The organism is Citrobacter sp. JGM124 (assembly GCF_018257795.1).
Taxonomy (GTDB): domain Bacteria; phylum Pseudomonadota; class Gammaproteobacteria; order Enterobacterales; family Enterobacteriaceae; genus JGM124.
This window is the reverse complement of sequence record NZ_JAERJD010000008.1, coordinates 115,344-230,686: the sequence shown is the minus strand read 5'-3', so window position 1 is coordinate 230,686 and position 115,343 is coordinate 115,344. Positions and strand designations below refer to the sequence as shown.

Annotated in this window: 101 protein-coding genes and 1 riboswitch (1 of these 102 only partly in view); of the genes, 62 read left to right on the top strand and 39 right to left on the bottom strand. The window is 46.7% G+C overall.

All coding sequences use genetic code 11. The features are described from left to right. Positions 1 to 104: 104 nt before the first annotated feature. Complete coding sequence (locus JK154_RS13050) at positions 105 to 1,037, bottom strand: LysR substrate-binding domain-containing protein (RefSeq protein ID WP_211992980.1); 933 nt, start codon at positions 1,035 to 1,037, stop codon at positions 105 to 107. Between the two features lie 170 nt (positions 1,038 to 1,207). Here JK154_RS13050 and JK154_RS13045 point away from each other — a divergent pair, with 170 nt between their 5' ends. The 7 genes from JK154_RS13045 to JK154_RS13015 are packed head-to-tail and all read left to right on the top strand — an operon-like array spanning position 1,208 to position 7,656. Next, positions 1,208 to 2,158 carry a branched-chain amino acid ABC transporter permease gene (locus tag JK154_RS13045; protein ID WP_211992979.1) on the top strand — a complete coding sequence of 317 codons (951 nt, stop codon included), beginning with the start codon at positions 1,208 to 1,210 and terminating at the stop codon, positions 2,156 to 2,158. A gap of 10 nt (positions 2,159 to 2,168) precedes the next feature. After that, positions 2,169 to 3,275, top strand: a complete 1,107-nt coding sequence (locus JK154_RS13040) for an ABC transporter ATP-binding protein (protein ID WP_211992978.1) — start codon at positions 2,169 to 2,171, stop codon at positions 3,273 to 3,275. Further along, on the top strand, positions 3,272 to 4,039 hold the full coding sequence (locus tag JK154_RS13035) for an ABC transporter ATP-binding protein (RefSeq protein ID WP_211992977.1): 768 nt from the start codon (positions 3,272 to 3,274) through the stop codon (positions 4,037 to 4,039). Before JK154_RS13040 ends, JK154_RS13035 begins: the two co-directional genes overlap by 4 nt. Next, positions 4,032 to 4,751 (top strand): ABC transporter ATP-binding protein, encoded by a 720-nt coding sequence (locus JK154_RS13030; RefSeq protein WP_211992976.1) that lies wholly within the window; start codon positions 4,032 to 4,034, stop codon positions 4,749 to 4,751. Before JK154_RS13035 ends, JK154_RS13030 begins: the two co-directional genes overlap by 8 nt. A 27-nt stretch (positions 4,752 to 4,778) precedes the next feature. Then, positions 4,779 to 5,936 carry a branched-chain amino acid ABC transporter substrate-binding protein gene (locus JK154_RS13025; protein ID WP_211992975.1) on the top strand — a complete coding sequence of 386 codons (1,158 nt, stop codon included), beginning with the start codon at positions 4,779 to 4,781 and terminating at the stop codon, positions 5,934 to 5,936. Between the two features lie 17 nt (positions 5,937 to 5,953). Next, positions 5,954 to 6,436 (top strand): L-2-amino-thiazoline-4-carboxylic acid hydrolase, encoded by a 483-nt coding sequence (locus tag JK154_RS13020; RefSeq protein WP_211992974.1) that lies wholly within the window; start codon positions 5,954 to 5,956, stop codon positions 6,434 to 6,436. Beyond that, positions 6,433 to 7,656 (top strand): Zn-dependent hydrolase, encoded by a 1,224-nt coding sequence (locus JK154_RS13015; RefSeq protein ID WP_211992973.1) that lies wholly within the window; start codon positions 6,433 to 6,435, stop codon positions 7,654 to 7,656. Before JK154_RS13020 ends, JK154_RS13015 begins: the two co-directional genes overlap by 4 nt. Before the next feature lie 259 nt (positions 7,657 to 7,915). Here the strand turns inward: JK154_RS13015 and JK154_RS13010 are convergent, their stop codons facing one another. Together JK154_RS13010 and JK154_RS13005 are read right to left on the bottom strand one after the other, a co-directional pair. Then, positions 7,916 to 8,059: a hypothetical protein gene (locus tag JK154_RS13010; protein ID WP_211992972.1), complete on the bottom strand. Its 144-nt coding sequence runs from the start codon at positions 8,057 to 8,059 to the stop codon at positions 7,916 to 7,918. A 787-nt stretch (positions 8,060 to 8,846) separates the two neighbouring features. Continuing rightward, on the bottom strand, positions 8,847 to 9,179 hold the full coding sequence (locus tag JK154_RS13005; protein ID WP_211992971.1) for a MerR family transcriptional regulator: 333 nt from the start codon (positions 9,177 to 9,179) through the stop codon (positions 8,847 to 8,849). 72 nt (positions 9,180 to 9,251) lie between these two features. On the opposite strand from JK154_RS13005, the gene JK154_RS13000 reads away from it, so the two are divergent. The 3 genes from JK154_RS13000 (at position 9,252) to JK154_RS12990 (ending at position 13,517) form a co-directional block, all read left to right on the top strand. Then, entirely contained in the window at positions 9,252 to 9,629 is a 378-nt protein-coding gene (locus JK154_RS13000; protein ID WP_211992970.1) for an EthD domain-containing protein, read from the top strand. A gap of 788 nt (positions 9,630 to 10,417) precedes the next feature. Next, a complete protein-coding gene (locus tag JK154_RS12995; RefSeq protein WP_211992969.1) occupies positions 10,418 to 12,466 on the top strand; it encodes a TonB-dependent receptor in 2,049 nt (682 codons plus the stop codon). A 166-nt stretch (positions 12,467 to 12,632) separates the two neighbouring features. Beyond that, entirely contained in the window at positions 12,633 to 13,517 is an 885-nt protein-coding gene (locus JK154_RS12990; RefSeq protein ID WP_211992968.1) for an alpha/beta hydrolase-fold protein, read from the top strand. 202 nt (positions 13,518 to 13,719) lie between these two features. Here JK154_RS12990 and JK154_RS12985 read toward each other — a convergent pair whose 3' ends face one another. From JK154_RS12985 to JK154_RS12965, 5 genes are all read right to left on the bottom strand, one after another. Beyond that, positions 13,720 to 16,752, bottom strand: a complete 3,033-nt coding sequence (locus JK154_RS12985; RefSeq protein ID WP_211992967.1) for an autotransporter domain-containing protein — start codon at positions 16,750 to 16,752, stop codon at positions 13,720 to 13,722. A 501-nt stretch (positions 16,753 to 17,253) separates the two neighbouring features. After that, positions 17,254 to 18,024, bottom strand: a complete 771-nt coding sequence (locus tag JK154_RS12980) for a MipA/OmpV family protein (protein ID WP_211992966.1) — start codon at positions 18,022 to 18,024, stop codon at positions 17,254 to 17,256. A 91-nt stretch (positions 18,025 to 18,115) separates the two neighbouring features. Beyond that, on the bottom strand, positions 18,116 to 18,460 hold the full coding sequence (locus JK154_RS12975) for a helix-turn-helix domain-containing protein (protein WP_211992965.1): 345 nt from the start codon (positions 18,458 to 18,460) through the stop codon (positions 18,116 to 18,118). 69 nt (positions 18,461 to 18,529) lie between these two features. Beyond that, complete coding sequence (locus tag JK154_RS12970) at positions 18,530 to 21,640, bottom strand: multidrug efflux RND transporter permease subunit (protein WP_211992964.1); 3,111 nt, start codon at positions 21,638 to 21,640, stop codon at positions 18,530 to 18,532. Between the two features lie 36 nt (positions 21,641 to 21,676). Continuing rightward, a complete protein-coding gene (locus JK154_RS12965; protein WP_211992963.1) occupies positions 21,677 to 22,807 on the bottom strand; it encodes an efflux RND transporter periplasmic adaptor subunit in 1,131 nt (376 codons plus the stop codon). Positions 22,808 to 22,950: 143 nt separating this feature from the next. Between JK154_RS12965 and JK154_RS12960 the strand changes: the two genes are divergently transcribed. Together JK154_RS12960 and JK154_RS12955 are read left to right on the top strand one after the other, a co-directional pair. Next, on the top strand, positions 22,951 to 23,649 hold the full coding sequence (locus JK154_RS12960; RefSeq protein ID WP_211992962.1) for a response regulator transcription factor: 699 nt from the start codon (positions 22,951 to 22,953) through the stop codon (positions 23,647 to 23,649). After that, a complete protein-coding gene (locus JK154_RS12955; RefSeq protein WP_211992961.1) occupies positions 23,650 to 24,726 on the top strand; it encodes an ATP-binding protein in 1,077 nt (358 codons plus the stop codon). 123 nt (positions 24,727 to 24,849) lie between these two features. On the opposite strand, the gene JK154_RS12950 is transcribed toward JK154_RS12955, so the two are convergent. Both JK154_RS12950 and JK154_RS12945 read right to left on the bottom strand, forming a co-directional pair. Continuing rightward, the gene (locus JK154_RS12950) at positions 24,850 to 25,164 is read right to left on the bottom strand and encodes a hypothetical protein (RefSeq protein ID WP_211992960.1); all 315 of its coding nucleotides are present in this window, start codon (positions 25,162 to 25,164) and stop codon (positions 24,850 to 24,852) included. A gap of 145 nt (positions 25,165 to 25,309) precedes the next feature. After that, positions 25,310 to 26,218: a LysR family transcriptional regulator gene (locus tag JK154_RS12945; protein WP_211992959.1), complete on the bottom strand. Its 909-nt coding sequence runs from the start codon at positions 26,216 to 26,218 to the stop codon at positions 25,310 to 25,312. A 662-nt stretch (positions 26,219 to 26,880) separates the two neighbouring features. Between JK154_RS12945 and JK154_RS12940 the strand changes: the two genes are divergently transcribed. From JK154_RS12940 to JK154_RS12920, 5 genes are all read left to right on the top strand, one after another. Then, the gene (locus JK154_RS12940) at positions 26,881 to 27,768 is read left to right on the top strand and encodes an NAD(P)-dependent oxidoreductase (protein ID WP_211992958.1); all 888 of its coding nucleotides are present in this window, start codon (positions 26,881 to 26,883) and stop codon (positions 27,766 to 27,768) included. A gap of 2 nt (positions 27,769 to 27,770) precedes the next feature. Next, the gene (locus tag JK154_RS12935) at positions 27,771 to 29,285 is read left to right on the top strand and encodes an aldehyde dehydrogenase family protein (RefSeq protein ID WP_211992957.1); all 1,515 of its coding nucleotides are present in this window, start codon (positions 27,771 to 27,773) and stop codon (positions 29,283 to 29,285) included. Positions 29,286 to 29,288: 3 nt separating this feature from the next. After that, entirely contained in the window at positions 29,289 to 30,446 is a 1,158-nt protein-coding gene (locus JK154_RS12930; RefSeq protein ID WP_211992956.1) for a M20 aminoacylase family protein, read from the top strand. Between the two features lie 659 nt (positions 30,447 to 31,105). Further along, complete coding sequence (locus JK154_RS12925) at positions 31,106 to 32,461, top strand: DUF3100 domain-containing protein (RefSeq protein ID WP_211992955.1); 1,356 nt, start codon at positions 31,106 to 31,108, stop codon at positions 32,459 to 32,461. Between the two features lie 285 nt (positions 32,462 to 32,746). After that, entirely contained in the window at positions 32,747 to 33,223 is a 477-nt protein-coding gene (locus JK154_RS12920; protein WP_211992954.1) for a GNAT family N-acetyltransferase, read from the top strand. A 166-nt stretch (positions 33,224 to 33,389) separates the two neighbouring features. Here the strand turns inward: JK154_RS12920 and JK154_RS12915 are convergent, their stop codons facing one another. The 5 genes from JK154_RS12915 to JK154_RS12895 all read right to left on the bottom strand — a co-directional run bounded on the left by JK154_RS12915 (position 33,390) and on the right by JK154_RS12895 (position 37,925). Next, entirely contained in the window at positions 33,390 to 34,268 is an 879-nt protein-coding gene (locus tag JK154_RS12915) for a metal ABC transporter substrate-binding protein (protein WP_211992953.1), read from the bottom strand. Continuing rightward, entirely contained in the window at positions 34,268 to 35,143 is an 876-nt protein-coding gene (locus tag JK154_RS12910; protein ID WP_211992952.1) for a metal ABC transporter permease, read from the bottom strand. Before JK154_RS12910 ends, JK154_RS12915 begins: the two co-directional genes overlap by 1 nt. Continuing rightward, on the bottom strand, positions 35,143 to 35,799 hold the full coding sequence (locus tag JK154_RS12905; RefSeq protein ID WP_211993047.1) for an ABC transporter ATP-binding protein: 657 nt from the start codon (positions 35,797 to 35,799) through the stop codon (positions 35,143 to 35,145). The genes JK154_RS12910 and JK154_RS12905 overlap by 1 nt, the downstream gene beginning before the upstream one ends. A 314-nt stretch (positions 35,800 to 36,113) precedes the next feature. Then, positions 36,114 to 37,055, bottom strand: a complete 942-nt coding sequence (locus JK154_RS12900) for an AEC family transporter (RefSeq protein ID WP_211992951.1) — start codon at positions 37,053 to 37,055, stop codon at positions 36,114 to 36,116. Positions 37,056 to 37,664: 609 nt separating this feature from the next. Continuing rightward, positions 37,665 to 37,925, bottom strand: coding sequence for a 2Fe-2S iron-sulfur cluster-binding protein (locus JK154_RS12895; RefSeq protein ID WP_211992950.1), 261 nt, complete (start codon positions 37,923 to 37,925; stop codon positions 37,665 to 37,667). A gap of 824 nt (positions 37,926 to 38,749) precedes the next feature. Here JK154_RS12895 and JK154_RS12890 point away from each other — a divergent pair. From JK154_RS12890 to JK154_RS12840, 11 genes are all read left to right on the top strand, one after another. Beyond that, positions 38,750 to 39,412 (top strand): ABC transporter ATP-binding protein, encoded by a 663-nt coding sequence (locus tag JK154_RS12890; RefSeq protein ID WP_249215909.1) that lies wholly within the window; start codon positions 38,750 to 38,752, stop codon positions 39,410 to 39,412. Positions 39,413 to 39,492: 80 nt separating this feature from the next. Beyond that, positions 39,493 to 40,425, top strand: a complete 933-nt coding sequence (locus JK154_RS12885; RefSeq protein ID WP_249215908.1) for an ABC transporter substrate-binding protein — start codon at positions 39,493 to 39,495, stop codon at positions 40,423 to 40,425. A gap of 56 nt (positions 40,426 to 40,481) precedes the next feature. Continuing rightward, positions 40,482 to 42,140, top strand: coding sequence for an iron ABC transporter permease (locus tag JK154_RS12880; protein WP_211992947.1), 1,659 nt, complete (start codon positions 40,482 to 40,484; stop codon positions 42,138 to 42,140). 527 nt (positions 42,141 to 42,667) lie between these two features. Beyond that, a complete protein-coding gene (locus JK154_RS12875; RefSeq protein WP_211992946.1) occupies positions 42,668 to 44,335 on the top strand; it encodes a hypothetical protein in 1,668 nt (555 codons plus the stop codon). A 327-nt stretch (positions 44,336 to 44,662) separates the two neighbouring features. Further along, positions 44,663 to 45,907 carry a ribokinase gene (locus JK154_RS12870; protein ID WP_211992945.1) on the top strand — a complete coding sequence of 415 codons (1,245 nt, stop codon included), beginning with the start codon at positions 44,663 to 44,665 and terminating at the stop codon, positions 45,905 to 45,907. Further along, the gene (locus tag JK154_RS12865; RefSeq protein ID WP_211992944.1) at positions 45,907 to 46,851 is read left to right on the top strand and encodes a tripartite tricarboxylate transporter substrate binding protein; all 945 of its coding nucleotides are present in this window, start codon (positions 45,907 to 45,909) and stop codon (positions 46,849 to 46,851) included. The genes JK154_RS12870 and JK154_RS12865 overlap by 1 nt, the downstream gene beginning before the upstream one ends. A gap of 37 nt (positions 46,852 to 46,888) precedes the next feature. Further along, the gene (locus JK154_RS12860) at positions 46,889 to 47,320 is read left to right on the top strand and encodes a tripartite tricarboxylate transporter TctB family protein (protein ID WP_249215907.1); all 432 of its coding nucleotides are present in this window, start codon (positions 46,889 to 46,891) and stop codon (positions 47,318 to 47,320) included. 15 nt (positions 47,321 to 47,335) lie between these two features. After that, positions 47,336 to 48,844 carry a tripartite tricarboxylate transporter permease gene (locus tag JK154_RS12855; protein WP_211992942.1) on the top strand — a complete coding sequence of 503 codons (1,509 nt, stop codon included), beginning with the start codon at positions 47,336 to 47,338 and terminating at the stop codon, positions 48,842 to 48,844. A gap of 200 nt (positions 48,845 to 49,044) precedes the next feature. After that, positions 49,045 to 50,040 (top strand): dihydroxyacetone kinase subunit DhaK, encoded by a 996-nt coding sequence (locus JK154_RS12850; RefSeq protein ID WP_211992941.1) that lies wholly within the window; start codon positions 49,045 to 49,047, stop codon positions 50,038 to 50,040. A 2-nt stretch (positions 50,041 to 50,042) separates the two neighbouring features. Next, complete coding sequence (locus JK154_RS12845) at positions 50,043 to 50,651, top strand: dihydroxyacetone kinase subunit L (protein WP_249215906.1); 609 nt, start codon at positions 50,043 to 50,045, stop codon at positions 50,649 to 50,651. A gap of 14 nt (positions 50,652 to 50,665) precedes the next feature. Beyond that, positions 50,666 to 51,574 (top strand): dihydrodipicolinate synthase family protein, encoded by a 909-nt coding sequence (locus JK154_RS12840; RefSeq protein ID WP_211992940.1) that lies wholly within the window; start codon positions 50,666 to 50,668, stop codon positions 51,572 to 51,574. 79 nt (positions 51,575 to 51,653) lie between these two features. Here JK154_RS12840 and JK154_RS12835 read toward each other — a convergent pair whose 3' ends face one another. Both JK154_RS12835 and JK154_RS12830 read right to left on the bottom strand, forming a co-directional pair. Continuing rightward, positions 51,654 to 52,742 (bottom strand): linear amide C-N hydrolase, encoded by a 1,089-nt coding sequence (locus JK154_RS12835; protein WP_211992939.1) that lies wholly within the window; start codon positions 52,740 to 52,742, stop codon positions 51,654 to 51,656. Positions 52,743 to 53,171: 429 nt separating this feature from the next. Continuing rightward, entirely contained in the window at positions 53,172 to 53,702 is a 531-nt protein-coding gene (locus JK154_RS12830; RefSeq protein ID WP_211992938.1) for an ESA_00282 family adhesion-associated protein, read from the bottom strand. Between the two features lie 93 nt (positions 53,703 to 53,795). Between JK154_RS12830 and JK154_RS12825 the strand changes: the two genes are divergently transcribed. Beyond that, positions 53,796 to 54,185: a hypothetical protein gene (locus JK154_RS12825; protein WP_211992937.1), complete on the top strand. Its 390-nt coding sequence runs from the start codon at positions 53,796 to 53,798 to the stop codon at positions 54,183 to 54,185. A gap of 4 nt (positions 54,186 to 54,189) precedes the next feature. Then, a complete protein-coding gene (locus tag JK154_RS12820) occupies positions 54,190 to 54,582 on the top strand; it encodes a cytoplasmic protein (protein ID WP_211992936.1) in 393 nt (130 codons plus the stop codon). A gap of 79 nt (positions 54,583 to 54,661) precedes the next feature. Here JK154_RS12820 and exbD read toward each other — a convergent pair whose 3' ends face one another. Next, positions 54,662 to 55,090 (bottom strand): TonB system transport protein ExbD, encoded by a 429-nt coding sequence (gene exbD / locus JK154_RS12815; protein WP_211992935.1) that lies wholly within the window; start codon positions 55,088 to 55,090, stop codon positions 54,662 to 54,664. Positions 55,091 to 55,096: 6 nt separating this feature from the next. Next, the gene (exbB, locus tag JK154_RS12810) at positions 55,097 to 55,831 is read right to left on the bottom strand and encodes a tol-pal system-associated acyl-CoA thioesterase (protein WP_211992934.1); all 735 of its coding nucleotides are present in this window, start codon (positions 55,829 to 55,831) and stop codon (positions 55,097 to 55,099) included. Positions 55,832 to 56,087: 256 nt separating this feature from the next. Here exbB and metC point away from each other — a divergent pair, with 256 nt between their 5' ends. After that, on the top strand, positions 56,088 to 57,275 hold the full coding sequence (gene metC / locus JK154_RS12805) for a cystathionine beta-lyase (RefSeq protein WP_211993045.1): 1,188 nt from the start codon (positions 56,088 to 56,090) through the stop codon (positions 57,273 to 57,275). Between the two features lie 313 nt (positions 57,276 to 57,588). Beyond that, positions 57,589 to 58,251, top strand: coding sequence for a DedA family protein (locus JK154_RS12800; RefSeq protein WP_211992933.1), 663 nt, complete (start codon positions 57,589 to 57,591; stop codon positions 58,249 to 58,251). 65 nt (positions 58,252 to 58,316) lie between these two features. On the opposite strand, the gene JK154_RS12795 is transcribed toward JK154_RS12800, so the two are convergent. Next, positions 58,317 to 59,201, bottom strand: coding sequence for an AraC family transcriptional regulator (locus tag JK154_RS12795; protein WP_211992932.1), 885 nt, complete (start codon positions 59,199 to 59,201; stop codon positions 58,317 to 58,319). A 186-nt stretch (positions 59,202 to 59,387) separates the two neighbouring features. On the opposite strand from JK154_RS12795, the gene yqhD reads away from it, so the two are divergent. Continuing rightward, positions 59,388 to 60,551 carry an alcohol dehydrogenase gene (gene yqhD, locus JK154_RS12790; protein ID WP_211992931.1) on the top strand — a complete coding sequence of 388 codons (1,164 nt, stop codon included), beginning with the start codon at positions 59,388 to 59,390 and terminating at the stop codon, positions 60,549 to 60,551. 210 nt (positions 60,552 to 60,761) lie between these two features. Then, positions 60,762 to 61,595 (top strand): 2,5-didehydrogluconate reductase DkgA, encoded by an 834-nt coding sequence (gene dkgA / locus JK154_RS12785; protein WP_211992930.1) that lies wholly within the window; start codon positions 60,762 to 60,764, stop codon positions 61,593 to 61,595. A 94-nt stretch (positions 61,596 to 61,689) separates the two neighbouring features. On the opposite strand, the gene JK154_RS12780 is transcribed toward dkgA, so the two are convergent. The 4 genes from JK154_RS12780 to parC form a co-directional block, all read right to left on the bottom strand. Further along, positions 61,690 to 63,840, bottom strand: a complete 2,151-nt coding sequence (locus JK154_RS12780; RefSeq protein WP_211992929.1) for a YgiQ family radical SAM protein — start codon at positions 63,838 to 63,840, stop codon at positions 61,690 to 61,692. A gap of 126 nt (positions 63,841 to 63,966) precedes the next feature. After that, complete coding sequence (ftsP, locus tag JK154_RS12775) at positions 63,967 to 65,379, bottom strand: cell division protein FtsP (protein ID WP_211992928.1); 1,413 nt, start codon at positions 65,377 to 65,379, stop codon at positions 63,967 to 63,969. 81 nt (positions 65,380 to 65,460) lie between these two features. After that, positions 65,461 to 66,195, bottom strand: a complete 735-nt coding sequence (locus tag JK154_RS12770; RefSeq protein ID WP_211992927.1) for a 1-acylglycerol-3-phosphate O-acyltransferase — start codon at positions 66,193 to 66,195, stop codon at positions 65,461 to 65,463. A gap of 90 nt (positions 66,196 to 66,285) precedes the next feature. Continuing rightward, positions 66,286 to 68,556, bottom strand: a complete 2,271-nt coding sequence (gene parC / locus JK154_RS12765; protein WP_211992926.1) for a DNA topoisomerase IV subunit A — start codon at positions 68,554 to 68,556, stop codon at positions 66,286 to 66,288. Between the two features lie 436 nt (positions 68,557 to 68,992). Between parC and JK154_RS12760 the strand changes: the two genes are divergently transcribed. Continuing rightward, positions 68,993 to 69,574 carry an NAD(P)H-dependent oxidoreductase gene (locus JK154_RS12760; protein ID WP_211992925.1) on the top strand — a complete coding sequence of 194 codons (582 nt, stop codon included), beginning with the start codon at positions 68,993 to 68,995 and terminating at the stop codon, positions 69,572 to 69,574. A gap of 30 nt (positions 69,575 to 69,604) precedes the next feature. Further along, positions 69,605 to 69,925 carry a putative quinol monooxygenase gene (locus tag JK154_RS12755; protein ID WP_211992924.1) on the top strand — a complete coding sequence of 107 codons (321 nt, stop codon included), beginning with the start codon at positions 69,605 to 69,607 and terminating at the stop codon, positions 69,923 to 69,925. A 140-nt stretch (positions 69,926 to 70,065) separates the two neighbouring features. Here the strand turns inward: JK154_RS12755 and JK154_RS12750 are convergent, their stop codons facing one another. From JK154_RS12750 to nudF, 6 genes are all read right to left on the bottom strand, one after another. After that, a complete protein-coding gene (locus JK154_RS12750; RefSeq protein WP_211992923.1) occupies positions 70,066 to 70,905 on the bottom strand; it encodes a hypothetical protein in 840 nt (279 codons plus the stop codon). A gap of 357 nt (positions 70,906 to 71,262) precedes the next feature. Next, positions 71,263 to 73,155 (bottom strand): DNA topoisomerase IV subunit B, encoded by a 1,893-nt coding sequence (gene parE, locus JK154_RS12745; RefSeq protein ID WP_211992922.1) that lies wholly within the window; start codon positions 73,153 to 73,155, stop codon positions 71,263 to 71,265. Positions 73,156 to 73,200: 45 nt separating this feature from the next. Next, positions 73,201 to 73,776, bottom strand: coding sequence for an esterase YqiA (yqiA, locus tag JK154_RS12740; RefSeq protein WP_211992921.1), 576 nt, complete (start codon positions 73,774 to 73,776; stop codon positions 73,201 to 73,203). After that, positions 73,776 to 74,603: a 3',5'-cyclic-AMP phosphodiesterase gene (cpdA, locus tag JK154_RS12735; RefSeq protein ID WP_211992920.1), complete on the bottom strand. Its 828-nt coding sequence runs from the start codon at positions 74,601 to 74,603 to the stop codon at positions 73,776 to 73,778. The genes yqiA and cpdA overlap by 1 nt, the downstream gene beginning before the upstream one ends. Before the next feature lie 74 nt (positions 74,604 to 74,677). Continuing rightward, complete coding sequence (locus tag JK154_RS12730) at positions 74,678 to 75,103, bottom strand: DUF1249 family protein (RefSeq protein WP_211992919.1); 426 nt, start codon at positions 75,101 to 75,103, stop codon at positions 74,678 to 74,680. 2 nt (positions 75,104 to 75,105) lie between these two features. Beyond that, a complete protein-coding gene (gene nudF, locus JK154_RS12725) occupies positions 75,106 to 75,738 on the bottom strand; it encodes an ADP-ribose diphosphatase (RefSeq protein ID WP_211992918.1) in 633 nt (210 codons plus the stop codon). A 207-nt stretch (positions 75,739 to 75,945) separates the two neighbouring features. On the opposite strand from nudF, the gene tolC reads away from it, so the two are divergent. From tolC to JK154_RS12710, 3 genes are all read left to right on the top strand, one after another. Then, positions 75,946 to 77,385, top strand: a complete 1,440-nt coding sequence (gene tolC / locus JK154_RS12720) for an outer membrane channel protein TolC (protein ID WP_283093674.1) — start codon at positions 75,946 to 75,948, stop codon at positions 77,383 to 77,385. Between the two features lie 181 nt (positions 77,386 to 77,566). Next, positions 77,567 to 78,238, top strand: a complete 672-nt coding sequence (locus JK154_RS12715) for a DUF1190 family protein (protein ID WP_211992916.1) — start codon at positions 77,567 to 77,569, stop codon at positions 78,236 to 78,238. Between the two features lie 6 nt (positions 78,239 to 78,244). Then, a complete protein-coding gene (locus JK154_RS12710; RefSeq protein WP_211992915.1) occupies positions 78,245 to 79,405 on the top strand; it encodes a glutathionylspermidine synthase family protein in 1,161 nt (386 codons plus the stop codon). Between the two features lie 49 nt (positions 79,406 to 79,454). On the opposite strand, the gene ygiD is transcribed toward JK154_RS12710, so the two are convergent. Beyond that, positions 79,455 to 80,243, bottom strand: coding sequence for a 4,5-DOPA dioxygenase extradiol (ygiD, locus tag JK154_RS12705; protein WP_211992914.1), 789 nt, complete (start codon positions 80,241 to 80,243; stop codon positions 79,455 to 79,457). A 165-nt stretch (positions 80,244 to 80,408) separates the two neighbouring features. Beyond that, a complete protein-coding gene (gene ribB, locus JK154_RS12700; protein ID WP_211992913.1) occupies positions 80,409 to 81,062 on the bottom strand; it encodes a 3,4-dihydroxy-2-butanone-4-phosphate synthase in 654 nt (217 codons plus the stop codon). Between the two features lie 93 nt (positions 81,063 to 81,155). After that, a riboswitch (FMN riboswitch) is annotated at positions 81,156 to 81,310 on the bottom strand. Positions 81,311 to 81,429: 119 nt separating this feature from the next. Here ribB and JK154_RS12695 point away from each other — a divergent pair. After that, positions 81,430 to 81,690: an accessory factor UbiK family protein gene (locus JK154_RS12695; protein WP_211992912.1), complete on the top strand. Its 261-nt coding sequence runs from the start codon at positions 81,430 to 81,432 to the stop codon at positions 81,688 to 81,690. A 280-nt stretch (positions 81,691 to 81,970) separates the two neighbouring features. On the opposite strand, the gene JK154_RS12690 is transcribed toward JK154_RS12695, so the two are convergent. Beyond that, on the bottom strand, positions 81,971 to 83,647 hold the full coding sequence (locus tag JK154_RS12690) for a methyl-accepting chemotaxis protein (RefSeq protein WP_211992911.1): 1,677 nt from the start codon (positions 83,645 to 83,647) through the stop codon (positions 81,971 to 81,973). 230 nt (positions 83,648 to 83,877) lie between these two features. On the opposite strand from JK154_RS12690, the gene nepI reads away from it, so the two are divergent. Beyond that, entirely contained in the window at positions 83,878 to 85,059 is a 1,182-nt protein-coding gene (gene nepI, locus JK154_RS12685) for a purine ribonucleoside efflux pump NepI (RefSeq protein ID WP_211992910.1), read from the top strand. 54 nt (positions 85,060 to 85,113) lie between these two features. Here the strand turns inward: nepI and murP are convergent, their stop codons facing one another. Beyond that, positions 85,114 to 86,565, bottom strand: a complete 1,452-nt coding sequence (murP, locus tag JK154_RS12680; RefSeq protein WP_211992909.1) for a PTS N-acetylmuramic acid transporter subunit IIBC — start codon at positions 86,563 to 86,565, stop codon at positions 85,114 to 85,116. Positions 86,566 to 87,584: 1,019 nt separating this feature from the next. On the opposite strand from murP, the gene JK154_RS12675 reads away from it, so the two are divergent. From JK154_RS12675 to JK154_RS12640, 8 genes are all read left to right on the top strand, one after another. Continuing rightward, positions 87,585 to 88,187, top strand: a complete 603-nt coding sequence (locus JK154_RS12675) for a hypothetical protein (RefSeq protein ID WP_249215905.1) — start codon at positions 87,585 to 87,587, stop codon at positions 88,185 to 88,187. Continuing rightward, positions 88,178 to 88,981 (top strand): cellulose biosynthesis protein BcsQ, encoded by an 804-nt coding sequence (gene bcsQ / locus JK154_RS12670; protein WP_211992907.1) that lies wholly within the window; start codon positions 88,178 to 88,180, stop codon positions 88,979 to 88,981. Before JK154_RS12675 ends, bcsQ begins: the two co-directional genes overlap by 10 nt. An 18-nt stretch (positions 88,982 to 88,999) precedes the next feature. Then, positions 89,000 to 91,099, top strand: a complete 2,100-nt coding sequence (gene bcsA / locus JK154_RS12665; RefSeq protein ID WP_211992906.1) for a UDP-forming cellulose synthase catalytic subunit — start codon at positions 89,000 to 89,002, stop codon at positions 91,097 to 91,099. Then, positions 91,096 to 93,381, top strand: a complete 2,286-nt coding sequence (gene bcsB / locus JK154_RS12660; protein ID WP_211992905.1) for a cellulose biosynthesis cyclic di-GMP-binding regulatory protein BcsB — start codon at positions 91,096 to 91,098, stop codon at positions 93,379 to 93,381. Before bcsA ends, bcsB begins: the two co-directional genes overlap by 4 nt. A 38-nt stretch (positions 93,382 to 93,419) precedes the next feature. After that, entirely contained in the window at positions 93,420 to 97,388 is a 3,969-nt protein-coding gene (locus tag JK154_RS12655) for a cellulose biosynthesis protein BcsC (RefSeq protein WP_249215916.1), read from the top strand. Then, a complete protein-coding gene (gene bcsD, locus JK154_RS12650) occupies positions 97,388 to 97,873 on the top strand; it encodes a cellulose biosynthesis protein BcsD (RefSeq protein WP_211992903.1) in 486 nt (161 codons plus the stop codon). Before JK154_RS12655 ends, bcsD begins: the two co-directional genes overlap by 1 nt. 44 nt (positions 97,874 to 97,917) lie before the next feature. Next, positions 97,918 to 98,877, top strand: a complete 960-nt coding sequence (locus JK154_RS12645) for a glycosyl hydrolase family 8 (protein ID WP_249215915.1) — start codon at positions 97,918 to 97,920, stop codon at positions 98,875 to 98,877. Between the two features lie 150 nt (positions 98,878 to 99,027). After that, positions 99,028 to 100,122: an adenosylhomocysteinase gene (locus JK154_RS12640; protein WP_249215914.1), complete on the top strand. Its 1,095-nt coding sequence runs from the start codon at positions 99,028 to 99,030 to the stop codon at positions 100,120 to 100,122. 125 nt (positions 100,123 to 100,247) lie between these two features. Here JK154_RS12640 and cspA read toward each other — a convergent pair whose 3' ends face one another. Together cspA and JK154_RS12630 are read right to left on the bottom strand one after the other, a co-directional pair. Then, on the bottom strand, positions 100,248 to 100,460 hold the full coding sequence (cspA, locus tag JK154_RS12635; RefSeq protein WP_211992900.1) for an RNA chaperone/antiterminator CspA: 213 nt from the start codon (positions 100,458 to 100,460) through the stop codon (positions 100,248 to 100,250). 379 nt (positions 100,461 to 100,839) lie between these two features. Next, positions 100,840 to 102,360 carry a PAS domain-containing methyl-accepting chemotaxis protein gene (locus JK154_RS12630; RefSeq protein WP_211993044.1) on the bottom strand — a complete coding sequence of 507 codons (1,521 nt, stop codon included), beginning with the start codon at positions 102,358 to 102,360 and terminating at the stop codon, positions 100,840 to 100,842. 308 nt (positions 102,361 to 102,668) lie between these two features. Here JK154_RS12630 and proP point away from each other — a divergent pair, with 308 nt between their 5' ends. The 3 genes from proP to JK154_RS12615 all read left to right on the top strand — a co-directional run bounded on the left by proP (position 102,669) and on the right by JK154_RS12615 (position 105,422). Next, positions 102,669 to 104,174 carry a glycine betaine/L-proline transporter ProP gene (gene proP, locus JK154_RS12625; RefSeq protein WP_211992899.1) on the top strand — a complete coding sequence of 502 codons (1,506 nt, stop codon included), beginning with the start codon at positions 102,669 to 102,671 and terminating at the stop codon, positions 104,172 to 104,174. A gap of 144 nt (positions 104,175 to 104,318) precedes the next feature. Further along, on the top strand, positions 104,319 to 104,747 hold the full coding sequence (locus JK154_RS12620) for a TOBE domain-containing protein (protein ID WP_211993043.1): 429 nt from the start codon (positions 104,319 to 104,321) through the stop codon (positions 104,745 to 104,747). 102 nt (positions 104,748 to 104,849) lie between these two features. Continuing rightward, positions 104,850 to 105,422 carry an HdeD family acid-resistance protein gene (locus JK154_RS12615; protein WP_211992898.1) on the top strand — a complete coding sequence of 191 codons (573 nt, stop codon included), beginning with the start codon at positions 104,850 to 104,852 and terminating at the stop codon, positions 105,420 to 105,422. A 163-nt stretch (positions 105,423 to 105,585) separates the two neighbouring features. Here the strand turns inward: JK154_RS12615 and JK154_RS12610 are convergent, their stop codons facing one another. Continuing rightward, complete coding sequence (locus JK154_RS12610; RefSeq protein ID WP_211992897.1) at positions 105,586 to 106,491, bottom strand: hypothetical protein; 906 nt, start codon at positions 106,489 to 106,491, stop codon at positions 105,586 to 105,588. Between the two features lie 343 nt (positions 106,492 to 106,834). After that, positions 106,835 to 107,971 (bottom strand): 23S rRNA (guanine(1835)-N(2))-methyltransferase RlmG, encoded by a 1,137-nt coding sequence (rlmG, locus tag JK154_RS12605; RefSeq protein WP_211992896.1) that lies wholly within the window; start codon positions 107,969 to 107,971, stop codon positions 106,835 to 106,837. A gap of 211 nt (positions 107,972 to 108,182) precedes the next feature. Between rlmG and JK154_RS12600 the strand changes: the two genes are divergently transcribed. The 10 genes from JK154_RS12600 to JK154_RS12555 all read left to right on the top strand — a co-directional run bounded on the left by JK154_RS12600 (position 108,183) and on the right by JK154_RS12555 (position 114,884). After that, on the top strand, positions 108,183 to 108,683 hold the full coding sequence (locus tag JK154_RS12600; protein ID WP_211992895.1) for a M48 family metallopeptidase: 501 nt from the start codon (positions 108,183 to 108,185) through the stop codon (positions 108,681 to 108,683). Between the two features lie 40 nt (positions 108,684 to 108,723). Next, positions 108,724 to 109,713 carry a Gfo/Idh/MocA family oxidoreductase gene (locus tag JK154_RS12595; RefSeq protein WP_211992894.1) on the top strand — a complete coding sequence of 330 codons (990 nt, stop codon included), beginning with the start codon at positions 108,724 to 108,726 and terminating at the stop codon, positions 109,711 to 109,713. A 254-nt stretch (positions 109,714 to 109,967) separates the two neighbouring features. Next, positions 109,968 to 110,936, top strand: a complete 969-nt coding sequence (locus tag JK154_RS12590) for a TerC family protein (protein WP_211992893.1) — start codon at positions 109,968 to 109,970, stop codon at positions 110,934 to 110,936. Positions 110,937 to 111,647: 711 nt separating this feature from the next. After that, positions 111,648 to 112,310, top strand: a complete 663-nt coding sequence (gene yqjA, locus JK154_RS12585; RefSeq protein ID WP_211992892.1) for a DedA family general envelope maintenance protein YqjA — start codon at positions 111,648 to 111,650, stop codon at positions 112,308 to 112,310. Positions 112,311 to 112,319: 9 nt separating this feature from the next. After that, positions 112,320 to 112,691, top strand: a complete 372-nt coding sequence (gene mzrA, locus JK154_RS12580; RefSeq protein WP_211993042.1) for an EnvZ/OmpR regulon moderator MzrA — start codon at positions 112,320 to 112,322, stop codon at positions 112,689 to 112,691. 173 nt (positions 112,692 to 112,864) lie between these two features. Beyond that, a complete protein-coding gene (locus JK154_RS12575) occupies positions 112,865 to 113,233 on the top strand; it encodes a DUF1090 domain-containing protein (RefSeq protein WP_211992891.1) in 369 nt (122 codons plus the stop codon). Between the two features lie 53 nt (positions 113,234 to 113,286). Beyond that, complete coding sequence (locus tag JK154_RS12570) at positions 113,287 to 113,592, top strand: YqjD family protein (RefSeq protein WP_211992890.1); 306 nt, start codon at positions 113,287 to 113,289, stop codon at positions 113,590 to 113,592. Between the two features lies 1 nt (position 113,593). After that, positions 113,594 to 113,992, top strand: a complete 399-nt coding sequence (locus tag JK154_RS12565) for a phage holin family protein (RefSeq protein ID WP_211992889.1) — start codon at positions 113,594 to 113,596, stop codon at positions 113,990 to 113,992. Next, the gene (locus JK154_RS12560; protein ID WP_211992888.1) at positions 113,989 to 114,285 is read left to right on the top strand and encodes a YqjK-like family protein; all 297 of its coding nucleotides are present in this window, start codon (positions 113,989 to 113,991) and stop codon (positions 114,283 to 114,285) included. Before JK154_RS12565 ends, JK154_RS12560 begins: the two co-directional genes overlap by 4 nt. A 206-nt stretch (positions 114,286 to 114,491) precedes the next feature. Then, a complete protein-coding gene (locus JK154_RS12555) occupies positions 114,492 to 114,884 on the top strand; it encodes a DoxX family protein (protein ID WP_211992887.1) in 393 nt (130 codons plus the stop codon). 127 nt (positions 114,885 to 115,011) lie between these two features. Here the strand turns inward: JK154_RS12555 and mpl are convergent, their stop codons facing one another. Further along, positions 115,012 to 115,343, bottom strand: the 3' end of a protein-coding gene (mpl, locus tag JK154_RS12550) for a UDP-N-acetylmuramate:L-alanyl-gamma-D-glutamyl-meso-diaminopimelate ligase (RefSeq protein ID WP_211992886.1). Its footprint extends 1,057 nt past the window's final position; only the last 332 of its 1,389 coding nucleotides appear in the window; the start codon falls outside the window, past its right edge; its stop codon occupies positions 115,012 to 115,014.

Below are 115,343 nucleotides of genomic sequence, written 5' to 3'. Positions count from 1 at the left end.
TCATGCTTAAGTGTTGTACCTGGTTGTCATTTCTACCACTACACTGAAGGGTATCTATTTATTTGATTTACTAAAATACTTCGGGCACCTGGTTTCTGTATTTCCTAAAGGTTAGCCGCTTCATTTTTCAACCACCGTTGTAACAGTTTCCCATCCGGCGTCATTTCGCTGTCCTGGCGAACACATAAGTAATAATCTCGCCCGTCCTCTATTGGCAGATCGAAAATCTTTACCACATCGCCATTATCAAGATAGGGTTTTATGAGCGGTTCACGCATCAGAGCACAGCCTAATCCTGCCTGTACTCCCGCAAGTGTCAACAAACCATCTTCAAAGAGAGGACCGCTACGAGGGGGCGTTCGCCTTACTCCTTGCTGCATAAACCATTGGTGCCAAGTCGTTCTCTCTTCATCATGTAATAAAGGCATTTGCAGCAGTTGCTCCGGCGTATCGATATGACCATGCAATCGCAAAAAATGGCTACTGCATACTGGCACCATTCTTCCGGATATCAGCATTTCACTCTGGTATCCGGCCCACGTTCCATTACCGAAACGGATCGACATATCCGAAACATCACTTAAATAGTTGCGATGATTGGCATACACCACATTAATTTCAATATACGGATTCGAGTTCATGAATATAGGCAGGCGAGGAATAAACCATCCCATACCAAGAAGTGGAATCAGGCTAATCGTGACCTGCCGGGTCTGGGCTTGATCCACCAGATGTTCCGTCGCTTGACGCAAAACAGTAAATGCCGCGCGAATGGAACGATAGTATTCACGGCCCTGTTGACTTAAAACCAGCCGTCTTCCATTCCGCTCAGTAAGAGCGATTTGCAGATATTCCTCAAGTGATTTGAGCTGATGACTGACTGCGGACGGTGAAATCGACAGTTCCCTTGCGGCCTGCGTGACACTTCCCAGCCGAGCAATAGCTTCAAAGGCTCGAACCGCCCGGAGTGGTGGATCGTTGCAAAGACCACCATCTTTTAGTAACCCCGGACCTGTAGAATGTTCTGTTTTATTCATATATTGATTTCCTTAGAAATTAAACCAACCTCAACAAAAACAAAAAACCATATATATCAATGAATTGTTAAAACACACATTTATTATAAGCAATAATTTATGTGTATTTTACAAATTTATTCAATTATCGGATGGTATCCACCGAAAGAGCAATTTGTCGGGTACAAACGTTGGACACACTCATACAACAACTAATAAACGGTGTGATGCTGGGCAGCATCTACGCACTTATCGCACTGGGCTATACCATGGTGTATGGTATTTTACGTATTATTAACTTCGCTCATGGCGATATCCTGATGGTTGGTGCGCTCACTACGCTTTCCGCCATCAATACCCTCAATCATACCTTCCCTGCTATGCCACTGTTACTGCAACTCGGTGTAGCGCTGCTTATTGCTATGGCTGTCTGTGCCTTGCTGGCAATGGCGGTAGAACGTTTTGCCTATCGCAGGCTGCGTAATGCTCCACGACTGGCTCCGTTGATCTCCGGGATCGGTGTTTCCGTATTACTGCAAACCGTGGCGATGATAATCTGGGGTCGCAACCCATTAATGTTCCCGCAGATCCTGTCGATGGACCCCATTGCAGTGACCTCTGGCGACGAAACCCATCCCCCCGCGATTATCACTATTACCGGCATTGTCACCGTCGGGCTGGCGCTGGCGGTCATGATTGGTCTGTGGCTACTGGTTGAATACACTCGCCTTGGTCGTGGTATGCGTGCAGTGGCAGAGAACCCACGAGCAGCTACGTTGATGGGCGTTAACCCAAACGCCATCATTACCCTGACATTTGCTATCGGCGGCATTTTTGCAGCGCTGGCCGGCGTGATGATGGCGAGCAACTACGGCAATGCAAGCTTCTCAATGGGCTTTCTGCCCGGAATTAAAGCGTTCACCGCTGCCGTACTTGGTGGTATTGGCAATATTCGCGGCGCGATGATCGGCGGGATTTTGCTGGGCATCATAGAAGCACTGGGTGCAGGCTACCTCGGTGAACTCACTAACGGAGTCTTTGGCAGTAATTACCAGGACGTATTTGCCTTCATCGTGCTGATCCTTGTGCTGGTATTCCGTCCGGCGGGTTTGTTGGGCGAGCGCATAGCGCACAGAGCGTAAGGGAAAATCAATGACAACCGCACAACTACAAGTCCCAGCCGCAACACACAAATTCTGGTCAGGCATGACCTTGTTCTGTATCGCATTGCTGATTGCTCCCGTCATAGCCAGCCAGCTTGGCGGTAACTACTGGGTCCGCGTGATCGACTTCGCCCTGCTCTACATCATGCTGGCACTGGGGCTTAATATCGTCGTGGGCTATACCGGCCTGCTGGATATGGGGTTTATTGCCTTTTATGCCGTCGGGGCTTATCTGGCTGCTCTGCTGGCCTCTCCCCATCTGTCTGAGGTGTTCCCAATCCTCACCGTCTGGTTTCCGGACGGGTTACATACCTCGTATCTGTTAATCATTCCTGCTGCGGCACTGGTCGCTGCCATATGCGGCATTTTACTTGGTGCACCAACGCTGAAACTGCGCGGGGATTACCTGGCAATTGTTACGCTTGGTTTTGGCGAGATTATCCGCATTCTGATGCGCAACCTTGATCGCCCGGTGAATATAACCAACGGTGCAAAAGGCATCACCGGGGTGGATACACTTAACCTGTTTGGCCTGAAGTTCAGCGGTGTTTATCACTGGTTCGGCTTTAAAGTGCCCGCATTGTGGTTGTGGTACTACCTGCTGATGCTGGTCATTGTGGTGATCATTTTTGTCTGCTTACGCCTTCAACACTCACGTATCGGTCGCGCCTGGCACGCGATTCGTGAAGATGAAGACGTGGCCCGCGCGATGGGCATTAACGTGCGCAACTATAAGCTGCTGGCTTTTGCTATAGGCGCCTCATTTGGCGGTGTCGCTGGCGCACTGTTTGGTGCCTTTCAGGGATTTGTCTCCCCGGAATCCTTCACCCTGCAAGAGTCCATTGCCGTACTGGCGATGGTGGTGCTGGGCGGTATGGGTCATATCCCCGGGGTGATTCTTGGTGCGGTGCTCCTGGTCGCATTACCGGAACTACTCCGCAGCCAGGCTGCCCCTGTCCAACAGATGCTGTTCGGCACAGTGCTGATTGACCCGGAAATTTTGCGTCAGCTCTTCTACGGCCTTGCACTGGTGCTGGTGATGCTGGTTCGCCCATCCGGTATCTGGCCTGTTCGCCACAAAGGGGTGAAAGCATGAGCCTGTTAACCGTGAGTAATATGTCCAAACGCTTTGGCGGCCTGACCGCCGTGGACGATGTTTCACTTTCCATTAATAAAGGCGAGATCTACGGCCTGATCGGCCCCAACGGGGCCGGAAAAACCACCTGTTTTAATCTGATTACCGGACTTTACCCGGCAGACAAAGGGGCGTTTTTTATTGCCGACCAACCCTATAACCCAAAACAGATAGAGAAAGTCACCGCTGCCGGAATTGCACGAACGTTTCAAAACGTGCGTCTGTTCAACGAAATGTCGGTACTGGAAAACGTAATGATCGGCCGCCACGTTCGTACCCGTAATGGGCTATGGGCTGCACTGAGCCGCCATAAACGAGCCCGTGAGGAAGAAGCGCAAACTCGCGAACAGGCCTGGCACTGGCTGGAATACACAGACATCGCAAAGTTTGCCCATTACCGCGCCAGTGATCTGGCCTACGGCCACCAGCGTCGCCTTGAGATCGCCCGCGCATTGGCTACCGATCCGCTGCTTCTGGCACTTGACGAACCTGCAGCAGGGATGAATGCCGCCGAGAAGGTCGCGCTTGGTGAGTTGTTAATCCGTATTCGTGAAGACGGCAAAACCCTGCTGATGATCGAGCACGACGTCAAGCTCGTGATGAACATCTGCGACCGCCTGACGGTGCTCGACTATGGCAAAACGCTGGCCTGCGGCACGCCGGATAGCGTGCGTCGCGACCCGGCAGTTATCGCAGCCTGGCTTGGGGGCAATAAGCATGTCTGAATTACTGAAGGTGGAACACCTGGATGTGCATTACGGCGGTATTCAGGCCGTTCGCGACATCTCCTTTACCTTGCATGAGGGTGAACAAGCCACATTGATTGGCGCCAACGGTGCGGGTAAAAGCTCCACTGTGCGTGCCATCACCGGGCTGGAAAATTTTAACGGCAACATTGAATTCAATGGTAAAGCCGTTGGCAAACAAAAACCGGAGGCGCTGCTGCGCAACGGGCTGGTAATGGTGCCGGAAGGTCGCGGCATCTTTGCCCGCATGACGGTTCTTGAAAATTTGCAGATGGGAACATGGTTAAGGCGTGACACCACCAACGTTAAGCGTGAAATGGCAGAGATTTTTGAGCGTTTCCCGCGTCTTGGTGAACGCCAGCACCAGCTTGCAGGACTACTTTCTGGCGGTGAACAGCAACTACTGGCGCTCAACCGCGCTTTACTGAGCCGTCCGCGGTTACTGATCCTCGACGAGCCTTCTATGGGGTTAGCCCCGAAGATGGTGGAAAATATTTTTACCGTGATCGCAGGTCTGCGCGCACGCGGCGTCGCCCTGCTGCTCATTGAACAAAACGCCCGACTGGCCTTGGAAGTAACCGACAGCGCCTGGGTGATGGACAGCGGCAGCATTGTGCATCACGGCGAGTCGAAAGCGATGCTTAATGACGATCAAATAGTACAAATTTATTTAGGCGAAATGCCTGTTTAACACTCTCACCAACAGCAGGGAAAAACGATGAAAACAGTAAAAATCAGTGCAATCAGCGCCGCTATTCTGCTCAGTAGTTTTGCCTCGACAGGTGCATGGTCAGCGGAAAGCGAAACCGTGTCTATCGGTCTTGCAGGCCCGCTTACTGGCCCGTCTGCACGTATTGGTAAAGATCTGGAGAATGGCGCCCAACTCGCGATTGATGATATCAACAAGCAACACCCGACCATCGGTGGTAAAGCGGTGACTTTCAGACTGCAATCTGAGGACGATCAGTCCGACCCGCGCACTGCCGTGGCTGTGGCGCAGCGTCTGGTTGATAGCGATGTGGCGGGCGTTGTCGGCCACTGGAATACCGGCACCAGTATTCCGGCGGCACGCGTTTATCACGATGCGGGTATCGCCCAGGTCGCGCCTGTTGCCACCGGTCACGCCTACACCAAACAGGGCTTTGATACCAGCTTCCGTGTGATGGGCCATGATGATGACGGTGGCCAGCTTGCCGGTCAGTACGCGGTGAATACCCTGAAGGCAAAACGTATTGCCGTAATTGACGACCGTACCGCATTCGGTCAGGGGCTGGCTGACGAGTTTATAAAGTCACTTGAAGCGCAGGGCGTGCAAATTGTTGACCGCCAGTACATTGACGATAAAACCGTGGACTTCAGCGCCGTGCTAACCGCCATTCGTAGCAAAAATGCTGATCTGATCTTCTTCGGTGGCGTGGATAGCCAAGCCGCGCCGCTGGCACGTCGTATCAAACAGCTGGGTATGAACGCCACGCTGATGGGCGCAGGCGGCTTCGTCAGCCAGACGTTCCTGCAACTGGCCCAGAAAGAAGGTGAGGGCGTCGTGGCACTGGAACCTGGTCTGCCGGTTGAGCAGATGCCAGGTGGTAAGGCATTCGAGCAAGAGTATCAGTCTCGCTACCACACCCATATTGAACTTCATGCCCCATTCGCCTATGACGCCACCCGTGTTCTGGTTGCCGCGATAGAAAAAGCCGACTCTGTCGATCCGTCTAAATATCTGCCGGTTCTGCACGCAATAAACTATTCCGGTGTTACCGGGCAGATCGCTTTTGATAATGAAGGCAACCTGAAATCGCCGTCTTTCACCGTCTACAAAGTCGTGGATGGCAAATGGCAACCGCAAACTGTGCTGGGCGGCGCCAAAACGAAGTAACGCAGTGAGGCAATGTGATGAGTGATAATAATGAGCTGGGCATTCTCGCCCGCCGCAAAATAGAAGCAGAGATTATTAAACCAATCTATGAAATCCTGGTACGCGAGATAGGGAAAACCCGCGCCCAGGCGGTCATTGGCGAAGCCATTGAACAGGCGGCGATCGATGCCGGCAAAGAATTTGCGAGCAAGGAGTCGAATGGCGCAGACGTAAAGAGCTTTATCGCCCTGCAATACCTGTGGGAGAAGGATAATGCGCTGGATGTCAAAGTGATCAACGCCGACGACAGGCAGTACGACTATAACGTCACCCGCTGCCGTTATGCAGAGATGTACCACGAGATGGGGCTCGGTGAGATTGGTCACCTGCTCTCCTGCGCCCGCGATGAGAAATTTATCGTCGGCTACGCGCCCGATGTGGAGCTGACCCGTACGACTACCATTATGCAGGGTGGCGCATGTTGTGACTTTCGCTATCGCTCCAAAAAGGATGACGTATGATCCGAGTGAATACAGAGCGTTTATGGTCGACGCTTGAAATGATGGCGAAAATCGGCAACACCCCAGCCGGTGGCGTCACCCGACTGGCATTAAGCAATGAAGATCGCCTCGCCCGTGATTTACTACGCGACTGGGCACAGGAAGCCGGATTTCGCTGCGAAATCGATAGCATGGGCAACATGTTTATTTTCCGCGCCGGTAGAAACTCACAGCTTGCGCCGGTGATGACCGGTTCACACGTTGATTCTCAGCCGCTGGGCGGGCGATATGACGGAATTTACGGTGTACTTGCCGGGCTGGAAGTACTGCGTACATTGAATGATCACAACATTGAAACCGAACGCGATATTGTTCTGGTCAACTGGACCAATGAAGAAGGTGCGCGCTTCGCGCCAGCAATGCTCGCCTCCGGTGTCTGGAGTGGGCAGTTCACACAACAATACGCGTGGACGCGTGAAGATCAGGACGGAATCAGCGTCGGTGAGGCGCTTGAGACCATCGGTTATCGTGGCGAACAGCCCGCCGTCGCCTTCCCTGTCCACACCTGTTACGAGGTACATATTGAGCAGGGCCCGATTCTCGAAGAAGAAGGTATTGATATCGGCCTGGTACATGCCGCGATGGGCCAGCGCTGGTTCAACGTTGTCATCCGGGGATTTGCCGCCCATGCGGGCACCACGCCAATGGCCAGCCGCCGCGATGCGTTGACCACTTTCGCCCGTCTGGCGCTCGCAGTGGAAGACATTGGTAATCAGCACGAACCGGACGGCAGAGCAACAGTTGGCATGGCACAGATTTCACCGGGGTCGCGTAACGTAGTACCAGGGGAGGTACAATGCAGCGTGGAGTTTCGTCATCCACAGGCTGACACCCTTCAGGCTATGGAAACAGCGCTTCGCAAGGCGGCGACCGATCTGAATCAGCAAGGTATTCATCTCGATGTGGAGCGTATCTTCGATTATCCCCCCATCGCATTTGACGAGCGCAGCCTGCAGCGCAGCACAGAAGCGGCCCGGGCGCTGGGGTACAGCAGCAAACGGATGGTATCCGGTGCCGGTCATGATACCTGTTATATCAGCAAAATCGCGCCCGCCAGCATGATTTTTATCCCCTGCGAAAAAGGCATCAGCCATAACGAAGCAGAAAATATTCAGCCAGCATGGGCAGAAAAAGGCGCGAACGTTCTGCTGCACAGCATCATGTCTGCCGCGCTTGAATAACAAACTGGATAGACATGTTTAAAGCATAAATCTATCCAATTGCCATTGTTGCCCTCAGCCACAAACATCGGCTTGCACATGCTGCATGAACACTTGCATATCAGTGTTCATGCAGCAAGCCAGAGATGAAAACGCCGTCTCAAACAGATGTTGCTGATATCAGCCTTGAATGCCGGGCATTAGCCCGGCATTCTGCTGCGGTTGTTGCTGACTACTTTCGTATTGATCAGTTATAGGTTTGATGGCCCACCATCGTTACTCAGAATACGTCAGAATGGCCTGATGCCCATTTTGGGATAGCCGTTAATATCCCACCACCGCACTTGGCTTCAAAAGGCGGAGTTTGCGTGGCGGCTAACGGAAGACGCACCTGTCGCCCGGGATTGAAATCAGGCAGTTGCATCCGATCTCCACTCATGGTTATCTCGTTTCTGCTGGTGAGCGTCACGACATCAAGCACTGAATTTCTTACCTGCTCATAACACTGAAAGAGGCACGAGAAATCAAAGAACGCTGGATGATTGAAATATGAAGTCTGAAAAAATCATGCCCGGGAAAAGCCTTCCCGAGACAGGTTCATACCCCGCTTTATTAACCATCAGAACCTCAGTCATAGACTGATCAGGACAGTGTGAATCTTGTCATTATTTCAATAGGTAAAAACGTGTGGGAAACAAGCGCACTACCTTTTTGTAACTCGCTTAATTTATCAACAGTTTCCAGTAACAGCCGGGGCATGTTCTGTGAAAGGATATAATCGATTTTCTCATCCATGATGAGTTTTTCGGTTACACAATTGACCTCATGCGTGATGATAACAGGCCGTACAGGGCTCTTAAACTCGTCCAGTGCAGCGGCCGCACTCAAAATGAGTAAGCACCCTGAAAATACGGTTATTTCCTGACGACCGGATCAGGCGTAACGCAGGGGCTGGCATTGAATGATCCGCCCGTCCCTGTACGAAGTACGCTGTTTAGCCCACAGGCTGAAAACCGGGGTACCATTTGCATTGGCAACGCGAGTTAAACAGATCAATAGTCGGTTTCCGTGATCCATCAACCCGGTAAGGATCATGAAATATCTGCCATCACTTGCGCTTGCTCCAACAGGGAGCAGTGCTGGTTTGCAGGCCATTCAAATTTTAAATCACTTATCTCACCCTGATGGATGACGAAACAGGTAAGCAACCACTAGTCAGTAAGTAGCTGATTCAGTAAGTTGCGGCTTTCATTGAGTGCTTCAACCTGATGTTCAATCAGGGAAAGTTGTTCGCGTATTTTTATTTTCAGGGCATCACAGGGTGCCGTTCCGGCGCGAACACATGTTAATAACCCACGAACGGCGGACAGTGTAAAGCCCGCACGGTTAAGGAGCAGTATACGTTTAACCACCTCAATATCTTCCCCAGTGAACCGGCGATAGCCTGCCTCGGTTCGAGTCGGATGCAGTAACCCTGCATTCTCATAATAGCGTAGCATCCGGATACTCACACCCGTCACTGCGGCCAATTTACCAATCTGCATCCCTTTCCCCTTGACCCTGACATTGCTGTCAGAGTGTATGATTTGAACCTCTCAAATGAAAGGAGCGACGGTATGCTAAAGCTGATTATGTGTGTAAAAAGACAATCGCATTTAACACGGGAAGAGTTTGATCATTACTGGCGTCATAATCACGCCTCACTGGTTGCAAAACATTCCAGGACTCTCGGTATTCGACGATATATACAGACGGTTCCTCATGCTGATACGGCGTTACAAGCAGCACTTCAGCAAACAAGAAACGCGGCGATCGTGGATTTCGACGGGTGTGCTGAACTCTGGTGGGATGATCTGGAATCACATCTTTCGGCCCGAAAGACCGCAGAAGGCCTGAACGCCCTTCGGGAACTTATTGACGATGAAAACAGGTTTGTGGATTTGGAGCAGTCGCAACTCTGGTACGGTGAGGAACGAAATGTAATTTCTGAGTGAACACGCCCACAGAAAAAGCTATTTTTAAGGGCATTTGCCGGGACATTATTGCGTTATGATCACAAAGAGGGGAAACATGACTTTCCTCTCATTGCCAGCAGGATGCGGGATCTCCGTCATGTGATGTGTTCCACCATAACGTCTGAAAATCATCATCGACTCTGCCACCATACGATAAAAGCGATGCAAATAGAGTAATTAATCAACGAGCCTTCTTTTCCCCCGACTTTTAATGATTAACACAGCCCCAAAATTGATTCCCGGCATTATTTGCGCTGAAGATTTCTTGTCCACATTTCCCCACTGAGCACCGGTATAATAATCGGGACGATCCAGGATCTGTGCAGTAATAATCTTATGAAAAGTCGGGGTTATTAAATTATTTCACATATACCGATGTAAAATATCACTATCCCGCTGACCCTAAGCACCTAAAATTAATCATAACACAATGAAAATAAAGATATAAAATAAGACTGGTGAAATTTAGCACCAGGAGCCAGAGCTCGTCCCCCCGCCACCAATAGTATAAAATAAGGTTGTTTTTTACTTCGATACTCAATAACTCCATATTCTAGTCAATTTGCAATAACCTTTTAACAAACCGTTATGTTTTTCCCTATATATCGTGCATATACCGAAAGAACTGAGTCAGAAAATAACCCTGATTAATGATGTAACGCACAGAATAATAGACCATCTGATTATTTATAAGACTATTCCCATCATCGGTATTGCGATTGCTAATAATTATCATTACCGCTTTTTCTCAATCCTCAGGATCACTCATGTCTATGCACTATTGCTACTCTCGGCTGGCCGTCGGTATATTTGCTGCTCTGTCCTCAGCAACTGCCTTCGCCCAAACGGATACAAATACCGATACTCTCGTTGTTACCGCTTCTGGTTATGCCCAGTCACTACGTGACGTTCCCGCGAGCGTCACCGTGGTACCCAAAGAAGAGCTTCAGAATAAGCCCATACACGACTTGGCAGATGCAGTAAAAAATGTTGAAGGTGTCAGTATTGTCGGCAGTGCTAATAAACAAGACATTAATATCCGTGGGTTACCAGGAGAATACACACTGATTCTGGTCGATGGACGTCGTCAGAATAGCCGTGAATCTCGCCCTAACGGTAGCGGGGGTTTTGAATCAGGCTTTATGCCACCAGTTGAAGCCATTGAACGTATTGAAGTTATTCGTGGACCTATGTCCTCACTCTATGGTTCTGATGCCATGGGTGGGGTAATCAATATTATTACCAAGAAACCCACTAATGACTGGCACGGCAGCCTCTCTATGGGAGGCACCCTGCAAGAGAACCCTAACAGCGGTAACTACGCTGACAGCAACTTTTACCTTGCCGGACCACTGATTCAAAATAAACTTGGGTTACAGATATACGGGGGCGGGAATTATCGTCAGGAGGATAAAATTGTTGAAGGCCATAATGGTCGCGACAATAAAAATCTCACCACAACGCTGACATTTACCCCAACCGATAAGCAAACCTTTGTCGTGGAAGCGGGCCGAACCACCCAGGAACGTACCTCTACCCCTGGTAAGTCCATGGCGGAATACACCATCCGCGGTACCAACAAACAGGCCAATACCAAGACTGAGTTGCACAATGATCGTAACCACTATTCCTTAAGCTACAAAGGTGACTGGGATTCACTGATCACCGAACTGAGCGTCTACCAGGAAAACACCAAGCGCACCACAAAGTCGGTTCCCAAAGGTGCGGCGCCTGACGACTTAGTCTATGAAGCCCGCGTGCCTGAAATTACCAATACCGTGGTTGATGGCAGTGTGGTAGCCCTGCTGCCTTCCAACACGCTGACCGCAGGGGGACAATTCCAGCATTCAAAACTGAAGGATACTTCAGCAACCGGTAAAAGCACCACTGAAGATGCCACGCTGCGTGCGGAGCAGTATGCCTTCTTCCTCGAGAATGAGTTCACCGCAACGGATGACTTGCTGTTAACCGGTGGGTTACGACTCGATCACCACGAATATTATGGCAACCACCTCAATCCACGCGGCTATGCTATTTACCACCTGACAGATGAAATCACTTTAAAAGGTGGGGTGTCTCAAGCCTTCCGCGCCCCAACGCTGCGTGAAATCAGCCCGACATACGGCACCTCCACTGGTGGCGGTGCGGGGATCATCTACGGTAATCGCGATCTGAAACCAGAAAAAAGCGTCAACGAAGAAATTGGTATTGCCTATGACCACGCCTCAGGTTTCAGTGCAAGCCTGACGTTATACAACACTGACTTCAAAAATAAGCTTACCAGCTATAGCCTGGGTGAAAATGATCCCGTGACGGGACTGGAACTCTACAAATATGCGAATGTGGGTAAGGCCAATATTAAAGGGGTAGAGGTGGCAACCAACATCCCTCTGGCTGATGCCTGGAACCTCAGCATGAACTACAGCTATACTGATTCAAAGCGTAAAAGCGATGATGAAAAGCTGTCCAACGGCATTTCGCTGCAGGGCTATGCCCTGGATAAAACCCCCAAACATTCGGCAAACGCTAAACTCGACTGGCAGTATAACGAGGATCTAAACTTGTATACCCGTGCCCACTATGAAGGTGAACAAGTTTGGGCTGCCCAGCGTAATGGCTCCACGGTTCCACGCTATCGTAGCGGTTACACCACTGTTGACGTCGGTTTAACTTACCAAGTATTGAAAAATACCAAACTTAATTTGGCGGTGCTTAACGTCGGTAATGAAAAAGGACCAAGCATCGATACCAATGGCGGAAACTGGGATGTGGAAGATGGTCGCCGTTACTGGGGTAACGTCACCGTTAGCTTCTAATAGCCAGCATTGGCGATATCCTTTTTAACACCTGTAATAAGCCGACTGGGGAAGGCAACCAATGCCTCACCCAGTCGCTTTTCTCAGACCGGGTTAATCAGGTCTTCCTGTTTAACTTATCCGTAACGGCGTTTCACACGTAATCTAACCACGACAGTGATACATCATGATTAACAAATGCCTATTCTCAGGGCTGTTACTTTCCATCTCGATGGCAGCCTCAGCACGTCCTTCACAGACAATGCCAAGTATCGATCCTGATGCAGGACAATTTTTTCATCTGGATACTCACGATGTCCCCCCTGCCGATAGCCATGAAGGGAAGCAGTTTCGCCTCTATAGTGCCGTTCCTTTGGGTATATCCTCGCCAAGACCGGTTCTTTATATGCTCGACGGTAACGGAATGTTTCCCCTGATGGTCAACCTGGCTATCCGTAAGCTACCCGCAGAGAGAATGCCTGTCATTATTGGGATTGGTTACGCTTCAGATGAAGCCTTTCCCAAGAAATGGCGTGATTATGATTACACTCCCCACGTATCTGACCCGGATTTTGCCTATGGCGGCGGCGCAGAACAACTCTACACGCTGCTTGAGAGTAAGATAAAACCTTGGGTTGCGGCTAATTACCCCATAGATGAGAACCGACAAACGCTCTTCGGACACTCCTTTGGGGGCCTGTTCACCTTGATGGCTTATCAAAACCATCCTGAATCTTTCCAGGCTTTTGTCGCTGCCAGCCCGTCGCTCTGGTGGGGAAAAGGAGAAATGATCAATCTGCCCCTGATGACTGAACGCCAGGCTGCAGCGTCATTATTCGTCACGCAAGGGGGGGCAGAGGAAAAACCCAACTTGGAGAAAATGGACGAGAAACAATTGGCCCGTTACCATTCTCGCACCAGTTGGATTCAGCCCAGGGCACTGTGCAGTGCGTTGGAAGCAAGTCACCATTCGTGTCAGTTCACGCTTTACCCGGGGAAAAATCACGGAAGCGTGATCCCGGATGCACTGGATAAAGCCCTGGACGTTGCAGCCTTGCCCGATACGTTATAATACCCGGTTGATTCCTTCTTTCTGCCAGAATGGCCGCATCATGCCTTTCCATGACGTGATGCGTCTTAAATTTAAATCACCGATTAATGTTAATGGGTATATTTTACTTCAGGATTAGGGACATAGAATTGATTACAGGCAGCAGGATCACGCCTGTTACCTGTATATGCGTTATATTGTCAGAGCCATTGAGTATGGATGCTCAGAACCCAATATTCAGTCTCAGCTGTGCTCCATTATCATTCGATCCATTGCCGTACTGGCCACTGTAAGACAATGAAAGATCGGCATTATCAGTCAGTTTTTTGCCAATCCCCGCTTCAACGCGTGCGCTATTTTCAGCCAATCGCGTACCAATGATGCTATGGTTATCCGCCCCGCTGAAACGCAAACGTGCGGTAGGATCCGTGTCACCAAAAGCATGCCGCCAGCCCACACTGCTATTCACCGTCCATGGACGTGCCTGGCTACCAAAACTACGCTCCAGACGAACACCGAGGGTAGAAAAAGTGGTCTCCATTTTGAGTGACTCACCACTCAGTGCCGCAGCCCCCCCTTTTTCATTGAAGCCATCCATTTTACTGGAAACATGTGCTAATCCCACAAACGGCTCAACGGTCACGATATCAGTGGCAAACTTCATACGAGCCTCACCAAAGACTTGCAACGTTCTGCTATCCAAATCAGCAGATAACTTCTCATTTAACGAGCCCACTGTCACATTACGCTTCGCGGTGACATCTCCCCAGCTTCCGACCGTACCAAAGGTCAGTCCCAGTTGGTTATAGGTATAGTTGGCATAAGCACCAAGCTGGTAATTATCAACATCAGCAGAGAAATCACGGTCATTTACGTCGAAATCACCTTTACTGGCACCACCGAAAACACCGAGCTGCATATTATCAGACAGGGTGCCATTCGCACCGAGCAGAAAACCATGCTGACGATAAGCCGTATTCGCAGTCCCACTCGCACCATCTGCGGTCTGACGTCCACCATAGACATTGAGCCAGACGTTTTTATCATGCGTCGCACGAGCCTGTTCTGTGGCCATATCACTGACCGTTAATGCACCGCGAGTCATGGCCCCTGCAAGAGAGGCATAGCCCTCGCCTGACAACGCATCAAAAGCGTACTGTGGCGCACCTTTGTCAAGCATTGCGATGGCGTTATACACCGCATTGCCAGAACCTAACAATTCAACAGCACTGGCGGTTGAAACCTGGTTAGCGGTAGTGGCAGCAGAGGCAAATGCAACATCATTACGTACGAGTTGCATAGTAACGGCATTCGCCGTGTAGCCAAGATTAGCATCGAGGAAAGCATAACGGCTGGTCACGTCGCCGAAGGTACCCGATATCCCCTTATCAGCCGTCAGAATGGTGTAAGTTGAGGCAATGCGATAATCCCCATTCTGGCCAATATGCAACACAGAGGCATTACCCAGCGTGGCAGTTCCCGCTACAGCAACAAGATCACTGCTATTGGTCTCTGGATCCACTTCAACTTGATACATAGCGCCGTTTTCCAGCGTCAGATCTCCTTTTACATTCAGAGTTCCAATCGAGTTACCTGGTGCCAGTATACTGCCATTAGCAACAGTCAAATTGCCCAACGTACCATTACCTGAAAGGGTTGCCCCATCAGTCACGGTCATTGTCCCCCCCAGTACACCATTCACTGAAAGTGTGCCATTTGCGACTTGTGTCGTTCCCGTGAAGGCTGTGCCATTACCGGTATAGGTCAGCCTGGCGGCCCCATCTTTACGCAAGATTCCGTTGCCTGAAATCTCATTAGCCAGCACATCATCACTATAAATATCAAAGGCTAATGTTGCGTTATTAGCAATAGCACCGGTGCCAAATGCCTGACCATTCGTTCCTACCAGCGTCCCGTCTGAGACCGTGGTTCCGCCACTCCAGCTGTTACGGCCTGCCAGAGTGAGCTGACCGCTACCTGACTTAGTCAGTGAGCCTGTACCCGCAATATCATTCAACCACAGATCCGCCGCAGAAAGCCCTCCCTTTTCAGCATTCATGTCGACAGTCACATTGCTGTTAAATGCGCCATAACCATTTGCCGCTTTCAATAAGTTCAAACGGTCATAGCCCATGCCATTATCCATCACACCACCTGATGCGCTTGATGTGGTCGCTAAAATATCACGAAGCTGTTCGGTGGAAAGATAAGGGTAACGTGTTTCAATCAGCACCTCTGCATTTTGCGGAACAACCGCAGCAGCCTGGGTATCACCAATAGGTGCGAAGGTATTTTCAAATGTATATTTGGCGTACAGCGACTTATCTATTTGATACTGGGCGTAGGCTGCCTCTGCATCCCGACCGTTGGTATAGCAACCACTGATAGTGCCCCCACATTTTTCCGCGAAGAAGTCTCTGGCTTGCTCATAAGCTTCTGCACGCAATTCAGGGTTAGCAACAAGGGCCTGAATGGCATAATAAGTGGCATGCATCCGACCACCAATCACATCCAGCGGTGAGTGGATACCTGTCACGACGCGACTATAACCAATCTCCCCTGCCCGAAGGATCAGGTCTGAATATTGTTGTGGAACCGCATAGGCCAGGCCGAAGGCTGAAAGATAGGCCGCATTCGTATGTCCGCTTGGAAAACCACCATCACCACTTCCTGTTGCTGGTACTCGGGCAACCAAGGAACGTTGCAGCACCCAGCTAAGATCTTCCCCGTCCAGCGTTTGACGGAACGGGCGCGGATAGTTATAGGCATTTTTGGCCGGTGTGGTCGATCCGGGATAACGTACCGCACTGACCAGTTCTACGACTTTACCCAGGCCATTATCTGTTGAACCCAAACCATTGCCGCCATCGCTCACACGACCGCTATATGCACTTTCTGGAATACCCTTAACCGTAGTGAAAGCACCAGTTTCTGTTTTCAGGATATCAGCTAACGGGCCAAGGCCTGCGATAACCGCATAGTTAGCATCCTGTGTATCGAATTCAAAAGCAGCAATTTCTTGTTCTTCCTTACGGACACTGGCTATGTCAATGACTGTCTGAACATTCTGTCGTAGTACCACTTTGCCAAGCTCAGTGGGGGTGCCGTTATCCCATGCGGTACCCGCAGTCCAAAGTTTGTTATAACCAGAAAGTACATCTATCGCTGAGGTGGGCTCTGCAGCCAGCGTGGTGAAACTCATGGGTATCAATGAAGCGATCGTCGTTGCCAATAGTGCTTTCGAGGGAAATGCCATGTGTGTTGTGCCTTTTCTTTTTTGTATCAGAATATTTCGTGCGGCAGTGTAATGGCTAAAAATGACTGATTTGTGACACCGATGTGAATATCAGAGAGTGACAGGAATAGCAGAAAGAACTTGATTAAAAAATGAAAACTAACGACTTCGTTGTAAATCGGGCATTGAGAAAATTAACTAATCCTTTTAATTCACTACTCACCACCCTAATATAAAATGAAAGTATTACAGCAATATAACATCAGCATATCTTGCATAAAAACCAGCCCGGCAATATATCCAATCAGCGCTCAAAGCAAGGGGACTGACACCCACACATCCGCCAGAAAAAACCATTTACCTGCGTCAATCTGAGTGTATAAATTAAAAACAGAACATCCCTATTCATATTATTCATCACCACCAGGACATTTATTTATATCAAAAACCGGGGGTTATATTGAACACTGTACGACATTATTAATTACTCTAGCCAATGGCAAATCGTACGTTTCTTCACTGTCAGAATGAATAGATTAACCCAGCGGAAATCATTGAGTTATATCGGCGTTCAACAATAGGGCTGTCTGAAGCTTTTTGGCTTAACCGTGTATAATTATAACTTGTCATCGTTGACCAGTTATCGTTTATTTTATGTGCCCAGACCAGACTTGCATCATAACCAAAGATACCACCGGAGGTATTATATTGTCGGAATCCAGAATGTGCGCTTTGTTTTTTATTAACACCATACCAGGTATTAATATAACGAGAATCACCAAATAATATTCCCGCATCAAGAGATACCCAGTCAGTGGTGTTTGCAAAAAGCATGACACTGGTAGAGGTACGATAGTGGAGCCCCTGGCTATCACTGATCGGGGCATTCGCCTCAGCCTCAAATGCCAGCCAGTCTGTTGCGGCCCACCCCAGGGCCATGCGGCTACTTACTGTGGAGTCAATTTTACCCATTCCCCGTAACCTGTCTGAACCACTTTCTATTCGGGTATTTTTGTCTGTTCGTCCGGGTGCATAGTTCAGACTGCTCTCCATATACCACCCATTTTCACTCTCCAGGCGAAATCCAACGCCGTCAGTGCTGTCAACAAATAAATGACCATACTGGAGCCTTAATTCTGGCGCGACCATCCAATGTTGTTCATTAGAACCGCTGTATTTTGGCGCATTGATGACTGATAGCCCTACAGAAAAATCACTGTGGTACTCTTCTGCAATCGCCGTACTATTATGCAGGAAGCATGAAAACGCTACCATTGTAGTAATAACTCGCATTGACCTTACCTTTTTTAATGAAAAATGACTGAGTGTAGTTTTATATTTCGCTAATAAAATAATATTAAATACAACCTTAAAATTATATATTTCAGCAGTTACCTTGTCTTTTTTGTTCTTTTCGCCATTTTGCTGGTGATATCTCATACATTCGACTGAACATCCGGGTAAATTCTTGTTGGGTATCAAAACCGTAACAAAGAGCAATATTAATAATACTCACATCCGTATTAACCAAGTCAGCTGATGCGCGTGACAGTCTTCGCTCTCTGATATAACACCCGAGTGTTTTTTTCATATTGCTGGAAAATATACGTTGTAAATGCCATCTTGAATAACCTGACCGTTCAGCAACGATTTTCATCGTCAGTTTTTTATCCAGGTTATTTTCTATCCATTCGATAACGTCTGAAAGAATTTCTTTTTGTAAGTTCAAAATAAATAACCTCCATAAGAAATATGCATTTTTTAGCGCAGAGCAACATCGTTGCCCTGCGCATTTTTATTACTGTTTTTTCATCATGACATTACGAAATCGGTCCACTGCCGTAATGATGAAAATGAAAAATGCAGGCACAAATATCAGTGCCAGAATGGTTCCCGTGATCATCCCACCAAATACCCCCGTCCCGATGGCATGCTGTGTCGTTGAGCTGGCACCAGTAGCAACCATTAATGGCACGACACCCAGAGTAAAGGCGAGCGAGGTCATCAGAATGGGTCTTAGTCGCATTCTGGCGGCCCGAATAGTGGAGCGAACAAGGTTCCCTTCCTCTTCATAAATTTGCCGGGCAAATTCAATAATCAAAATGGCATTTTTTGCAGAGAGGCCGATGATGGTGATCATCCCCACTTTAAAAAATACATCATTCGTCATATCACGCATCAGGACAGCGGCGACCGTGCCCAATAAGCCAAGGGGGACAACCAACATCACAGAGACAGGAATTGACCAGCTTTCATAAAGCGCTGCCAGTACCAGGAAAACCACCAGCATAGAAAGCATCATCAGCATCGGAGCCTGAGAGGCAGATTCCTGCTCCTGAAGCGACTGTCCCGTCCATTCAATGGCAAACCCTGCAGGTAACGCTTCGGCTAATTTCTCCATCTCAGCCATAGCTTCACCAGAAGAATAACCGGGAGCGGCAGATCCACCGATACGAAATGCCGGATACCCTTGGTAACGGATCAGTTGCAGAGGCGAGTTTTTCCAGTCTCCTTTGACAAATTCACTAAGAGGAACCATGCCGCCAGTTTTATTCCTGACATACAGTGAAAGCACACTTTGTAACTGCATACGATAGGGAGCATCCGCCTGGACAATCACCTGTTGCATGCGACCATGATTAGGGAAATCGTTCACATATGAAGATCCCATAGCACCGGATAATGTCTGGCTGATATCCACAAATGAAACGCCCATGGCTTCCGCTTTGTCACGATCAATAGTCAGGTTAATGCTCGCCCCATCAGGTAAGCCATCAGGATAGACATCCTGTACTATTTTACTTTTAGCCGCCGCGGCCAGCAGCATATCGAGGGCCGCCTTCTGAGCCGTGTAATCATGACCACTACGATCCTCCAGACGTAACGTGAAACCAGATGAATTACCCAACTCAGCGATAGGAGGTGGAATAAGGCTCATCACCGTCGCATCAGGGACGGATGCCATCATTTTCTGGGCATGGGCAGCCTCGCCCTGCGCCGTTGCACCATTACGATTATTCCAGTCTTTTAACAAGGTAAATGCCAACGCAGAATTGGATCCCGAACCAGAAAAACTGAACCCCAGAATAGAAAGGTTACGATCGATACCCGGGCGTTCATCAACAATAGATTCATATTGCTCAATGACGTTTTTGGTCCGATCCATGGTGGCATCTGCAGGTAACTGGATTGAGGTAATGAAATACCCCTGATCTTCTTCAGGTAAGAATGACGATGGAAGATTTTTAAAACCGATAAACAGAACGCCACAAAGCACAACATACAGCAGCATCATACGACCGGTTTTCGTCAGCATCCGCTGCAGACGCGATTCATAACGCATTGATGCCTTATCCAGGCTGCGATTAAACCAACTAAAAAAACGGCCTGTGTGATGAGCGTCTTTATTAACAGGCTTCAGCAAGGTTGCACAGAGTGCGGGAGTCAGGGTCAGAGCAAGTAATGCTGAGAACAGGATAGACACCGCCATGGAAAGCGTAAACTGTCGATAAATAATACCCACTGACCCACTTGCCATCCCCATAGGGATAAAGACTGCGGTTAATACCAGGGTGATGCCGACAATCGCCCCACTGATTTCACGCATTGCTTTTTCGGTTGCCTGGCGAGGAGAAAGCCCCTCTTCTTTCATCAACCGTTCCACATTTTCAACCACCACGATGGCATCATCAACAATGATACCAATGGCCAGGACCATCCCAAACATCGTCAGCACATTGATCGAAAAGCCGCACAATAGCATGACGGTAAAGGTACCAAGCAGCGCGATAGGGGCCACAATTGCAGGGATAAATGTATAGCGGATATTTTGTAAAAACAGAAACATGACCAGAAAAACTAACACCATCGCTTCAACAAAAGTATGGATTACTTTTTCGATTGAAATTTTTACAAAAGGTGAGGTATCAAAAGGTATGGAATAGTGCATCCCTTCAGGCATCGATTTAGCCATTTCTGCCAGCCGCGCCTGAACGGCTTCAGAGGTTTTCACCGCATTCGCCCCTGGTGCCAACTGGATCGCCGCCGCTGTGGATACCCGGCCATTTTCACGCGTAGTAAACGAGTAAGTTTGCAACCCCAATTCAACCCGGGCGACATTCCCCAGCGTCACTTTTGAACCGTCAACATTCGCTTTCAGCACGATACGGCTAAATTCTTCAGGTGAACTCAGCTGTCCAGTGATAGTCAATGGATAGGCCGAACGCACGCCTTTCGTGGTAGGTGTCTCACCAATACGCCCCGGCGCAATTTGTGCATTTTGCTGGCTGATCGCCTCAGTAACGTCATTTATCGTCAGGTTATAGGCAATCAGTTTGCTCGGATCAACCCATACACGCATAGCCTTTTCGGCACCAAAAGACTGTACTTTCCCCACGCCTTCTACACGACGAAGTTCCTCTGTCATATTACGGGCAAAGTAATCGCTCAAATCTGCTTCAGTAAATGCTGAGTTCGCGGCATTTAAGCCGACAATCATTAAGAAATTCGAGGAAGCAGCTTCCACAGTAATACCATTCTGGCGTACCACTTGCGGAAGACGGGGCTCAACAATTTTAATCTGGTTCTGTACATCGACCTGGGCCAGTTTAACGTTCGTACCAGGCTTAAACGTCACCGTAATGGTAGCCGTCCCTGAGGTATCGCTGGACGATTCAAAATAGAGCAGGTCATCAACTCCGGACAGTTCCCGCTCAATCAGTGATACAACAGATTCATTCATCGTTTGCGGCGTGGCGCCCGGATAACTTACCGTTATAGAAACACTGGGAGGGGCAACTGACGGATATTGTGCAATGGGTAACTGGGGGATCGAAATAAGCCCCGATAGCACAATAAACAGTGCGATAACCCAAGCAAAAATGGGGCGTTTAATAAAAAAATGCGGCATATTCTGTATCCTGTTAAGTCAATCAGTGATGGATAATCAGGCTTTTGTTTTCAATGAATTGGCCCGTACTTCCATGCCTTCATGTAATTTATCCTGACCTTCAATGACCAACTTTTGCCCCTCTTGCAGGCCATTCTCTACCACCTGGCCAAGTGTCGTTTGTGCACCCAGCTGTATTTGTTTGCGTTCGGCTTTATTCTGCTCGTCGATAACCCAGACAAAACTCCGGTCTTCCTCACGCTGGATTGCCTGTTCTGGAATGACTATCTGGTTATCATCAAGCTGATGGACTATCTTCAGTCGGCTATACATACCTGGCATCAATTCACGCTGGGGGTTTTCGGCTTCAGCTCGCAGCACAACATCACCAGTCGCATCATTCACACTGGTTCCAGAAAAAAGCAGCTTGATATTGACATCGAATGGCCGGCCATTTTCATCCAACAGGACAAAGTGAGTCGTTGAATGGTCACCACGTAGGGAAGATGGTGTCACAACATTTCTTAATTCAGCGGCAGGCAGACGTGCATCAACGTAAACACGGCCAGTCTGTTGCACCGTGGCCATTGCTTGTGAGTCAGCGGCACTCACCAGAGCCCCTTCGGTGATAAATTGCTGATCAATGCGCCCACTAATTGGCGCACGGATGGTGGAGTAGGCAAGATCCAGTTTTTTACGGGTCAGTGACGCTTTGGCCTCAGCGATGCTTGCCGCGGCTTGCGCTGCATTCGCCTGAGCATCGTCATAATCCTGCTGACTGATAGCACCATTCTTTTCGAGCTTTTTAAGTCGTTGAGCCCGTAAATTTAACTGGCGATAAGCTGCTTCAGAACGCGCTAATACGGCTTCTGCCATCTCCACATCAGCTTTGAAAGGTGCGGGATCAATCTGGAACAAAGGCTGCCCGGCGACCACCTCTGAGCCTTGAGAAAATAAACGGGCAGTGACAATCCCCCCAACTTGGGGACGAATTTGCGCAGTCTGTAATGCATTGATTCGGGCAGGCCAAGTGCTTTCAATAGTGACAGCTTGAGGTAAGAGGGTCTCCACAGAAACAAGAGGGAGTGACACAGGCTGACTGGCTGCTGCCTCCTCATTTTGCCGACACCCATTGATCATCATCACGCCTATAATCATTACCAGGGTCACCCCAATTTTATTTCTCACAGCACATCCTCACCAGGAAAATCAAACACGAAAAGTAATACAAAGGTGTTGAGGATCCGTGGAGCAAATGTGGAGAATAGATGGAGATGAAAAATAAAAAATAATCGTTAATTTTCGCTTTCAGATGCCATAAGGTATGGGAAATGAACAACTCACAATTAATTCTTGTTGTCGAAGATGACACCGAAATTGGTGACATCGTTACCGCATATTTACAGCGTGATGGATTTCGTACGCTATATGCAGATCGTGGCGAGTTAGCACTTGAACTTCACGCGCAGGAGTCCCCTGCGTTGGTTATTCTGGATATTCGTATGCCGGGAATGGATGGCTGGCAAGTTCTGGCAGAACTCCGGCGGCGGGGCAATACCCCCGTGCTGATGTTAACGGCAAATGATGATATCACTGACCGGCTCTCAGCCCTGCGCATTGGTGCTGATGACTACGTGATAAAACCCTTTATGCCCGCTGAGGTTGTCGCACGTACTCATGCTATTTTGCGCCGCACCAGCGGGCAGCAAGATAATACCGTCAGCCCTGTACTCGAGAGCAAGCGGCTACGGTTATACAGCGACGAATTTCGAGTAACCAGTCAGCAAACAGGGGAACCAATAGCAACCCCACTGACCACAACAGAATTTCGTTTACTGGCTCATTTAATGCGCTACCCACGTAAGGTATTCAGTCGTCAGGAATTACTGGAATACTGTCTGCTTGAAGGTGAAGCCCTGGAGCGTACCGTGGACAGCCATATTAGTAAATTACGTCGAAAACTCGAAGACTCGGATATCACAGGGATACCGATAAGCGTCCGGGGAATCGGTTATAAACTGGGGGATTAATTGTCTAAAGCAGGAATAAGTCGTCACCTTACATGGTTACTGGTACAGGTTACCGTCACATCCATACTCCTTTCATTTCTGACCTATTATGTCTGGTATGGCGTTACCCTGCTTATTGCTCCGGTGAACGAACCCGCTTATGAGCTCACGCTACGGGATTGGATATTATTTGCTATCTCCTCCATTCTTTCTCTGACGATTGCCGTTCTTGCTGCCATCCGGTTTGCCCGCAAGCTTTTACTCCCCCTGGATTCACTAGCTAAAAGTGCGCGAAAAATTGCGGAAGGTGAATTAAACGCACGCGCCATTAACGGTGACCCGCGCCTGCGGGAAATTTCGTTACTGGTTGCAGACTTTAATAAAATGGCCAGCAAACTGGAAAAAGCCTCCGGTGAAATTACGCTCTGGAATGCAGCTATTGCACATGAATTACGTACCCCGGTCACTATTCTCCAGGGGCGATTACAAGGCCTGGCAGATGGAATTTTCCGCCCGGAGCAAGCATTGTTTGAAAATCTAGTCAAGCAGACTGAAGGCCTGGCCCGCTTGATTGAAGATCTACGAACACTGAGTTTGACTGAAAATGGTCATATGCCTTTACATTTTCAGAGCATAAGGCTGGACAAAGAAATTCAGGCTGTCGCCGACCTTATGAAAGTGTCCCTGGCAGAGCATCAACTTTCTCTGGTGCTAAAACTTGATGATGTCTCACTCCAGGGCGATGCTACCCGCATAAGACAAGCCCTGTTAGCCCTGTTCAATAATGCACAACGCTATGCTGTACCCGGTGTGGTGTTGATTTCCTGCTATCGGGAAGATGATGGTGTGGTTATTTGTATTGAGGATGAAGGCCCGGGGATCCCGGAAGACATTATCCAAACGTTATTTGAGCCCTTTACTCGGGGTGAGCAATCTCGTTCCCGAACCAGTGGTGGCAGTGGCCTGGGGCTGGCAGTCGTTAATGCGATTGTCATCGCACATCAGGGGAAAATCACCTGTGATCCCGGTATTATGGGGGGGGCGCGCTTTATGCTGACCTTCCCTCATAAACAACAAATCCGGACAAACGGCTCCTGACAATAAACAGATGGCCGGATTTTCCCGTATCGCACTGAGCATCACACCGATTATTTAGAGGGATGCTCTTTGTATCTTTATGGCCAGGGAAAATAACCATATGAAATTAATATTATTTAAATATTAATTTAATGCATAACAACGGGATGTGGAAATATTCTGATCCCCCCCATCACCCGCCCCGATCAGCAAACACATAATATACTGATCGCCTTTTTTTAAGGTAACCACTGGCCCATGCTTACCATGTTGAGCGCTAATCACCGCCCCACCCTCATTTAGCAACTGATCCAACGGTTTTTCCACTGGTTTCAATGTAGTGGGCAGTTCCAGCGTATTACCCGGTACTTTTGCACTATCCTCAGGAGGCCAGTCAGCCATGGCACTACCACTGACAGTTAATAACGAGAATAAGATGGAAAGTGTGACAGCTTTCATAATGACCTCTTTTAGTTCAACCTGTTATCATAAAGAATATCAATACCTGGACGAATACTTAATACATTGTTATTTCTATTCAAGATAAAAATGTAAAAGTTGCACCCTATACGAAGAGATAAACAGGAAAAATATTAATAACTGATTATGAGTTTACCGTGTTGAAGATTTTCATTTCAGACTGAAGCATTTTTAGTAATTTTCCCGCCCCCATACTCAATTGTCGCCCAAGCCGAGTGACCACATGCGTGCGAGTCGAGGAAAATGCGTCATTGTGAAGCGGTAAAAAACAGAGCCCATCTTTAAAGTCTGATGCCATAAAAGCAGGCAAAAGTGTCACACCGCCATTACATGCATAAGATTTAAGGAGTGATAAATTATTACAAATTAGAGAAGGAGTGAGGATAATACCGAGATCGTCTTCTGCCTGAGCAACAATCTGCCTTATTCCATGAGAGACTTCCGTTAAAGCCAGACGGTAGTCTTTGAGTTGATTCACTTCAATTTCACCTCCTGATGAACGCAGAGGATGTTGATGATTCACCACAGCGCAGAGTGGGTGGGGCACACTAATATGACTTCTTATTTTTGGATCTCTGGCCGGGTTAAATACCACTCCAATATGGGCTTCATCTTCGGTGATCTGCCGTAGCACGTCATTACTCCCACAGATTGAAACGGCCAGCTCAACTGACGGGTATTTTTCAGCGAAATGGCTTAACACCGGAGACACATCCTCAATATACCCTTCCCCAATAGCCAATGAAATTGAACCACTCTGTAAACCATGGAGTGCCTGTATCGATTCCATTAGCAACTCCTGTTGCGCCATATGGACCCGATAATAAGCGATGACCTGCTCACCGGCTTCAGTTTGCCTAATCCCACGACGGTGCCTTTCGATCAGTGGGGATGCCAGTTCAGCCTCAAGCTGGCTGATATGTCTGCTAACGGCAGAAGGAGCAACATTCAGAAAATCGGCAGCAGCTCTGACACTGCCCCGCTGAACTGCTTCAAAAAAAAAGCGGATGCGATGATCTTGAATCGAGCCCATAAAAACGTTCTCCAGTGTTGACTTAGTCGCAACAAAACACGAAGCAATGATTATTGAATAGAACTCTCACAGCTGTCTATACTCATATTAAATATTACCCAGCGGTGAATGGCATGAATTATTCAGACAACAATGCCCAACAAAAAAACATATCACTTAAATATATGGTGATTTTCAAATGGGAAAAAACATTAAATCCCTGACATTTCATAACAGCATCACCCATTTAATTTTGTTCAGCAAAAATACCGGCCAGATGATTCTGTAATATATAAAACTTTACATCCTAAGCATTGAACCAGTAAAACTGGAACTTTACCCTACAAATGACACATCAATAGCATAAGAAATATTTATATTAGGTAACAAGGTGTAGTGACATGCATAAATCAGGATCGGCACTGAAGCAGTGCTATTCAAAAAAGAGAAACTAAAAAGTGCCTCACAATATAACACCGCACATTAAGTTTTCCGGGTTGATATAAATTCATAACTTAATCCGCGGCGGCTCACTACTGTGAAAAAACTTATCAATTAATACATTTAGTAACCTTTTTATTTATTAACCGATGCTGTCGGTTAAAGAAACAGGGTCTGTTACTTATTTTAAGACTTACAGAAAAATAACTCTGAAATTTATCAATCGTATAATGGGAGTAAACATGATGAGAATTGGTGTGCTTGGACTGGGTAATATGGGTGCCGGAATGGCAGCCACACTGGTTTCAAAAGGATTTTCCGTCTCAGGTTTTGATTTGTCTTCCACCGCACTGGCGAAAGCTGCCCAGCAGAGCGTTAAAATCGCCACGTCTGCCGCCGAGCTCACAAGCAGTGTTGATTTACTGATTTTGTCATTGCCTAAAGCAGAGCATGTCCGCGCCGCCTGCCTCGACGATGGCGGAATTTTTTCTTCTGGCAACCGTGGACTGATCGTGGTGGACACCACAACATCAACCCCGGAAATGAGCCGTGAAATGGCTGGAATACTGGCAGAAAAAGGAATCGACTTTATGGATGCCCCTGTTTCTGGCGGGCCAGCAGGAGCCGCATCAGGCACCATGACGATGGTTATTGGTGCAAAAGATGATGTTCTGACAAAAGCGCTTCCAGTACTCGAGGCGATGAGTGGGACCAGAGTACATGTTGGTGACGTGGGTGCCGGTAATGTGGTCAAGATAGCAAATAATCTTCTTTCAGCCGCTCACCTGATAACCACCGCAGAGGCCATCAGCCTTGCGGCACAAGCCGGTGTAGAACCCGATAAATGCCTTGCAGGTATTAACGCCGGCTCAGGCCGTAGCGCAGTAAGCCAAGTCTCCTTCCCACGCTGGATCACCAGTAAATCCTATGATTCAGGTTTCACCATGGGCTTGATGCGTAAAGATACGGGCCTGGCCCTGGCCCTGGCGGACCAGCTGGGGATGGCACTTCCTCTTTCACGTGAAGTCATTCGTCTCTGGGGGGATAGCCGTTCAACCCTCGCTGATAGTGAAGATTTTAACTGCATCGTATTGCGTACTGATAGCGCACTTTTTGGTAAGGAGAAATAAGCATGAGTAAAACCAAAATAGACGGGATCCTTAGCCAATTTTTCGGCCCTGATTTTCAAATTGGTAGCTATGTTAAAGGTGAGATCATTAAGGGGCATGGTGAGATCATTGAAATGCGTCGGGCACATGATGATACCCTGTTGTTTTCATATCCTGATGCCGATGAAAGCCTGGTGAAAATTGCCAGTGATGCGGCAACCCAGGCGGGAAAACAATGGTGGGCAATGGCGGCAAAAGATCGTGGCCGCATTATGTATCAGATAGGTGCCGCCATCCGTCAGGAAATAGATAACCTTGCTTTTATTGAATGTGCAACAGCTAATAAACCTTATAACGATGCCCGTGGTGATGTCACTCGGGTTGCGGAGATGTTTGAATACTACGCTGGCTGGGCTGACAAACTACATGGTGAGGTGATCCCAGTACCCACCTCGCACCTTAACTATGTTTGTTATGAGCCACTGGGTAATGTCATGCAAATTACCCCATGGAATGCCCCACTTAACACCTGTGGCTGGCAAATCGCCCCTGCCATTGCTGCCGGCAACGCCGTCATTCTGAAACCATCAGAACTTACCCCACTCAGCTCAATGATTATTGGGTTACTCATTGAACGGGCTGGTGCACCTAAAGGCCTGGTGAGTGTCATTGTCGGTTATGGTCATACTATCGGGCAGGCAATGATTGCAGGTGCCGATATTAGAAAAGTTTGCTTCGTAGGTTCCCCCATGACAGGACGCCATATTGCCATCGCCGCAGCTCAACGGTGTATTCCAGCGATCCTCGAACTGGGAGGTAAATCTGCCAATATTGTCTTTGATGATGCAAATATTGAACAAGCCTTGCGCGGTGCAATGGCTGCTATTTTTGGTGGTACAGGGCAAAGTTGCGTCTCGGGTTCTCGTCTGTTAATTCAGGAGACTATTTATGACCGCTTCGTGGCTGATCTTGCACTAGCATCCGCGAAAATTCGTGTCGGCGATCCGGAAGAACAAGGAACCGAAATAGGTCCGGTCAATAACCCGAAACAATATCGTCACGTTTGTACCATGCTCGAAAAGGCGCAAGCAGAAGGTGCTGTAGTCGTTGCGGGTCGTGAACCTATTCCTGAAGGCGCTGGTTATTATGTTAATCCGACGATTCTGAATGGAAACAATGAGATGTACTGTGCCAGAGAAGAGATTTTTGGTCCCGTCGTTGTTGCGATACCATTTCGTGATGAAGCAGATGCTATACGTATTGCTAACGATAGCCGTTTCGGACTGGCAGGGGCCGTCTGGACAAATAATGTTGCACGTGCGCATCGTGTCGCATCAAAGGTCAATGCAGGGACATTCTGGATAAACGGTTATAAGTCTATTCATGTCAGTTCGCCTTTTGGTGGATACGGAGACAGCGGCTATGGTCGTTCTTCTGGCATAGAAGCGCTTCGTGAGTATAGTGAAGTAAAAAGTGTATGGGTTGAGACAGCAGAGAACCCAGTATTCAGCTTCAACTACGGAGCAGGAGAGGAATAAATTATGGTGGTTTCATCTTCACTGATTGCCGAGGCGGTTGCATGGCGTCGGGAGTTTCACGCCAATCCTGAATTAGGTTATCAGGAACATAAGACCTCTCAGAGAGTGGCTGATTTACTTGAATCTTTCGGGTTACGGGTTCATCGAGGGTTAGGGGGAACAGGCGTTGTTGCAACGCTTGAGAATGGGCAAGGGCCGGTGATAGGCCTGCGGGCAGATATGGATGCCCTGCCGATAACCGAGCTGGGTAATCAGGAGTACCGCTCCTCAATCCCTGGCGTGATGCACGCCTGTGGGCATGATGGCCATACCGCAATACTGCTGGCGACGGCAAAATATCTGTCAGAGACCCAGAATTTTAGCGGCACCGTTCATTTCATCTTCCAACCAGCGGAAGAGAACCTTGGTGGCGCAAAAAAAATGGTTGAAGATGGTCTGTTTGATTTGTTCCCTATGGATGGAATTTATGCATTGCACAACTGGCCGGGGCTTCCTTTAGGGCATGTGGGAATTAACAGCAGCACCATGATGGCCTCACTGGATTCTTTTGAAATTGTCCTTACAGGTAAAAGCTGTCATGCGGCGATGCCAGAGAATGGGGCAGACCCGATAGTCGCCGCGTCCCAATTGATCATGGCATTACAGACGATCCCTTCCCGCAGACTTTCCCCTCAGGAATCTGCCGTGGTAAGCATTACACAGATTGCCGGTGGTGAAGCCATTAATGTGCTGCCTGAAAAAGTCACATTACGCGGCACGTTCAGATGCCTGAATTCAAGCGTCCGTGAGCGCGTAAAAACTATGATTAACACTTACGTCGTGGGTATCCCACAAGTATCAGATGTTAAAGGCGAAATTTCATATTACCCGGGGTATCCGGTTACCGCTAACCACAAGCGTGAGGCCCAGAATGTTCGTGAAGTGGCCGTGGCAACATTAGGAGAGTCTCGGGTTAACTGGCAGCTGAAACCCTCCATGGCATCAGAGGACTTTGCCTGCATGCTGGAAGCCTGTCCTGGTGCATATTTCTGGATTGGGGCCGACGGGGATGTTCCCTCCAAGCCGCTGCATAACGCTTACTATGACTTCAATGATGACCTGCTTTCCAACGGCATTGAATTATGGGTGTCACTGGTTGAAAGGCTCCTCTTAAAGAGCTGAATTCAATCCCTCCTGGAAAGATCAAACACGCCACTGAACCTGTTTGATCTTTCCAGCCAGGACATTGGCTCTTCACGTTCACATACCAATAAAAATGGAAGGTTATGGCCTCTCGCCAGCACGCGACCACAGGGCATGGCACTTGGGTTAATCGAGCTTTCCGTAATAAAACAAATACGAAGCGGTATGTTTGCCACAATATTCCATTCATTCTATCGCCCCACCACTGGCATTATCCAGATTAAGTATACCGGTGTATAAAGCCAAGACATTAGAAAATAGTATCACAAAAGAACCCGTCACCGCTTTCCATAAATAAATCCATTAATTACTGAATCAGATCAAAATCCTATTTTTGGTTGATAATTAAATTATTAATATAACATATGACAATTTTTTTATTTTATCTGAAAATGTTAACACCCACTATCAAAACCAGTAACTTCCAGCATTTCAACAATACCGTTCATATCAAATCATGATGAAGATAAAAATAATTCAAAAAGCCATTCAGCCATAAGGAAAATATATACACATCATGTTGTTACAAACGCAACAAAAATGCAAAAATAATGCATTGTTGAGCAACATGAATAATAAACATACTGCAACCTCCCTGGCATTTTATTCGTGCGTAAAATGATAATGAGGTTCTGACAATGCAAACACAGGTATTTGATCTTGGCCGGCGACCGCCATTTTTAGACGTGCTACCAGTATATATGTGGGCTTTTATCGTTGTTATCGTTGCTGAAGGTATTGGTTCTATATCAATCCCTTTAGGATCAGCTAAAGTTGTTTTATTACCTATGATTTGGGCTCTTATTGTTGGGGCGGTGATCGGATGTCTGAGTTATCGATCGACGTCATTTCTATCGCTTACAAAAAGCCGTCAAATTCGTGCCTCTCATATTCTTCAGCCTGCACTTCTTATTTTTATTGCAAAACTGGGGTTAGTCGTTGGTTCATCACTGCCAACAGTAATTCAGGCCGGGTGGGCACTTGTCTTTCAGGAATTGGGGCATTTTGTTGGTACAGTACTGCTCGGTATGCCTGTGGCTTTACTGTTAGGTATCAAGCGTGAAGCCATTGGTGCCACCTTCTCTGTAGGCAGGGAACCTAGCCTCGCGATTATTGGTGAAAAATATGGCATGAATTCACCGGAGGGCCGGGGAGTTCTTGCAGAATATCTCACGGGCACATTGTTTGGTGCATTATTTATCGCCATTGTCGCTGGAGTGATTGCCAGTTTAAATATCTTTGACCCACGCTCACTGGCAATGGCCTCCGGTGTCGGTTCTGGCAGCATGATGGCAGCAGCAGCTGGAGCCATTGCAGCCCAAGTCGATGCCAAAACGGGCGAAACAGTGATGGCTCTTGCTGCCGCCTCAAACCTGATTACAACGACATTTGGGACATACTTTACGTTGTTTATTTCGCTTCCATTAGCCGTATGGGCATATCGGGTATTTGAACCAGTTTTAGGGCGTCGATTTAAATTTAATAACAGTACAAATGAAAAAGAAAATCTGGATAATAAAACCGTCCTGGATGCTTACGAGGAGTCGGCAGAACACAATTCAGGGCTGACCTGGCATGAGAAAATTTTGGCATGGTCAGTTACTTCAGTATTCGCAATGCTGGCCAACTGGATGGCATTCGGGAAATTCTCTGAGAGCGTCGTGATAGGGTGTGTGCTTTTAATGGTGCTTTCCTTACTGGGGGACATGGTCAATACCCTGACCAGAAAAAAGATCCCTGCCGTTTGCTGGGTTTCAATTTTAGCAATGTATGCTTCTTCCCCTTGGTGTCCCTGGGCCACACAGATTACAACGTATGCCGCATCGGTCAATATTCTTGCGGTGATCACACCAATGCTAACCTATGCCGGACTCTCTATTGCGAAAGATTTACCCGCTTTTCGCCGCCTGGGATGGCGAATTGTTGTCGTCTCATTCGTCGCTAACTTTGGTACCTTCATCGGCGCTGCTTTTATTGCCGAAATCTTTCATTAATGTGAAAAAATTTTCTCAGCCAGCAGGTCATAATGATGTTTTGCTGGCTTAATTCACCATCAAGATAAGTGCGTTTCTTCCCCTGAAGACAAAGATAACACGCCAGGTTTCCCCTTCTGTATTTCCATACGTCAGCATAAGTTGTTACCTTTAAAAAGTGACACCGAAAGGGGCAGGGAAAACACCCCATTGTAATTTCATGGCACTTAATTCTTCAGACAATACCGATTAAACTGAGCATCAATAATTCTAACGTCCAGACAATATAAAATAACGGGAAGACCCATGAGTATGATTATCCGTCAGGCCACTCCAAACGATGCACAAGCCATTTATGACATGATCTATGAACTGGCGGTTTATGAAAAAGCACCGGAAGAAGTCGTGACAACACCGAATGAGATCCGCGAGTCACTGTTTGCTGCCGATAGTAAAACTGAAGCACTTATTTGTGAAATAGCAGGAAAAATAGCAGGTTATGCAGTCTTTTTTACCAGTTACTCAACCTGGCTAGGACGTAACGGCATTTACATGGAAGACCTCTACGTATCCCCTGAATTCCGCGGCCATGGCGCAGGCAAAGCCCTACTAAAAACTATCGCGAAGTATGCCGTTGAAAGGAGATGTGGCCGTCTGGAATGGAGCGTACTGGACTGGAATCAACCCGCGATTGATTTTTACCTGAGTATCGGCGCCGCAGCACAAAGCGAATGGGTTCGTTACCGTCTGTCGGGTGATGCGCTGATCAATTTTTCAAAATAGCACACTGCTAAAAATCAGTCAGGGATCAGATCATAGCCACAATAAGCCTGGTGGTCCTCAATGGGCCGGAGATTGCTGGCCCATTGAGATAACTCAACAACATTGGAAGCTTAAATTTTTCGACGGTCACTCTCCGGAGAAAGATATGCTTCCTGCGGGTTTAGCATTACTTCATGCTGTCAGCAATGACATTCACGTTATGCTTGAATGCCTGCACATAAGTGGCCGCGGGACCGTCTTTACCGGAAAGTGATTCCGGGTAGAGTTCCCCTCCTGCCTTGGCTCCTGTTGCCTGAGCGATCTGTTTCACTAAGCGTGGGTCTAGCTGATTTTCCATAAACCAGGTGTGAACATGCTGCGCTTTAATTTGCTCAATCAGCGCAGCCACATCAGCGGCACTGGCTTCACTCTCGGAAGAAAGTCCTTGTGGCGCTAAAAAGTGAACATGATACTGATTGCTAAAGTAACCAAAAGCATCATGGCTTGAGAGTACAGTACGCTTTTCAGTAGGAATGTCGCTAAAACGTTTTTTCGCCCAGCCATCCAGTTGATTTAACTGAGCAATATAGCGTTCTCCAGACTCTGTGAGTGCAGTTTTATCTTGCGGATCGCTTTTAATCAGGCCATCCATGATATTTTTCGCATACACGGCACCATTGGCAGCACTATTCCAGGCATGGGGATCGACGACCAGTTTGCCATCTTCATCCATGGAGTGGGTTTTAACACCATCTGACGCGACAATTAACGTCCCCTTAAACCCGGAAGCTTTAATCAGTCTGTCCAGCCATCCTTCCAGTTCCAGTCCATTAACCACAACGACATCGGCTTTGCTTAAAGCAGCACTATCCTGTGGTGAAGGCTCGAAGGTATGAGGATCACCATCAGGCCCAACGAGTGATGTCACCTTGACATGATCTCCCCCTACTTGCTGGGTAATATCGCCAAGAATAGAAAAGCTTGTCATGACGTTCAGCGTTTTAGCCAAAGCACTTTGCGACACTATTCCCGCAGTGATGGCGATAAGTAAAGCAACACGTTTCATTATTTCCCCTTGCTAATCATTGAACGCCGCAGACCAGAAATTAGACTGCTACGTTTGCCACATAAAATCGAAAAAAAGAAAAAACAACTGGCGCATAGCACAATCGCCGGTCCTGCTGGCAGACCCAGAGTCCAGGAAAGTACCAACCCCAGCCAGGAAGAAAATAGCCCACTGACCCCCGCAATCAGTAGCATCCAGGGTAAAGTTTGCACCCAGCAGCGGGCGGCGATCGCTGGCAACATCATCACACCGACGACCATTAGCGTCCCCAGCACCTGAAAACCAGCGACCAGGTTAATCACCAGTAATGACAGAAAAAGACCATGAAACAGTGCCGGCAGATGTCGTTTGTTAACCTCAAGCCAGGCACTATCAAAAGCTTCACTGAGCAGACCTCGATAGAAAATAGCCATGCAGATCAACGTCAGACTAGCCACCCCAGCAACAAACAGCAGAGCATCCTGTGAAACCGCCAGAATAGAACCAAATAACAAGTGCAGAAGATCGACACTGGAGCCACGGAGAGAAATAAGAGTAATACCCAAGGCCAGGGAACCGAGGTAAAACCCCGCAAAACTGGCATCTTCTTTAAGTGGCGTTCGTCGACTCACCCAGCCCGATACCAGAGCCACCGTGATCCCGGCAATAAACCCTCCCACGCCCATTGCCAGCAAGGACATGCCATACAGTAAATATCCCGCAGCAACACCAGGTAAAATCGCATGGGATAGTGCATCCCCCATTAAACTCATGCGCCGTAACAGGAGAAATACCCCCAGAACGGTAGTGCTGACTGACAGTGTCAGACAGGCCACTAAGGCTCTACGCATGAAGCCATATTCTATAAACGGTTGAAATAAAAAGTGATAAATCATCAGATGGCGCCTTTTTGAGTTAATGGACACCATTGGGCAGCATCGCGATTCAATCGCAATGTAGTGGTAAAATAGCGTGCAGTACGGGGGGTATCATGCAATACCGTCAACAAGGTCTGTCCACGCTGACACATCTGCGTCATTAAAGACATCAGCGTGTCACTTGTTCCTTCATCAACCCCAGTGAAAGGCTCATCCAGCATCACCAGCGGGGCCTGTTGTAGCCAGACTCGGGCAAAAAGCATTCGCTGAAATTGCCCTCCGGACAGGGAGTCGATAGGGTTATCTGCCAAATGGAGAATATCGACACGTTCCAGCGCCTCCCCGATACGCTGGCGCTGGCTCGCACGTACAGAGCGGAAGAGTGACAGCTCAGGCCAGAGCCCCATTGCCACCACATCTTTTACCCGCACCGGAAATTGCGATTCCATCGTCTGTCGCTGCGCCAGCCAGCCGATCACCGGGCGTCCCGTCGACCATCTGAACTCACCACCAACGGGCGGAATAAACCCTGCCAACGTTTTTAATAATGTGGATTTGCCGCAACCATTCTCGCCAACAATCGCCAGCATACAACCTTGAGCAATCGTCCCGCTTATTTCTGGCGTTACCGGGCTACCGGCATAACCCACGGTTAATGATGATAATTCAATCATGGTAATGAAATAGCCCATATGACTGACAGCCACAGTGTCGCCAGGATGAAAAAGCTGCCCAGTAAGCGCATTAAGATTGAGGCAGAAAAAAGAGAAGAAGAGATCATAATGCCACCATTGAAATGTTATACCATAACAATACGAGGCAATTTATCAAATGTAAAGAAGTGTCATTAATTGGAATTTAACAGAATGTTTCAGATGACTGATTCAGTGATCACATCAAGAAATGATTTTACAGGGGTATAACAAACCATAAGTACTGTTGATTTATTAGGGCAGGCTCCGATAAAAATGCGGAGCCACTAAAGCGGTCACACCGAGTGAATAGCAAAAAGAATCACTGGCAGAAAAACAAGATAGATAGCAATAGAAGCGGAAAGTGACTCGGTAGCAAAAAGAATATTGACTTTATATTTTTCAGCCAGAATAACCGTGGTATTGGGAATAGGCAAAGAACAGATTAACGTTGTTATCTTGATCATTTCAGTATCAATGGCAAACAGTTTACCCAGTAATAGCACCATGGCCGGGGCAAGAACAAACCTAAAAATAACAACAAAAATCAATCCCTTAGTAAATGTTATTTTTTGGAAACCTGAAAGATAAATGATGGCTCCAACAACCAGCATCGCTAATGCTGATGTCATCCCGGAAAGAGTATTCAGAAATGCATTAATTACCTGAGGAACAGGTATCCCCATCAGTAAAATGCCAACCCCGACAAAAAAAGCGAGTAATGGCATATTAATGATCTCTTTCGCGACAGTACGAAAAAGGCTTTTACTCTCACTTTTTTCTAATGAATCTTTTTCAAGAAGATAAAGACCGAGTGTCCAGTAAATGACGGTCTGAGAAGCATAGGTCATCAAAGCATATGGCAGCCCATGGCTGCCATACACCGCCAGGGTAATCGGAATACCAAAAAAAATGGTACTGCTCATTGAACATAATCCAATGAATAATCCGATATCTTTCTTTTCTATTCTGATAATTTTTGCGGTGATAAAAGATAACACCATTAAGGACAGGATAACCGTCACCGGCAGAATGATATCTGGCACTAATGCAAGAAACTCCCGGCGGCTAAAATCACTGTTAATCGACAAGATGAGTGTAGAGGGCAGAGCAACATTAATAAGCAGTTTTGTAAACAAGCTATTGCTGGATTTATCTAACCATTTTGCCTTTGTCAGCAGGCATCCTAAACCAACCACCAGAAAGAGTACCATTACGTTCAAATAATCATGAAGCATCACTATTCCCGGAAAAATTCATCAATAATCCAGACATAAACAATAGCGGGTATTCACGGAGAAACGAAGAATTTTTGACATTATGTCCAGGGGAAAGCGATGCCAGCCATTACCTCTTTATATAATCATTAAAAACAGTGCAGCCCGGCAGCCGCCTAACCACCCACCACTGCCACAGGCCAGCTTACCAGTACGCATCCGAACATTTAAACATTACCCCTGCTGGCGATGGGATCAAAACGCGACCTTTCTCAGCGTATCTGCTCATGATACACAGCATATTCAACGGCTATTTTTAGCGTTTAGCACACCATAGGTGTAGTGATGCGAATATAATAACAGCAGCCAATAAATAATTATTGGCAGCAAATGGAAATAAAAACATTCTGAAAAGCTAATTATTATCAGAGCAACACATCCATAATATTAACTAGAAGCGTCAGGTGTTATATCATTCCTGGCGCAATATCATATTAATTTAACCTTAAAACCGCAATGAAATAACGATCAGAATCTCACTTCAGTATTTCACCCCCATTATAATTTTTTAGAAAAATCAACCATTATGATAAACCATCATTTCTTTAAATGATAATTGAATAGTAATCATCAGATTTCAACATCGCTTTTAGGGAAAGTGCAGCATGTCAGAATAAACCCTTTAGCAATATTTCTTCTGGAAATACCACCTGCATGTTCAAGTCTGACGCGCCCCTCAATCAAACGCATTTTACAGCGTCCACAGTATCCAGAGGCACACTGATATTCTATTTTCAGCCCATTTCTATAGGCGCATTGCAAAATGGTTTCATGTGGACTAATTTCAAAAAACGCCCCACCAATCTTTAGGTTAAAACATTTTTCACTCATCCATTTGCCCTCGAGTTCCTGTGAATAATCTCATTTTATTTATCTTTCAAGCACGACTGGTTACAATATCGGCGTTACCGATGCAGTAACAACAATCTAATATATTGATATATAGAAAACAAAATCCCACTGACTGATAATTCATACACAGCGTTGACTTATTTTTTCATTGCCATCTAAAAGATCATGACTGAAAAAACGCCACCCTGTTTTTTACATTGATAACGACCCTCCAAATAAGGCATTTTAAAATATGTTAAACCAAGTAATTACAATATTAAATAATATAACATAAAGTCAATAATTAAAATAAATTTATTCTTTAAATAATCAGGACATATGCAGTGTAAAAAACAAAGCAAATAAATTAATAACATTAATAAAAAAAACCAAAAAAAATTTAAAATGCGCTCTTACAGACCTATTTTCTGCAAAAAAAACAATCCATGTATAAAAAAGTCTAATGAATAAACCACTCAGCCAAACAAAAAACTCGTTATGGTATAACGCCAATAGTTCACTTATATTAACCATTCAAAATTCTGATGCCTGCATTATATATCACTGAATTAATACGTGTTATTTTTACATAGCAGGATTATGTTAATCATTGATATCATTTCATTGTAATTCACCGACTAAAAAATGAAATACTATTCTGTCAATAATGCCCTCACCGTAATAAATCTGTCTTATTCCTCTCGTAGTATCCCTCCCCAGTGATTAAGTCCCAAAGAGGATAACAATTTATGCAAGCGACTCTCTCTCCAGTAAATGGAGCTGTGGGTGCCCTGCCCTGTACATCAGTAACGGGTGGGTCATCTATGATTTCCATAAAAAATCTGTCACACGCTTTTTCAAACCAGTATGTACTTAATGGTATCGATCTTGAGGTATCAAAAGGCACGATCCTCGCGTTACTAGGCCCATCAGGCTGCGGCAAAAGCACACTACTTAAGTTGCTCGCCGGCCTATTACAACCTACCGATGGCACGATCCACTTAGCTGACCGGTTAGTTGCCAGTTCGCAGCATCTGACCCCCCCGGAGCTGCGTAATCTTGGAATGGTATTTCAAGATTATGCCCTCTGGCCTCATATGACGGTCTCGCAAAATGTAGCCTTTCCCTTGCGTATGCGTAGAACACCTCGCCATACCATCCAGGAACGTGTTGATGCCGCGTTAGAAAGAGTGGGCTTAAGGGATTTTTCGAAACGAAAACCAGCAGATCTCTCCGGTGGTCAGCAACAACGCGTTGCCCTGGCACGCGCCATTATTGCTGAACCTGAAATCCTGCTATTTGATGAACCCCTTTCCAATCTGGACATCGCATTACGCCATTCACTCTGTGAGGAAATGGCGCAGTTATTAAGAACATTAGGTATTACCGCGGTATATGTCACCCATGACCCAGCGGAGGCGACAACCCTTGCCCATCAGATTGCACATATGCAATCCGGGAAAATTGAAAGTCTGACAACATTATGAAGAGAGATAATCCAATGCAAAATTTAATACCGAGATTGGCTACACCATCATTAAACTGTTTTTCACTGAAAGGTATTGTAATGACTTTAGGTCTTTCCTGTGCTCTCTTCTCCGCGTCTTCTCACGCGCTTACCGTTTATACTGCTGGCCCTGGTGCCATGGCAAAACAGTTGGCTGCCGGTTATGAAAAGCAGACAGGTGTCAAAGTTGATGTCTTCCAGGCAACCACTGGTAAGGTGATGGCACGCCTGGAAGCAGAGCAAGCAAATCCCCGTGCGGATGTTCTGATTTCAGCCTCCTGGGATACCGCCGTTGACCTGCAGAAAAAAGGCTGGCTGCTGGCTTATGAAAGCCCGAATGCCGCACAAGTCCCTGCACGGTTTAAAACACCTTACTATGTTGCCCAGGGGATCTCTGCTTTAGGTATTGTCTGGAACACTAAAAGTGGCACACCTAGGCCCACTGAATGGAGTGACCTGGCCACTCCACCATTCAACAACAAAGTCACCATGCCAGACCCGGCGCTTTCCGGAGCCTCGCTCGATTTAGTATTAGGGCTAGAAAATGCCAGAAAAGCAGCCGCGTGGAAACTTTTTGCTGACTTGAAAGCAAACGGCATGGTCATTTCTGGCCCAAATGCTCAGGCCCTGACCCCAGTACTCCAGGGGGCTAAAGCCGCCGTATTTGGCGCAGTGGATTATGTCGCTTATAGCAGTATTAATAGCGGTGAATCCATTGAGGTTATTTTCCCGAAAAGCGGTACCGCAATTGCCCCGCGACCAATGATGATTTTGAATAGCAGTAAACAACAAGCAGAAGCCAAAGCCTTTATTGACTATGTACTATCACCTGAAGGACAGGCCCTTGTTGCCAATGCCTGGTTAATGCCAGCCAGGGCTGATATTCAAGGTAAACGTCCTGATTTTTCAGCATTATCTATTCTGCCTGAAGCAACAACTGACAGTGCTGAACGTAATGACGTTTTGTCACGTTTTAATGCCATTTTCCGTTAATATTATTATATAAGACCGCGCTGGGTAGCAAAATACCCAGCAGGAGCATTAAATTGATGATAAGAATTCGTTTTCTTCCGTCCGTTGTTATTATCTCACTCGTAATATTGGTCATTATTCCATTACTCTTTATTATATTACAGGCACTCTTCCCATCACTGGCCAAAGAAGGGTTTCACCATCCTTTCGCACCACTCATAAGCTTATTTAATGATCCCGATCTTCCGGGTTTATTAGGCAATACCTTACTGTTAGGGCTAGGGGTTGCGATAATTAGTGCACTTATTGCCATTCCACTGGGAGCGTTAAGGGGCCTCTTTAACCTTCCTTTCTCACACTTATGGGATTTACTTTTTCTTATCCCGTTTCTTATACCACCTTATATTGCCGGACTCTCATGGATGCTCACACTGCAGCCCAATGGATATTCATGGCAGCTATTACGAATAAGTCCGGGTGAGGCGATATTCTCGCTCGGGGGCATGATGTGCATTATGGCACTTAATTTATTCCCGGTGCTCTACTTTGCAGTTTCTCGTAGTATGGCAGCAAATGGTAACCACCTGGCTGATGTCGCACGCGTGCACGGCGCTTCCCCCTGGAGAGCCTTCTTTAAAATAACCTTTCCACTATCGCTACCCTCAATTGCTGCCGGGGTACTACTGGTTTTTACTCTCTCCATTGAAGAGTATGGGATCCCTGCTGCGCTGGGTACACCAAATGGTATACGGGTATTTACCACTGCGATTGAACAGCGCCTGGGGGACTGGCCTATTGACTTACCCGGTGCGGCCTCACTTTCCCTGCTACTCGCCAGTATTGCGTTGTTTGCCTACACCCTTCAGCGTTCACTGGTATCAGGTCGTAACGTGGCGACGACCAACGGCAAAGCCACGGCACGGGTAACCCGCTCACTCGGGCACTGGCGCTGGCCAGTGATCTGTTTATTCACCCTGGTGGCTTTCCTGGCTGTCGGTATGCCATTGCTGGCGATGTTCAGTACGGCTTTTACAGCCACGGTTTCCGGTGGTCTGACTTTTGATAACCTGACGCTACGGCACTTCAGTGGGTTGCTGGACAGCCAGACAGAAGCCATGGATGCTCTTTTGACCAGCGTATCTCTGGCCGGTGCAACGGCCATAGTTACAGGAGTGCTTGGTTTTTTATCAGCCTGGCTAGTGGTTTCAGAACGCATTAAAGGAGCCGTGATTATCGATGCGCTTTCCTTATTGCCTATTGCCATTCCCGGTATTGTTATCGCCGTTGGCCTTATTCTTGCCTGGAACCAACCGTTCTGGTTATTAACCCCCTACCATACATGGTGGATCCTGTTAATGGCCTACAGCTGCTTATTGCTGCCTTACCCAGTACGTTATTGTAGCGCCGCGTTGACCCAAATTGGCGGTAGCTTAGTGGACGCGGCAAGAGTTCATGGCGCAGGAGCTATGACGGCGCTACGTTTAATACTTTTTCCCCTGGTAATGCCAAGCTTACTGGCAGCGATGATGCTGGTATTCGCAGTGGCATCCAGGGAGCTGGTCTCTTCTTTGTTACTTGCCCCCGCAGGAATGCAGACTGTCTCTATCTATGTCTGGCGTCAGTTTGAACAAGGTTCCATTGGTAGCGGGATGGCCATGGCCTGCCTTGCTGTCCTGATAAGCCTGAGTTTGATGCTGGCGGCACAGTTAATACAACAACGTACTCAACGTGAGTAGTACGCACTGAAAAAGAGACTCAATTCGGATCGTTGCAAGTCCAGATTGAGTCTCTCTGGCTACCAGAACAGATGCATAATAGTTTACTTAAAAAAAATATTTTTGTGACGTCAGGGCATAACTATCTTAGTTGTTATTTTAATTCACTAATATATCAGAGCAGATATTGGTTTATCCGAAGCGATCCCTGCCATATTACAATGGGGCACCCCACATCCCCGAGCCCCTTTTCACCCGCAAAATATGTATTTCGTCATTAATCAACCCAATGAAATCAGCACATTAACCATCACTCAATCATTTGAGAATTCAGCAATTGGATAATGAGCACTAAATAGTGTAAATTCTCACCTTTCACATTTCTGTACCTTTATTTTTCAAATATTGGGTATTTAAAAAATCATTAAAGTTTCTTAATCGCGCTATATTTACTGTTCATTATAAATGAGACAACCTCCAACGCAGTTTACACACATTATCCGATTCAATGGCCAGGCCCATCGACTAAAATAAGGAGCAATATTCTTATGTCTCAGGACAAAGACAGAAAGGTACTTCTTCTTTTTATCAGTTTTCTCATTATTTATCTGTTACCAGGCATTTACGGCCACACCCCCTGGAAACAGGATGAAAACTACAGTTTCGGCATTATTCAAACGATGTATGAAACAGGCAACTGGCTGGTTCCCACCAATGCTGGTGAACCTTTCATGGAAAAGCCTCCGCTTTACTACTGGGTGGCAACCCTCACCAGCAAACTATTATCGGGAATATTACCACTCTACGATGCGGCAAGAAGCGCCTCTCTCTTGTTTTCCGTGATCAATTTTTCATTCTTTATCCTGCTGACCCGGAGAGTTCTTCAAAGCAAAAATTTTTACGATTATCGTATCTGGGTCATCTTTGCCATTTACATTAGCGTCCCTGGTATATTACGTCATAGCCACGATATGTTTACCGATGTTGCTCTGGTTGCTGGTACCACGGTTGCACTTTATGGCCTGGTCGGCATTATCTTGCAACAGAAAGTGGCAACATCAGCACTGTGGCTATGTCTGGGCACCACTGCGACCTTACTGTCCAAAGGCATTTTTATTCCGGGCGTTTTGTGGATAACACTGTTTGCCTGCCCTGTCCTGCTGACTCAGTGCCGCACCAAAGCCTTTTGGCAACCTTGCCTGTTCGCAGGAATAGCTGCGCTGGTGCTTATTCTCCCCTGGCCGGTGATGCTTTATCTGCAGCATCCCGATCTGTTTATAGTTTGGTTTTGGGATAATAATATCGGTCGTTTCTTGGGTTTTTCAGTTCCTGTTCTGGGAGCTCATGCGAAATTTATCCGTATCCCTGAAGCAATGGTTCTGTTTGCCTTCCCTGTCGGAATATTGTCTGTTTTCTATACTCTGCGCCATCCTATTAAGCGCCTTACCGATGCACATAACGTTGTTATCATACTATTCCCTGTCCTGGGCATCATTTTTCTACAAATGTCCGCAAGTAGCAGAGCCCTGTACTTACTCCCTTTTATTGCCCCGATGGCAATACTGGCTGGCAAGTTATTTATCGATTTTCCTCCCAGGACATTGAAATATCTCGCCTCATTTTCGGCGGGTTTGTGGTCAGTTGCCATCCTGCTGACGTGGGGGATCTACCTGTTTAAAATAAGTGAGTACCAAAGCCATTGGTTATCATTCCTGGATAAATGGTTACCCCAAAACTATCAGCTCTATTTATTGTGGCTACCGTTAATTTTTGCATTGGCAATAACCCTGCTATGGTTCTGTCGTAATACTTTATTCCCCCACATGAACCAGGCCATGCAGGCCGCGCTGAACTGGGGACTGGGCGTGACCATCACATGGGGGGTCGTATTCAGTTTGCTGGTTGGCTGGATAGATTACTCGAAGGGGTATGAGAGCGTCTTCACTGATTTACGCCACCAACTTGGCGGGAAGTATCATGACACAGACTGTATGGCTTCATATTCTCTTAATGAGTCCGAAGCCCCAATGCTTTATTACTTTACGGGGATTCTTCATCAACCTCAGGAAACACTCAGTAAACCTGAACGCTGTCACTGGTTGATTATATTATCAGATGATATTCAACCGCCCCCTGAAGGCATGTCACTCTTTTGGTATGGCAACCGTCCGGGTGAAAAAAAGAATAACCTGATCGTATATCAAGCAGACAATTAAACAGTTTCGTCTTTTTACAGAAAAGCCGCTGATCATTACCTGATGGTCGCGTGCTTTTCTGCATATCCGCCGCATATTTGGGTTTATTTCCCATGCCTTCTTTAAAATTCATTGAGTTACATCATATTCAGATCACTAAAAACGGTCATTTATGCCTGCTGTTTCACATTTTCAACAGGCTTATGTTGTGATCCTGTTAAAAAGTGTGATTTAAGTAGCTCCAATTTGGTTTTGTTTTTGTTTTTTGATTTTTGTTTTGAATGTTATCGCAGATTAAGATCCCGACACTGCCTATTCTAATAAGCATTACTGCGGAGGTACTTATTCATGTTCTCAGAAGAGCGTAGACAGGGTATTTACTCGGTTATCCGGGAACAGAAAAAAATTAAAGTGACTCAGCTGGCTGAAAAATTCAGTGTCACATTAGAAACTATTCGCAGTGACTTAAAATACCTTGAGAGTGAAGGTCTGATTCAACGTTGTCATGGCGGGGCGATACTGGGCCAGCAAGAGATAAAAAAATTGAGCAAATTTAGCAATAATTTTGATATCTCATGCTTATTACATGATTTTCTGGTGATGCAGAAACCACAAAAAAGAGCCATGATGGGTAAAGTCTGTGTTCTCGGCTCTTTTGTTGTGGATATTATTGCTAACGTGGAATCCTTTCCTCATGTCGGGGAGCTGGTTTATTCAACCAATAATAGCTTAAGCCCCGGGGGCAAAGGAACCAACCAGGCTATTGCTGCCGCCTGCTGTTTGGCTAAAGTTCATTTATTAACTAAAGTAGGTGAAGACCATTTCAGTAAATATGCATATAAATATTTACAAGCCAGTGGTATAGAATCATTTACCATTTTCCAGACTGATACTGAACCGACAGGCAGTTCCATCAGTTATTTAGCAAACGAAACCCATAATAATATTACTGCTACTTACCTGGGTGCCAACAGTACTTTTGGCGAACAAGAAATAGGTCTTTCTTTACCTTACGTGGCGGAAGCTGATGTATTATTATTACAAGGTGAAATTAATATTGAAGCCAGCCTTCGTGCAGCACAATTCGCGACTGAAATTAAAAAAATGGTTATTTTAAATGTTGCACCTTATCATGTATCACTTAAAGCACTGTATCCGTATGTAGATATTATTACACTTAACATTCATCAGGCATCAAACTGGGCTGATATTCCTATTAATGATGTGAAGGATGCTCATCAGGCATTAAAGATTATTTCAGCGACTGAAAATAAAAAAGTAATTATTCATTTGGATCAATTAGGTGTTGTTTATCACGATGGAAGCTCTTCATTCCATCTTCCTCCAATGCCCTGCTTACGTGTTGATACCATGGCGGCAACGGATGCTTTTAATGGTGCGTTCGCTTCCAAAATAGCTGAAGGCTGTACTTTGCATGACAGCGTTCAATTTGCCAATGCATTTTTATCTGCCTTTATCGAGAAAAAAGGGGTTACCTCCATGCCGGATTTAACTCAAGTACAGGCTCGTTTAACTTCCTATGTGAAGCACGCACGACCTCAAGTCATCTGTAACGAGAAAAGGTTTATATAATGAAAAAAACACTCCTTGCCTTTACCCTGTCTACTGTATTGATCCCGGCCACCGCCCTGGCTGAATGGCCTGAAAAACCTGTTACTATTATCGTTCCCTGGGCTGCGGGTGGAAATACCGATACTGTTGCCCGCCTCACAGCAAAAGGCTTGCAAGAGGAACTGGGGGTTAATGTTAATGTGGTCAACAAAACCGGTGGCAGTGGTGTTGTAGGCCACGATGCAGTCAAAAGCGCAAAACCAGACGGCTATACTCTGGGGATTGCCACCGTTGAAATTGCCTCTATGCATCATCAGGGCATGACTAAACTCAGCTATCAGGACTACACGCCAATCACCCGTCTGGCCGTTATCTACGGTGGCCTTCAGGTTAGTAAGTCTTCACCATTCAAAAGTGCTGAGGAAGTCATTGAATTTGCAAAAGAGAATCCCGGGAAGCTTAAAGCGTCTGGCAGTGGCCTTAACTCAATCTGGCACCTGAATAGTATTGGCATGCTACGCTCTGCTGGCCTGAAAGATGACGCCATCCGTTATATACCCACCCAGGGCTCAAGTGCCGCGTTACAGGAGCTGGCTGCTGGCGGTATTGATATTGTGACCTCATCACCAGGGGAAGCAGACAGCATGGTAAAAGCAGGGCTGGTTAATAACCTCACCATCATGTCCAAAGAACGCTCACCCTTTTACTCTGATGTTCCCACATTTAAAGAAGCCACAAATCGTGACTGGGAACTACAAGCATGGAATATGCTGGTCGCACCAGCTGGACTGGATAAAAGTGTTCAGGAAAAACTGATGAACGCAATGAAGAAAGTCTATGCCAAAGGTGAATTAGCTTCATTTGCAAATAAACAAGGTTTTGAGGTCATCGAATTATATGGTGACGATGCCCATACGTTTATGGCGAATGAAGACAAAAAATTTGGTGACATCCTGAAGAATTAATCAAGGAGACGGTCGTCGATACGGCCGTTTATTGCCTATGCTAAATCGTCATATAGTTTCTTTAGTGATGCTCTTTTTCGGTGTATTCCTTATCGGCTATAGTACCTATTCATTAGGTGACTTCAGCGAATATGGTGCAGCCTTTATGCCATCGGTAGTCGGTGGAGGAATTATTATATTTTCACTCACCGATATGCTGTCACATAAAAAAGAAGAGGACATTCCGCTGGTCACCTGGCATGAAATTAAATATGTCATCATGATCGCCGGGTTGATTATTTTCTATATTCTGGGTGTCGATTACTTAGGGTTTATTTTGACAGGATTAATTATCACCGCACCATTAATGATGAAATATGCAAGAACAAAAGCAGTGTATAGTTTCATCATATCTCTGGTGGTAGTAGTCGGCGTCTATTATTTGTTTACCGCTGTTCTTTTAGTTCCGTTACCTCAGTTATTTTCATAGAGCAGGATAAATAGCATGGACATTTTAATCAGTGCGCTAGCTTACCTTGATTACACCACCTTTTTAGTGATTATTGGGGCATGCTTATTCGGCCTGTTTGTTGGTGCTATTCCTGGATTGACATCAACAATGGCCATTGCATTAATGGTCCCCTTTACCTTTTTCCTGGATCCCATACCAGCTCTGGCTTTAATGATATCGTTGGGGGCGTCTTCTATTTTTGCCGGTGATATTCCTGGGGCTTTACTTAATATTCCAGGAACCCCAGCATCTGCAGCGTATACCAATGATGCCCATGCCTTGGTCAAAGCAGGTAAAACAAACAGGGTGCTGGGCCTGTCTCTGACCACTTCGGTGATTGGTGGTGTGATTGGTACCATTGTGCTGGCATTCACCGCCCCTGTTCTGGCTGATTTCGCCTTGAACTTTAGCTCTTATGAGTATATGTGGCTCTCTTTGATTGGCTTAAGCTGTGCCACTATTGTTTCCGGCAGTAATATCAGTAAAAGCATCCTGGCGATGCTATTTGGCATCGCCCTGGCCACCATTGGCTTTGACGAATTCACCGGCCAGCCACGTTTTACTTTTGATCAAGTATCGCTAATGCAGGGCGTCAGTTTCATCCCGGCAATGATTGGCCTGTTCGCCATTTCTGGTGCAATTAAATACTACGTTGAACGCTGGAAAGATAACAATCAGCCCGTCGACGTTATCGAAGGGGACGAACGCTCATACAATCTGTTCAAAGGTGTTGGCGGTGTTTTATATAAACGCAAATTCAGTGTATTACGTGGTGGGGCCATTGGTACACTCATTGGTGCTTTACCCGGTGCCGGTGCAGATATTGCTGCGTGGATCTCCTATGCTGTCTCAAAAAAGTTTTCCAAGAAACCTCAAGAATATGGCAAAGGATCTGAAGAAGGTATTGTCAGCGCATCAACCAGTAACAATGCCAGCCTTGCGGGTAGCTGGATACCCTCATTAGTTTTTGGGATCCCCGGAGACTCTGCAGCCGCCATCATTATTGGTGTTTTGTATATGAAAGACATGCAACCAGGGCCAACATTATTTCTTTTTAATCCAGACAAGCTCTATGCCGTATTTATCATATTTTTTATCGCCAACATTATTTTATTACCAGTAGCATTTTTCGTTGTTAATTTGCTGAAAAAGATTGTAGCTATTGATAATGCGATCATCTATCCCGTGATTATATTATTCAGTATCGTCGGTTCGTATGCTATCACCAACACAATTTCTTCCGTGGTCGTAATGCTCGTAATGGGTGTTATCGGTTATTTTTTACAAGAAAGAAAATTCCCAATATCGCCCATTATTCTTGGCTTAATACTGGGGCCAATGTTAGAGAAAAACCTCCTGTCATCATTGATGAAGTCTGATGGGGATTTCTTTAACTTCGTAAACCGCCCTGTATCAATGGTCCTGGCGCTATGTTTCCTGTTTATTGTGATCATGCAAATCAGGGCTGTATTTAAAGAAAGAAGGCCGGCACATACTCAGTGATATAACAACACTAAAGATCATAGCATTTGGCTACAGGCTAAATTGAACAGTCGGCATTATTTCTTTTACTGAAGGATGAAAAGTGAATTACCGGGACATACAGGGAATGAGATGCCTCACTATTTTAAATAAAAGTCATTTGCAATATTACGGATATATAAACCACGCATCGTCGATTGATTTAACGTCGGGAAATATGTATGAAAAAAATATTGAATACATCAGAATCTTATGTTGATGAAGCCCTGGCAGGGTTGTGCGCGGCTCATAGCCATATTTATCATCAGCCACAGCCACGTTTAATTACGCGGGCAAAAAAAACCAATACGAATAAAGTCGGTATTGTTACCGGTGGGGGTTCAGGCCATTTACCCGTCTTCACTGGCTACGTTGGGGAAGGGTTACTGGACGCAGCGGCGGTGGGGGATGTCTTCGCATCCCCTTCTGCAGAACTGATGGCAGATACAATTCGTGCCGCCGATAATGGTCAGGGCGTTTTACTACTGTATGGTAATTACGGTGGTGATGTCATGAATTTTGATATGGCATCCGAAACAGTCGATTTTGAAAATGACATCCGCTGCACCACCGTGCTAGCCACCGATGATATTGCCTCTGCGGCTGTCCATGAAGCGGAAAAGCGCCGTGGCGTTGCCGGAATGATCTACGGTTTTAAATTGGCCGGGGCCAAAGCCGAGGAAGGAGCCTCCCTTGAGGAGGTGACCCGTATTGCCACCTCCACCATGGCAAACACCCGTACTATTGGGTGTGCGCTCACTTCCTGTGTATTACCCGCTGTTGGTCATCCGACTTTTGATATCGGTGACAATGAAATGGAAATGGGCATGGGTATTCATGGTGAGCCTGGGATCTGGCGCGCTGCATTACGTTCAGCGGATGACATTGCCGGGGAAATGTTTGAGCGTCTACAAGATGAACTCCAGCTAAAAAAGGGGGATGTTGTTTCTGTACTCGTTAACTCACTGGGCGCGACGCCTCTTGAAGAACTCTACATTCTCTATCAAAAAATTGAACAACTGATTCATGCCAAAGGTACGCGTATTGTCCAGCCATTGGTTGGTCGGTATGCCACATCAATGGAGATGACAGGCGCCAGCCTGACACTGTGCAAGCTCGATGATGAACTTGAACGGCTGATGAATGCCCCCGCCCATTGCGCATTCTGGAGGGTGTGATCATGGCTACTTTTACTGTGAATGATTTGAAACTGGCTTGTCAGCGTATCGCCACCGCTTGTCAGCAATCCCAGACGATGCTGTGTGAGGCAGATAGCCGCCTGGGTGATGGTGATTTAGGCCTCACCATGGATAAAGGCTGGCGACAAATTGCTGAAGACGCAGCGAACTGGCCAGATAGCCTGAGTCAGTCCCTATTCCAGTGCAGTAAATCTTTGCAAAAAGCCTGCGCTTCTTCTTTCGGTACATTGCAAGCCACCGCATTTATGGCCATGGCAAAATACTGTAAAGAAAAACAGCTGAACGCGATAACGACCAGTGACATTGCCCCCCTGCTCACCACAGCTTACCACAGCATGATGTCACGCGGTAAAGGGGAGCTAGGGCAAAAATCTGTGCTGGATATTCTCTACCAATTGTCTGAAGCCCTTACACCTTACCTTGCTGACAGTGAATTAAAAACTACCGCTATTTCCAGCGTGAATAACACATTGGATGAATTCCGCCAAAAACCCAATCAATTGGGACGGGCTCGTATGTTCCCTGAAAAGTCTATTGGGCTAGATGACCCGGGCATGCTGGCTATTAAAGTGATTGTTGAAGCTATTTAATTAAAGGTCTAATTATGAAAAAACTTTTTGGTGTTACTGTGGCAATGACCACACCGTTTGATGTAAATGATAATGTGGATGTTAACGCACTCGCTGCATTAACAGAGATGCTAATCTCCAAAGGGGTCAGTTGCCTTTACCCCTGTGGTACCACAGGAGAAATGCTGCGTTTATCAGTCGAAGAGCGAAAGACTGTGGCGGAGACAGTGATTAACACCGCCAAGGGGCGTCTCCCTGTCTTCATTCATGTAGGGGCCATGACATTAAAAGAAACAATTGCCTTAGCCCGGCACGCCGCCAGTGCGGGTGCGGATGGGGTTGGCGTGGTGACACCTCAATTCTTCTCAGCAAGCGATCGTGAGTTGGAGAATTTCTTTGTTACTGTAGCTAATAGTTTACCTGCGGACTATCCAGTTTATCTGTACAACATCCCCCAGTGTGCGGCCAATAATTTAAAACCAGAAGTTGTGGCCCGCATTCAGCAACAGTGTAAGAACGTGATTGGTATTAAATACAGTTTCGCTGACAACAATACCACCCTGGGTTATCTTGCCGTTACTGATAACTTTTCGGTCCTGCATGGCTACGATAAATTCTTCCTGGGCTACCTTGATGCAGGCTGTGATGGCACGGTATCGGGCTGCGCTTGTGTCTTCCCTGAGCCGTTCGTCAATATGTACCGCGCCTATATTAACCATGATCTAAAAGCGGCAAAACATTGGCAATCAGTCTGTGTGAAATTTAGCGATACACTGAAATCAGGTTCCAACATGGCAATATTCAAGGCGGCGCTGAAAATGCGTGGCCTGCATGAAAGCCATATGCGCTTACCTCAACTGGATCTACTGGCAGAAGAGTACAGAGCGCTGGAATTCGTACTCAAAGAATTGTGTGAGAGTACTGGGGTCAGTTTTACCGCATAATAAAAATGATTCACAAAAATTGAATGCCCAGTAAAAAATGGGCAGGAATGCTCCTGCCCTGAGTCATAAAATAATGATTTTATTTCTTGAGAGTATCGATTTTCTCAAATACTGGTTTAGTTGAATTTTTATATTGAGCCAGTGAATACTCTGAATAATTAATATCTTTATAGCCTCTGATCATCATTTTCCCGTTAGTCAAATCAGACAGGCTCGTCCAGACGGTATACTCTGATTCTGGTTTGGCATTGACAGTTTGACTTTCACTGATGGTATCAACCGTAATATTTTTAGTACGATCAAAGCGATTCATAATATGAGCTAAAGTATTCATCGCCTCAGCAGGAGAATCACCTTTGAGTGCATAAGATGAATAATAAACTGCGCGAATGAAACGCCCGACGGAGGTATCTGAAGACGGTAAATCCGAACTGGCAATACCACTATCAGGCTGTGTTACCTGAATATTCCCCAGTTTTGAAGATGACCTGTCAACATTAGTTAATTGAGTATAATTGTTTAAGTTTGTCAGATGCCATGGGAAATCAGGGCCATTGGTCATAGCACGGGTCGGGTTATCGTAGACATGCAGTTTACCGTTTAATGCTTCAACGACAATACTGCCACCTTTTTTATCATAAAAGGCATAGTGCAGTGGTGATTTTACGTTGCCGAAGTTTTTCAGCACAGGTGCCCAAAAATAGCCATTCTCTACCGCTTTTTTTACTTCTTCAACAGTGGAAAAATTTGACAGTGCCCATTCGCCAATGGCGGTAACGGGAATGGTTTTATCATAATACTTTTCTTCTGGCGTGATCAGATTCGCTTCAGGCACCATATTCGCGCTGAAAGATAATCCACCACTGTTTAAACCTTGAAAAATATTGTGGTCATCACCATCGAAATAAACTTCTGTGCTAATGGCAAGAATTTCATATTTGGAGTCATAGCTGATGCCATTTTTACCATCAGGAGTCTTCTTTTGAAAATGTGTATTCTTGGGGTAATAGGTAAGCCATGATGGCAAATCAGCACTTAGTTCCAGTGTTCTGCCATGATAAATATTGTTCTGCTTATCCGTAATCGCCAGGCTTGAACAGGCAGCACTGGACAATGAGGTTACTAATAATGCTGACAACATACAATTCAATATCTGATTAACTTTCATTTACACTCCCTCGATTATTATATAGCAATCATAGCCTTGATATAAAAAATATCACTGAGATTATTCCCGTAAATCATACCACGGCACAATGACCTTTGACTATCATTGAGCACAGCATGAATATGCACGACTGGATCACTAAAATTCATTATCACAAAATCATTTCTGATAACCAGAATATTTCACTAAAATATATTCTCAGCTAATATGTTGATAGATAAGGAATGAGGAATTAATGATAACCATCATGATAATTGAGTTACGACAGACAGCCCTGACAAGCTGAAATCCAGTCACCAGATACCTTCTGAATTCAGCCATATCATCACAAGTAAGCGATTGAATCGTTATTCAAGGGGCCGCAGATAAAAAGCCGTCATAAGCATGCCTGCTAACTGATAAGCATGGATCACTCACCCGGGAAACGACTTACTCTTTCCCCCCGGGACGGGCTCCAGCAATGATATTTTCACGAATGATAGCGGGGCACTGATACTCTGGCCAAATCAATGCCACTAACTCAGGATAGGCTTTACCACTTAGTTCATTAAAGCACTGGCGTAAATTAATCACTTCAATATCTGAAACTGAAACTTTTTCGCCATCTGCGCAACGCTTTTTTATATTATCATAATACCGATACACTGCTGAATTTAAGTCACTGCAGCGACGTTGAGCATTGAATAATTCTGGCTGTGAGACAATGTCATCAATACTCATTTTTTTTATTGTTGCTTGTATAAAATCAACATACTCATTGTGCACTCGCCAATAGAACATGGGTGTGATCTGTGACATCAACAAGCCGAAATGGTCTTCACGCTCGTCCCGAATGAGCGGAGGCAATTTATCATAGACTTTATCATCACGTTTATTATTGCTGCTGCGCATACTGCGAAAAACTAACACTACACAAAGCAAAATGGCTGCTGCTAATATGAAATTCAATAAAGTGTTCATAAGTAAAGTCTGTTTTTTTTATTTAGGTTTTAGTGCATCCTGTCGTAGGCTTACGATACTGAATTTTTTTTAGATAGCAAAGGATTACATTAAATGTTACCCGACTCGTTTATCAAACAACCTTTCGCTGTCGCGAACAATGACAATGCAGGAAAGGCCATCGTTGACGATACCATTAACGACAGATTGTTATCATTAGAAAAAAAAATTCTGAGTGGCAGCCATTATGCTGGCCAGTCACGCAACAGACTTCTTGAAGAGACCGACCAACATATCAAGGCACGTCTACTGTCTGCCGTTAGAATAGAAACGTTGTATAACGTGATTACCGAACTGGTCGCTGATGGGGCAATAAGCCTGGAGCAGTTAAACGAATTATTGAATGACAAAACAGACGTTATCATCAGTAAACAACAAGATATTTGGATAAATCAGTTAACGCAGGAAAAAAATTGGCCGTTATATTACTCATTTGAAGGATAAAACGATGGGTGATCAAGTGACATGTATACCGTTATCTGAAAACACTGTTGATACTGTGGATAGCAGCGATGCTGAATGTCAGTTAACAGCCAATATTGCTGCACTGGTTGATTTCAGGAATGCAAATATCACCAGGCAAACCCAGGAAATAACCCCTATTCCCTCTGCGCTGGTAAACTTGAAGTGGATGAATCGCCGGGATATCCACCCATTGCGGGTTAAAGAAGAAATTTATGGTCTGGTCCTCGCAACCGTTGTGAAAGCGAACCCAACACAAGAAGCAAAGATTCTTGAACTGCTTGAAAAACACTATCAGCGAATCAAGGCTGAAGAGGCGGAGACTCTCACCATAACACGTCGACTGGCGGATGGTAGCTGGCAGGGATCACTGCTCTGAACGCGGCGTTGAAAAGCCTTCAAGTAAGAGATATAAGAGAGAAAGGCCCTCCTCCCCGGCAGGAGAGGAGGTAAACGGCCTAATTTGCAGCGGCTGTGGTTTCCTGGCCAACAAGGCCAATTTTGAGATAACCAGCCTTATGCAGGATATCCATCACTTCCATCAGAGTTGCGTAATCTACTGTTTTATCAGCACGGAAGAAAATAGTGGTGTCTTTTTTGCCGTCGGTTGCCGCGGTCAGCGCTTCGACCATGGTTTCTTTTGTTACCTGATCATTACCAATGAACATCTCGCGATCAGCTTTTACCGACAAATAGACCGGTTTTTCTGGACGCGGCTGCGGTTCGCTTGTGGATGCGGGCAGGTTCACTTTGACATCGACCGTAGCCAGAGGGGCGGCAACCATAAAGATTATCAGCAGCACCAACATAACATCGATAAATGGCGTTACGTTAATCTCATGCATTTCACCGCTGTCATCCAGCTCTTCGTTCATGCGCATAGCCATAACGTATCAACCTGCTCGTAATTGTTGCGCTGTTCTTACTGAGGGAACTTCAGCACTCGCGGCCAAATCAAGATCACGGCTCTGAAGCAGCAACACTTGGGCTGCGACATCCCCCAATCCCGCTTTAAAGTTGCCTATCATGCGGGCAAAGACGTTATAGATAACGACGGCAGGAATCGCTGCCACCAGGCCAATAGCCGTTGCCAGCAATGCTTCTGCGATACCAGGAGCAACCACCGCAAGGTTAGTTGTCTGTGACTGAGCAATCCCGATAAAACTGTTCATGATACCCCAGACGGTACCAAACAAGCCGACAAAAGGTGAGATAGCCCCGATAGTGGCGAGGAAACCATTACCACGACCCAAGTAGCGTCCGACACCCGCAACACGACGCTCCAGACGGAAACCGGTGCGCTCTTTAATGCCTTCGTTGTCGTCACTTCCCTGAGATAACTCACGCTCGTTTTGCGCTTCGCCAATCAGTATCACACTGATACTGTTCCCATCGAATGCTTTTGCAATATCACTGGCTTCATTTAAAGAACGCACACCAGCCAGTTGCTGTTGTTCACGCTTCAAGCGGCGGTTGTAGGCAATCAGCATCGTCACTTTTCTAAAGAAAATGGACCACGTCACCACCGATGCCAATATCAGACCAATCATCACCAGCTTTACGACGATGTCGGCATGGCTATACATACCCCAAACGGATAAATCCGTCTGCATCAAATCACTTGTCACGTCTTACGCTCCAGCAAAAAAATAGACACGAATACTGAGCACTAATATAGCAAAAATAAGCTGAATTGATAGTAGTTCTCATTACTATTTACGTATTCATTATGAGAGTTCCTGTTTTTTATAGGCTTAAATAATCATCAACAAAAAACCGGGAATGGCATTATTTTTCTAACCTGAAAAAATGCCATGATGAAACCAGCAAAAACCATGCTAAGTTATGTTTAGACATCCAGATGGTTAAATGGGGCAAGCTAACATGGCTGAAAAGCATATTGAAACAACGCTGGTTAACGCCGGGCGCAGAAAAAAATTTACCCATGGTTCAGTCAACACGGTTATTCAGCGGGCTTCATCTTTAGTCTTCGAAAGTGTCGCAGAGAAAAAACTGGCAACTCAGAAACGGGCACAGGGAGAGCTGTTTTATGGGCGTCGTGGTACGCTCACGCACTTTTCCCTGCAAGAAGCGATGTGCGAATTAGAAGGGGGGGCAGGATGCGCGCTCTTTCCTTGCGGCGCGGCCGCCATCGCTAACACTATTTTAGCCTTTGTGGAGCAAGGGGATAATATCCTGGTGACAGAAAGCGCTTACCAACCCACCCAGGACTTTTCTCGCGGTATTCTTGCCAGGCTCGGTATTACCACGACGTGGTTTGACCCAATGAAAGGTGCCGACATAGCCGAGTTGGTTCAACCCAACACCCGAATTGTTTTTCTTGAGTCCCCGGGTTCAATCACTATGGAAGTTTGTGATATTCCTGCCATTGTTCAGGCGGTACGCCGCGTTGCACCAGAGGCGGTGATTATTATGGATAACTCATGGGCTGCCGGGGTGCTATTTAAAGCGCTTGATTTTGATATTGATATTTCTATCCAGTCCGGGACTAAATATTTAGTCGGACACTCTGATGCCATGATCGGCACTGCGGTGTCGAATGCCCGATGCTGGGATACCCTTCGCGAGAATGCCTATTTATTGGGCCAAATGGTTGATGCAGACACGGCTTATGTCACCAGCCGCGGCTTAAGAACGCTGGCTGTACGTTTGCGTCAGCACCAAGAAAATAGTCTAAAAATTGCACAATGGCTTGCCAAACATCCTCAGGTTGAACGAGTTAATCACCCTGCACTGCCAGAGAGTACAGGCCATGAGTATTGGCTGCGGGACTTTACCGGTTTTAGTGGGCTATTTTCTTTTATCCTGAAAAAGCGCCTCAATGCTACAGAATACGCTGACTACCTCGATAACTTTACCCATTTCACCATGGCGTACTCCTGGGGGGGTTATGAATCACTCATTTTGGCTAATCAGCCTGAAGAGCTTGCAGGAATCCGGCCCGTCAGCGGGGTTAATTTCACCGGAACACTGGTAAGGGTTCATATCGGGCTGGAAAATGTTGATGATTTAATCGCCGATCTGGAAGCGGGTTTCCAGCGGATTGCATAAATTTATATTTAGATAATAAATTTTTACCCATCGAAGTGTATTGTTAGACCACTATTCGAGATGTTATACACATTTTAGCGTTACAATAGGAACTATCGAAATAAGAACTTATCCCAGTAGGCACCATTGTTGTCACCAATTTGGGAATGGGCATGCAAAAAACCTGCCGTGTGCATCTGGCACACTGGTGCATCTGGCATGACCTTTAGCCAAAATGGTCAGTAAAATCGCCCTAACGGGATAGGTTCTGAACCTGTGTGGTGGGTATGCTATTCCGCACTTGGTTATTTAGTAGTGGTTAACAGGATCCTTCATGGCTGTGATACACGAGATTTTTCAGGCGCTTTGGCATAATGATTTTGTCGCGCTGTCAGACCCTCACGTTATTGGTATTGTCTATTTCGTGATGTTTTTAACCTTGTTCCTTGAGAATGGACTGCTGCCAGCCGCTTTTTTACCTGGCGACAGCTTGCTGGTTCTCGCCGGGGCTCTGATTGCTAAAGGGGTAATGGGCTTTATTCCAACCCTGGCTATTTTGACAGTAGCCGCCAGTCTTGGGTACTGGCTCAGTTATCTGCAAGGGCGGTGGCTGGGGAATACCCATATTGTTAAGGGCTGGTTAACGCATCTTCCTCAGCAGTATCATGACCGTGCTAATCATATGTTTAACCGTCATGGTCTGGTGGCCCTACTGGCCGGGCGTTTTATTGCCTTCGTGAGAACACTGCTGCCGACCATTGCCGGTATCTCAGGGCTAAGTAACAGCCGCTTTCAATTTTTTAACTGGTTGAGCGGCTTCCTGTGGGTGCTGTTAATTACCAGTTTTGGTTATGCCTTAAGCATGATTCCTTTTGTTAAGCGTCACGAAGACAAGGTGATGACTTTTCTGGTACTGCTGCCCATCGCGTTGTTGGTAATCGGTTTAACTGGAACGTTAATCGTCGTATTGAAGAAAAAATTCTCAACAAGTAAATAAGCACTTACTTTTCAGGTTGCGGATATACACTCCGTTATCCGCAACATAAGGCTGTTATTTCAGGGTCATGCTTTAATACGGGCAGTATCTTCACCTGGCGTTACCCCAAAGTAACGCTTAAATTCACGGCTAAATTGTGACGCACTTTCATACCCGACCTGAATTGCCGCAGCATTCACTTTCATACCATCCTGTAACATCAGTAAACGTGCTTTATGCAGACGGTAGCTTTTAAGGTACTGCAATGGTGATGTGCTGGTCACTGACTTAAAGTTGTGGTGAAAAGCGGAAACACTCATATTCGCCTCAGCAGCCAGCTGATCCACTGTCAGGTTTTCGGTATAACGGGTTTCTATTCTTCTGATTACACGGCTTATCTGGCTAAAATGGGTCTGTCTGGTCACTAATGCCAGTAATGCCCCTCCCCCCGGCCCTCTTAAGATTAGGTAGAGAATTTCACGCATAATTTGTTTGCCGAGAATTTTAGCATCCAGAGGGTGTTGCATTGCATCCAGCAACCGCTCCGCGGCACAGAGAATATCTTCAGACAACGCCAGCGAGTTAATACCTTCAGCAGAGGCCTGGGGGCAAAAGCAGTCATCTTCACCAATATCCATTACCAGACTCTGTAGCTGTAACAAATCAATGTTAATGCTAATACCTGCAAGGGGGTTTTCAGGTGTCGCCCAGGTTACACACTCAAAAGGGAGTGGCACTGTCAGCAGTAAATACTCATTGGCGTCATAGTGAAATTCCCGGCCATTGAGAAAGCCCGTTTTATGCCCGGAAAAGAGAAATATAATACCAGGCTCATATAAAACAGGTGCGCGGACCCTCGGCTCAGTGCCATATAAAAGGTGTACCCCCGGAATGGAGAAACGATCATTATCTTTTAAAGTCATCAACTTAATCTTTTCTGTTAGTTGCTGACAGACTACCTGACGATTCATTATCTATGATTCCCCTGACCACTTTTAGCATTGATATTGTGCTCTGAATTATTTTATTTCTCCAGTAAATAAGAGAAATAGGCAATACAAAAGCAGGAATAAGTATTGAGGGTTCGCCGGGCAACCACCAGAATATTGCCCATTGCAATGTGTCGTTATGTCCGAATTACCAACAGGAAAATAATTATGAATAACTTCAACCTTCATACCCCTACACGCATTCTGTTTGGTCAAGGGGCTATCACCGAGTTACGCGCGCAGATCCCAGCACAGGCACGTGTACTGATTACTTACGGCGGCGGCAGCGTCAAAAAAACAGGTGTGCTCGATCAGGTTTATAAGGCTCTTGAGGGTCAAGATGTGCTCGAGTTTGGGGGGATAGAGCCTAATCCTTCTTATGAAACTCTGATGAAAGCGGTTGAACTAGTACGTGCTGAGAAAGTCACTTTCCTGCTGGCTGTTGGGGGAGGCTCTGTACTGGATGGCACAAAATTCATTGCCGCCGCAGCCAACTACCCAGAAGATAAAGATCCGTGGAATATTTTGCTGACCAACGGGAGTGATATCACGAGCGCTATCCCGATGGGTTCCGTATTGACGTTGCCAGCAACCGGTTCTGAGTCAAATACTGGCGCAGTCATCTCTCGTCGGGCTACGGGTGACAAGCAGGTATTCATGTCCCCATTTGTCCAGCCGATCTTCGCTGTTCTCGACCCGGTATATACCTATACGCTCCCCGCAGTACAGGTCGCTAACGGTGTGATTGATGCTTTCGTTCATACCATTGAGCAATATCTGACCTACCCTGTTAATGCCAAAGTTCAGGATCGGTTTGCCGAAGGCTTACTGTTGACCCTGGTTGAGGAAGGTCCGAAAGCCTTGGCAGAACCTGAAAATTATGATGTCCGTGCAAATATCATGTGGGCCGCCACCATGGCGCTGAATGGTCTGATTGGGGCCGGTGTCCCCCAGGACTGGGGAACACATTCACTCGGCCATGAGCTGACGGCTATGCATGGCCTTGATCATGCACAAACCCTGGCTATCGTGCTACCTGCATTACTGAATGAAAAACGTCGTGAAAAACATGCAAAACTGCTGCAATACGCAGAACGTGTCTGGAACATCACTGAAGGTGACGAAGAGGAACGTATCACTGCAGCTATCGACGCAACACGCCACTTCTTTGAAAAAATGGGCACCGGGACACGCTTATCCGCCTACGGTCTTGACGGCAGCTCCATCCCTGGGCTACTGATTAAACTTGAAGAAAAAGGCTTAACGCAACTCGGCGAACACCAGGATATTACCCTTGATGTCAGCCGCCGTATTTATGAGGCCGCACGCTAAATTTGCAACACAGTTCCCCTGCTGGGGAGAATATTTGACTACACTTAAATGTCAGGCTGCGTCATTTGATTATGGCGCAGCACCATCAGCCACATCCGCTACAGCTATTCCCCTGCGAGCAGGGTCTCATACAAAAACGTAATACTATGTTTTGTACTTATTGTGACCAAAAACTTGCCTGAAACTACATTAAACCCAAAAGGAGATGTTATGACTCATCCGGCCTTAATCACCCTTCAGGATGGGAACCAGATGCCCCAGCTGGGGCTCGGCGTCTGGCAAGCCAGTAATGAACAAACCCAGAGCGCCATTGAAACAGCACTGTCAGTAGGCTATCGCTCTATTGATACTGCCGCGATTTACCAGAATGAAGAGGGTGTCGGGCGCGCTCTGCAGAACACCAATGTCGCACGAGATGATCTGTTTATCACCACAAAACTATGGAATGACGCCCACCTTCATCCCGAAAAAGCACTGGAAGAAAGCCTGAAGAAACTCCAGCTGGATTATGTTGATCTCTATTTGATCCACTGGCCCGTCCCTAAACAAGACCAGTATGTTCAGGCCTGGAAAGGTATGATCAATCTGCAAAAACAGGGGCTGATAAAAAGTATCGGCGTTTGTAACTTTCACCAGGCGCATCTGCAACGTCTGATTGATGAAACCAGCGTATCACCGGTTATCAATCAAATTGAACTCCATCCTCTGTTACAGCAGCGTTCACTCTATGCCTGGGATGCTACCCACAAGATTCAGACCGAGTCCTGGAGCCCACTGGCCCAGGGTGGTGAAGGCGTGTTTGACCAAAAGATCATCCGTGATCTGGCGGATAAATATGGTAAAACTCCGGCACAGATCGTGATTCGCTGGCATCTGGATAGCGGGCTTGTGGTGATCCCTAAGTCAGTCACGCCATCCCGTATTGAGGAAAACTTTGCTGTCTTTGACTTCCGTCTGGATAAAGATGATCTGAAAGCGATTGCCACCCTGGATACAGGTAAACGTTTAGGACCAGACCCGGATACTTTTGATCGTATTAAATAAGCCGGATACGTCCAGGCCTCTGTTAATGGGAGAAGGACAGGCTATTTTCTGCCTCTCTTCTCCCGTCCTGCCATTGTGCGTAAACCCGTCTGCGCTATTTTTGTACTGATTTCCGTTTTACTCCTGCACGGCTCTGCTGCGCCAGGGGAGTGTGTCGGGTTAGTGCAGGTCTTGAGTTATCCCGCTTACGGCGTGCTGACCGTATTTCGTCCAGCGAGGGAGCCGGAACCAGACATTCACGGCGTCCGCCAATCAAATGTTGTTTACCCATCCCTTCTAGTGCTTCACGTATCAATGGCCAGTTTGCTGGATCATGGTAACGCAATAGAGCTTTATGCAGCCGTCGCTGGCGATCTCCACGTGGGACCACAACATCTTCACTTTTATAATTCACCTTAGTGAGTGGATTTTTACCGGTGTAATACATCGTGGTGGAATTAGCCAATGGTGAAGGATAGAAATTCTGCACCTGGTCAAGGCGAAAACGATGCTGTTTAAGCCACAGTGCCAGATTCACCATATCTTCGTCCCGGGTTCCTGGGTGGGCCGAAATAAAATAGGGGATCAGATACTGTTCTTTCCCTGCTTGCCTGGAATAGGTATCAAACAGCTCTTTAAAGCGTTCATAGCTGCCCATTCCTGGCTTCATCATCTTCGACAGTGGACCCTGTTCGGTGTGCTCAGGGGCTATTTTCAGGTAACCACCAACATGATGGGTAGCCAGCTCCTTGATGTATCGTGTATCAGCCACAGCAAGATCGTAACGAACTCCCGAAGCGATCAGGATCTTCTTCACACCACGCAGTGCTCTCGCTCGTCGGTAGAGATCAATCGTTGGTTGATGGTTAGTGTCCATATGCTGGCAAATGTCCGGGTAGACACAAGAGAGACGACGACAGGTTTGTTCAGCCCGCGGGGATTTACAACGTAGCATGTACATATTGGCTGTTGGCCCCCCCAGATCAGAGACAACCCCGGTAAAGCCAGGAACGGTATCGCGCATCGCTTCAATTTCATTGATGATCGACGCTTCAGAGCGACTCTGAATAATCCGCCCTTCATGCTCGGTAATAGAACAAAACGAACAGCCACCAAAACAGCCACGCATGATATTGACGGAGAAACGGATCATCTCATAGGCCGGGATTCTGGCCTTGCCATAAGAAGGATGAGGCACGCGCTGATAAGGCAGAGCAAAAACGCTGTCCATCTCCTCCGTAGACAGAGGGATCGCCGGGGGATTGATCCAGATATAACGATCCCCATGCTTTTGCATCAATGCCCGGGCGCAACCGGGGTTAGTTTCATGATGTAGAATGCGCGATGCGTGTGCATAAAGCACTTTGTCACTTTTGACTTTTTCAAACGAGGGCAGCAGTACATAAGTTTTTTCCCAAGGCTTGGGCCGAGGTGCCTGAACGACAACCGGTTTAGCGGAAGACTCGGGGTTCCCCGCCTCTGCACAGGGTAGATCCTCCCCGTAAGGATGGGGAATCGGATCAATGCGCCCGGGGGAGTCCAGGCGAGTTGAATCCACACCACTCCAGCCTGGTAAGGCGTCTTTACGCATCATCGCGGTATTACGCACATCATCAATATCAGTGATCTTTTCACCGGCCGCCAGCCGATGAGCCACTTCAACTAACGGGCGTTCACCATTACCAAAAATCAGCATGTCTGCTTTAGCATCCACCAGGATGGAACGTCGTACAGTATCAGACCAGTAATCATAATGTGCAGTACGTCGCAGACTAGCCTCAATACCTCCGAGAATCACCGGCACATCACGCCATGCCTCTTTACAACGCTGGGTATACACCAAAGAAGCGCGATCAGGACGTTTACCGGCAATATTATCCGGGGTATAAGCATCATCATGACGTAATTTACGATCCGCCGTATAACGGTTGATCATCGAATCCATATTGCCTGCCGTCACCCCAAAAAACAGATTGGGCTTACCAAGACGCATGAAGTCCTGCTTTGATGTCCAGTCAGGCTGGGCGATTATCCCTACTCGAAAACCTTGTGCTTCCAGCATGCGCCCACAAATCGCCATACCAAAACTGGGGTGATCAACATACGCATCACCGGTAACCAAAATAATGTCGCAACTATCCCAGCCGAGTTTATCCATCTCCTCACGGGACATAGGCAAAAATGGCGCAGGGCCGAAGCAAGCAGCCCAATATTGGGGCCATGCAAACAGTTCCCTGTCTGGCTGGATTAAGCTTTTGACAGACATAATGATTCCGTAAAAATGAGGGATAATTGAGCAAAGGGGAGGGATTATACGCCTTTAACCTTGATAAGCTAAAGGCTTTTATTAAGCAGGGTTTCTCTTCCGCTGTGAATGAAAGAAGACGATGATTTACGGCGCGGGATGCACCACTAACTGACCTTTAGAACCACGATCCCCCATTTCCAGAGTCTGGCTGGCATACAGGAACGGGAAATTAACCCAAGAGGGCTGATTAAAGTAGACCAGCAGTTCAACCTGGCCGTCGACCCAGACCGTATCCTTCCAGCCACGATCCTCGCCAAAAGGCGTTGCACCGTTGACATTGCGTACCAGGAAACGAACCCCCTCAATATGAAATGACTGAGGCATATCCGCCCGGACAGTCCAGCGCTCCCAAGTGCCTTGCTGTGCCTGAATATCAGTACGGTTCACATCCCAGAGCTGGCCATTTATACCAGGATCGTCACCAAGAGTGATTTCACGACTGCGTACCGGGCTACCAGCCATGGCCTCTTCCGAAAGCAAACGCATCGGCAAAGGTTCCGTCACTAAAGGGAGGAGACCAGTTGGGCGTAGTGTCAACACCAGCGTGGAGCGAAGAATCGATGAAGGCTCAAAAAGCCCCCGGATACGATCCATGATCCCTGCAGCTTCACCACAGGTTATCGAAACATCTTTCCCCGTGGACATATCCACCAGAATTTCCCGACGTTCCCCGGGAGCCAGTGACAATTGAGGGACAGAAACAGGCGCAGGTAACAGGCCCTGATCGCCAGCAATCACATGCATTTTGCGACCATCACTCATTTGCAGCAGGTAACGGCGAGCATTAGAGGCATTCAGCAACCGCAGACGCACCCAACCACGCGAGACGTCAACATAAGGGCTCTGTGCACCATTCACCAGTAAGGTATCACCGAGGAACCCTCCGCTACTGGGCTCACTATACTCAGGCTCACCAAAATTATTCAGCCGTTTGTCCTGGATTATCACCGGGAAGTCATCAACACCATAATGATTAGGGATGGGTAACGATTTACTCATATCGTCCTCAACCAGCCACATCCCCGCCAGCCCGTTATAAACATGCTGGGCGGCACGATTAGGTGTATTGGCATAATACCAAAGTGTCGCTGCATTCTGACGAACGGGCAGAATAGGCGCCCAGTCAGCCCCCGGGGCAATCATGCGCGCAATGCCACCCATTAATGCTCCCGGAACCTGCAGCCCCGCTACCGTCATTGAAACACTTTCCGGCAGGCGATTACTGTAAATCATTTTAACGTCATCACCACTCCAGACACGAATCGTTGGCCCAAGATAACGTCCATTTATCCCCCAGATAGGGACTTTTGGGCCACCGTTAAATGACCAGTGAGCACGCTGCAGTGTCAGAAATAGTGGCTGGCCACGCCGTGATTCAAGCAAAGGCGGGATCGGTAAAGGCTGCTGTTGTCCTGCCGTATTAGCCCTCGCAGGCAGGGCACTGGCACCGATGACCAGTCCTGATGCCTGAATAAACTGACGGCGACTGAATGACATAATTACTCCATTAATGCGGAACATCGTCAATGGATACCAGCCTGAGGCATCCTAATAAACGTTAATTAGCCAGATGCTTTGTCAGCTTTTTTTCGCTTCGCGTTCAGCAACTTCTTTATCGAGCTGTTCAATTTTTGCTCTCATTAATTCACGGCAATGGGTCGCGAGTTTACGAGCCTCATTTTTATCATAGCCGCTGGTATCAACAGGTGGCAGCATTTCCACAATCACCAGGCCATTATCCCAGCGATTAAGTTTTACTTTGTTACTGGTGTTTGAGACACAGACAGGAATGATGGGGACCCCGGCGGCCAGTGCCGCATGAAACGCCCCGGTTTTAAATGGCAGCAATCCCCGGCCACGGCTGCGTGTTCCTTCCGGGAACATCCAAATAGATACATTACGTTTCTGAATTTGCTCAACCACTTGCGTCAAGGTACCGTGTGCTTTTGCACGATTATCACGATCAATCAGCAAGTTTCCGGTCAGCCAGTAGAGTGGGCCAAAAAAAGGAACCCATAGCAGGCTTTTTTTACCCACAGTCACGGTTGGAGGCTGCACGATGCTCGCAGCCGTAACCATATCGTAGTTATTCTGGTGATTACCGATATAAATAGCCGCAGGATGTGATTCAGCCCCTTCAGGTAAACGAAGTTCAACCTTGAGACCAAAAACAGGTGCCAGACGACCAAAAAGATGCCCAAAGGTAGCGACATGGCGGGGATTACGTGGGCTAAACAGGCAGTAAATCGACCCGAAAATACACACCAAAATGCAATAAATAACGGCAATAACAAAACGAATAATGGCTAACATAACGACCTCTTAAGCTTAAGCCGACAACCTGTGTCGACTTGAGCGTGGACATACACCGACGAGGCAGCAAATTAGCTACCTGTAAGTCGATTATTCTTCACTGTCTCCAGTGGTTGCTGATGCAGGTGAGTCTATCTCGACACGATCGATGCGTTGCAAGCCTCGCATCAAAGTACCGCGACGCCCTCGTTCACCCTGCACTTTTTGTAGTTCTTCCGGGCGCAGTTTTATTTTTCGTTTACCGACATGTAAGGTCACTGTACTTTGCCCCGGGAGGATAAAGAGGTGAGCCAGTTTATCTTCACCCTTAGCCGCTTCCGCCGATGGAATAGAGATAATTTTATTCCCCTTCCCTTTTGAAAGTTCGGGTAAGTCACTGACGGGGAACATCAACATTCGTCCGGCCGCAGTAATCGCCAGCAACATGTCATCCGCACTGTTAATTTCAATCGGTGGCAAGACTCTGGCGTTCTCAGGCAATGAGATCAGTGCCTTCCCGGCACGGTTACGTGAAATCAAATCGTTAAAAGTACAAACAAACCCATAACCCGCATCAGAGGCCATCAACAATTTACGATCTTCCGCTGCCATAAGGATGTGCTCAACCACTGCACCTGGTGGAGGTGTCAGTTTACCAGTGAGCGGTTCCCCCTGACTGCGGGCAGAAGGCAGGGTGATAGGGTCTAACGCATAACTACGGCCACTAGAGTCAATAAAGACCACGGGCTGATTACTTTTCCCTTTTGCTTCAGCAAGATAACTATCACCCGCTTTGTAACTCAGTCCCTGGGCGTCAATATCATGCCCTTTTGCACTACGCACCCAGCCCATCTGAGACAAAATAATCGTTATCGGTTCAGATGGCACAATATCGTGCTCATTCATGGCCTTCGCCTCTTCCCGCTCGTGTAGAGGAGAACGACGATCATCACCATAAGTGGCGGCGTCTGCCTGTAACTCTTTTTTCAGCAACGTGCTCATTTTACGCTCTGAAGCGAGGAGCCCTTGTAAACGATCACGCTCTTTCGCCAGCTCGTCTTGCTCACCGCGGATTTTCATCTCTTCCAGTTTAGCAAGGTGGCGCAGTTTTAACTCAAGAATCGCTTCTGCCTGGGTCTCACTAATATCGAAACGTGACATCAATACTGGTTTAGGCTCATCCTCAGTACGAATAATTTCAATCACTTCATCAATATTGAGGAACGCTACCAGCAAGCCTTCAAGGATATGCAGGCGTTTAAGTACTTTTTCCAGACGGAAATTAAGACGGCGGCGTACTGTTTCACGACGATAGACTAACCATTCATTAAGGATCTCCAGCAAATTTTTAACTGCCGGACGCCCATCAAGGCCAATCATATTCAAGTTAATACGGTAGCTTTTTTCTAAATCCGTGGTGGCAAACAGGTGGTTCATGACCTGGTTCATATCCACACGGGAAGAACGCGGCACAATCACCAACCGGGTCGGGTTTTCGTGGTCGGACTCATCACGTAAATCCTCCACCATCGGTAGTTTTTTCGCACGCATTTGGTTGGCGATTTGCTCAAGTACTCGTGCGCCAGAAACCTGATGAGGTAAGGCGGTGATCACCACATCCCCCTCTTCTTTTTTCCAGACTGCACGCATACGAACTGAACCACGACCATTCTGATAGATTTTGCGAATTTCAGTACGCGGAGTAATGATCTCCGCTTCCGTGGGATAGTCTGGTCCTTGCACGATATCCAACAATCCATCCAGGGTGGTCCGGGGATCGTCAATCAGCGCTATCGCGGCGGTGGCTATCTCACGTAAATTGTGTGGTGGAATATCCGTCGCCATACCAACGGCAATACCGGTGGTGCCATTAAGCAGAATATTGGGCAATCTGGCAGGTAACATTTTTGGTTCCTGCAAGGTGCCATCAAAATTTGGCTGGTAATCAACGGTTCCCTGCCCTAATTCACCCAGTAGCAGTTCCGCATACTTTGATAACCTTGATTCGGTATAACGCATCGCTGCGAAGGATTTAGGGTCATCCTGAGCCCCCCAGTTTCCTTGACCATCCACCAGCGGATAGCGGTATGAAAACGGCTGTGCCATTAGCACCATTGCTTCATAGCAGGCACTATCTCCATGGGGATGATATTTGCCCAGGACATCACCAACGGTTCGTGCCGATTTCTTAAACTTTGCGCTGGCGTTTAACCCCAGCTCAGACATCGCGTAGACAATACGCCGCTGGACAGGTTTAAGACCATCACCAATAAACGGCAGGGCACGATCCATGATGACGTACATGGAATATTTGAGATACGCATTCTCCGTGAATTCGTGCAACGCCAGGCGCTCTGCACCATCATGAGTTAAATCACTCATTACTCATTCATCCTCAAACTAACAAGTCAACCAAGCCACAGTCGACACAATTGGGGGCGATAGTACCTTATCTGCCCGGTAGAGTCATAGTAGGCATCGTGTTAGCAAAATCATAAAACAGGGAAGGCTCCCCCCTTTACGATGTGTGGCTATCCCAGACGCTTCTACGTAATGAACACATGACAACAGAAAGAGTACTTTCCCGGTCAAATACTTAAGGTCAAAAATGGGGAATCGGCCTGGGTAAGAAAACATAAGCAGCACAGCTGCTCTCTGACAGTGCCCTGCCAGCCACTCACCAAATGAATGGAGACTTTTATGTAAAAAGAGTCGAACAGATTATTGCTTAAATAGCAAAAGCCTTTGCATATTCAGACTATTTTTTAATACATCATGACCCAATACAATACTTCAAAATTATTCGCAAAGGTTAATTATGAGCAACATACTTATTATTGATGGTGGGAAAAAATTTGCCCACTCTAACGGCCAGTTAAATCACACCCTGACGGAAACGGCAGAGGATGTACTACGCGAACTTGGCCACAACGTTCAGGTAACGCTTGCCGATAGCCAATACGACGAAGCCGCCGAAGTTGAGAAATTTCTTTGGGCCGATACCGTTATCTGGCAAATGCCTGGCTGGTGGATGGGTGCCCCCTGGACGGTCAAGAAATATATAGATGACGTCTTTACCGTGGGACACGGCAAACTGTATGCCAGTGACGGCAGGACACGCTCCGATGACAGTAAAAAATATGGTTCAGGCGGCCTGATACAAGGCAAAACCTATATGCTTTCTTTAACATGGAATGCCCCACTGGAAGCCTTTACTGATCGTGAGCAATTCTTTCACGGTGTCGGTGTCGATGGCGTATACCTCTCATTCCATAAAGCCAACCAGTTTCTTGGTATGGAAGGTCTGCCGACATTCATTGCTAATGATGTGATGAAAAAACCAGATGTTCCTCATTATATAGCAGAATATCGCAAGCACCTTTCACAGATTTTTGCTTAACTGTTTACCTGCTTACAAAAGGAGCTAACCATGTTAACTGTGCTTGCTGAAATACGTACCCGTCCTGGAATTCATCATCGCCAGGCCGTTATTGATTCTTTTGCTGTCGCTGTTCCATTGGTGTTAAAAGAAGAGGGATGCCACGGTTATCAGCCACTGGTTGATCATGCTGCAAATGTCGCTTTTCAGACCACGGCCCCCGACTCTATTTTTATGATTGAGAAGTGGGAAACCGCCGCTCATTTAGAAGCACACCTGCAAACTGCTCATATGAAAGAGCACCACGAACGCGTGAAAGACAGTGTACTGGATGTGCATATCCATATTCTGGAAGATGCCCTGAAAGCTTAAGAACTGCCCCTTAAGTAGCCCAAATTGCAGGATAGAATCCCCCCTGCAACTTGGGCTGGACGGTATCCTGCTGCGGCCCCTGATTACCAATGCCTTACTTCTTTTAGGGTGCAATATTTACGCAGTGAATAACGATGCTTTCACAACATGCGCTTGACCTCATTTGCAATAGTAAATAACTCTTCCGCCCCCCTGGCACTTTCAGCAATATCATTTTTTACCAGCCCATGAGGAATGTTCTGCTCCAGGAAAGATTTAAGTTTATCCGCGATAACGGCAATAAGAAGCTTTTCACCACCATACACTTGATTAAATACCTGATTTAAATTTATAAACACCGTTTTTAACTGTGAGTAATGAATAAATTCATTTTTAAATGCAACACCGACCACCCAATATATTTTTTGATGACGACGTCGTCTGAATGCGGTGACTTTTTGAATATCAATAAACTCAGATATCTCATTTTTAAAGAGCATGAAGCCTTTTTTCACCCAGCACGGGCAGATGTTTCCTTCATTAATGCTATTATCGTTATGACAAGACGGTGTTGAAAAAACTGTGCTCATCAAAAGACTATTATCCGATGTTCGATATTTACTTATACTGACATTTTTTAATACCTGTTTAACCCCTCCCCATTGACCGCCTGCCACCATCATCCTTACCGATTGATTTAACAATATTTTTGTTATTTCCTCCCTACCCTGATCTGGGTAATCCTTTGACTTTATTTTATTACTCAATACAGAAAAGCTATCAATATCTTGCTGAATAGCCAGGCAGGTTTCACGAAAGCTACCATAATCTTTTGAGTTCAGTCTCAGAGCAATATTTTGTTTTAGCTCCGTAGGGAGATTTAATATGCCAACTATTGAATTAACTGATCGCTGTAATGTGGGAACGCTATTTTTGCTTGTTTCTTCAGACATAGATTTTAATGTTGAGAACGGTTCCTCAAATAAACTTACATTCAACATCCCACCTCAATATATGTATTGATAAAAAAAATAACATAGAGATGAAGTTACAGTCATACTTTCAAAAAACAATCTTACCTTAACCAACACAGTAACCACTACATTCTGTTAACACAATTTTTTTAATAGTTTATCCTGTGGATTAAATTATATAAGTATTGAAAGAGATATTATTAATAATTTATTAATTTAACTCCGTTAATAAGAGTAAAGGCAAACCACATAGGTCAAACACGGATGATTTCCTGTTGTATGACACAAAAAAGAAAACCTCTGCAGGAACCTGATGCTCCAAACAGAGGTTTACAGTCAGCATGCCATCATGACTCAGACTCAGACTCAGACTCAGACTCAGACTCAGACTTCAATATCAGCTAAATCACCTTTCTCTTGCAACCAATTGCGCCGATCTTCAGATCGCTTCTTCGCCAGCAGCATATCCATTTTTGCAAGTGTTTGCTGATAGTCGTCATCACTAATGGTGAGCTGCACCAGACGGCGGGTATTAGGGTCCAGTGTGGTTTCACGCAACTGTAATGGGTTCATTTCCCCCAGCCCTTTAAAGCGCTGTACATTGGGTTTGCCTTTTTTGCGCTTAAGCTGTTCAAGTACGCCAGCCTTTTCTTCTTCATCCAGGGCATAGAAGACCTCTTTACCAAGATCAATGCGGTACAAAGGAGGCATGGCAACATAAACATGTCCCCCTTTTACCAGGGCCCGGAAATGGCGAACAAATAAGGCACAAAGTAATGTGGCAATGTGCAGACCATCAGAGTCAGCATCGGCCAGAATACAGATTTTACCGTAACGCAACTGGCTGAGGTCTTCACTGTCAGGATCGATTCCTATCGCCACTGATATATCATGCACTTCCTGGGAAGCCAGGACCTCATCAGAAGAAACTTCCCAGGTATTCAGAATCTTACCCTTCAACGGCATAATGGCCTGATGCTCACGATCACGAGCCTGTTTAGCAGATCCTCCCGCAGAATCTCCTTCTACGAGGAAAAGTTCGGTGCGGGTTAAATCTTGTGCCGAGCAGTCTGCCAGTTTGCCAGGTAACGCAGGTCCACTGGTCAGCTTTTTACGTACCACTTTTTTGGCTGCTTTCATCCGACGCTGGGCGCTGGAAATAGCCATTTCTGCGAGTTGCTCTGCGGCCTGAACATTTTGATTCAGCCACAAGCTAAAAGCGTCTTTCACAACACCAGAAACAAAAGCAGCACACTGACGTGAAGAGAGGCGCTCTTTGGTTTGCCCTGCAAACTGTGGGTCCTGCATTTTGACGGACAGCACATAAGCACAGCGCTCCCAGATATCTTCCGCCGACAGTTTTACACCACGTGGTAAAATATTGCGGAACTCACAGAACTCACGCATCGCATCCAGCAGGCCCTGGCGCAGACCATTAACATGAGTCCCTCCTTGCATGGTGGGGATCAGGTTAACATAGCTTTCTGTTAACAGTTCGCCACCTTCAGGTAACCATACCAGAGCCCAGTCTACCGCCTCAGTCTCCCCTGAGAGATTACCGATAAATGGCGTGTCTGGCAGAGTAATCAGGCCATTAACGGCCTCGCAAAGGTAATCTTTAAGGCCATCCAGATAACACCAGCGTTGTTCAGTATTATTAACCTTATCAGTAAAAATAATCTCAACGCCGGGACAGAGTACCGCTTTAGCCTTCAGCAGGTGACTGAGGCGTGAGACCGAAAAACGTGGGCTATCGAAGAAACTCTCATCTGGCCAGAAGTGGACACTGGTACCCGTATTACGTTTTCCACAGGTACCAATCACCTCAAGATCCTGGACCTTTTCCCCATTTTCAAAAGCGATACGGTAAACCTGTGCATCACGGCGTACTGTGACCTCTACTCGCTTTGACAAAGCGTTAACTACGGAGATCCCCACGCCATGCAAACCACCGGAGAATTGGTAGTTCTTATTGGAGAATTTTCCGCCTGCATGCAAGCGGCAGAGGATCAGCTCAATGGCAGGAACTTTTTCTTCCGAATGGATATCAACGGGCATACCACGACCGTCATCGATAACTTCCAGTGACTGATCAGCATGCAGGATAACTTCAACACGTTTAGCATGTCCAGCCAGTGCTTCATCGATGCTGTTATCGATAACTTCCTGCCCCAAGTGGTTGGGGCGCGTAGTGTCAGTGTACATACCCGGGCGACGGCGAACAGGTTCAAGCCCGGTGAGTACCTCTATATCATCGGCATTATAGGATTGAGTCATGGCTCTTATTCATTCAGATAAAAAACAGAAATCGGCCATCAGGCCTTAAGGCTGGCCGAAGAAATCGACAATTTGTGTGAAATAGCTGTCGAAACCGATAAAAGCATGATTACCACCAGTTTCAACGGTCTGGCGACATGCAGCGTAGTAATCCACTGCCTGACGATAATCAAGCACCTCATCCCCCGTCTGTTGCAACAGCCAAATTAAATCCGGCGCTTCCAGCGGGTCAATATACATTAATTTCAGAAAGCTAATATGCCGTGACTCTAGCACATATTGCTGTCCAGTGTAGGGATTCTCGTTATTGCCGAGATAATCTGCCAATAATTCAAAAGGCCGTACTGCCGGGTTAACCACGACCGCAGGAAGCCGGAAACGCTGTGATACCCAAGTGGCGTAGTAGCCTCCCAGTGAGGAGCCCACAACCCCGGTTATCCCATTTTTACTGTCGAGCACTAAAGACTCCAACAGCGTGCTGGCCTGTTCCGGGTAAGCAGGTAACTGCGGCACTATTATATTGATCCGGGGATGATGCTCTGCCAGCCAGCGTTGCAGTGCCACTGCTTTAGCCGAACCAGGCGAACTATTAAACCCATGCAAATAGAGCAAGGTTGACATCAATACCCCTCAGACTCCGTATCAGGATTAAAAATGGTTCCATTTAAACGATGCACTTCAGTGGTCAGTGAACCATCCGGGTACAACTCTAACCAGCGCCAGCCTGGTTCAATCGTATCAAGAGTAAAGTTGGCGCAATGGGGTTTAAACTGGACACATGTGGAAGGTGTGGCCAGTAAGCGGCGACCATTCCAGTTTAAATCGAGTTCTTGATGAATATGACCGCAGAGCAAATTCTTTACCTGAGGAAATCCGTGCAGAACATCATCCAGTACTGCCGCATTCCTCAGGCTGTGCTGATCCAGCCAGCTGCATCCAGACGGATGCGGATGATGATGCAATAGCACCAAAGCGTGGCGCTCCGGGCTATCGGCCAGCTTGCGCGTCAGCCATTCCAGCTGATATTCACTTAGCTCTCCGTGTGGAACCCCGAACACTTGGGTATCCAGTAGTAAAATTTGCCAGTGTTCACCAATAAAGACACGCTTGGCTGGGGAGATACCCGCTTTAAACAACGTATCAAACATCGCCGGTTGAAAATCATGATTTCCGGGTAGCCAAACACAAGGCACCGTCAGTTGTGTAATACCCTCAGCAAAATGCTGATAGGCTTCTACACTGTGATCTTGTGATAAATCACCTGTTGCCAGAATCAGATCAAATTGACACTGCTCAGCCATTATCGAGGCAAGTACCGCCTGATAACTTTCCCATGTGTTGATACCGAGCAGTGTTTCATTCTTTCCTGCGAACAGGTGAGTATCAGTTATTTGCAGTATCCTGATTCGACCATCAGTGGTCTCAGGAAGGTTTAACAAGCTTTCCAAAGGATATCCTTAGGTTTAACACTCAATTACACGCCTTCCCTCATTCCAAGCGTTGCGATTTACGCTCCTGAAAATTAGGTATAAATAGGAATTTCTACTGCGCCATGAGCCAAGCAATAGCGCAACCAGTCAGCTAAAAACTGATTAATTTGATGCTTTTCGTCGCGTTGATGCAACCTTTTATTCGGGTAATCATAGCTCGCTTTGAACCGAAAGATCTGCTGACTTGAACACACTTCCGCCACCCTCGCATCATGATAAAGCCTTACAGACATTGAAGGCAGGCTCCAGTAAGTCACAGTAGGAAACGTTTGTTCTATCCTGACCAGCTGAGTGTAACGGGTAGACTCATCTATAGTGAGTCGGTAATGGGCACCATTAACCTGATAAGTGATGCTTTCTCCCGGGAGATCATCAGCGGGTAACAAACGACGCAGCTGTGCGAAATTCGTTTCGCATAAGCGCATCATTTCCGGGAAATCAGGGGTATAGCGCTTCATTATCAATTATCCCAATCTGCTTTTAACTTCTCGTGATGCAGTTGCAGCCATTGTAAAGCAATAACTGATGCCGCATTGTCAATGTGTCCGTCTTCAACCCACTGATAGGCCTGTTGTCGACTCACCACATGCACGCGTATATCTTCCAGTTCTTCCGCAAGACCATGTATCCCACCGGCAAGGCTGGCATCCACCTCACCAACCATAATCGACAATCTTTCACTGGTACCGCCAGGGCTTGCCAGATAGCTTAACACGGGTTGAGTACGCCCCACTTTCAGGCCCGCCTCTTCCAGCGCTTCGCGCCTCGCAACTTGCTCAATGCTCTCACCTTCTTCAATCATGCCCGCTATCATTTCTAACAGCCATGGTGTTTCACTGCTATCGTAAGCAGCAATGCGAATTTGCTCAATCAACACCACTTCATCACGTATTGGGTCATAGGGCAACAGCACGGCTGCATGACCTCGTTCAAAAATTTCTCTCTTCACCTCTCCACTCATCTCGCCATTAAACAGACGGTGACGAAAACGGTACAATTCAAGAGAAAAAAACCCACGGTATAATGTTTCCCGTGCAATAATTTCTACATCTTTTTTGGTAAATGTAACTGCCTGTTTTGCTGACTGACTCATAATGAGGCCCCAATAATCGTTGCGTTAAACCTGTGTGATTTATCGTCCACAGGACTGCCGTTTGGTTTTCGATGTGATAGATTGGTGAAAATTTGGAACCGATGGCACATTACGCCAATCTGGCCGGCTCACAGACTCGGTAGAATTGGCGTTCATTTTCGACTCATTGTCAGTGTTAAACAAAATAATTCTGCTTCACAACAAGGAATGCAAATGAAGAAACTGCTCCCAATACTTATCGGCCTTAGCCTGACAGGCTTCAGCGCCATGAGCCAGGCAGAAAACCTTTTACAAGTTTATCAGCAAGCCCGCGCCAGTAACCCGGACCTGCGTAAATCTGCCGCTGACCGTGACGCCGCATTCGAAAAAATCAATGAAGCACGTAGCCCATTACTGCCACAACTTGGTTTGGGTGCTGATTACACTTACAGCAACGGTTATCGTGACAGCAACGGTGTCAATTCTAATGCCACCAGCGCTTCACTACAGTTAACGCAAAATATCTTTGATATGTCAAAATGGCGTGCTCTGAGTTTGCAGGAAAAAACTGCAGGTATTCAGGACGTCACTTATCAGAATGCACAGCAAACCCTGATTTTAAACACCGCAGTAGCCTATTTTAACGTGCTGAATGCTATCGATACCCTTTCCTTTATCGAGGCGCAAAAGCAGTCTGTTTATCGTCAGTTGGATCAAACCACCCAACGCTTCAATGTGGGTTTAGTGGCGATTACTGACGTCCAGAACGCCCGGGCCAACTACGATACCGTACTGGCAAATGAAGTTACCGCTCGTAATAACGTGGATAACACGCTAGAACAGCTACGTCAGATTACAGGCAACGACTATCTCAGCCTCGCTTCACTGAACGTAGATGGATTTAAAACCAATAAACCTGATGCGGTCGCTAATCTGTTAAAAGATGCAGAAAAACGTAACCTGACATTGTTACAGGCGCGTTTAAGTCAGGACCTGGCTCGCGAACAAATTCGTCAGGCAGAAGATGGCCACTTACCAACGCTGAATTTAACTGCATCAACGGGTATTTCAGACACCAACTATAATGGTTCTAAAACCTCGAATAGTAACCAGTATGACAGTTCTCACGTAGGCCAGAATAAAGTTGGGTTAAGTTTCTCGGTACCTATTTACCAGGGGGGTATGGTTAACTCTCAGGTGAAACAAGCACAGTACAACTTCACTGGCGCAAGTGAACAACTGGAAGCTGCACACCGTAGCGTTGTACAGACCGTGCGTTCTTCTTTTAACAATATCAATGCTTCTATCAGCACAATTAACGCCTATAAACAGGCAGTAATTTCTGCCCAAAGCTCTTTAGATGCAATGGAAGCAGGTTATACCGTCGGTACCCGTACCATTGTTGATGTGCTGAACGCCACCAGCTCACTGTATAACGCCAAGCAGCAATTATCCGATGCACGTTATAGCTATTTAATTAATCAGCTGAATATCAAATCCGCGCTGGGTACATTAAACGAACAGGATCTGGTAGTACTGAACAACGCTCTGGGCAAATCAGTATCAACCAGCCCGGATACCGTTGCCCCGTTAACACCACAGCAAAATGCACGTGCTGATGGCTATGCTGCCATGCCAGCGTCAGCCACTAAAACAGGTCGTAATTAGTTTCACCGTAGCAACCTGTTATCTCACTGATAAGGGCGCAAATTGCGCCCTTTTGTCTTTATCTCCCTCGTTAAACGTAAGGCAACGTAAAGATCTCCCGTCAAGTGTACCTGACTGCTTTAATTTCAACCGTTCATACCTTACTCTTAGCAACAAACCGACTGGGCTCAGGACTGATAAGATGAAACGGACAAAACAGATAAACCATTCGTCATTCCGCAAAAGCTGGAATGCTCGTCATTTAACGCCAGTTGCTCTGGCAATTACTGCTGTATTTATGCTGTCTGGTTGTGAACAGAGTGATGAAACGGTCTCTTTGTATCAAAATGCAGATGACTGCTCTGTCGCCAATCCAGGCAAAAGTGCGGAATGTACTACGGTATATAATAATGCGCTGAAAGAAGCAGAACGCACAGCACCAAAATATGATTCACGGGAAGCCTGTATTGCTGAATTTGGTGAAGGCCAGTGCCAGCAGGCTCCAGCCCAGGCAAGTTTAGGTGGTAGTGGTGAAAACCAGGCCCAGGCGCAGAGCAGTGGCAGCTTTTGGATGCCCCTGATGGCGGGTTATATGATGGGACGCCTGATGGGCGGCGGTGCGTCACAACCTCTCTTCTCTTCTAAAAACCCAGCAAGCCCGGCTTACGGTAAATATTCTGATGCCAGTGGAAAAAGCTATGGCGCCGCGACCCCTGGCCGTACTATGACGGTTCCTAAGACAGCCATGGCGCCTAAACCAGCAACCACATCAACGGTAACCCGTGGTGGTTTTGGTGATTCCGTTGCTAAACAATCAAGCATGCAGCGTAGCAGCGCCTCTGGCACTAACAATAACCGTACATTAGGCGGTTAAGACATAATGGAAAGAGTGAATATTTTTGAGCGCCCGAACTGGCGTGAGAAGGCAGCAGAATACGGCTTTAATTTTCATACCCTGTATGACGAACCGTACTGGTGCGAGGATGCTTATTATAAGCTGACTTTGCCTCAGGTTGAACGACTGGAAGAAGTCACCGCTGAACTGCACCAGATGTGTCTGCAAGTGGTTGAAAAAGTGGTTGCCAGTGATGATCTGATGGCCCGTTTTCGCATTCCTAAGCACACATGGGAATTTGTGCGCCAGTCCTGGCGTAGCAAACAACCATCACTCTACTCTCGTCTGGACTTGGCCTGGGACGGTACCGGAGAACCTAAGTTACTGGAAAATAATGCCGATACACCAACGTCATTATATGAGGCCGCATTCTTCCAGTGGATCTGGCTTGAGGATCAACTCCAGGCAGGAAACCTGCCAGCCGGGGCTGATCAGTTCAACAGCCTGCAAGAGAAAATCATCGAACGTTTTGCAGAACTCAAAGCGCAACATGGTTTCAATCTGCTGCATTTTACCTGCTGCCAGGATTCGGTGGAGGACAGGGGAACCGTTCAGTACCTGCAAGACTGCGCTGCAGAGGCAGATCTCGCCAGCGAATTCCTCTATATAGAAGATATTGGCCTTGGTGAAAAAGGGCAATTTACCGATCTTCAGGATCACGTCATCAGCAGCCTGTTCAAACTCTACCCATGGGAGAATATGCTGCGAGATGTGTTTTCTACTAAGCTAGAAGACGCGGGCGTCAGATGGCTTGAACCTGCCTGGAAAAGTATTATCTCCAACAAAGCATTACTTCCCATGTTGTGGGAAATGTTTCCAGATCATCCTAACCTGCTACCCGCCTACTTTGCGGAAGACCCGCATCCATTAATGGACAAGTACGTCGTCAAACCCCTGTTTTCACGTGAGGGGGCCAATATCACCATCATTGATAATGGCAAAGAGATTGCACGCGCAGAGGGGCCTTATGGTGAAGAAGGAATGATCGTGCAGCAGTTCCACCCACTGCCGAAGTTTGGTGACAGCTACACACTGATTGGCAGCTGGCTCATTAATGATCAACCTGCCGGGATCGGCATTCGTGAAGATAAGGCCCTCATTACCCAGGACTTGTCACGATTCTATCCACATGTTTTTGTTGAATAAAAAATAAAATACAGAGGGGAAACTCGTTACGTTTCCCCTCCTGTTGTGATTATCCTACCTGTACCGTCAACATACTCAGTGAACCCATCTCAATACCTTCCACAGGAAGAGTCACCGGCTCTTGACCATCCCATGTTCCCAGCGTGTACAGTAGCGGCAGGAAATGATCAGGGGTCGGATTCGACAATGCGCCACCTTCATGTGACAGATAATTCACTAGCGGATGCTCTGCTTCAGGCCCTTGCCAGGTCAAATTATCTTTAACATACTGATCAAAAGCAGTCGCCCATGGATAAGGCTCGCTATCTCCTTGCCAACGAACCATACGCAAGTTGTGAACCACATTACCACTCGCGATTAACATCACACCTTCATCACGCAATGCTGCCAGTTTTTTCCCTTGCTGCAAATGCCACTCGGCGGGTTTAGTTTGATCAATACTGAGCTGTACCATCGGAATATCAGCATCAGGGTACATCTTTGTTAAGATCCCCCATGATCCATGGTCAAAACCCCAGGCTTCTTTGTCTAAAGCAACAGGCACTGGAGCCAGTAAGTCCACTAAGTGCCGGGCCAGCTCAGGTGAGCCAGGTGCCGGATAGTGAGTGTCATACAATGCCTGTGGGAAACCGCCAAAGTCATGAATGGTTCTCGGTTTTTCCATTGCAGTGACACCCGTACCACGCGTGAACCAGTGGGCAGAAACCACAACAATTGCTTTCGGCCGCGGCAATGTTTCACCTAAATGCTGCCAGCAGCGTGTATAGAGATTATCTTCCAGAACGTTCATTGGGCTGCCGTGCCCAATAAATAACGCTGGCATACGTTGGTTTGTCATGATGGCGTCCTTAAACAGAATAATTATTTTCTGTCTACAGACTACGCTGAATTGTGGTGAAAATAACCTGGATAAGCATGATGAAGTTATTCAGGAATTTTGATGGTGGGCAGAGATGAGCTAAAAGACCCGGGAAAACCGGGCCTTTAAATATTCAAAAAATGATTAGCTCGCTTTGCGTTCCCGGGACTGGCGATATGCTATCAGATCTTCGATAGTGACAAGCGCCATATTATGTTTACGCGCAAACTCAATACACTCTGGCGCACGTGCCATTGAGCCATCGTCATTTGTCAGTTCACATAACACGCCCGCAGGACGGAAGCCCGCAAGGGAAACCAGATCAATGGTGGCTTCAGTATGCCCGCCACGGGTCAGAACACCACCGGGTTGGGCACGCAACGGGAATACATGCCCTGGGCGATTCAGGTCAGAAGGCTTCGCACCATCAGCAATCGCTGCACGTACCGTAGTGACTCGGTCAGCGGCTGAAACGCCCGTAGTCACCCCACTGGCGGCCTCAATAGTGACGGTAAACCCGGTGCCATATGCACTGGTGTTATTTTCCACCATCATAGGCAGTTCAAGTTGTTTACGGCGTTCATCCGTCAGACACAGGCAAACAATTCCGCTACCGTGGCGGATAGTCAGAGCCATTTGTTCAACCGTCATGGTTTCTGCCGGGAAAATCATATCCCCTTCGTTTTCGCGATTCTCGTCATCGAGAACCATGGCACCACGGCCTTCACGTAGGGATTCAAGTGCACGCTCGACACGTTCAAAAGGCGTGCCAAATGCAGAGAGGAGCGTCTGATTCATGGTAATAAAACCTCATTAAATATATGGTTACCAGAATCAGGGCAGTCTTAGGAGCTAAAAAAATAACGCGGACAGGCCGTAGCCTGACGCCATCGTTACTCTCTCCCATCCGGACTTTAACCGTCGGCCCCGGAATCACACCGGATCTGCTGACCTTCAAAAAATAATCTGAAGCGCTCGCGGGCTTTCAGTAGCTTGGCTGCTGATTTACCGCCGGTGGGGACTTTCACCCCGCCCTGAGAATAAGCGCATTTACTATACCGCTAATCTATTTACCCAGCAACGTGATCCGATAGAACATTTCTGGTTTATACCCTGCCATTCAGGCATTACAATGAGTCCAGTTAAACGAATAATGGAAAGCCCTATGATTGACCCAAAGAAAATTGAACAGATCGCTCGCCAGGTTCATGAGTCTATGCCGAAAGGCATTCGTGATTTAGGGGACGATGTTGAAAAGAAAGTACGCCAGGTTATTCAGGCACAGTTAACCCGCCTGGATATGGTGAGCAGAGAGGAGTTTGACGTTCAGACCCAGGTGCTACTGCGCACTCGTGAGAAACTGGCTTTACTGGAACAACGTATCAGTGAGCTGGAAAAACGCGCGGAGCAAGGTGTAGCAGAGTGATGATAAGCCCTCTCTACTACAGAGGGAGTCAGTCTGAATACAAATAAAAAGGGAAAAACACAGTTTTTCCCTTTTTATCATTAACCGCCGAAAATCAGCAGGTCGGCGTTGATCATTTTTTGTGCCGCGTCGCTGGTTAAGCCCGGGCGTGTTATTCCGCCCATGAGCTTGTTTTCCTGTGAGGGACTTAATCCCTCACATCGGTTCAATAATACAAGAACGCACGGCCTATTCCTGAACTGAAGAGTCAACTATCTGAATAATTGCTCTTTTTGTTCACTCAGAACTTTTCCCAGTTATCATCTGATGCTGACTCTGTCGGCGTCTTGCGTACTGTCACCGCGGGAGCACGCACCGGAGTACTGGTTTCAGTTGCCTGCTGTGGTGCTGACGGTGATTCCGCAGTAATACGGAATACAGAAACTGCTTGTGTCAGATGGCTCGCTTGCTCTTCCAGTGCAGCAGCAGCAGCGGCAGATTCTTCTACCAGTGCGGCGTTTTGCTGAGTAACACGGTCCATCTCCGCAACCGCGAGGCCCACCTGATCAATGCCACGACTTTGTTCATCTGACGCTGAAGCAATTTCACCCATGATGTCTGTCACACGAGTGACCGCATTGACGATCTCGCCCATTGTCTCCCCGGCGCTTTCCACCAGAGTAGAACCCGTATCGACACGGCTAACAGAGTCGTCAATCAACTGTTTAATTTCTTTTGCCGCCTGGGCACTACGCTGGGCCAGATTACGAACCTCACCCGCTACAACCGCAAAACCACGCCCTTGCTCACCCGCACGAGCGGCTTCCACGGCGGCGTTAAGTGCCAGGATATTCGTCTGGAAGGCAATACCATCAATAACACTGGTAATATCAGAAATTTTTTGGGAGCTGCCCGCAATTTCGCTCATCGTTTTCACTACGTCATCCACGACTTTGCCACCACGGCGAGCGGTGTCAGAAGCACTTAGCGCCAACTGGCTAGCCTGACGCGCATTTTCAGCGTTCTGCTTAACCGTTGCGGTGAGCTGCTCCATACTGGCTGCTGTCTCTTCAAGAGAGGCTGCCTGTTGTTCCGTACGAGAGGACAGATCATTGTTACCCATGGAGATCTCACTGGCGCCGCTATAGATGGAGTTAGCACTGTTACGTACATCACCAACCGTCCGTGCCAGTTCATTCTGCATATGGCGCAAGTTCTCAGCCAGCATCCCCATTTCGTTAGTACCGTGGACGTCAATCTTACGCAGCAGGTCCCCACTGGCAATATAACGAATACTCTCTATCAAACGATTCAGAGGACGAATCAAGGTGGAGCGCATTCCCATCCAGACAAACAAGACCAGGGCGATTAATACGATCAGTAATCCTCCCAGGATAGCAATCGCCATTTGATAAGAGTTTTCACTATTATCAATCGCTTGCCGATATAGCTCACTATGCTGCTTGGTGTATTGATCAAACTGTTTCTGAAAATCATCCTGATAGCCCTGAGTGGGCTGCTGGAAAAAGCCATTAATATCGCCGTCACCCAGCATTTTTATCAATTCAGTCAGCGCCCCATGGAGTGCTTCATATTTCTGTTTGATTAATTTGCTGTCAGCCTCACTGTCCTGGGCTATCAGCGGCGATGACTCATAAACCGCCCACTGATCTTCCGCTGTTTTCAAGAAACTTCCTGCCATAGAAACCAGCGCATTAGTGGTGATGCCCCCCGCCATCTGCTCATCCCGCATCATAAAACGGATACCAGCACGGTTGAGTGTATTACGAGTATTGAGTAACGCAATCCAGCTATTGTTGAGTGATTCTTGTTTTTCACGCAGGTTTTGCAACAGATGGAGATTATCTTTCTCTTGCTTCAGTGCATTAAAAAACAAACCACCAGAAGCTATTTGCAGAACAGTAAACAGCCCAAGGACTAAGAGTATTTTTTTAACGATTTTCATACGGTTTAACATGGCATGTTATTTCCCTAAAGAGATGCCGTATCATCGGCGCCGCCATAAAAAACTTTAATACTCCCCGAGTTAATTTTGCACAACTGGATACGCATTAAGCAATATCGCGCCAAAACCACGTTGCGATAATTGTTCTGAAGATCGTATACAACACAAAAGGTTTAATCAGGTTTTATAAAAAGCGGTAAACTGTCCGGTTTCCCATTAGCCCTGTGTTGCGAACTTAAAATATGGATAATACTTCTATTACCCCGCCCTTCACTGATACGGTCACTCGACCTAACTGGTCAGCAGTTTTCGCGATTGCCTTTTGCGTAGCCTGCCTGATAACGGTTGAATTTCTTCCAGTCAGCCTGCTAACTCCCATGGCGGTTGATTTGAATATTTCTGAAGGTCTCGCCGGGCAAACAGTAACAGTGACTGCATTTGTCGCCATGTTTAGCAGTCTGCTGATTACGCACATTATCGGCACCCGAGACCGCCGCCACATCGTATTGCTTTTTGCACTACTGCTCACCCTGTCCTGCGTACTGGTGTCATGCTCTGATAACTTTATGTTGTTATTACTGGGTCGTGCCTGCCTTGGTATGGCTCTGGGTGGATTTTGGGCCATGTCAGCGTCTCTGACCTTGCGTCTGGTGCCCGCGCGTACCGTCCCCAAAGCACTCTCTGTTATTTTTGGTGCTGTTTCTATTGCGTTGGTCATCGCTGCACCATTGGGGAGCTTCCTGGGTAGCATTATTGGCTGGCGTAATGTCTTTAATGCCGCCGCCATAATGGGTGTGATATGTATTGTTTGGATTTGGCGAGTGCTGCCCTCTTTGCCCGGTGGAATAGAACAACAAAAACAAAATATGTTCAGCCTGCTCAAGCGCCCTGGGGTCATTGCTGGCATGCTGGCAATATTCATGGTTTTTGCTGGTCAGTTTGCCTTCTTCACATACATTCGGCCGATATACACCACTCTTGCTGGTTTTAGTATCAGTGGCTTAACTTTAGTGCTATTAAGTTTTGGTATCGCCAGTTTTATCGGCACGTCATTGTCCTCAGTACTTTTAAAACGATCACTAAAATTCGTTTTAACTCTGGCACCATTCATTCTTGCCCTGAGCGCCTTGATGCTAATGTTATTTGGAAAAAATCAATGGGTTGCCAGCATCGTAGCTATAGTATGGGGATTCGCTTTTGCTATTATTCCGGTAGGCTGGTCAACCTGGATAACCCGATCTTTATCCGATCAGGCTGAAAAAGCTGGTTCAATTCAGGTGGCTGTCATCCAGCTGGCCAATACCTGTGGCGCTGCTGTCGGCGGGATCGCTTTAGACAGTTTTGGGCTGTTTGCCCCCTTGACCTTATCCGCAACATTGATGCTACTCACGGGAATATTAGTGGCGGTAAAAGTTCGTGCATAACCACGTGTTTTAAATCACCTGCTCCGGGGTTCAGGAGCAGGTGAACAACCTCGACTAGGCTAAGTCGACGTTTTTACTGCCAAAAAACCACGTCATCACAAAGCCGGCCAGGTAAGCAATTACGATACCCGCAACGTATACCGCCATACCAGCAAAAATCCCCTGGTGAGATGTCATTAATGGAATCGCCACTAATCCCGAAGGGCCGAATACAGTATTAAGCCCAACCGGCAAACCAAACCATGCGACCAGACCAATAAAGAATCCCCCGACAGCACCTCCAAGACAAGCGGTTACAAAGGGTTTCAGGCGCGGGAGTGTCACACCATAAATTAACGGTTCGCCAATCCCCAGTACCCCGGGAATAATGGCGCCTTTAATTTGTGTTCTAAGCACTGAGCCATGGGCTGAACGGGCAAATAATGCCAGCGCGGCACCAACTTGCCCGGCTCCTGCCATTGCCAGAATAGGGAACAGGGAATTAAAACCCTGAGCATCCATCAGAGCAAAATAGACCGGTACAAAACCTTGATGAATACCAAAGACAACTGCAATAAGAAATAACCCAGCCAGAATAGCCGTCCCGAATGGGTTACCATTCAGGTGCATGAATAGCCATGACATCCCTTTAAATAGCTCCACGCCAATGGGCATAATGGCAGTAAACGTAATCGCGCCAGTGATCAGCAACGAAATTGTTGATGTCAGTATCATATCCAGATTATCCGGTATGATGAGCCGCACCTGGCGTTCAACCCAGGCCCCAAGCATACAGGCCAGTAGTACACCTATAATATTACCCCGTGGATCTATTGTTAATCCGAAGAAACTTTCCATCCCTGCGTAGTAACCCACTGTCCCTTCAGGAACATAACGCAAAATAAAAAGTGACGCGATAATCGCCCCATTAACGCCAGTGCCACCAAAAGCTTTTTGGGTATTAAAACCGATAAGAATACTTAAGAAAGTAAACAGGCCAATACTGAATACTTTCATATAAGCAATCAGTTGAGTGAGCCAGACTGCTGGAGCCACACCATCAACAATGAGTGTTTGTTGTAATAATGTCGCAATTCCCAGCAATAAACCGGCAGCAATAAATCCGGGAATCAGGGGGGTAAAGATGGTGGCAAATTTAGTCAGAAAGTTATGCACCGCACTGTTCTGCTTTGCCTTCATCTGTTTTTTATTCTCACTCGCCAGTGTACGCAGGCTGGTATCCTCAAGGGAGGAACCCACATCTTCACTGGTTGATTTCAGAAGTGCATTCATGAGGTCACTGGCCGTTTGCGCCTTCCCCGGCCCGAGAATAATTTGTAATTGGGTATCACCATTTACAACCCCCAGCACGCCAGGAATTTTCTTCAATGCATCATGTTGAACCTGTTCACGGTCTTTCAACGTCAGGCGCAGGCGGGTCATACAATTCCCACACACCAGAATATTATAACGACCACCAGTAAGCTGGAGAATCTGTTCCATCATCGAGCCAGTAATTTTCGCCATAGTGATATCGTTACCCTCTGCCATATTTTGCAAATAAATTATAGATATTCAGCACGTTACACCCTGGCCCGACGATATAAAAACCACGTGTACGGTGTAATCATCCAGCAGGCGTTGACTCAGCATCCAGCGTCATACCGGGTACCCTATTTATTACAACATCCATTAATATTTACCGTAGATCATTTTATGGAATATTTTATTACTCCACCGTGACAAGTATCACGATGAAATGAAATAATAAAAAAACAAAACAATGAGTTAACTGAAACTCCTGTTTTTTATATGACATAAAGAATACCTGACATGCTCACTCTTTTTATTAGAGTAACTGTGCCGGGGTTAAGTCTTCCCTTCTGAATACAGTCATTTTCTTCTCAATACGGCTTTGATAAAAAATCCGTATATAACAACATGATCAAAACCATTCAGATTGAGCAATGTTAAATCTTACATATTCAGCAGCGTTGTAAATATAAATACGTCACTCTCATAACGCCTTATTCTATTTCTTTAAAATAGATACCTGAAAAGTATGACTCCCCATTACAGCAAGAAAACCAACTCATTGATAATACAAGTTATTAATGCTAACAAGATGATCTGTAAGGACATTAATGTATAAGACCTTTGAAACAGAATGGTTATATTGGGCAAAATGATAGTTCAGATTATTAAATACAATATTCATTCATGCTGGAATGCTCTGACCAGTAAAGGGTTCTCCCCCTAAATAGATAATCACTTTCCAGGTATCAATCTCCTCACATTACAATCAGTTTGCTTCATAAAGAATGTTATTTATCGCCTTAATATTTCCAGTATACTACACTTGAGAATAAGGCTTTATTGTCTCTTGGTTAGTCGTAAAAATATATGATTTATCATGCAGTTAATAGTAAATCATTGTGGGTCATGGCGTTATTGGTATACGACTTGTTGATATAAAACTTTTGAACAATGCGAGAACAAGTATGGACCAGTATGAAGACTTGCAAAAATTTAACGAAAAAACACATATGAAATCAATAAGATTTATTGACTTCACCAAACAAAACAAAGAAGTAAATCATGGACACTGGTCCATTATGCAGCAGCTCGCAGGAGGCAATGCACCAGCCACGCCAGCACCACCTTCAGGTCTGAAACTACCGATTCCTGATGAACCTGTGCCCTTCAAGGCTGCAAACCCAGCACATTTAACGCCTCTGGATATGAATCAGGCCCCTTTAACCACAAAACCCCAGGCAGAAAAATATGCATCTTCTCTGGTTAAAGAAATTGGGACGCAGTTAAATCGTTCAGTGTCGTCTCAGCCAGAAGCCCAGCAGGCTCCTCAGGCTGAGGTGCAAGTGCAAGCTCAACCACAATTTCAGCCCCAGTCGGGGATCCAGGCTCAGGCACAGTTTCAGCCCCAGCCGGGGATCCAGGCTCAGTCACAGTATCAGCCCCAGCCGGGGATTCAGGTTCAGCCACAATTTCAGCTCCAGCCCGGGGCTCAGGAACCGCTTTCATCTAATTTTTCGCATTTGTTTGCCACATCATCAGTTGATAAACCTTCTGTGGATGGTAAAGATGCGCCCTTGCAATCACTATTAAAAAGAATCGCAACATGCCGTTAATATGCGTTTGTTCCCCTAAGGGTGGTGTCGGAAAAACGACTCTGACAGCAAACCTGGCTTATGCCCTTTCACGCGCAGGCAATAAAGTTCTGGCGCTGGATTTTGATGTCCAAAATGCACTACGTTTGCATTTTGGCGTTCCCCTGTCTGAAACACGAGGCTTTGTCGCTAAAGCGACCGAAGTTCAAGACTGGAGTCAGTCTGTATTAACCGTCGGCACCAATCTGTTTGTCCTGCCTTATGGTGAAGCCAGTGAAACGCAAAGTGAATTGTTCACAGAAGCCCTGAAACAGGATAAACATTTTTTGGCCCGCGGGTTAAACACACTACTGAATTATCCCGGTCTCATTATCATTGCAGACTTTCCACCGGGCCCTTCTCCGGCGCTTAAAGCTATATCGCCAATGGCAGATTTACACTTGGTGGTACTACAGGCTGATAGTGCATCGCTCTCTATGCTGCCCTATGTTGAAAACCAACGGCTCACGGGTGATGTACTGAATCAAAAATCGGGACATTATTTTATTCTGAACCAGACTGATAGTCGTCGTCAGGTCAGCCGGGATGTGGCGAGTTTTGTCGAACAACATCTTGGTGACCAACTGCTGGGCATGGTACACCGTGACGAAAGTGCGGTAGAGGCCAATGCATCACAACAATCTATCTTCGATTTTAATCCCTCGTCTGCCGCCGCTTTTGATATTGAGCTTATTGCTAAAAAAGTGGTGGGAATTCTGGGGATCGAAGTCGGGGATGGTACTGTCCACTCTGTTCCGCGGATGTCGGGAACCTAATTTAACTCGGCTCTATATATGAAAAAGCTACTGTACGTTTTAATAGCACTGGCCATTATCCCCGTTGCCTTACTGGTCATTATCACGCCAATGGATAGCCAAAAACAGTATATCTTTGGTCTGATCAGCATCGGTCTGCTTTTCCTTATGGGATGGAGCAAAAAGCGCAGTATTTCCGTGATCATGGTGGTGATGTCATTATTGATGTCAACGCGTTATATGTATTTCCGTTTAACACAAACCCTGCATTTTAACTCTGAAATTGAAACGATACTGGGTATCGCTCTGTTTTGTGCCGAAGTTTATGTCTGGGTAATGTTAATACTGGGCTATTTGCAGAGTCTCTGGCCACTTCAGCGAGAAATAGTCCCCCTGCCTGAAGACATGTCAAAATGGCCAACGGTAGATGTCTATATTCCAACCTATAACGAATCACTGGATGTCGTGCGCGACACTGTTCTCGCAGCACAATGTCTCGAGTACCCTGCAGATAAATTAAATATCTATATTCTTGATGATGGTAAACGGCGGGAGTTTGCTGTTTTCGCTTCTGATGTTGGGGTCGGTTACATTACGCGTAATGATAATGCTCACGCAAAAGCGGGTAATCTCAACCATGCAATGAAAGTGACGAATGGCGAATTGCTTTGTATTTTTGATTGTGACCATGTGGCCACACGAATCTTTTTACAAGCCACAGTAGGGGGATTTTTAAAAGACCCCAAACTGGCTTTGGTACAAACGCCCCATTACTTTTATTCCCCCGATCCCTTTGAACGTAATTTGTCAGGTGGACGTAATATCCCTAATGAAGGAGCGCTATTTTACGGGCCACTTCAAAAAGGTAATGATTACTGGAACGCGGCTTTCTTCTGTGGTTCCTGTGCCGTGATCCGCCGCAGTGCCCTGGAAGAAACCGGCGGTTTTGCCGTCGAAACCGTCACCGAGGATTCCCATACTGCCCTGAAAATGCAACGCCGTGGCTGGAATACTGCTTTCCTTGGTATTCCATTAGCGGCAGGGCTGGCGACAGAACGTTTGGTGCTACATGTTATTCAGCGTACTCGCTGGGCCCGTGGGATGACACAAATATTCCGTCTTGATAACCCCCTATGGGGGAGAGGGCTAACGATCCCTCAACGGTTATGTTATTTAAGTGCAATGCTCTACTATCAGTTTGCCCTGCCACGGATCATCTTCCTGGTAGCACCACTGGCCTATTTGCTCTTTAACCTTAATATTATTTATTCCTCCGCCAGTCTGGTATTTGCCTATGCCTTGCCGCATCTTTTCGTGGCAATTTATGTAACTTCTCGCTTAAATGGCCGCTATCGTTACAGTTTCTGGGGCGAAATATACGATCTGGTATTAGCATTCCATATCCTACTCCCGACAATGGTCACTTTGTTGTTCCCAAAACGTGGCAAGTTTAACGTGACTGACAAGGGAGGGTTATTAAACGTCGGATATTTTGATTTTAGCGTGGTCAGGCCGCACCTGATTGTGGCTATTTTACTTATCAGTGGAATTATTGCCGGCATCGTTAGAGCTTTTGCTCATGACTACTACAGTGTTGATCCCAAAGTTATGGCTTTAAATGTGGGCTGGGGGATCTATAGTTTGATATTCCTGCTTGGCGCTATTGCCGTCGCCCGTGAAACCAGACAAACCCGTAAAAATATCCGTATTGATGTCAATATACCGGTGATTATTCATTATGCCAGCGGCGTTTCATCACGCAGTCAAAGCATTGATTTATCAATGGGAGGGTGTCGTATTATCCCACCAGATGATCGCCACCTCACAGATCAAATTGAAGAGGTTGAACTCTTACTGGAGGCTAGTGATATCAGTATTCCAGTGACCTTAATTAGTGCTGATGATCACTCGATCCGTTTAATGTTTGAAGAAATCCCACTGTCTCGCCGCCGTGAGCTGGTGCGTGTAGTGCTGGCGCGTGCTGATGCCTGGATCCATCCTCCAAAACCGCAAGATAACCCACTGCGTTCGATGATGATGATTGTGAAATGCGTCTTTGACCTGTTCTGGCTGACGTGGAAGTCACGCCGCAAAAACCGCCAATTGCGGGCACAGGCTAAACAGGATGGTCACGCATGAAGCATTTACTCTCTACTGCTTTACTTGCTGGTGCATTTTTTACAGCCCCTTTATACGGGGAAGAAACGACTCTTGATAATTTACTGCCGTTGAATTTGTCAGCACCAGCGTCCCCTGTCGCCCCCGTAGTGCTGACCCCGGCGATGGTAAGCAATCTCAAGATAGCGCAAATGGGACAACCTGCCGGGGTAAGTATGGGCGGCGGACAGCTACAGGCGGGGATCAACTTTACCTTACCTGTAGATCAGGTCATCACTAACGCACGTTTAGTGCTGCATTTGAGTGTTTCACCGGCGATAGCTGAACATAACGCAACCTTGCAATTAATGCTGAATGGTCAGGCATTAGGCTCTGTACCATTAAGTTCTGCAGAACAGGATGATTCCCGTTTTCAACTTGATGTACCCGCACCACTACTTGTCTCAGTGAATAACCTGAGTTTTAAGATTAACAATGTAGATACCATGCTGTGCCAGCGGGATGCCAGTGGAGAATACCGGGTCACTATTCTGCCCGACTCCCAGTTTGAACTTGAGGGGCAGCAGTTAAACATTGGCAATGACATCAGTAATTTCCCACGCCCATTCTTTGACGATATGCAAATGTCCCCCTCAACCATATCGTTTTCATTCCCGGAAAAGATCAGCAATGATGGGGTCAGTGCGGCGGCACTGCTGGCATCCTGGTTGGGTATTGAGGCCGATTATCGGGGGATCCACTTTGATGCACAATACAACGTGTTACCAGAGAAGAATGGTATTCTGATAGGCCACCCGGGGGATAAAATTGGGGGCATTGTTCTGCCTGATAGTGACAAGCCATTACTGCAGTATATTGATAACCCAGCAAACCCTGCCTATAAATTATTACTGATTGTTGGGAAAGATCAGGCGGCGCTGCGTACTGCGGCCTGGCGACTGACACAAGGCCAATTTCAGCAACAAACGCCCAGCATGGTAGTAGAGCCTACCGCTATCCCAGTGAGTCAACCTTATGATGCCCCACGCTGGATACCCACGGATCGGCCGGTAAAACTGTCCGAACTGTTGCGTAAAGATCAAAGTCTGACCTCCTTAGGCATCTGGCATGAACCACTCAATATTGCCTTTCGTGCCGCCCCGGATCTCTTTTTGTGGGATGGTGGCAGCATTCCAATGCACATTAATTATCGCTTTCCTACTGAAGAGTGGATCAATGAAAGTCACTCCTGGCTGAGCGTCACCCTGAATAATACGTTTTTACGCAACCTTCCCGTTAACAAACAGGGAATACTGGAGTCCTTGTGGCACAAAGTAGGGGGAGATGCCCGCCAGGAACAATCGGATATCTCTATTGAGCCCTATCAGATTTACGGTGATAACCAGCTATCACTCTATTTTAATATTACTCCCCAGGAAGATGCGCCCTGTAGTGTTCTATTAAATAACAATATTAAGAGCCAAATTGACGACAGTTCGTCGATAGACTTGAGCCATACACGCCACTTTGCTTTGCTCCCTAATCTGTCATTTTTCGTTGGGGCATCATTCCCCTTTACCCGGCTTGCTGATTTCTCACAAACCGTCTTACTGCTCCCTGAGAATCCGTCCGAGACTCAGATAGTCACACTGCTTAATATGGTGGCCCGCTCCGGGAATGCGACGGGAACGGCTCTGGCTAACAACCATGTCATCTTCGGTATACCAGCGGGAGGTTCCAACCTTGAGATGCTACGTACCAAAGATGTACTGGCAGTGAGTGATATGACCCAATATTTATTTAACCAGCAGTTACTTAACCAGTCCCCATTTGGCACCAGGGACAATACCCTGATTGCGAAGAAACCCACATACTGGCAAAAAATACTGCGTTGGCTGGGGGGCGACTGGACAGCTGACAGTGTGGATGCTGACCGTTACTTTTCATCCAATACAGACTGGCGCGGCTTTCTCAGTTTCCCTTCCCAGTGGAATAGCGACCGTCTGGTGGTCATGATATTGGGCAGCAATAATGATCAATTATCACGGTTATCTACAGATTTAGACTCAGCCAAAATCAACGCAGGTATTCGCGGTGATGCGGCTATCATTACTGATGAGAATGGTGTTCGTAGTTTCCGTGTTGGAAGACAATACCCTAGTGGGCAAATGCCGGATCATATGATGATTGTTTGGTATGCCAATCAACACGCCGTATTACTGGCATTTTCGGCTCTGTTGTTCAGTATCATTTTTGGCTTGCTGTTATATGCCGTATTGAAAAAACGGGCACGTGAGCGTTTGGATCTGGATAATAAAAAATGAAAAAAATAACAGTAAAATCGGCAATATTGCTCACTGGAATGATGGGCTTTAATGCTGCGGCGCAGACGCCGCAAAACGATGCAGCGCTGAAAGCACTATTTGACCAGGCAAATTACTGGCACGAAAAGTCACATGATGTACGAGCCAGTGAGTCATTACAGAAAGTGCTGATGGTGGACCCTGAAAATACGCAGGCTATGTATTTGATGGCACTTTGGGCACAACAAAGTAACAATGAACAGCGCGCAGCACAATGGCGCGACAGACTGAAGAAAGCCGATCCTGGTAGCGCGTTGTTACAAGCTCTCGATAATGCAAAACAAGTTGAGAAAATCCCGGCAGGTACGCTGACACTCGCACGCCAGCAAGCACGCAGTGGCAATATTCCGGCAGCGATGGCAACGTGGCACACCCTGTTTAATGGCAGTACCCCGCCCCCGGGCCTTGCTGCTGAGTATTACCTCACGATGGGGAGTGATAAGGCTAACTATTCCCAGGCACTGGCGGAGTTACAGCGCTTTGTCGCCCAGAATCCTGGAGAAATCTCTGCCCGTGTCGCATTAGGAAAAATGCTGACCTGGAATGAAGGAACCCGGCGTGACGGTATCGCGCTGTTAGAGCAAACAGCAGCCACTAACAAGGATGCTGATGACGGGCTGCGCCAGGCGTTGCTTTGGTTATCGCCCACCACGGGTGATGCGCAAAGTTATGAATCCTGGATACAACGCCATCCACAGGATACCCAGCTCCAGACCTACTATCGTAATTCGATTGGGAATACAGCAAAAGGTGAAGGCTTTAACGCCCTGAATCGAGGGAATAGTGCCGAAGCACAACGTGATTTTGAACAAGTGCTCCAGAATAACCCAGAAGATGCAGATGCCTTAGCTGGTTTGGGCTACCTTGCCCAGCAGAGTGGCGATTATCAGGTCGCCTCACAGTATCTGAGCCGCTCCGCCAGCCAGGGGGGTGAGGCATCCGCTGAACGTAAACAGCAAGCAGATGATGCGGCATTCTATGGCCAATTATCCCAGGCACAACAAGCATTTAAAACAGGCAATATCAGTCAGGCCTTAGCGTTATCAGCGCCTTTAGCGCAAGGTAATGGAGAGCAGGCGATATCGGCAAAACTGTTTCGTGCAGACGTATTACGCCACAATAAGGACTACCTGCAGGCTGAACAGGCACTCCGTGACGTTATCAATACACAGCCTCAAAATGCGCAGGCTCGTGAAAACCTTTATTACGTACTTAAAGAGCAAAATAAAACTGCGGAAGCCGATACGGTGTTGCGGACTCTGCCAGCCTCCCTCCAGGCAAGACTTCAGCCTCGCGTGGTGACGGGCACCCCGAGTGACCCTATCCGGCAACAAGCTGAGCGACTGGCTAATGCAGGGAATACGACAGAGGCGATTGTGCTTCTGCGCCAGGGGGTGGCACGCTACCCTTCTGACCCCTGGATGCGCCTGAGTCTCGCCCGTTTGCTGCAAAAAACTGGTTATAATGGTGAGGCAGCAACCATTATGCAGCCAGCCTCGCGTGTTGGCGCAGAGAACAATGCGCTATTTGCCGCCGCTATTTTTGCCAGTGAGAGTGAATCCTGGCCACAAGCCCAGGCACTGCTTGCCCGTATTCCTGCTTCTGCACAGAACACCCAAATGCGTGAGCTTGCCCAGCGAGTCAACTACAACCTGAATATCGCCACAGCACAAAATTATCTCGCCCAGGGCAATGCCGTCGCAGCAGCCAATACACTTAAAGCGCTGGCCTCCCATCCACCACAAAGTCCTGTTGATGCAGGTAAGCTGGCCAGTCTGCTGGCTCAGAGTGGTGATGTTAATGGCGCCGTTGCTATTGTGCGTAGCAATATGCAGAACGGGGTACAGGGAAATGCCGGTGATTATGCCGACCAGCTAGCTGTACTCAATCAGGCCGGGCTTACCAGTGAAGCGCAGCGCTTTATTTCTGATCCGACCTTAATGGCCAGGAGTACTCCAACACAGTTGGCTAGCGCACGTAACGGCTACGTTATCAACGAAGCGGACACACTGCGTGAGCAGGGAAATTATGCTGCTGCCTATGACAAGCTGATTCGGGCCCTGCAAAACGATCCTAAAAATACCGACCTGATGTTCGCCATGGCGCGACTTTATGAATCCGGAAAGATGAATAAAGAAGCTGGGGTAGTCTATGACTATTTAATGACCCACGACACGGCCAACCAGGATGCCCGGGCGGGGGCAATAAACATCGCCCTGGCAGAAAATAATGTCTCCAGAGCCAGACAGTTAGCTGCGGGTTTGAATGCCAGCCAGTCTCCTGAGCGTCTGTTCTTATTAGCACGACTGGAAGATGCATCAGGCAATCATCAGCAAGCGATGACCTATCTGCGTAGTGCTCGTGGCAAACTACTTGGCCTGCAGCTGACCGGGAGCGCTGCCACGCCAACAGTCGGTGGCTTACTGGCAGCAGATAATCCGTTTGTCGGAAATAGCCCGGGCAGCAACCTGGCAACGAGTCGTGCTTTACCATGGCAGGTCTCACAGAAGGCCGCCGAACCAGGTACCGTTCTGCCTGGCATTATGCGCACCGACCTGCCCCAGGATACGGCGCAAAACAGAATGCTGCGTCAAGTGGATGACATGATGCAGAACATTGACCAGGATATTGGTATGTGGGCACAGGGGGGGATCACCGTCCGTGGACGTGATGGGGAGTCAGGCACCAGTAAACTCACTGAAGCAAAAGCCCCGTTAACCTGGTCTGCATCCCCTTTTGGTGAATCACGTTTTGAATTTACTGCAACACCTGTGGTGCTTAATTCCGGCAGTGCAGCCGGTGATACCTGGCGCCGTTATGGCTCTAACCCACTATCAAATGCATCATCCAATTTAATCTCAGCTATAGAAAATGAGCAACGCACGATCGCGAATATGGATGAAGACCAGAAAAAGAAATATTTTGCGGCAAACCCTTACGCCAGAGCCTTTGCCGAACTGCCTCTATCAGATCTACCAAGCCCGAATCTGACCGATACCGATGAATTAGCAGGCCTTAAGGAACTATTGGGCTACGATAATGGCAATATCGCGAAATATCTCCAGTCTTTAAATTATAAAAACAGCAGTAGCCAGCAGATAAGTGATTCAACTGAATCCAAAAATGCCAATGGTGTAGAGTTGAGCATGGCATTAAGCGGCGAAAATTACCGGGCTGATATCGGGACGACACCCTTAGGACAGGATCTGAAAACAATTGTCGGGGGTGTTAAATGGTCACCAAAACTCACTAATTATTTATCACTGATCCTGACCGCCGAACGCCGGGCCGTGAAAGACAGCTTGCTGTCCTATGTGGGGCTGGAAGATAAATATTCCGGTAAATCCTGGGGGCGCGTCACTAAAAACGGCGGGAGTGTACAACTCAGTTATGATGACGGTGATGCTGGTTTCTATGCGGGTGGCGGGGGCTATAGCTATCTTGGTGAGAATGTTGCCAGCAATACCAGCGCCCAGGCAGGGGCCGGGGTTTATGTTCGCCCGTATCATGATCAATTCCGGCAAGTACAAACCGGTTTAAGTTTGAGCTGGATGAATTTCTCCAAAGACCTCAGTTATTTCACCTTCGGCCAGGGGGGCTACTTCAGCCCGCAAAACTACATCAGTATTGCCCTGCCAATTGAGTATAGCCAGTCAATTAACAACTGGAAGGTCAAACTAGGCGGTTCCCTGGGTTACCAGTCTTATACCCAGGACGGTAGCGACTATTTCCCAACGAATAAAGCCTGGCAAGAAGGGTTGGAAAGTCTTGAAAGTATTGGTGCCGCGAAAGAGTCTCGTTACGGTGGTACGTCACAAAACGGCATGGGGTACACCATGCGTGCTGGGCTCGATTACAACCTCAATAAAGATATAACCATCGGTGGTGAAGTCGGCTACGATACCTTTGGCAACTATAACGAAAGTACGGCAGGTGTCTATTTTCGCTATATGCTGGGAAGAAACTAATGACATTACATATTGAAAATAACGCATTACTGAACTGGTTTCAGCGTCAGCAAACCCCGCCGGGTTGGTTTGATTTGCTGGCGATCATGATTGATGGAATGGCCCAGAATGCCAGCGCACAGCAAAGTCGTCCCTTTTTGCTGCAGATGGGGGATAAATTAGCACAATCTTATCCCTTATCAGCCTCAGAGACCCTTCAAGAGCTGGAAAATAATATCAATCAGCATTTGAGCTACTTTGGCTGGGGTTGTATTGATATTACCTCCACAGAAACAGCATTACTCTTCCATCATCAGGCATTTCCTGTTTGTTATGGTCAGGACGAAGAGCGACAGATTCGCTGGTGTAATGCATTCAGTGTGATTATGGAAGGTGTTTATACTCGCTGGATGTTACAGCAAGGGGGAGAGGCTCACGTCATTGTTACCCGTGATAGCATACTTTCATTATCTGAGATCCAGTTCCGCTATCATACCGCACAATGAGCCTGACTATGTTAAAACCCGTTTGGACGACACTAATCGTCGTCATGGCACTAATGTGCTCACCTTTCACTCAGGCCAGCCCACAAGCCTGGGACGTCTATAAAGCGCGCTTTCTGATGCCTGACGGGCGCATTATTGATACAGGAAACAAGGGTATCTCGCACAGTGAAGGACAAGGGTTTGCCATGCTGGGGGCGGTCTATAACAATGACCGACAGACCTTTGACAAGCTATGGCAGTGGACCAGACAGACACTGCAAAATAAGCAAACTGGCCTGTTTTACTGGCGTTATAACCCGACATTAGCTGACCCCATTACGGATAAAAATAATGCCACTGATGGCGATACGCTCATCGCCTGGGCATTACTCAAAGCGGAATCACGCTGGCAAGATAAGCGGTATGGTAAAGCGTCCGACGAGATAACCAAATCTCTGCTAGCGCATATGGTTATCGATTATGCAGGCTACAAGGTAATGCTACCGGGGAAGGATGGGTTTAACCACAATAGCGAAATCATCCTGAATCCATCTTATTTCGTGTTTCCTGCCTGGGCTGACTTTGCGAAACGTAGCCATTTACAGGCATGGCAGACCCTGATTCAGGACGGACAAACTCTGTTAGGTGAAATGGGCCAGGGCTCGGTTAATTTACCTACCGACTGGGTATCTTTACGGGCTGATGGTCAACTGTTGCCCGCAAAAGAGTGGCCTGCGCGCATGAGTTTTGACGCAATTCGTATCCCACTTTATCTCTACTGGTACGATAAGAAATCTCCTTTACTGTTGCCATGGCGCATCTGGTTTAGCCAGTTCAGTCGGCTGCAAACACCCGCGTGGGTGAATGTAGAAACTAATGAAAAAGCGCCTTATATGATGGCAGGAGGTTTATTGGCAGTTCGTGATTTAACCATGGGTGAAGTCATGACGGCTCCGCAGATAACGCCACAAGAGGATTATTATTCGGCAAGTCTGAGTATGCTGGCCTGGCTGGCTTATCAGTAAGCGTCACGCTCACCAGTGTCATACTCTATTCAGTAAGCCACCGCTATCGTCAATAACCCGCGCTGTCAGATGGCAGCGCATCCCTTTTCAGTATCATAAAAATCACGAGATTATTATCTGTAAGGAATGACATTGAGCACCAACAACGAAATGTTTATGAAAGAGATCCAATGGTCTTGCCTGCATATGACTCGCACGCTGAAACAAGTCGAGTCGCTTCCTGACCTTAGCCATGTCCGCATTGCTTGTAATATGCACCTCGACTTAAAAATGATCCCACTCGTTGAAGGCTTATTAAAGAAAAATGCACGCGTATTCTTAACGACCTGTAACCCGACGACTGTTCAGGACGATGTGGTCGCTTATCTGGTCGCTGCCGGGGCTGAAGCCTGTGCATGGCGCAATATGACCCATAACGAATGGCATGAATCATGGGAAAAAGCCATTGCCTGGCGCCCAACGCACCTGTGCGAAATGGGGGCAGACATTACCACGTTGCTGCATCAGCGTGGTGATTTCGGTGATGTGGTTGCCTGCCTTGAGGCGACCGGATCCGGCGTTAGCCGCCTGCCTTCTGACAGACCTGGCTATCCCATATTTAACTGGGATGATTTACCTGTTAAAGAGGGCCTTCACAACCGCCACATGGTTGGCTTAACCGCCTGGCAAACTTTCTTCCAGACCACCCACCTGACACTGCACGAAAAACGCGTACTGGTCATTGGCTATGGTCTGGTAGGCCAAGGTGTTGCAGCCGCGGCTAAAGCCTATGGCGGCCAAGTCATGGTGGCAGAACGCGACCCGGCTCGCCGTTTGCAGGCAGCGTATGATGGCTGGCACGTGGTTGAAATTGAAGAAGTGATTACCACGACAGATGTGATTGCCACTGCAACTGGGGCAAAAAAAGTACTTGGTTCCGCACTACTGGATCAAGCAAAAGACGGTGTTTTTGTGCTCAACGTGGGCCATGTCGCCGAAGAGATTGATTGTGCGTATTTGAAAAAATACCCGAATCAGGAGGTGATGCCTTTTATCAATGCTTACAGCCTGAAGGGTAAAACACTGTATTTAATGGCGGATGGATCCATGCTCAACCTCACCGCCGGGTTTGGTGATAGCCTGAATGCCTTCGATGTGACACTGGCAGTCATGGCCAGTGGAATCAAACATATTGTCACTGCCGGGCAAGATGCAGAGCCAGCTGTCTACTTACTGCCCCAGTCAGTATGGGAAACAGCTTTATAGAATGCATTGCCAGCCTGATTCATCAAAAAGGTGGCCCTGCATTCATAACTGTCGCTATATCATAAACGACAGAAACAAAAAAACCCGCAAATGCGGGTTTTTAGCTAACTTAACGCAGGGCTGAATTACAGCGCAACAACGTTAGCAGCAGCTGGGCCTTTAGCACCATTCTCGATGGTGAACTCAACTTTCTGGCCTTCATCAAGAGTTTTGAAGCTGTCGCTCTGGATTGCAGAGAAGTGTACGAATACATCTTTGCTGCCATCAGTTGGAGAAATGAAGCCGAAACCTTTCTCAGCGTTGAACCATTTTACCAAACCAGTCATTTTGTTAGACATAAATATTACCTTTTTCAATTTCTTGAGCCACGATTCGCGGCGAACATGGTCTGTTCAGCAGAGTTGGACTTAATCTGGCACTTAGGAGGAGACTCGAGAAAAAGGGATATCTAAGATAGCGCTTGAACTGAGGACTGCTTTACTAAAACTGCTTTCATAAGGTCTGTATTCCAAACCGATGCTATTTACTCACATCCCTAAACATTTAGCAATCCCAATTTGAAAAACTCACCGTTTTCACGAATATCCGCTGAAGAAAGAATCAATTGCTTGCAGCGATAAAACAAAAAAAATCACAATTTGATGGAAAAATGCCAAAAAACACAGCGCAACTATCGATCTAAAAAAAGCAGACCAGGGATCAGTCTGCTTACCATTTTTAGCTCAATACAGTGACAGCGTCTTGTAAGCGCGTTGCCCGATATTTTACCATCGCTGAAACCTGTGCCCCATCGTCCACCAGTCTGGCATTTTTTTCAGTGATCGTACTGAGTTCAGCTATCGAGCGCGTCACATCAGCCAAACCATTAGCCTGTTCAGCCGTTGCCTGACTGATCTGCCCCAGTAGCTGCGTCACGTTCTGCACTTGACCGACAATATCCTGCATGGTCCGGCCTGCCTCATGAACCTGTATTGTGCCCGACTTAACTTTGCTGGCACTGGCATCAATCAGTTTACGAATATCATTCGCTGCGCTGGCACTACGCTGTGCCAGGTTACGAACTTCACCGGCAACCACAGCAAAACCTTTACCCTGATCCCCTGCGCGTGCAGCCTCAACGGCCGCATTCAGTGCCAGAATATTGGTCTGGAAAGCAATATCATTAATCAACGTCGTTATCGAGCCAATACGCTGGGTACTGTCAGAGATATCATCCATAGTGTTGACTACTGTTTCCATGGCGTTAGCCCCCTGGGAGGCCGCTTCACTGGCTGAACAGGACAACTTATCTGCCGCTAATGCCGTTCCTGAGTTGTTCTGCACTGACGCAGACATCTGATTCATCGTGGTGACGGTCTGCTGAACATTCTCGACCGTTTGACGAGTACGCACATTAAGATCATCATTCCCTTTCGCCATGGCTTCACTACCATTGTGAACATTCGCCACTTGACCACTGACGTCATTAATTAACCAACGGCACATTAAACCTAACTGCCCCACGGAACGTAAAATAATCCCGATTTCATCACTGCGCGGTAAATGCTGAACCCGATGGTTATTACCAGTCGCCACTTCAAGCGCCTGACGGGAAACATTCTCCAGGGGACGGGCTATTTGCCACTCTAATAAGCCACAGACCAGTAATGTCGAGACAGCCCCGATCAGCCACTGTAAAAGCGGCAATGCCTGTGCATAAGCCGAAACCAGTAGAATAATCAGCAAAATACTCATGATGCTACGAATACGTGCACGCAGTGACATTGTTGGCAATCGTCCAAACAATCCTTTACGCAGTACCAGCCCCTTAAAAAGCTTTTTTTTACAACGACCTTCGTTTAAAGCCTGATACAACGGCTCAACTTCGGCTATCTCTTCGGGTGTGGCTTTAGTACGAATAGACATATAGCCGGTCGTTTTATCTTGCCGGACTAAAGGCACGACATTGGCACGAACCCAGTAATGGTCACCATTCTTGCGGCTATTCTTTATGATCCCGGTCCAGGGTTCGCCCTGTTGCAAGGTAAACCACAAATCAGCAAATGCCGCTTTCGGCATGTCAGGATGGCGCACAATATTATGGGGCAGGTCTTGCAGCTCATGTAATTCATAACCACTTACCCTGACGAAGGCATCGTTTGCATGCGTTATGTAGCTTTTCAGATCAGTGGTCGACATTAAAGTCGTGTCGTCGTCCAGCATAAATTCTCGCTGTGTAACGTGCTGGCGGGTAGACATAGCAAGGCCTTCCATGAGGTTATCCCAATAATTCACTTTTACGTGTTAGGTATTTCGGCATGACAATATTTTACTTTAAGTCAAAACCTTGATGGATATCACAGTTTAGAATAATTACTATAGCATCGACGGATGTTCATACTTAGCAACAAAGCGGATAGTTGCTTGTTGTTATCATTTTTAAACTTATTTTCTCCCTGTTTCTTACCAAAGCTGGATGTTAATGACCTACTCACTCAACATCGCACTACACTTAAGTAAGAGCCCACAAGCGATAACCTTGTGTGGAGAAATACTGAGGATAAAACATGTTACGAAGAAAAAAGAAAGTCAGACCGATAAAGGTCAGTGACGTTACGATTATTGATGATGCGCGTCTGAAGAAAGCCATCACTGCCGCCTCCTTAGGCAACGCGATGGAATGGTTTGATTTTGGCGTGTATGGCTTTGTAGCCTTTGCGTTAGGTAAAGTCTTTTTCCCTGATGCCAGCCCTGGCGTGCAGATGATCGCTGCACTGGGCACCTTTTCTGTTCCCTTTCTGATTCGCCCACTCGGTGGCGTATTCTTTGGAATGCTCGGCGACAAATACGGGCGTCAGAAAATTTTGGCGATAACTATCGTTATCATGTCACTCAGTACCTTCGCTATTGGGTTGATCCCCTCCTATGCCGCTATTGGCATCTGGGCCCCGATATTGCTCTTACTGGCCAAGATGGTACAGGGCTTTTCGGTTGGTGGTGAATATACCGGTGCTTCTATTTTTGTTGCCGAGTACTCACCTGACAGAAAGCGCGGGTTTATGGGGAGCTGGCTCGATTTTGGTTCCATCGCCGGCTTTGTCTGCGGCGCAGGGGTCGTCGTCCTGATTTCAGCCCTTGTTGGTGAAGAGAGCTTCCTTGAGTGGGGATGGCGTATTCCGTTCTTCCTTGCTTTGCCATTAGGTATTATCGGCCTTTATCTCCGTCATGCACTGGAAGAGACACCTGCATTCCAGCAACATATTGAAAAAATGGAAAAAGATGACCGTCAGGGTCTGGCTGAAGGGCCAAAGGTCTCTTTTAAAGAAATTGCCACAAAACACTGGCGTAGTTTGCTGGTCTGCGTTGGTCTGGTGATTTCCACCAACGTCACCTACTACATGTTGCTCACCTATATGCCGAGCTATCTCTCCCATAATCTTCACTACTCAGAAGACCATGGGGTGATGATTATCATCGCCATTATGATTGGCATGCTGTTTGTGCAGCCGATTATCGGACTGTTAAGTGACCGCTACGGTCGCCGCGTGTTTGTTTTCATGGGAAGTATTGGTCTATTTTTCCTCGCTATTCCAGCATTCATGCTGATTAACAGTGATGTTATTGGACTGATATTTTTCGGACTGTTGATGCTGGCAGTACTGCTGAACTTCTTTACGGGAGTCATGGCGTCAACCCTCCCGGCAATGTTCCCAACCCATATCCGTTATAGTGCACTGGCGAGCGCCTTTAATATTTCCGTTTTGATAGCCGGTATGACACCAACCTTAGCGGCATGGCTGGTTGAAGCCACGAATGACCTGATGATGCCTGCATATTATCTGATGGTGGTCGCAGTCATCGGCCTGGTAACAGCAATCACCATGAAAGAGACGGCGAACAAACCGTTAAAAGGGGCCACCCCTGCTGCATCGGATATTGAAGAAGCACGAGAAATTGTGCAGGAACACTACGACAATATTGAACAAAAAATTGAAGATTTAGATAAAGAAATCGAAGACTTGCAACAAAAACGTACCCGCTTAGTGGACCAGCATCCACGCATCAACGAATAAGTGATTACATCAGTCATCACGGGGGCCGTACTCAAATACGCCCCCGTGCTGGCTTGTTATTTATCACAGTACAATGCGCTTTAACGTCTGAACGACTATTCTGTTAACGGGATATAAAAACAGAAACAGAGGATAAGCCAAATGATGAAGGTATCGGCACGTAACCAGCTCACCGGTAAAGTGACTCGTATTATTACCGGCGCAGTAAACAACGAAGTGGATATCACCCTTGAACACGGGGAAGTGTTAACCACGGTAATCACTAAAGAAAGCTGTGAAGCCCTGGATATTCGTAACGGTAAAGAAGCCATAGCGATCATTAAAGCACCCTGGGTGGTGCTGGCCAATGTAGACAGCGGCCTTCGCTTCTCTGCCCGTAATCAATTTCGCGGTAAAATCACTAAAATAGTCAATGGTGCCGTGAATAGCACTATTCATCTGAAAACAGAAAAAGGTTTGCCACTCACAGCAATCATTACGAATGAAGGTCGTGATGAGATGGAGTTACATGAAGGTAATGAAGTCATCGCGCTAGTTAAAGCCTCTGGCGTTATTCTGGCAACTCGTGCCTGATACATGCAATAAGTATCCAGTCTACGATTATTGCCAGGCACTATACCCGGACAATTTGCAGTATCGCGAATAGACATACTCGATAAACAATGGAGTGCTACGATGTTAAATATTGATCGCAAGAAACTACTTAATCTGGACCCGGATTTTATAAAAAAACAGCGGACATTAATGCTGGTAGTGGCCTTTCTGTTACTATTGGGCGGTATTTTTTGCCTGATTAATCCCTTTGCTTCTGGTGCGGCTCTCAGTACCCTGGTCGGATTTCTGTTTATTCTGAGTGGGGTTGCCTTAATCAGTGGCATGGTCATTAACCGCAGCCATAACTTTCTGCCAATGCTTGGTTCAATTCTGTTAGGGATTGCCTACTTTATTCTGGGTTATGTATTTATCACCGATCCCGTTGTGGGCATTATGACCATGTCAATGATGCTGGCGGTATTGTTTGCGATTGGTGGTATTTTGCGTATCTCTGTCGGCTTTAAGCTTGGGGGTAAAAATGGGTCCTGGTTGCAGATTGTTATTGGGGCATTAGACTTGATTATTGCCGTTATGCTGGCAACAGCCAACCCTGAAATGTCGATAACGCTAGTCACCGTAGTTGTGGGTATTGAACTGCTATTTAGCTCTTTTGCCATCTTCCAGATTGCTAACCTGTTCCGTGTGAACCGTTAGTTATCAGTATTACTGACTAGCCCTGATTATGTTGACTCTAATACAGGGCTAGTCAGATCTGATTAAAAATACGTATTCTATTAATATTCTGGAGCCCGGCACTCCCGCACCATTATTAATACATCGCCCCCCCAAAAAAGACTATTTAAAACCTGCCAGATTTTTATTTGTGATTCACACGCTCATGCCAATATAAAAAAGCCAGCTGTTTGTCTATAGAAATCTTAAGGTCATCACGAGCTAATAAATCAGCAATAATCTTCCCCGTCGCCAGCAACTCGGAATACTGAGAGGAACACGCCGTTAAGTTATTTGTTTTTATATTATCCGGAGGTATTTGTGCCCAGTGATTTCGCAAATAAAATGCAATAAGTGCCACAATGAATTTTGCGTTGGTTTTATTTTCGTTGAAAACTTTATTGAATGCTGAAAATATCGAATTTAATGTATATCTGTCAATTTCAACGTGTGCAATCTTCAGGCCAATTCTGTGCCACTCTTTTTGACCATCAGGAGTCAAGAAAACCTGTTGTTCCAGCTCAGGATTAACTAATTGATGCGATGACCTGATGATCTCATCCCGACAGGGAAATAATATCAAACCACTCCAGTGGCACTCTGTATTACGTCGGTGAGATAAATATTTTGTGGTAATTTCAGTACCGTTATCAAACCCAGCAGCCCTGCCTACATGAACATGCTGTAAGCTCTGTATGATATCACCGGTAATTTTAATTTCCCGTAATAGCGAGTCAATAATTGATTTTTCATATACCAGTTCACTGCTTAATGTACTGATATTGCTGCTTTTTGAAGGTCCAGAATGAAACACTGAAGAAAACAAGTCGTCCATAGCATAGCATGAGACTGAGCGTAAATGAGAGTAACACCCTTTATCAAATACAATTCCTTTTTTTAAATTGGCATGCGGATCAATGGAAATAGCTGCGTCATTACGCACTTTATTTATATTACCGACAACCTGCCCACTTTTATTCATAGCATCAGAATGATTATTCTCAGTATGATATAAAGGTGTGGAGTTAAAATTATAAAAAGCCCTAATCATTTACCGCCCCGATTATAAAGAATGGTTTTAACACCCCATTAGTCTATAATCAATATATTCATTCGTTCTATCAAAAAATATTATTGATATTTTTAATGGTTATTTAAATACCCGTTAACATCATTAATATCTATAATATTAAATAATTATGTAATTCAGCGAAAACGACAGGCTGGAGCATCAGCGCCTGGATGGTAAAGGGCTGTATATATTAATTAACGGCAATACAATATCTGGTGCAGACAACATGATCACCCGTGCCGGGCATAATCCTTGATCAGTCGTAGTTCAAGTGAGATGCCCTGCAAGCAATAGCTCAGGGCACCCATTTAACATTCACGACTTAACGATTACGACCTAATTTTACTGCCTTCAGCACAACGAACTTACTGTTGGTGGCAATCGTGGTGCAGTTCCCGAAGATCTTCTTCAGTTTCCGGAAGTAATCCAAATGGCGGTTTGCCACGATGTATAACTCACCATTTATTTTCAGGCAGCGGCGCGCGTGGTGAAACATTTCCCAGGCAATTTGGTCGGTGAGTGCATGTTGCTGGTGAAATGGAGGATTACACAGTACCGCATTGAAACTGAACGGTTCAACACCTGACAACCCGTTATTAATCATAAATTCACAGCGAGCTATCTCTTCTGGCAAGTTGGTTTCAACATTGAGCCGGCTAGAAGCAACCGCCATCGGTGATTCATCCACAAACACGACTCGGGCCTGAGGACTGTTTTCCAGTAACGTCAGGCCAATAACACCATTACCACAACCTAAATCAACAATCTCACCTTCCAGATCCTGAGGGAGATGTTCAATAAAGAAACGAGCTCCGATATCAAGCCCCGTGCGGGAAAAAACGTTCGCATGGTTATGAATTGTCCATGACGTTCCCTCCAACGGCCAGCTCAACGTTTCTGGCGCTTCACTCAGTTTAGGGTTACTGAATGTGGTGTTAATCAGACGCGCTTTTTTCCATGCGAGTGTGGTGGTAGTCGGGCCGATTATTTTTTCAAACAGTGCCAGGGTGGAGTTATGAATATCCCGTGCTTTAGCCCCTGCAATAATGCGTGTCTGTGGCGTGATAACACGTCGTAAGGCCCGTAGCTGCTGTTCAAGTAACGCCAGCGTTTTAGGAATCTTGATCAGTACCAAATCAGGATTTTCTGGATAATTAGCCGTACTATCAAGAAAAGTAACACTGTTTTCGGGAATATCATTGATATTCAGATTCTGCCGCGTGGCTAACTCACTGAGATAAGAGTCACTGATGCTGTAAGGTTTATGGTCGGCCAGCACACAGGCAAGTGCCCCAAAAGTATCATTAAAAATTAATACCGGGCCGACAGGTTTCAGCTCGTCTACCTGCTGTAACAGGTAATCATCTGCCGCTTCCCAGGCTTGAAGTGGGTTAACGTCGTCCGTTTGTGGAAAACGTTGCAGCGTCAGTGAACGAAAACCGCTGTCTAATTGGCTCATCGGCCCTCCTGAATGGTAAAGTTTTAGTCATCTCTTACTCGTTCAAATAAATTGCAGATCTCACGCAATACCACCAATTACACAGGAAAACCTATGGTCGGTGAGCATATGACAGGCAATACCCTGGCAATAATTTGAAGTATGACGGATGGTATCTCCCCGGAATGGGGGCGAGAGTATACCCTTTTTTCCCCTTTAGTCTGAGAAAAGCATGAGCGAATTAATTTATTTGAATGGATACCCTGAAAGTTTACTGGCACAGGTTCGCATACTGATTGCCGAAGAGCGTCTCGGCAAAGTGCTGGAAAAGCGCTACCCACAGTACCATGACATCACGACCGATAAAGCACTTTATCAGTACACTCAAACCTTGAAAAACCAGTTTTTGCGTAATGCATCACCCATTAATAAAGTTATTTTTGATAGTAAAATACATGTTCTGAATAACGCGCTTGGTTTGCATACGGCCCTTTCAAGGGTTCAGGGTAATAAACTAAAGGCCAAAGCAGAAATCCGTGTTGCGACCATTTTCCGTCAGGCTCCGGAAGCATTCCTACGGATGATTGTGGTGCATGAACTTGCCCATCTGAAAGAGAAAGATCACAACAAAGCGTTTTACTCATTATGTTGTCATATGGAACCACAATATCACCAGCTAGAGTTTGATACCCGTCTTTGGCTCACTCAGTTATCATTACCTGACACGGCCTGATGACCCGCTACTTTCAACTTTATGGAGAATATCCCAGTCTATGATACGTTTCGCTGTCGTTGGCACGAACTGGATAACCCGCCAGTTTGTGGATGCTGCTCATGAAACTGGCAAGTACAAACTTAATGCCGTTTACTCTCGGACCCTGGAGCAGGCCCAGGCATTTGCCAGTGATTATCCTGTAGAGCACCTGTTCACCTCCCTTGCAGAGATGGCCGCCAGCGATGCGATTGATGCGGTCTATATTGCCAGCCCGAATTCACTCCATGCGCAACAGAGCATGCTGTTCCTGCGCCATAAAAAGCATGTGATTTGTGAAAAACCACTGGCCTCAAACCTACGGGAAGCAGAAGAAGTGATTGCCTGTGCCCGGGAAAATCAGGTAGTACTTTTTGAGGCCTTTAAAACGGCCAGTTTGCCAAACTTTATTGCCCTGCAACAGGCGTTACCGAAGATAGGTAAAATTCGTAAGGCCACACTGAATTATTGCCAGTACTCTTCTCGTTATCAGCGTTATCTTGACGGAGAACACCCGAATACCTTTAACCCTCTGTTTTCAAATGGATCAATCATGGATATCGGTTTTTATGTTCTGGCTTCCGCCGCCACCTTGTGGGGAGAACCTGCGACAGTAAAGGCCAGCGCTTCATTACTAGAGAGTGGCGTCGATGCCCATGGTTCGGTATTACTGCATTACGGTGACTTTGACGTTACGCTGCTACACTCTAAAGTCAGCGACTCCGTACTGGCGAGTGAAATTCAAGGTGAAGCAGGTTCCCTGGTCATCGAGAAGTTGTCTGAATGCCAGAGCGTTACCTTTATTCCTCGTGGTGAAAAACCACAAAATCTCAGCCAGCCTCAGCATATTAATACCATGCTGTATGAAGCAGAGGCCTTTGCCTGTCTAATAGAAAATAAGCACATTGAACATCCAGCGTTAAAAATATCTCGCATCACTTCTGCCTTGTCGACAGAGATTCGCCAGCAAACTGGCGTAAAATTTCCTGCCGACGAAACTGCACAGGCCTGAGAGTGTAAAATTTAAATAAAACAGAAACAAAATATTGACCCAATACATACTTAGTCTTATTTTGTCTCTCGCAAAGGGGAGTAACTTCATTGCCGGTTAATCGTCATTACGATGCGTATAAGCATCCGGTTGCCGGGCAACGTGTTGAGCGTTGTAAGTGAGACCTTGCCGGAAGGCGGTATTCCCTGTTGCAAATGAAAGCGGCTGGCGTCTTCTGACGATGGCCGTTTTTTGTTTTAAGGAATAAGTAAGTTATGAATAGTGTTGGCACTCCATTGCTATGGAGCGGTTTCGCTCTCGTCGTTGCCATCATGCTGGCAATAGATCTGTTTTTACAGAACCGCCGTGGCGTACACACCATGTCAATGAAACAGGCTGCCGTCTGGTCTCTGACATGGGTCTCGTTATCACTGCTTTTTAACCTGGCACTATGGTGGTACCTGAAGGAAAACCAGGGACGTAGTGTCGCCGACACACAAGCCCTCGCTTTTCTTACCGGTTATCTGATTGAAAAAGCCCTGGCTGTGGATAACGTGTTCGTCTGGTTAATGCTTTTCAGCTACTTCTCAGTGCCACCGGCGTTGCAACGCAGAGTACTCGTTTATGGTGTGCTGGGTGCCATTGTGTTGCGCACCATCATGATTTTTGGCGGTAGCTGGCTAATTACTGAATTTGAATGGCTACTCTATATTTTTGGCGCATTTTTACTCTTCACCGGTCTGAAAATGGCGTTTGCAAAAGAAGATGATACCGCCATTGGTGACAAACCGTTAGTTCGCTGGTTGCAGAGTCGCCTCAGAATGACCGATAAAATCGAATCAGAGCACTTTTTTACCCGTAAATCCGGGGTGTTATATGCCACTCCGTTGCTGCTGGTTCTGATTTTGGTTGAATTGAGTGATGTCATCTTTGCACTCGACAGTATTCCGGCTATTTTTGCGGTGACAACCGATCCCTTCATCGTACTGACATCTAACCTGTTTGCCATTCTGGGTCTGAGGGCCATGTATTTCTTACTGGCAGGTGTTGCGGAACGCTTCCCAATGCTGAAATATGGCCTCTCCGTCATACTGGTATTTATTGGTGTGAAGATGCTGATTATGGACTTCATCCATATTCCTATTGGGGTATCACTGGGGGTCGTAGGTGGAATTCTGGCTCTGACATTAATTATCAATACCTGGGTTAACCACCAGACGGCTCGTAAAGAGGGAAGCAAGTAGCCATTCTTACTCATGGCTGCTTCACGCAGCCGTGCCTGAACTCGCTATAATAGAGATTACTGGCTGTATCAAACGGCCAGTAATCTATAATGAGTAGATAAAATAGTTAACCTGTTAAACAAAACCGTAAAACGTGAACATATTAGTACTTTTATCATCGTCAAGATAATAACCCAGACAATTTCGTTAACTCCTTTAATATATTTTTCAAATACCGATAAAACTGTCTAATCAACTTATTGATTTTCATATGACTAAGTTTTATGAAACGACCATCTTACGTTATATTAAATACCGCACATTCGCAGATAAATTTGGGGCTATGCATCGAATTAACTGTCCGTGATTTCCTGGGAATCAGCAGGTTCATATGAATAGCATGACGAATGGTCAAAAAAAGTCATTTTTCAGGTAGTGGGTAAGCAAACAAGGAGTAGTGTCAGCGTGTGTAAATACCCTCGCCAGCACTCCCCCGAATAAGCAAAATCACTTAATAGTAAACGCAAATTCTGTGACGTACTGCATGGAGTTTTGTTACAATTAGACGCAATTCCACCACTGAAAGGACTGTCTGGGAGGTTTCTTGCCAGCTATCGCTTTGACCAATAGGTTCAGCTAGTGGGTTGTCATTAATAAATATAAAAAATAGTACTGCACTCTACTCATCCGTTTGTATTCGGCGGCCGCCAAACGAAGTGCCAGGAACACTGAATGGAACTACTGACGCAATTGCTTAACGCTCTCTGGAGCCAGGATTTTGAAACGCTTGCCAACCCCTCAATGATTGGCATGCTTTATTTCGTCCTGTTTATGATTATTTTTTTGGAAAATGGACTGCTTCCAGCCGCATTTTTACCAGGTGATAGTCTGTTAATCCTGGTCGGAGTGTTGATTGCAAAAGGGGCGATGGGCTTCACTGAAACGGTTGTTTTATTGACTGTGGCTGCCAGTCTGGGCTGTTGGCTAAGTTATATCCAGGGACGATGGCTGGGCAATTCCCGGACGGTACAAAATTGGCTGTCACATCTCCCGCCTCGGTATCATCAGCGAGCCCATCAGCTATTTCATAAGCATGGTTTGTCCGCGCTACTGATCGCTCGTTTTATCGCCTTTGTTCGTACATTGCTACCCACCATTGCTGGCTTATCAGGTTTGAGTAACACACGTTTCCAATTTTTTAATTGGATGAGTGGCCTGCTGTGGATCCTGATTTTGACTACACTGGGATATCTACTGGGAAACACGCCCATCTTTATGAAATATGAAGATGCCCTGATGTCATGTCTGATGCTGTTACCAGTAGTCCTGCTTGTCATTGGTTTGGTTGGATCACTCATAGTGCTCTGGCGTAAAAAACGCAGCTCACGTAGTTAGAGGTACATGATGAAACTCTTTTCATGCCATCTTCGGACGGCATTATTCTTCGGCGTGATAGCGCTTGCATCCATAGCCTTATGGTCAGGTATGCCTGCTAAAGAGACGACAATAGAGATTCGCGTCGCCCGGCAGGGCAACAGCCTGCCGGATGGCTTTTATGTCTGGCATCATCTGGATGCTAACGGTATTAGATTCAAAAGTATTACACCACAGAACAATAACTTACTTATTACCTTTGCATCCAGCGCACAGAGTGAAGCAGCAAAAGAAGTGCTCAATCGTGCCTTGCCTGGAGGGTATGTTATTGATCAGCGGGATAGTAATAACCAGGATGCCCTGACGTGGCTATCTATATTGCGGGTCAGCAAACACGTGTGATCGTTTAACTTCAATGAATCTGAATTTTATCAACACAGCTTGGGATTTAGTCAATTAATGGCTATGCTGTAAAAGCTTTACTTAGAAGTTAACTGCTTTTTTCATGCCGTTACGCCAATAAGTTCTCGCTCAGTAAAGCTTTGTGTCTCGTTAACTACTGGATGGTTACTTCTATGAAACACATTACTACACTCGCTTTAGCACTTTTTATCTTAGTACCCACAGCACAAGCCAGTTCCCTCTGTGGCGAAAAAGAGCAAAGCATCCAAAGTGAAATCAACTACGCAGAACAGCACAACAACTCACACCGGGTTGAAGGTTTAAAAAAAGCGCTGAGTGAGGTGAAGGCCCATTGCACTGACAGTCAGCTTATTGCTGAGCATCAGGAAAAAATCACCAAACAGAAAGCAGAAATTGCCGAACGTCAACGTGACCTCGACAAAACCCGCCTGAAAGGTGATGCTGATAAAATCGCGAAACGCGAGAAGAAACTTGCAAAAGCAGAGTCTGAACTGAAATCACTGGAAGAACGGAAATATTAACCGTAAAGGCCATTGAATCTTAAAAGTCATCCTCAACTATACTGGAGAGAATTATGTCTAAAGATTATACATCAGAACATTTGCGCGCTGAGCTTAAATCCCTTGCGGATACTCTTGAAGACGTCCTGGATACCTCAACCGAAAAATCCAAGGGCGAGCTGGACAAACTACGTAACAGAGCAGAGCAGGCACTCCGTGAAAGCCGTGCTCGTCTCAGTAATGCGGGTGATGCAATCAGTCATCAAACCCGTGAAGCCGCGGCTAAAGCAGATAACTATGTACGTGAAAACCCATGGACTGGCGTAGGTATCGGTGCCGCCGTTGGTGTGGTGCTGGGTATCCTGCTCGCCCGCCGCTGATATGGATAGTTCTCGTTCAAATCCTGGGCCGGGCAAAAGTTTGCTCGGCACAGGCCAACGACTGATCACCATTATTGTCGGGATGGTTGAGACCCGCCTTCGCCTGGCGGTAGTCGAGCTTGAAGAAGAGAAGGCTAACCTTATCCAGCTGCTATTGATGCTGGGTTTGACAATGTTGTTTTTAGCTTTTGGGTTAATGAGTCTGATGGTGTTAGTGATCTGGGTTGTTGATGCTCAGTATCGGCTGCATGTCATGATTGGTACCACGCTTGCGCTACTGATTTGTGCACTCATATGTGGATTATGGACACTCAAAAAATCTCGCCAGTCTACCTTGCTTCACCACACCCGTAATGAATTAGCCAATGACAGAACTTTTCTGGAAGAGGATAAATCATGAGCGATACGGAACGTGACCAGCGTAAAGCAGCATTGCTCATACAGGTGCAACAACAGCGAATTGATCTTTCTATGGCAAAACAGGACTGGTTAGAGGTTACCGCACCCTACGATCGTGGATGGGGTGTACTGGTTAGCCTGCGCCGTTATTTTGTCGTAGCGGGAGGTATGCTGGCGATATGGAATATTCGTCGCCCGGGTAGAATAGTCCCTCTTGCAAAACGAGGACTAAGCCTCTGGAGCACATGGCGAGTGATGCGCACCAGTCTGAATAAACTGTTCTTTAACCGCTGAAAATGCCGCTGATGAAGCGGCATTTTTTTATCCCTTGGTACTTAACGCAATATATTTGAACAAGTTTGACAATTTTCCTTGCTAACAATTATTCATCATCCGCTTTATTCTCCACTCCATCGACGGCAACCGCCAATTATGTGCTGAATCCAAGACAGATTAAGCCTCGCCGTATTAAACCAGAAAAAATATCGTTGGAGAGCAAAATGAAAAAATTAGAGAATGTTGGCGTACTTGTTGCCCGTATTTTAATGCCAATTCTGTTCATTACCGCAGGCTGGGGAAAAATTACTGGTTACGCAGGCACTCAGCAATACATGGACGCCATGGGGGTTCCTGGGGCAATGTTACCGCTGGTTATTCTGCTTGAATTTGGTGGCGGCCTGGCTATTCTGTTCGGTTTTCTGACCCGTACGACAGCAATCATTACCGCTGTGTTCACTTTACTGACCGCATTCCTGTTCCACAGCAATTTTGCTGAGGGTGTGAACTCAATTATGTTTATGAAAAACATGACAATCGCGGGTGGATACTTACTGCTGGCGCTGATGGGGCCAGGTGCTATCAGCATCGACCGTCTGTTGAAGAAAAACTGGTAAGTTTGCCTTCATATCGCTGATTACCGGGTAATCTCTCGCTTAACCTGGTAACAACAAAAAAGGAGCATAATTGCTCCTTTTTTGTTTGTATTGATACCGCTGATAACAGGCTACATCACTCAGCGACTCACGCGTTATCCCGTTTTTGCTGTTCTTCTTTATGTGCCAGAGCATCCAGCAATTTTTGATGAATACCGCCAAACCCACCATTACTCATGACCAGGATGGTATCACCCGGCTGGGCCGTTTTTACAATCATGTCGACCAGGGTATCAATATCAGCGCTCCAGTGAGCGGGCTGTACGCAGGCATCAACAATATCAACTACCTGCCACGGAATATTCTGGGGTTGCAGAATAAAAACTTCGTCAGCCCTACCCAGTGATGGTCCCAAATCATCTTTACTGACACCCATTTTCATGGTGTTAGAACGAGGTTCCAGCACCGCCAGAATACGAG

What these genes read in the sequence shown, in the direction of transcription:
- JK154_RS13050 (WP_211992980.1), bottom strand. Translation starts at nt 1,037, where the DNA reads ATGAATAAAACAGAACATTCTACAGGTCCGGGGTTACTAAAAGATGGT.
- JK154_RS13040 (WP_211992978.1), top strand. Translation starts at nt 2,169, where the DNA reads ATGACAACCGCACAACTACAAGTCCCAGCCGCAACACACAAATTCTGG.
- JK154_RS13035 (WP_211992977.1), top strand. Translation starts at nt 3,272, where the DNA reads ATGAGCCTGTTAACCGTGAGTAATATGTCCAAACGCTTTGGCGGCCTG.
- JK154_RS13030 (WP_211992976.1), top strand. Translation starts at nt 4,032, where the DNA reads ATGTCTGAATTACTGAAGGTGGAACACCTGGATGTGCATTACGGCGGT.
- JK154_RS13025 (WP_211992975.1), top strand. Translation starts at nt 4,779, where the DNA reads ATGAAAACAGTAAAAATCAGTGCAATCAGCGCCGCTATTCTGCTCAGT.
- JK154_RS13020 (WP_211992974.1), top strand. Translation starts at nt 5,954, where the DNA reads ATGAGTGATAATAATGAGCTGGGCATTCTCGCCCGCCGCAAAATAGAA.
- JK154_RS13015 (WP_211992973.1), top strand. Translation starts at nt 6,433, where the DNA reads ATGATCCGAGTGAATACAGAGCGTTTATGGTCGACGCTTGAAATGATG.
- JK154_RS13010 (WP_211992972.1), bottom strand. Translation starts at nt 8,059, where the DNA reads ATGCAACTGCCTGATTTCAATCCCGGGCGACAGGTGCGTCTTCCGTTA.
- JK154_RS13005 (WP_211992971.1), bottom strand. Translation starts at nt 9,179, where the DNA reads ATGCAGATTGGTAAATTGGCCGCAGTGACGGGTGTGAGTATCCGGATG.
- JK154_RS13000 (WP_211992970.1), top strand. Translation starts at nt 9,252, where the DNA reads ATGCTAAAGCTGATTATGTGTGTAAAAAGACAATCGCATTTAACACGG.
- JK154_RS12995 (WP_211992969.1), top strand. Translation starts at nt 10,418, where the DNA reads ATGTCTATGCACTATTGCTACTCTCGGCTGGCCGTCGGTATATTTGCT.
- JK154_RS12990 (WP_211992968.1), top strand. Translation starts at nt 12,633, where the DNA reads ATGATTAACAAATGCCTATTCTCAGGGCTGTTACTTTCCATCTCGATG.
- JK154_RS12985 (WP_211992967.1), bottom strand. Translation starts at nt 16,752, where the DNA reads ATGGCATTTCCCTCGAAAGCACTATTGGCAACGACGATCGCTTCATTG.
- JK154_RS12980 (WP_211992966.1), bottom strand. Translation starts at nt 18,024, where the DNA reads ATGCGAGTTATTACTACAATGGTAGCGTTTTCATGCTTCCTGCATAAT.
- JK154_RS12970 (WP_211992964.1), bottom strand. Translation starts at nt 21,640, where the DNA reads ATGCCGCATTTTTTTATTAAACGCCCCATTTTTGCTTGGGTTATCGCA.
- JK154_RS12960 (WP_211992962.1), top strand. Translation starts at nt 22,951, where the DNA reads ATGAACAACTCACAATTAATTCTTGTTGTCGAAGATGACACCGAAATT.
- JK154_RS12950 (WP_211992960.1), bottom strand. Translation starts at nt 25,164, where the DNA reads ATGAAAGCTGTCACACTTTCCATCTTATTCTCGTTATTAACTGTCAGT.
- JK154_RS12945 (WP_211992959.1), bottom strand. Translation starts at nt 26,218, where the DNA reads ATGGGCTCGATTCAAGATCATCGCATCCGCTTTTTTTTTGAAGCAGTT.
- JK154_RS12940 (WP_211992958.1), top strand. Translation starts at nt 26,881, where the DNA reads ATGATGAGAATTGGTGTGCTTGGACTGGGTAATATGGGTGCCGGAATG.
- JK154_RS12935 (WP_211992957.1), top strand. Translation starts at nt 27,771, where the DNA reads ATGAGTAAAACCAAAATAGACGGGATCCTTAGCCAATTTTTCGGCCCT.
- JK154_RS12930 (WP_211992956.1), top strand. Translation starts at nt 29,289, where the DNA reads ATGGTGGTTTCATCTTCACTGATTGCCGAGGCGGTTGCATGGCGTCGG.
- JK154_RS12925 (WP_211992955.1), top strand. Translation starts at nt 31,106, where the DNA reads ATGCAAACACAGGTATTTGATCTTGGCCGGCGACCGCCATTTTTAGAC.
- JK154_RS12920 (WP_211992954.1), top strand. Translation starts at nt 32,747, where the DNA reads ATGAGTATGATTATCCGTCAGGCCACTCCAAACGATGCACAAGCCATT.
- JK154_RS12915 (WP_211992953.1), bottom strand. Translation starts at nt 34,268, where the DNA reads ATGAAACGTGTTGCTTTACTTATCGCCATCACTGCGGGAATAGTGTCG.
- JK154_RS12910 (WP_211992952.1), bottom strand. Translation starts at nt 35,143, where the DNA reads ATGATTTATCACTTTTTATTTCAACCGTTTATAGAATATGGCTTCATG.
- JK154_RS12905 (WP_211993047.1), bottom strand. Translation starts at nt 35,799, where the DNA reads ATGATTGAATTATCATCATTAACCGTGGGTTATGCCGGTAGCCCGGTA.
- JK154_RS12900 (WP_211992951.1), bottom strand. Translation starts at nt 37,055, where the DNA reads ATGCTTCATGATTATTTGAACGTAATGGTACTCTTTCTGGTGGTTGGT.
- JK154_RS12895 (WP_211992950.1), bottom strand. Translation starts at nt 37,925, where the DNA reads ATGAGTGAAAAATGTTTTAACCTAAAGATTGGTGGGGCGTTTTTTGAA.
- JK154_RS12890 (WP_249215909.1), top strand. Translation starts at nt 38,750, where the DNA reads ATGATTTCCATAAAAAATCTGTCACACGCTTTTTCAAACCAGTATGTA.
- JK154_RS12885 (WP_249215908.1), top strand. Translation starts at nt 39,493, where the DNA reads ATGACTTTAGGTCTTTCCTGTGCTCTCTTCTCCGCGTCTTCTCACGCG.
- JK154_RS12880 (WP_211992947.1), top strand. Translation starts at nt 40,482, where the DNA reads ATGATAAGAATTCGTTTTCTTCCGTCCGTTGTTATTATCTCACTCGTA.
- JK154_RS12875 (WP_211992946.1), top strand. Translation starts at nt 42,668, where the DNA reads ATGTCTCAGGACAAAGACAGAAAGGTACTTCTTCTTTTTATCAGTTTT.
- JK154_RS12870 (WP_211992945.1), top strand. Translation starts at nt 44,663, where the DNA reads ATGTTCTCAGAAGAGCGTAGACAGGGTATTTACTCGGTTATCCGGGAA.
- JK154_RS12865 (WP_211992944.1), top strand. Translation starts at nt 45,907, where the DNA reads ATGAAAAAAACACTCCTTGCCTTTACCCTGTCTACTGTATTGATCCCG.
- JK154_RS12860 (WP_249215907.1), top strand. Translation starts at nt 46,889, where the DNA reads ATGCTAAATCGTCATATAGTTTCTTTAGTGATGCTCTTTTTCGGTGTA.
- JK154_RS12855 (WP_211992942.1), top strand. Translation starts at nt 47,336, where the DNA reads ATGGACATTTTAATCAGTGCGCTAGCTTACCTTGATTACACCACCTTT.
- JK154_RS12850 (WP_211992941.1), top strand. Translation starts at nt 49,045, where the DNA reads ATGAAAAAAATATTGAATACATCAGAATCTTATGTTGATGAAGCCCTG.
- JK154_RS12845 (WP_249215906.1), top strand. Translation starts at nt 50,043, where the DNA reads ATGGCTACTTTTACTGTGAATGATTTGAAACTGGCTTGTCAGCGTATC.
- JK154_RS12840 (WP_211992940.1), top strand. Translation starts at nt 50,666, where the DNA reads ATGAAAAAACTTTTTGGTGTTACTGTGGCAATGACCACACCGTTTGAT.
- JK154_RS12835 (WP_211992939.1), bottom strand. Translation starts at nt 52,742, where the DNA reads ATGAAAGTTAATCAGATATTGAATTGTATGTTGTCAGCATTATTAGTA.
- JK154_RS12830 (WP_211992938.1), bottom strand. Translation starts at nt 53,702, where the DNA reads ATGAACACTTTATTGAATTTCATATTAGCAGCAGCCATTTTGCTTTGT.
- JK154_RS12825 (WP_211992937.1), top strand. Translation starts at nt 53,796, where the DNA reads ATGTTACCCGACTCGTTTATCAAACAACCTTTCGCTGTCGCGAACAAT.
- JK154_RS12820 (WP_211992936.1), top strand. Translation starts at nt 54,190, where the DNA reads ATGGGTGATCAAGTGACATGTATACCGTTATCTGAAAACACTGTTGAT.
- exbD (WP_211992935.1), bottom strand. Translation starts at nt 55,090, where the DNA reads ATGGCTATGCGCATGAACGAAGAGCTGGATGACAGCGGTGAAATGCAT.
- metC (WP_211993045.1), top strand. Translation starts at nt 56,088, where the DNA reads ATGGCTGAAAAGCATATTGAAACAACGCTGGTTAACGCCGGGCGCAGA.
- JK154_RS12800 (WP_211992933.1), top strand. Translation starts at nt 57,589, where the DNA reads ATGGCTGTGATACACGAGATTTTTCAGGCGCTTTGGCATAATGATTTT.
- JK154_RS12795 (WP_211992932.1), bottom strand. Translation starts at nt 59,201, where the DNA reads ATGAATCGTCAGGTAGTCTGTCAGCAACTAACAGAAAAGATTAAGTTG.
- yqhD (WP_211992931.1), top strand. Translation starts at nt 59,388, where the DNA reads ATGAATAACTTCAACCTTCATACCCCTACACGCATTCTGTTTGGTCAA.
- dkgA (WP_211992930.1), top strand. Translation starts at nt 60,762, where the DNA reads ATGACTCATCCGGCCTTAATCACCCTTCAGGATGGGAACCAGATGCCC.
- JK154_RS12780 (WP_211992929.1), bottom strand. Translation starts at nt 63,840, where the DNA reads ATGTCTGTCAAAAGCTTAATCCAGCCAGACAGGGAACTGTTTGCATGG.
- ftsP (WP_211992928.1), bottom strand. Translation starts at nt 65,379, where the DNA reads ATGTCATTCAGTCGCCGTCAGTTTATTCAGGCATCAGGACTGGTCATC.
- JK154_RS12770 (WP_211992927.1), bottom strand. Translation starts at nt 66,195, where the DNA reads ATGTTAGCCATTATTCGTTTTGTTATTGCCGTTATTTATTGCATTTTG.
- parC (WP_211992926.1), bottom strand. Translation starts at nt 68,556, where the DNA reads ATGAGTGATTTAACTCATGATGGTGCAGAGCGCCTGGCGTTGCACGAA.
- JK154_RS12760 (WP_211992925.1), top strand. Translation starts at nt 68,993, where the DNA reads ATGAGCAACATACTTATTATTGATGGTGGGAAAAAATTTGCCCACTCT.
- JK154_RS12755 (WP_211992924.1), top strand. Translation starts at nt 69,605, where the DNA reads ATGTTAACTGTGCTTGCTGAAATACGTACCCGTCCTGGAATTCATCAT.
- JK154_RS12750 (WP_211992923.1), bottom strand. Translation starts at nt 70,905, where the DNA reads ATGTTGAATGTAAGTTTATTTGAGGAACCGTTCTCAACATTAAAATCT.
- parE (WP_211992922.1), bottom strand. Translation starts at nt 73,155, where the DNA reads ATGACTCAATCCTATAATGCCGATGATATAGAGGTACTCACCGGGCTT.
- yqiA (WP_211992921.1), bottom strand. Translation starts at nt 73,776, where the DNA reads ATGTCAACCTTGCTCTATTTGCATGGGTTTAATAGTTCGCCTGGTTCG.
- JK154_RS12730 (WP_211992919.1), bottom strand. Translation starts at nt 75,103, where the DNA reads ATGAAGCGCTATACCCCTGATTTCCCGGAAATGATGCGCTTATGCGAA.
- nudF (WP_211992918.1), bottom strand. Translation starts at nt 75,738, where the DNA reads ATGAGTCAGTCAGCAAAACAGGCAGTTACATTTACCAAAAAAGATGTA.
- tolC (WP_283093674.1), top strand. Translation starts at nt 75,946, where the DNA reads ATGCAAATGAAGAAACTGCTCCCAATACTTATCGGCCTTAGCCTGACA.
- JK154_RS12715 (WP_211992916.1), top strand. Translation starts at nt 77,567, where the DNA reads ATGAAACGGACAAAACAGATAAACCATTCGTCATTCCGCAAAAGCTGG.
- JK154_RS12710 (WP_211992915.1), top strand. Translation starts at nt 78,245, where the DNA reads ATGGAAAGAGTGAATATTTTTGAGCGCCCGAACTGGCGTGAGAAGGCA.
- ygiD (WP_211992914.1), bottom strand. Translation starts at nt 80,243, where the DNA reads ATGACAAACCAACGTATGCCAGCGTTATTTATTGGGCACGGCAGCCCA.
- ribB (WP_211992913.1), bottom strand. Translation starts at nt 81,062, where the DNA reads ATGAATCAGACGCTCCTCTCTGCATTTGGCACGCCTTTTGAACGTGTC.
- JK154_RS12695 (WP_211992912.1), top strand. Translation starts at nt 81,430, where the DNA reads ATGATTGACCCAAAGAAAATTGAACAGATCGCTCGCCAGGTTCATGAG.
- JK154_RS12690 (WP_211992911.1), bottom strand. Translation starts at nt 83,647, where the DNA reads ATGTTAAACCGTATGAAAATCGTTAAAAAAATACTCTTAGTCCTTGGG.
- nepI (WP_211992910.1), top strand. Translation starts at nt 83,878, where the DNA reads ATGGATAATACTTCTATTACCCCGCCCTTCACTGATACGGTCACTCGA.
- murP (WP_211992909.1), bottom strand. Translation starts at nt 86,565, where the DNA reads ATGGCGAAAATTACTGGCTCGATGATGGAACAGATTCTCCAGCTTACT.
- JK154_RS12675 (WP_249215905.1), top strand. Translation starts at nt 87,585, where the DNA reads ATGAAATCAATAAGATTTATTGACTTCACCAAACAAAACAAAGAAGTA.
- bcsQ (WP_211992907.1), top strand. Translation starts at nt 88,178, where the DNA reads ATGCCGTTAATATGCGTTTGTTCCCCTAAGGGTGGTGTCGGAAAAACG.
- bcsA (WP_211992906.1), top strand. Translation starts at nt 89,000, where the DNA reads ATGAAAAAGCTACTGTACGTTTTAATAGCACTGGCCATTATCCCCGTT.
- bcsB (WP_211992905.1), top strand. Translation starts at nt 91,096, where the DNA reads ATGAAGCATTTACTCTCTACTGCTTTACTTGCTGGTGCATTTTTTACA.
- JK154_RS12655 (WP_249215916.1), top strand. Translation starts at nt 93,420, where the DNA reads ATGATGGGCTTTAATGCTGCGGCGCAGACGCCGCAAAACGATGCAGCG.
- bcsD (WP_211992903.1), top strand. Translation starts at nt 97,388, where the DNA reads ATGACATTACATATTGAAAATAACGCATTACTGAACTGGTTTCAGCGT.
- JK154_RS12645 (WP_249215915.1), top strand. Translation starts at nt 97,918, where the DNA reads ATGGCACTAATGTGCTCACCTTTCACTCAGGCCAGCCCACAAGCCTGG.
- JK154_RS12640 (WP_249215914.1), top strand. Translation starts at nt 99,028, where the DNA reads ATGTTTATGAAAGAGATCCAATGGTCTTGCCTGCATATGACTCGCACG.
- cspA (WP_211992900.1), bottom strand. Translation starts at nt 100,460, where the DNA reads ATGTCTAACAAAATGACTGGTTTGGTAAAATGGTTCAACGCTGAGAAA.
- JK154_RS12630 (WP_211993044.1), bottom strand. Translation starts at nt 102,360, where the DNA reads ATGTCTACCCGCCAGCACGTTACACAGCGAGAATTTATGCTGGACGAC.
- proP (WP_211992899.1), top strand. Translation starts at nt 102,669, where the DNA reads ATGTTACGAAGAAAAAAGAAAGTCAGACCGATAAAGGTCAGTGACGTT.
- JK154_RS12620 (WP_211993043.1), top strand. Translation starts at nt 104,319, where the DNA reads ATGAAGGTATCGGCACGTAACCAGCTCACCGGTAAAGTGACTCGTATT.
- JK154_RS12615 (WP_211992898.1), top strand. Translation starts at nt 104,850, where the DNA reads ATGTTAAATATTGATCGCAAGAAACTACTTAATCTGGACCCGGATTTT.
- JK154_RS12610 (WP_211992897.1), bottom strand. Translation starts at nt 106,491, where the DNA reads ATGATTAGGGCTTTTTATAATTTTAACTCCACACCTTTATATCATACT.
- rlmG (WP_211992896.1), bottom strand. Translation starts at nt 107,971, where the DNA reads ATGAGCCAATTAGACAGCGGTTTTCGTTCACTGACGCTGCAACGTTTT.
- JK154_RS12600 (WP_211992895.1), top strand. Translation starts at nt 108,183, where the DNA reads ATGAGCGAATTAATTTATTTGAATGGATACCCTGAAAGTTTACTGGCA.
- JK154_RS12595 (WP_211992894.1), top strand. Translation starts at nt 108,724, where the DNA reads ATGATACGTTTCGCTGTCGTTGGCACGAACTGGATAACCCGCCAGTTT.
- JK154_RS12590 (WP_211992893.1), top strand. Translation starts at nt 109,968, where the DNA reads ATGAATAGTGTTGGCACTCCATTGCTATGGAGCGGTTTCGCTCTCGTC.
- yqjA (WP_211992892.1), top strand. Translation starts at nt 111,648, where the DNA reads ATGGAACTACTGACGCAATTGCTTAACGCTCTCTGGAGCCAGGATTTT.
- mzrA (WP_211993042.1), top strand. Translation starts at nt 112,320, where the DNA reads ATGAAACTCTTTTCATGCCATCTTCGGACGGCATTATTCTTCGGCGTG.
- JK154_RS12575 (WP_211992891.1), top strand. Translation starts at nt 112,865, where the DNA reads ATGAAACACATTACTACACTCGCTTTAGCACTTTTTATCTTAGTACCC.
- JK154_RS12570 (WP_211992890.1), top strand. Translation starts at nt 113,287, where the DNA reads ATGTCTAAAGATTATACATCAGAACATTTGCGCGCTGAGCTTAAATCC.
- JK154_RS12565 (WP_211992889.1), top strand. Translation starts at nt 113,594, where the DNA reads ATGGATAGTTCTCGTTCAAATCCTGGGCCGGGCAAAAGTTTGCTCGGC.
- JK154_RS12560 (WP_211992888.1), top strand. Translation starts at nt 113,989, where the DNA reads ATGAGCGATACGGAACGTGACCAGCGTAAAGCAGCATTGCTCATACAG.
- JK154_RS12555 (WP_211992887.1), top strand. Translation starts at nt 114,492, where the DNA reads ATGAAAAAATTAGAGAATGTTGGCGTACTTGTTGCCCGTATTTTAATG.